Source organism: Duganella sp. CF517, assembly GCF_900110275.1.
Classification (GTDB): Bacteria; Pseudomonadota; Gammaproteobacteria; order Burkholderiales; family Burkholderiaceae_D; genus Rugamonas.
The window spans coordinates 56,868-143,895 of sequence record NZ_FODC01000010.1 but is presented as its reverse complement, the minus strand read 5'-3'; the positions used below and the strand labels follow the sequence as shown (position 1 = coordinate 143,895).

General features: G+C 64.5%; 73 protein-coding genes, 2 tRNA genes and 1 pseudogene (1 of these 76 running past the window's edge). 26 read left to right on the top strand and 50 right to left on the bottom strand.

The annotated features are described in order from the left end of the window. Positions 1 to 155: 155 nt before the first annotated feature. Positions 156 to 938 carry a trehalose-phosphatase gene (locus tag BMX85_RS28640; RefSeq protein ID WP_090327583.1) on the bottom strand — a complete coding sequence of 261 codons (783 nt, stop codon included), beginning with the start codon at positions 936 to 938 and terminating at the stop codon, positions 156 to 158. 309 nt (positions 939 to 1,247) lie between these two features. On the opposite strand from BMX85_RS28640, the gene BMX85_RS28635 reads away from it, so the two are divergent. Beyond that, positions 1,248 to 2,177 carry an exopolyphosphatase gene (locus tag BMX85_RS28635; RefSeq protein WP_090327579.1) on the top strand — a complete coding sequence of 310 codons (930 nt, stop codon included), beginning with the start codon at positions 1,248 to 1,250 and terminating at the stop codon, positions 2,175 to 2,177. A gap of 48 nt (positions 2,178 to 2,225) precedes the next feature. Here BMX85_RS28635 and BMX85_RS28630 read toward each other — a convergent pair whose 3' ends face one another. After that, positions 2,226 to 3,479 (bottom strand): nitronate monooxygenase, encoded by a 1,254-nt coding sequence (locus BMX85_RS28630; RefSeq protein WP_090327575.1) that lies wholly within the window; start codon positions 3,477 to 3,479, stop codon positions 2,226 to 2,228. Between the two features lie 147 nt (positions 3,480 to 3,626). Then, on the bottom strand, positions 3,627 to 4,112 hold the full coding sequence (locus BMX85_RS28625; RefSeq protein WP_090327570.1) for a YajQ family cyclic di-GMP-binding protein: 486 nt from the start codon (positions 4,110 to 4,112) through the stop codon (positions 3,627 to 3,629). Between the two features lie 149 nt (positions 4,113 to 4,261). Here BMX85_RS28625 and murB point away from each other — a divergent pair, with 149 nt between their 5' ends. After that, positions 4,262 to 5,290, top strand: a complete 1,029-nt coding sequence (gene murB, locus BMX85_RS28620) for a UDP-N-acetylmuramate dehydrogenase (RefSeq protein ID WP_090327566.1) — start codon at positions 4,262 to 4,264, stop codon at positions 5,288 to 5,290. Between the two features lie 33 nt (positions 5,291 to 5,323). On the opposite strand, the gene BMX85_RS28615 is transcribed toward murB, so the two are convergent. The 15 genes from BMX85_RS28615 to BMX85_RS28545 form a co-directional block, all read right to left on the bottom strand. Continuing rightward, a complete protein-coding gene (locus BMX85_RS28615) occupies positions 5,324 to 5,638 on the bottom strand; it encodes a pyrimidine/purine nucleoside phosphorylase (protein ID WP_090327562.1) in 315 nt (104 codons plus the stop codon). A gap of 29 nt (positions 5,639 to 5,667) precedes the next feature. Next, positions 5,668 to 6,705 (bottom strand): diguanylate cyclase, encoded by a 1,038-nt coding sequence (locus BMX85_RS28610; RefSeq protein WP_090327558.1) that lies wholly within the window; start codon positions 6,703 to 6,705, stop codon positions 5,668 to 5,670. A 33-nt stretch (positions 6,706 to 6,738) separates the two neighbouring features. After that, positions 6,739 to 7,785 carry a chemotaxis-specific protein-glutamate methyltransferase CheB gene (gene cheB, locus BMX85_RS28605; RefSeq protein ID WP_090327553.1) on the bottom strand — a complete coding sequence of 349 codons (1,047 nt, stop codon included), beginning with the start codon at positions 7,783 to 7,785 and terminating at the stop codon, positions 6,739 to 6,741. Then, positions 7,782 to 10,133 (bottom strand): hybrid sensor histidine kinase/response regulator, encoded by a 2,352-nt coding sequence (locus BMX85_RS28600; protein WP_090327548.1) that lies wholly within the window; start codon positions 10,131 to 10,133, stop codon positions 7,782 to 7,784. The genes cheB and BMX85_RS28600 overlap by 4 nt, the downstream gene beginning before the upstream one ends. Continuing rightward, positions 10,130 to 10,825 carry a chemotaxis protein CheW gene (locus tag BMX85_RS28595; protein WP_090327544.1) on the bottom strand — a complete coding sequence of 232 codons (696 nt, stop codon included), beginning with the start codon at positions 10,823 to 10,825 and terminating at the stop codon, positions 10,130 to 10,132. Before BMX85_RS28595 ends, BMX85_RS28600 begins: the two co-directional genes overlap by 4 nt. A 12-nt stretch (positions 10,826 to 10,837) precedes the next feature. Beyond that, a complete protein-coding gene (locus tag BMX85_RS28590; protein ID WP_090327539.1) occupies positions 10,838 to 12,121 on the bottom strand; it encodes a CheR family methyltransferase in 1,284 nt (427 codons plus the stop codon). After that, a complete protein-coding gene (locus tag BMX85_RS28585) occupies positions 12,118 to 12,588 on the bottom strand; it encodes a chemotaxis protein CheW (RefSeq protein WP_090327534.1) in 471 nt (156 codons plus the stop codon). Before BMX85_RS28585 ends, BMX85_RS28590 begins: the two co-directional genes overlap by 4 nt. A gap of 14 nt (positions 12,589 to 12,602) precedes the next feature. Then, on the bottom strand, positions 12,603 to 14,417 hold the full coding sequence (locus tag BMX85_RS28580) for a methyl-accepting chemotaxis protein (RefSeq protein WP_090327530.1): 1,815 nt from the start codon (positions 14,415 to 14,417) through the stop codon (positions 12,603 to 12,605). Positions 14,418 to 14,459: 42 nt separating this feature from the next. Continuing rightward, complete coding sequence (locus BMX85_RS28575) at positions 14,460 to 16,274, bottom strand: methyl-accepting chemotaxis protein (RefSeq protein WP_090327525.1); 1,815 nt, start codon at positions 16,272 to 16,274, stop codon at positions 14,460 to 14,462. Positions 16,275 to 16,440: 166 nt separating this feature from the next. Continuing rightward, a complete protein-coding gene (locus BMX85_RS28570; RefSeq protein ID WP_090327521.1) occupies positions 16,441 to 17,673 on the bottom strand; it encodes an argininosuccinate synthase in 1,233 nt (410 codons plus the stop codon). A 56-nt stretch (positions 17,674 to 17,729) separates the two neighbouring features. Next, positions 17,730 to 18,656, bottom strand: a complete 927-nt coding sequence (gene argF / locus BMX85_RS28565; protein WP_090327516.1) for an ornithine carbamoyltransferase — start codon at positions 18,654 to 18,656, stop codon at positions 17,730 to 17,732. A gap of 128 nt (positions 18,657 to 18,784) precedes the next feature. After that, the gene (locus BMX85_RS28560; protein ID WP_090327511.1) at positions 18,785 to 21,700 is read right to left on the bottom strand and encodes a receiver/sensor box histidine kinase; all 2,916 of its coding nucleotides are present in this window, start codon (positions 21,698 to 21,700) and stop codon (positions 18,785 to 18,787) included. A gap of 136 nt (positions 21,701 to 21,836) precedes the next feature. After that, positions 21,837 to 22,751, bottom strand: coding sequence for a ribosome small subunit-dependent GTPase A (rsgA, locus tag BMX85_RS28555; RefSeq protein WP_090327506.1), 915 nt, complete (start codon positions 22,749 to 22,751; stop codon positions 21,837 to 21,839). Then, positions 22,748 to 23,125 (bottom strand): 4a-hydroxytetrahydrobiopterin dehydratase, encoded by a 378-nt coding sequence (locus tag BMX85_RS28550; protein WP_090327503.1) that lies wholly within the window; start codon positions 23,123 to 23,125, stop codon positions 22,748 to 22,750. The genes rsgA and BMX85_RS28550 overlap by 4 nt, the downstream gene beginning before the upstream one ends. Next, a complete protein-coding gene (locus BMX85_RS28545) occupies positions 23,122 to 24,393 on the bottom strand; it encodes a M48 family metallopeptidase (protein WP_090327499.1) in 1,272 nt (423 codons plus the stop codon). Before BMX85_RS28545 ends, BMX85_RS28550 begins: the two co-directional genes overlap by 4 nt. 64 nt (positions 24,394 to 24,457) lie before the next feature. Between BMX85_RS28545 and orn the strand changes: the two genes are divergently transcribed. The 3 genes from orn to BMX85_RS28530 all read left to right on the top strand — a co-directional run bounded on the left by orn (position 24,458) and on the right by BMX85_RS28530 (position 27,148). Then, complete coding sequence (gene orn / locus BMX85_RS28540; RefSeq protein WP_177196904.1) at positions 24,458 to 25,054, top strand: oligoribonuclease; 597 nt, start codon at positions 24,458 to 24,460, stop codon at positions 25,052 to 25,054. A gap of 64 nt (positions 25,055 to 25,118) precedes the next feature. Beyond that, positions 25,119 to 26,129 carry a DUF1176 domain-containing protein gene (locus tag BMX85_RS28535; protein ID WP_090327492.1) on the top strand — a complete coding sequence of 337 codons (1,011 nt, stop codon included), beginning with the start codon at positions 25,119 to 25,121 and terminating at the stop codon, positions 26,127 to 26,129. 104 nt (positions 26,130 to 26,233) lie between these two features. Beyond that, positions 26,234 to 27,148, top strand: coding sequence for an alpha/beta hydrolase (locus BMX85_RS28530; RefSeq protein ID WP_090327485.1), 915 nt, complete (start codon positions 26,234 to 26,236; stop codon positions 27,146 to 27,148). A gap of 42 nt (positions 27,149 to 27,190) precedes the next feature. Here the strand turns inward: BMX85_RS28530 and BMX85_RS28525 are convergent, their stop codons facing one another. The 3 genes from BMX85_RS28525 to BMX85_RS28515 all read right to left on the bottom strand — a co-directional run bounded on the left by BMX85_RS28525 (position 27,191) and on the right by BMX85_RS28515 (position 30,202). Continuing rightward, positions 27,191 to 28,522, bottom strand: coding sequence for an Nramp family divalent metal transporter (locus BMX85_RS28525; RefSeq protein ID WP_090327480.1), 1,332 nt, complete (start codon positions 28,520 to 28,522; stop codon positions 27,191 to 27,193). A gap of 68 nt (positions 28,523 to 28,590) precedes the next feature. Further along, positions 28,591 to 29,490 (bottom strand): carboxylesterase family protein, encoded by a 900-nt coding sequence (locus BMX85_RS28520; RefSeq protein WP_090327476.1) that lies wholly within the window; start codon positions 29,488 to 29,490, stop codon positions 28,591 to 28,593. A 4-nt stretch (positions 29,491 to 29,494) separates the two neighbouring features. Then, positions 29,495 to 30,202 (bottom strand): UPF0149 family protein, encoded by a 708-nt coding sequence (locus BMX85_RS28515; protein ID WP_090327473.1) that lies wholly within the window; start codon positions 30,200 to 30,202, stop codon positions 29,495 to 29,497. A 63-nt stretch (positions 30,203 to 30,265) separates the two neighbouring features. On the opposite strand from BMX85_RS28515, the gene BMX85_RS28510 reads away from it, so the two are divergent. Together BMX85_RS28510 and BMX85_RS28505 are read left to right on the top strand one after the other, a co-directional pair. Next, positions 30,266 to 31,378, top strand: a complete 1,113-nt coding sequence (locus BMX85_RS28510) for a serine/threonine protein kinase (protein WP_090327469.1) — start codon at positions 30,266 to 30,268, stop codon at positions 31,376 to 31,378. Between the two features lie 134 nt (positions 31,379 to 31,512). Next, a complete protein-coding gene (locus BMX85_RS28505; RefSeq protein ID WP_090327465.1) occupies positions 31,513 to 33,813 on the top strand; it encodes a coiled-coil domain-containing protein in 2,301 nt (766 codons plus the stop codon). 51 nt (positions 33,814 to 33,864) lie between these two features. On the opposite strand, the gene BMX85_RS28500 is transcribed toward BMX85_RS28505, so the two are convergent. Together BMX85_RS28500 and BMX85_RS28495 are read right to left on the bottom strand one after the other, a co-directional pair. After that, entirely contained in the window at positions 33,865 to 34,236 is a 372-nt protein-coding gene (locus BMX85_RS28500; protein WP_090327459.1) for a hypothetical protein, read from the bottom strand. A 49-nt stretch (positions 34,237 to 34,285) separates the two neighbouring features. Next, entirely contained in the window at positions 34,286 to 35,344 is a 1,059-nt protein-coding gene (locus BMX85_RS28495; protein WP_090327452.1) for a DUF475 domain-containing protein, read from the bottom strand. Positions 35,345 to 35,452: 108 nt separating this feature from the next. Here BMX85_RS28495 and BMX85_RS28490 point away from each other — a divergent pair, with 108 nt between their 5' ends. From BMX85_RS28490 to BMX85_RS28475, 4 genes are all read left to right on the top strand, one after another. Beyond that, a complete protein-coding gene (locus tag BMX85_RS28490) occupies positions 35,453 to 35,896 on the top strand; it encodes a divergent PAP2 family protein (protein WP_090327444.1) in 444 nt (147 codons plus the stop codon). A gap of 294 nt (positions 35,897 to 36,190) precedes the next feature. Beyond that, positions 36,191 to 37,384 (top strand): efflux RND transporter periplasmic adaptor subunit, encoded by a 1,194-nt coding sequence (locus tag BMX85_RS28485; protein ID WP_090327440.1) that lies wholly within the window; start codon positions 36,191 to 36,193, stop codon positions 37,382 to 37,384. Between the two features lie 12 nt (positions 37,385 to 37,396). Beyond that, positions 37,397 to 40,672 (top strand): efflux RND transporter permease subunit, encoded by a 3,276-nt coding sequence (locus BMX85_RS28480; RefSeq protein ID WP_090327435.1) that lies wholly within the window; start codon positions 37,397 to 37,399, stop codon positions 40,670 to 40,672. A 564-nt stretch (positions 40,673 to 41,236) separates the two neighbouring features. Then, positions 41,237 to 42,658: an OmpP1/FadL family transporter gene (locus tag BMX85_RS28475; RefSeq protein WP_090327431.1), complete on the top strand. Its 1,422-nt coding sequence runs from the start codon at positions 41,237 to 41,239 to the stop codon at positions 42,656 to 42,658. A gap of 80 nt (positions 42,659 to 42,738) precedes the next feature. Here the strand turns inward: BMX85_RS28475 and BMX85_RS30695 are convergent, their stop codons facing one another. Then, on the bottom strand, positions 42,739 to 43,116 hold the full coding sequence (locus BMX85_RS30695; RefSeq protein WP_177196903.1) for a hypothetical protein: 378 nt from the start codon (positions 43,114 to 43,116) through the stop codon (positions 42,739 to 42,741). A 73-nt stretch (positions 43,117 to 43,189) separates the two neighbouring features. After that, positions 43,190 to 44,596 carry an L-cystine transporter gene (locus BMX85_RS28465; RefSeq protein ID WP_090327426.1) on the bottom strand — a complete coding sequence of 469 codons (1,407 nt, stop codon included), beginning with the start codon at positions 44,594 to 44,596 and terminating at the stop codon, positions 43,190 to 43,192. Between the two features lie 262 nt (positions 44,597 to 44,858). On the opposite strand from BMX85_RS28465, the gene BMX85_RS28460 reads away from it, so the two are divergent. Beyond that, on the top strand, positions 44,859 to 46,496 hold the full coding sequence (locus BMX85_RS28460) for a methyl-accepting chemotaxis protein (RefSeq protein WP_229210712.1): 1,638 nt from the start codon (positions 44,859 to 44,861) through the stop codon (positions 46,494 to 46,496). A gap of 33 nt (positions 46,497 to 46,529) precedes the next feature. On the opposite strand, the gene BMX85_RS28455 is transcribed toward BMX85_RS28460, so the two are convergent. After that, positions 46,530 to 47,015 (bottom strand): ATP-binding protein, encoded by a 486-nt coding sequence (locus BMX85_RS28455; RefSeq protein WP_229210711.1) that lies wholly within the window; start codon positions 47,013 to 47,015, stop codon positions 46,530 to 46,532. Between the two features lie 59 nt (positions 47,016 to 47,074). After that, the gene (locus BMX85_RS28450; protein ID WP_090327421.1) at positions 47,075 to 47,614 is read right to left on the bottom strand and encodes a GNAT family N-acetyltransferase; all 540 of its coding nucleotides are present in this window, start codon (positions 47,612 to 47,614) and stop codon (positions 47,075 to 47,077) included. A gap of 92 nt (positions 47,615 to 47,706) precedes the next feature. On the opposite strand from BMX85_RS28450, the gene BMX85_RS28445 reads away from it, so the two are divergent. Together BMX85_RS28445 and BMX85_RS31480 are read left to right on the top strand one after the other, a co-directional pair. Continuing rightward, complete coding sequence (locus BMX85_RS28445) at positions 47,707 to 48,492, top strand: transporter (protein WP_229210710.1); 786 nt, start codon at positions 47,707 to 47,709, stop codon at positions 48,490 to 48,492. Between the two features lie 12 nt (positions 48,493 to 48,504). Next, positions 48,505 to 50,049, top strand: a complete 1,545-nt coding sequence (locus BMX85_RS31480; RefSeq protein WP_304529063.1) for a methyl-accepting chemotaxis protein — start codon at positions 48,505 to 48,507, stop codon at positions 50,047 to 50,049. Here the strand turns inward: BMX85_RS31480 and BMX85_RS28435 are convergent. The 3 genes from BMX85_RS28435 to BMX85_RS31475 all read right to left on the bottom strand — a co-directional run bounded on the left by BMX85_RS28435 (position 50,046) and on the right by BMX85_RS31475 (position 54,793). Next, complete coding sequence (locus BMX85_RS28435) at positions 50,046 to 50,624, bottom strand: PEP-CTERM sorting domain-containing protein (RefSeq protein ID WP_090327412.1); 579 nt, start codon at positions 50,622 to 50,624, stop codon at positions 50,046 to 50,048. The two genes, BMX85_RS31480 and BMX85_RS28435, sit on opposite strands and share 4 nt — an antisense overlap. A gap of 53 nt (positions 50,625 to 50,677) precedes the next feature. After that, complete coding sequence (locus BMX85_RS28430; protein ID WP_090327407.1) at positions 50,678 to 52,921, bottom strand: phosphocholine-specific phospholipase C; 2,244 nt, start codon at positions 52,919 to 52,921, stop codon at positions 50,678 to 50,680. Between the two features lie 213 nt (positions 52,922 to 53,134). Continuing rightward, positions 53,135 to 54,793, bottom strand: coding sequence for a methyl-accepting chemotaxis protein (locus BMX85_RS31475; protein WP_090327404.1), 1,659 nt, complete (start codon positions 54,791 to 54,793; stop codon positions 53,135 to 53,137). A 290-nt stretch (positions 54,794 to 55,083) separates the two neighbouring features. Here BMX85_RS31475 and BMX85_RS28420 point away from each other — a divergent pair, with 290 nt between their 5' ends. Then, entirely contained in the window at positions 55,084 to 56,244 is a 1,161-nt protein-coding gene (locus tag BMX85_RS28420; protein ID WP_090327636.1) for a DUF418 domain-containing protein, read from the top strand. A 64-nt stretch (positions 56,245 to 56,308) separates the two neighbouring features. Here the strand turns inward: BMX85_RS28420 and BMX85_RS28415 are convergent, their stop codons facing one another. After that, the gene (locus BMX85_RS28415) at positions 56,309 to 56,917 is read right to left on the bottom strand and encodes an IMPACT family protein (protein WP_090327634.1); all 609 of its coding nucleotides are present in this window, start codon (positions 56,915 to 56,917) and stop codon (positions 56,309 to 56,311) included. A 141-nt stretch (positions 56,918 to 57,058) separates the two neighbouring features. On the opposite strand from BMX85_RS28415, the gene BMX85_RS28410 reads away from it, so the two are divergent. After that, positions 57,059 to 59,011 (top strand): helicase-related protein, encoded by a 1,953-nt coding sequence (locus tag BMX85_RS28410; protein ID WP_090327400.1) that lies wholly within the window; start codon positions 57,059 to 57,061, stop codon positions 59,009 to 59,011. Here BMX85_RS28410 and BMX85_RS28405 read toward each other — a convergent pair whose 3' ends face one another. Further along, the gene (locus BMX85_RS28405) at positions 59,012 to 59,473 is read right to left on the bottom strand and encodes a hypothetical protein (RefSeq protein ID WP_090327397.1); all 462 of its coding nucleotides are present in this window, start codon (positions 59,471 to 59,473) and stop codon (positions 59,012 to 59,014) included. A 6-nt stretch (positions 59,474 to 59,479) separates the two neighbouring features. Then, positions 59,480 to 60,187, bottom strand: coding sequence for a hypothetical protein (locus BMX85_RS28400; protein ID WP_090327631.1), 708 nt, complete (start codon positions 60,185 to 60,187; stop codon positions 59,480 to 59,482). 253 nt (positions 60,188 to 60,440) lie between these two features. Here BMX85_RS28400 and tssF point away from each other — a divergent pair, with 253 nt between their 5' ends. The 3 genes from tssF to BMX85_RS28385 all read left to right on the top strand — a co-directional run bounded on the left by tssF (position 60,441) and on the right by BMX85_RS28385 (position 63,636). Then, positions 60,441 to 62,291 (top strand): type VI secretion system baseplate subunit TssF, encoded by a 1,851-nt coding sequence (gene tssF / locus BMX85_RS28395; RefSeq protein WP_090327629.1) that lies wholly within the window; start codon positions 60,441 to 60,443, stop codon positions 62,289 to 62,291. Beyond that, a complete protein-coding gene (gene tssG, locus BMX85_RS28390) occupies positions 62,255 to 63,232 on the top strand; it encodes a type VI secretion system baseplate subunit TssG (RefSeq protein WP_090327392.1) in 978 nt (325 codons plus the stop codon). The genes tssF and tssG overlap by 37 nt, the downstream gene beginning before the upstream one ends. A gap of 98 nt (positions 63,233 to 63,330) precedes the next feature. Next, on the top strand, positions 63,331 to 63,636 hold the full coding sequence (locus BMX85_RS28385; protein ID WP_090327388.1) for an NIPSNAP family protein: 306 nt from the start codon (positions 63,331 to 63,333) through the stop codon (positions 63,634 to 63,636). Between the two features lie 26 nt (positions 63,637 to 63,662). Here BMX85_RS28385 and BMX85_RS28380 read toward each other — a convergent pair whose 3' ends face one another. Beyond that, positions 63,663 to 64,070 carry a hypothetical protein gene (locus BMX85_RS28380; protein ID WP_143068091.1) on the bottom strand — a complete coding sequence of 136 codons (408 nt, stop codon included), beginning with the start codon at positions 64,068 to 64,070 and terminating at the stop codon, positions 63,663 to 63,665. Positions 64,071 to 64,082: 12 nt separating this feature from the next. Here BMX85_RS28380 and BMX85_RS30285 point away from each other — a divergent pair, with 12 nt between their 5' ends. The 5 genes from BMX85_RS30285 (at position 64,083) to BMX85_RS28360 (ending at position 72,726) form a co-directional block, all read left to right on the top strand. Further along, positions 64,083 to 64,322: a hypothetical protein gene (locus BMX85_RS30285; RefSeq protein WP_143068090.1), complete on the top strand. Its 240-nt coding sequence runs from the start codon at positions 64,083 to 64,085 to the stop codon at positions 64,320 to 64,322. Between the two features lie 883 nt (positions 64,323 to 65,205). Beyond that, positions 65,206 to 66,837 (top strand): sensor domain-containing diguanylate cyclase, encoded by a 1,632-nt coding sequence (locus BMX85_RS28375; RefSeq protein ID WP_090327381.1) that lies wholly within the window; start codon positions 65,206 to 65,208, stop codon positions 66,835 to 66,837. A 62-nt stretch (positions 66,838 to 66,899) separates the two neighbouring features. Further along, positions 66,900 to 68,468 carry a helicase HerA-like C-terminal domain-containing protein gene (locus BMX85_RS28370; protein ID WP_090327376.1) on the top strand — a complete coding sequence of 523 codons (1,569 nt, stop codon included), beginning with the start codon at positions 66,900 to 66,902 and terminating at the stop codon, positions 68,466 to 68,468. 139 nt (positions 68,469 to 68,607) lie between these two features. Continuing rightward, positions 68,608 to 69,735: an acyltransferase family protein gene (locus BMX85_RS28365; protein WP_090327369.1), complete on the top strand. Its 1,128-nt coding sequence runs from the start codon at positions 68,608 to 68,610 to the stop codon at positions 69,733 to 69,735. A gap of 258 nt (positions 69,736 to 69,993) precedes the next feature. Beyond that, complete coding sequence (locus BMX85_RS28360; RefSeq protein ID WP_229210709.1) at positions 69,994 to 72,726, top strand: TonB-dependent receptor; 2,733 nt, start codon at positions 69,994 to 69,996, stop codon at positions 72,724 to 72,726. Between the two features lie 55 nt (positions 72,727 to 72,781). On the opposite strand, the gene BMX85_RS28355 is transcribed toward BMX85_RS28360, so the two are convergent. From BMX85_RS28355 to BMX85_RS28310, 10 genes and pseudogenes are all read right to left on the bottom strand, one after another. Then, positions 72,782 to 73,018, bottom strand: a complete 237-nt coding sequence (locus BMX85_RS28355) for a hypothetical protein (protein ID WP_090327360.1) — start codon at positions 73,016 to 73,018, stop codon at positions 72,782 to 72,784. A 350-nt stretch (positions 73,019 to 73,368) separates the two neighbouring features. Beyond that, positions 73,369 to 74,298 carry a glycosyltransferase family 2 protein gene (locus BMX85_RS28350; RefSeq protein ID WP_090327355.1) on the bottom strand — a complete coding sequence of 310 codons (930 nt, stop codon included), beginning with the start codon at positions 74,296 to 74,298 and terminating at the stop codon, positions 73,369 to 73,371. Positions 74,299 to 74,306: 8 nt separating this feature from the next. Then, positions 74,307 to 75,770, bottom strand: a complete 1,464-nt coding sequence (locus tag BMX85_RS28345; protein WP_090327352.1) for a lipopolysaccharide biosynthesis protein — start codon at positions 75,768 to 75,770, stop codon at positions 74,307 to 74,309. Between the two features lies 1 nt (position 75,771). Further along, positions 75,772 to 76,251 (bottom strand): cupin domain-containing protein, encoded by a 480-nt coding sequence (locus tag BMX85_RS28340; protein WP_229210708.1) that lies wholly within the window; start codon positions 76,249 to 76,251, stop codon positions 75,772 to 75,774. 119 nt (positions 76,252 to 76,370) lie between these two features. Next, complete coding sequence (locus tag BMX85_RS28335; RefSeq protein WP_229210707.1) at positions 76,371 to 77,078, bottom strand: penicillin-insensitive murein endopeptidase; 708 nt, start codon at positions 77,076 to 77,078, stop codon at positions 76,371 to 76,373. A gap of 526 nt (positions 77,079 to 77,604) precedes the next feature. Beyond that, positions 77,605 to 77,769, bottom strand: a pseudogene (locus tag BMX85_RS28325) (zinc-binding dehydrogenase); the annotation flags it as partial. 78 nt (positions 77,770 to 77,847) lie between these two features. Further along, positions 77,848 to 78,063 carry a hypothetical protein gene (locus BMX85_RS28320; protein ID WP_143068089.1) on the bottom strand — a complete coding sequence of 72 codons (216 nt, stop codon included), beginning with the start codon at positions 78,061 to 78,063 and terminating at the stop codon, positions 77,848 to 77,850. A gap of 160 nt (positions 78,064 to 78,223) precedes the next feature. Beyond that, the gene (locus BMX85_RS30280; RefSeq protein WP_143068088.1) at positions 78,224 to 78,652 is read right to left on the bottom strand and encodes an STY0301 family protein; all 429 of its coding nucleotides are present in this window, start codon (positions 78,650 to 78,652) and stop codon (positions 78,224 to 78,226) included. Between the two features lie 3 nt (positions 78,653 to 78,655). Beyond that, entirely contained in the window at positions 78,656 to 79,072 is a 417-nt protein-coding gene (locus tag BMX85_RS28315; RefSeq protein WP_090327341.1) for a BPSL0067 family protein, read from the bottom strand. Positions 79,073 to 79,125: 53 nt separating this feature from the next. Beyond that, complete coding sequence (locus BMX85_RS28310; protein ID WP_090327626.1) at positions 79,126 to 79,617, bottom strand: Hcp family type VI secretion system effector; 492 nt, start codon at positions 79,615 to 79,617, stop codon at positions 79,126 to 79,128. Positions 79,618 to 80,284: 667 nt separating this feature from the next. On the opposite strand from BMX85_RS28310, the gene BMX85_RS28305 reads away from it, so the two are divergent. Next, entirely contained in the window at positions 80,285 to 81,517 is a 1,233-nt protein-coding gene (locus BMX85_RS28305) for an AAA family ATPase (protein ID WP_229210706.1), read from the top strand. Between the two features lie 329 nt (positions 81,518 to 81,846). Further along, positions 81,847 to 83,139: an antiviral reverse transcriptase Drt2 gene (drt2, locus tag BMX85_RS28300; RefSeq protein ID WP_090327332.1), complete on the top strand. Its 1,293-nt coding sequence runs from the start codon at positions 81,847 to 81,849 to the stop codon at positions 83,137 to 83,139. A gap of 88 nt (positions 83,140 to 83,227) precedes the next feature. On the opposite strand, the gene BMX85_RS28295 is transcribed toward drt2, so the two are convergent. From BMX85_RS28295 to tolA, 6 genes are all read right to left on the bottom strand, one after another. Further along, positions 83,228 to 83,303: transfer RNA gene (locus BMX85_RS28295), tRNA-Lys, on the bottom strand. A gap of 13 nt (positions 83,304 to 83,316) precedes the next feature. Then, positions 83,317 to 83,392: transfer RNA gene (locus tag BMX85_RS28290), tRNA-Lys, on the bottom strand. 57 nt (positions 83,393 to 83,449) lie between these two features. Then, a complete protein-coding gene (ybgF, locus tag BMX85_RS28285; protein WP_090327623.1) occupies positions 83,450 to 84,205 on the bottom strand; it encodes a tol-pal system protein YbgF in 756 nt (251 codons plus the stop codon). A gap of 107 nt (positions 84,206 to 84,312) precedes the next feature. Further along, complete coding sequence (gene pal / locus BMX85_RS28280; RefSeq protein ID WP_090327327.1) at positions 84,313 to 84,843, bottom strand: peptidoglycan-associated lipoprotein Pal; 531 nt, start codon at positions 84,841 to 84,843, stop codon at positions 84,313 to 84,315. A 35-nt stretch (positions 84,844 to 84,878) separates the two neighbouring features. Continuing rightward, positions 84,879 to 86,144, bottom strand: a complete 1,266-nt coding sequence (gene tolB / locus BMX85_RS28275; protein ID WP_090327322.1) for a Tol-Pal system beta propeller repeat protein TolB — start codon at positions 86,142 to 86,144, stop codon at positions 84,879 to 84,881. 1 nt (position 86,145) lies between these two features. Continuing rightward, positions 86,146 to 87,028, bottom strand: partial view of a cell envelope integrity protein TolA gene (gene tolA / locus BMX85_RS28270; protein WP_090327319.1) — the 3' portion only. It continues 59 nt past the right edge of the window; only the last 883 of its 942 coding nucleotides appear in the window; the start codon falls outside the window, past its right edge; the stop codon is at positions 86,146 to 86,148.

The window sequence follows — 87,028 nt, the reverse complement described above, 5'->3', positions numbered from 1 at the left end:
ACCCCTTCCCATCCCGAACAGGACCGTGAAACAACTCTGCGCCGATGATAGTGCTGCAACCAGTGTGAAAGTAGGTTATCGTCAGGCTAGTTATAAGAAGAAGCCCACCATGTGATCATGGTGGGCTTTTTTGCGTCTTGCCTATAGGTTTGTGCTTATGCGTGGACAGCCGTCTCATGCCGCCTGATCGTCCCCAACAAAAACTGCAGACATTCCAGCACTTCGAACTGATGGTGCAGAAAGTATCGCGCCGCGCTGTCCTTGCTGCGGCCTATGCGCACCGTCAGCCAGGATTCCGGCGCATCCCTGAAGATTTGCTCGTCCGCCTCATCCTCGCCGATATACAGCGCCGTTTGCCGCGAGGCATGATCCAGCACCGTGCTTAACGTAGCACGCTTGCCGGGCGCGTCCGGCGGCAGCAAATTGATGCCGCTGCGCGCCCCGACCACCACCGGCGCCGGTTGCAGCGCCCCAAGCACGCGCTCGATCTCGCGCATGGTGCGCGGCCTGTCGCGCAGCAGCCGGTAATGCAGCCACAGCGAACACCCGTGATCGGCGATCAGCAATCCGGGATCGACCTTGTGCAAGCCATGCTCATCGGTCATCTGCCGCAACCAGGCGGAGCAGATATCGCGCGCGCGCGGCGCGTCATTCTCCTGGCCGGGCAAACAGCCCGAGCCGTGATTTCCAACGAGATAAGCGGGACGCACCGGCAGCCGCGCCTCGACATCGTCGAGGCCGCGACCGGTAATGACGGCGACCGGCAGCAAGGCGCACAGGTCGCGGAAGCAGCGCTCCAGCGCCGGCTGCATGCGTGCCTGGCTGGGCAGCACGACCGGCGGCGCCAGGGTGCCGTCGAACGTGAACGCAAGTACCGGCTCGGCCGCGATGAGTTCCGCAAGCGCCCGTTTGCCGGCTAATGAAAGCAAATGAATCATGCCCCTCCTTGTTTGCGCGGCGCCTGGCTGGTTGAAAGCGGCGGCCTGCGGGTGGTCAGAGGGGTTCGAACTGAACCGTATCGTGGAGGCGCGGAACGCCGTGCCACGGAGCTCGGGCAGACATCGCCCGTTCAAACCCAGTTAAAGAAATTTATCGTACTGCCGGGAATGACGCATGTCAAACGCGATTCTATCGAACACTTGATGTAGAAATGATTAGACGCAACTTTAAGCGTTGCCTTCCGCGCTTTTTGTGCCTCAGGGCATGTATGATGGATGATCGCACTGTTCAACTTTTGAGGTGGATTCATGGCAAATAAATTCCGTCTGGTCACCCGCAGCGATTTCGACGGCCTGGTCTGCGCCGTGCTGCTGAAACACCTGGACATGATCGACGACATTCTGTTCGTGCATCCGAAGGACATGCAGGACGGGAAGATCGCGATCACCGACAACGACATCACGACCAATCTTCCCTACGTGCCGGGTGTGCACATCGCCTTCGACCACCATCTGTCGGAAACCATCCGCAACACCGGTGAACGCAGCAACCATGTGATCCATCCGGAGGCGCCGTCCGCCGCGCGGGTGGTCTACGACTACTACGGCGCCGAGAAAGCCTTCCCGGCCGCCTGGGGCGACATGATGGCCGCCGTCGACAAGGGCGACGCCGCCCGCTTCAACGAGCAGGAAGTGCTCCACCCGGAAGACTGGGACTTGCTGAACTTCCTGATGGACGCGCGCACCGGCCTGGGCCGCTTCCGCGAGTTCCGCATTTCGAACTACAACCTGATGATGGACTTGATCGATGCGTGCAAGAACCATACGATCGAGCAGATCATGGCCTTGCCGGACGTGAAGGAACGCAAGGACCTGTACTTCGAGCATGCGGAAAAGTGCAAGGACCAGATCCGCCGCTGCGCGACCGTGCACAAGAACCTGGTGGTGCTCGATCTGCGCAACGAGGAAATCATCTTCGCCGGCAACCGTTTCATCATCTACGCGCTGTTCCCGCAGACGAATATCTCGATCCACGTGCTGTGGGGGCTGAAGAACCAGAACACCGTGTTCGCCACCGGCAAGTCGATCTTGAACCGCACGTCGAAGACCAACATCGGCGCGCTGATGCTGGAATACGGCGGCGGCGGGCACGAGAACGCCGGCACCTGCCAGGTCGACAACGAGCGCGCCGAGGAGGTCCTGGGCGCGTTAATCCACCGGATCAATTCCGAAGGATAAAAAAACGGCGCCGAGGCGCCGTTTTTCATTACCGCGAGCGGTCGCCGGTCAGAACTCTTTTTCCGGCAGCGCGATCTGGTTGTCGGTGCTGAACTGGTAGTCCTTGAACACGTGCTCGGCCGACAGCAGCTGGTATTCGCCGTCCGGCTTGCGGTGCGTGGTGTCCTTCAGGCGGTAGGTGTAATGGCCGCAGGTCCAGCAGTTGAAGTTGCGCATGTGCGTGCACAGGCAGGTCTTGTCCATCACGACGATGTTTTTCTCGTTCGGATGGGCCGCCACTTCGCGGTTGTACGAGTTGATGTAGGCGCAGTTGCCGGTCGCGTCGAGCAGGTAGCCGTAGGACTCGCAGCCGGGACGGATGCCGCCGCCGATCGCCGGCGTGCTTTTGAGCATGCGCATCGGGTAGCCGGTCGGCGAGATGCCGTTGACGATGATGTCGTCCTCGGTGGCCTTGACGTATTCCTGCTTGACCTTGGCCGGCAGGCCGCATTCGTGGGTGATGGTGAAGCGCGTGGCCACCTGCACGCCCGCCGCGCCCGCTTCGAGGAAGCTGACGGCGTCGCTGCCGGTGAAGATGCCGCCGGCGGCGATCAGCGGAATGTCGAGGTTTTCCGTTTTCAGGTAGGCCAGCAATTCCTTGGTGATCGACATCAGGTCGTACTCGGCCCAGTCCATGCCGAAGCCCAGGTGGCCGCCGGCCAGCGGGCCTTCGACGATGATGAAGTCCGGCAGGCGGTCCAGCTTGGCGTTCTTGCGCAGGAAGATTTGCAGCGCGCGCACCGACGAGACGATGATGCCCAGCTTGGCTTCACGGAAGCGCGGATGGTCGGCCATCAGGGCGAACGAGCCGAAGTGCAGGCCGGCCGACAAGGTGATGCCGTCGATGCCGGCGTCGAGCGCCGCGTTCAGGCGCGTGCGCAAGGTTTCGCGCGGCCCGTTCATGGTCAGCTTTTCCATGCAGTTCACGAAAATCAGGCCATCGCCTTGTTTCGCCGCCATGGTGGCGCCGATGTGGCGGCGCTGGGCGTCGGCCAAGCGCTCGAGGTCGAACTGCACGACCGACTTGTCCGAATTGTTGATGTTGAATTTGTAGAGCTTGGTTTTATCCTTGACGAAGCTCGTATCGAACTTGCGGTCGGACACGTCCTCGACCATCGCATCGGAGATGTGGCCGATGCCGCCCAGGCGGGCCGCTTCCAACGCCAGTTCCGACGTCGAGATGTCCACGCCCATTCCGCCGACCATGATGGGCACGTACTCGTTTTTGCCAAATCGCAGGCGGAAATCATCAACACGTTTCATTGCTATCCTTAGACTACCGAGGTTGTTTGCCGGGCGTGGCCCGGCGCTATGCAGGTCGCGCGGCAGCATCGTCGATGGAGACTAAACTAATTCTACTCCATGTGTGCTACCGCTCTGTGACGGCGCGGCAACGCCGCGCGGGCGGGATCAGTCGCGGAAGTTGTTGAACTCGAGCGGCATGTCGGGGACGTCCTTGCGCAGCATGGCCATCGCGGCCTGCAGATCGTCGCGCTTGGCGCCGGTCACGCGCACGGCCTCGCCCTGGATGCTGGCCTGCACCTTCATTTTGCTGTCCTTGATGACGCGCACGATTTTCTTGGCCGCATCGGCCTCGATGCCATTCTTGATTTTGATGACCTGCTTGACCTTGTCGCCGCCGACCTTCTTGATGTCGCCGTCCTCGAGGAAGCGCACGTCGACCTTGCGCTTGGCCAGTTTGTTGGTCAGCACGTCACGCACCTGCTGCAGCTGGAACTCGGAATCGGCGACGACGGTCAGTTCGTTTTCCTTGTGCTCGACGGATGCGCCGGTCCCCTTGAAGTCAAAGCGGGTGGCGATTTCCTTTTGAGATTGCTCGACGGCATTCTTCACTTCGATCATATCTGCTTCGGACACTACATCAAACGACGGCATGGCTATTTCCTTTTCGTGTGGCATGGGGCAATACGGCTCCCCATCAAAGTCTGACATTTTAACGGACAACCGGCCAGTCACCCCCATACGGGCGCTGGTTTTTTGCTTGTTTCGCTCTATAATCGACTAAATTAATCGGTTTTTCCTCCATGCATCCACAGTCCTCCATCCAGCACCAGTTTCCTTTACAGTCCCTCAATACCTTCGGCATCGCCGCGACCGCGCACGCGTATTTGCGCGTGACGGAAACAGAGCAATTGCTCGGCGCGCTGGCCGATCCCGCCTGGGCCGCTTTGCCGAGGCTGGTGATAGGCGGCGGCAGCAATCTGCTGCTGACGGGCGATTTTCCCGGACTGGTGCTGCACATCGCGCTGGCGGGCAAGCAGGTGGTCGGCGGCGATCAGCGCAGCCATTTGGTGCGCGCTGCCGCCGGCGAAAACTGGCACGCGTTCGTGCAGTGGACGCTGGCGCAGGGCATGGGCGGGCTGGAAAACCTGTCGCTCATCCCCGGTACCGTCGGCGCGGCGCCGATCCAGAACATCGGCGCGTATGGGCTGGAGACCAAGGACGTGTTGCACAGCGTGACGGTGTTCGATCCGCGCAGCGGGACGACGTATCCGATGGATGCGGGGGCGTGCCGGTTTGGCTATCGCGACAGCGTCTTCAAGCAGGACGCCGGCCGCCATCTGGTTATTCTGGATGTGACGTTCGCGCTGCCCAGGCAGTGGCAGCCGAACCTGCGGTATGCGGAACTGGCGCAGGCGGTGGCCGAGCAGGGATATGCCACGCCCAGCGCCCGACAGGTGGCCGATACGGTGGTGGCGATCCGCCGCCGCAAACTGCCCGATCCGGCGGTGATCGGCAACGCCGGCAGCTTCTTTAAAAATCCGGTGGTGACGGGCGCGCAGTGCGCGGCGCTGCTGGAGCGTTTTCCGGCGCTGGTGCATCATCCGCAGCCCGACGGCACGGAGAAGCTGGCGGCGGGCTGGTTGATCGATCAGTGCGGGTGGAAGGGCAGGAGCCTGGGCGCGGCCGGCGTGTATCCGAAACAGGCGCTGGTGCTGGTCAATAACGGCGGCGCGACCGGCGCCGAGGTGGTGGCGCTGGCGCGGGCGATCCAGGCGGACGTGCAGGCGAGGTACGGTGTGCTGCTCGAGCCGGAGCCGGTGTTTGTGTGACGATGGCGGGTGGCCCGACCCGCCATGGCTTGATTAACCGAAGTGGCAGACGTAATCGACCGTCTCCAACGTCTCGATGTCGAAGTGGCTGTTAGCGCCGACCTTGAACTCCTGTCCGGCGCCGTACGTCTGCCACTGCGTGGCGCCGGCCTGGCGCACCTTGCACACGCCGCCGGTGATTTCCATCGTCTCCGGCGCGCCGGTGTTGAACGTCAGGCTCGATGGGAAGATCACGCCGACGCTCTTCTTGCTGCCGTCGGCGAGGATGATATTGTGCGACACGCATTTGCCGTCGAAGTAGATGTTCGATTTCTTGACGACGCTGACTTGATCAAATTGAGCACTCATGCTGCGGTTTTTCCTTAGTGGGATGAGGTTTAGGTGGGGCCGGGCAGGTCGTCCGCGCTCATGACGCGGTTGCGGCCTGCGTTCTTGGCGGCGTACAGCGCCTGGTCGGCTCGCTCGATCAAGTCCTCGATACGCGACTGCGGCGACGGTACCACGCTCGCCACGCCGATCGACATCGTCACCGACGACAAATCGGTGGTCGCCTGCGGGTTCTCGATGGCCAGCTGTTCCAGGTGTCGGCGGCATGACTCGGCCACGATCAGCGCGCCGGTCACCGGTGTCTCCGGCAGGATGATGGCGAATTCCTCGCCGCCGTAGCGCGCCGCCAGATCGGCGGGGCGCTTCAAATGTTCGGTCAGGACGGCCGCCACCTTCTTCAGGCACAAGTCGCCCGCGAGGTGGCCGAAGCTGTCGTTATACAGTTTGAAGAAATCGACGTCGCACAGCAGCAAGGTCAATGGCTTCTTGTCGCGCTGCGCACGCTGCCATTCGACCGCCATGGTCTCGTCGAAGCGGCGCCGGTTGGCGATGCCGGTCAGCGCGTCGAGCGCCGCCAGCTTTTGCAGTTCGATGTTGGCGTCGGCCAGGTTCTTCTGGCTCTCGCGCAGGAAGCGGAACGCCTGGTCGCGCTGCAGGCGGCTGATATGGGCGCCGGAGTGGTAGCGCACGCGCGCCAGCAGCTCCAGCTTGTCGGGCAGCTTGACCATGTAGTCGTTGGCGCCGGTGGCGAAGCTGTGCGCCTTGAGCTTCGGGTCCTCCTTGGCCGACAACACGATCACCGGCACGTGGCGCAGCGATTCCTCGTCGCGGTAGATCTTGATCAAGCCGAAACCGTCGATGGTCGGCATCACCAGGTCCTGCAGGATCACGGTCGGTTGCAGCTGCAACGCCGTCTGCAGCGCCTGGCCGGCGTCGGTCGTGTAGTGGAACTCGATATCGGTCTGATCGCTCAGCATGCGGCGCACCGCTTCGACGATGATCAACTGGTCGTCGACCAGGAGTACCCGGACTTTGAAGGCGGTTAGCGCCGCTTCTGGATCTGCTGCGAATGCGTTTGCTTCGGACATCGATTTTCTCTTTAAGTGTCGGCGCCGCCCGGATCAGCGGCTGCCCAGGGTGCTGCGCAAAACGGGGCCGATCTTCATCAGCGGTAAAACCATCTGCGCCGCGTCCAGATCGGCGGCGGCGCGCGGCATGCCGTAGACGGCGCTGCTGGCCTGGTCCTGCGCGATCGTGGTGTGGCCGGCGCGGCGCATGGCCAGCAGGCCCTCGGCGCCGTCGCGGCCCATGCCGGTCAGCAGCACGCCGATCGCCTCGCCCTTCCAGAGCTGGGCGACGCAGTGGAAAAACACGTCGACCGACGGCCGGTAGGCGTACTCCTTCGGATTGGCATCGTACCGTAACCGATAGTTTTGATCCAGCGTTAAGTGGTCGTTGCTCTTGGCGACAAGGACGGTACCGGCGGCCAGTTCGTCGCCTTCCTCGGCGGCGCGCACCGGCATGTCGAGCTGCTCGCCGAGCCAGCGCGCGAAATTGTCGGCGAAGTGCTGGTCGATGTGCTGCACCACCACGATGGCGCAGCCGCGCGGCGGCGTCCAGCCGGCCAGCATCTTGGAGACGGCCATCGGGCCGCCGGTCGAGGCGCCGATCGCCAGCAGCGCCGTCACCGGCACCGGCCCGTCGGCGCCGTGGTGGCCGTGGCCATGGGCGTGGCCATTGGCGGCGGGACGGGGCGCCATCGCCTGGCTGCCGCCGCTATGGCGTATCAGCTTGTCCATGGTGCGTATCTTGGCCAGCAACTCGGCGTCGCCGCCGGGCTGTCCCTGCAACACCGGGGTCGCCGTCACGTCCAGCGCGCCGGCGCCGAGCGCGCGGAACACCTGGTTGACGTTGTCCTGCGGCCGGCCCGTGACCACCAGGATCGCGCACGGGCTGTGCTCCATGATCTGCCGGGTCGCCTCGACGCCGTCCAGCTCCGGCATGTTCAAATCCATCAGGATCAGGTCGGGGCGGTTGTCGGCGCACATGCGCACCGCCTCCGCGCCGGTGCGGGCGATCCACAGCACTTGGTGTTCGGCGGTGCTGGCCACCACGCGCCGCAGCGCTTCGGCCGCCATGGCGACATCGTTGGCGATGGCGATCTTCATCTACTGGCGTCTCCAATCAAATCGCTGACCGCGTCCAGCAGCGTCTCGTCGTGGAAGCTGCCCTTGGTCAGGTAGTAGTCGGCGCCGGCCGAAAGCCCGCGCGCCCGGTCTTCGGGTCTGTCTTTATAGGAGACTATCATGACTGGCAGCTTATGGAGGTGAATGTCCTTCTTAATCAGCGTGACAAGTTCGATGCCGTCCATGCGCGGCATGTCGACGTCGGTGATCACCAGGTCGTAGTCGCCGCTGCGCACCACGTTCCAGCCGTCGATGCCGTCGATCGCGATGTCGACCTGGAAGCCCCTGCCAAGCAGCAGTTTGCGCTCCATTTCGCGCACCGTCAGCGAATCGTCCACCACCAGGATGCGCTTGGTCTTGCGCCGCTCGGCGTGGTCGGACTTGGTCAGCTGATGCAGGCCGCCCTCGTGCAGCAGCTTTTCGATCGACAGCAGCAGGTCCGGCACGTCCAGGATCAGCACCGGTTCGCCGTCGTCGAGCAGGGCGGCGGCCGAGATGTCGCGCATCTTGCCGAAGATCGGGTCGATGCTTTGCACCGCCAGGCTTTGCTCGCCGCGGATGGTGTCGACCACCAGCGCGTAACGGCGCGCGCCGGTGCCGATGACGACCACCGCCAGCTCGCCGCCGCCGGCGTCGGTGTCGCCCAGTTCGAGCACCTGCGAAGCCGAGACCAGGCCCAGATGCTCGCCGCCGAAGTCGAAGAACTGCTTGTTCTCAAGCGTATGGATGGTCGATTGCGGTATCTTGATGACCCGTTCGACCTGGGCGATCGGCATGGCGTAGGCTTCGCCCTTGACATCGACCACCAGCGCGCGCACGATCGATTGGGTCAACGGCAGCGTGATGCAGGTGCGGAAGCCGACGCCGAGTTCCGACTCGATGCGCACGGTGCCGTTTTGCGAACGGATGGTTTCGTGGACGATGTCGAGGCCCACGCCGCGTCCGGAAATCTCGGTGGTGCTTTCCTTCAGGCTGAAGGCGGGCAGGAACAGGAATTCGAGCAGCTCGGCCGGCGACAGCGAGCCGGCCATCTGGGCGCTGGCCATCTTGCGCTCGATCACCCGGCGGCGGATCTTTTCCAAATCGACGCCGCGGCCGTCGTCGCTGATTTCGATACTGAGCATGCCGGCGCGGTGCTTGGCCTCCAGAACAATGGTGCCGGTGCCAGGCTTGCCGGCCGCGATGCGCGCCGACGCCGTGTCCATGCCGTGGTCGATGGCGTTGCGCAGCATGTGGTTGAGCGGGCTTTCGATCCTGGCCAGGATGTCGCGGTCGACCAGCGTGTCCTCGCCGACGATCTCCAGCCGCACATCCTTGCCCATGGTGCGCGCCAGATCGCGCACCATGCGCGGGAAGGACTGCACGCCGTCGCGGAACGGGCGCATGCGCAAGGTCAGCACTTCGTCCACCATCGCTTGCGAGACGGCCAGCAGGCGGCGCTCGTAGGCTTCGATGTCGGCGATGTGCTCCAGCACGAACTGCTTGAGCGGGTGGGTCTTTTGCAGCGCCACCAGCGATTGCTCCTTCAGCTTGGCGTCGGTGCTGTTGGCGATCGCCTCGTGCAGCTGTTCGATGACGGCGAACAGGCTGCTCTGGTTGCGCTTGAAGCGTTGCATGTTCTGCACGAACGGATGCATCTGGTGCGCGTTGATGCGCGACTCGCTGGCCAGCGACAGCAGCTTGTCGAAGTTCTGTGCGGCCTTGGGCGCGGCGTGCATGCGCGCGGCCGGCGCGGCGGGCGGCTCGTCCGCCGCCGGCGCGGGAACCGGTGCCGAAAGCGGCGCGGGAACCGGCGCCGGGGCCGGCGAAACCGCCGCCACCGGCAGCTCGCCGGGCGGGAAGTAGGGCGGCGCCGTCACCGGCGCCGGGATGGGCGGCAACAGGCCCGCTTCCGCTTGCAGGTTGATCGGCTCGGGCAGGAAGGCGATGGTGGTGATGGCGTCGAGCGTGCGCGTGACGTCGTCGGCGTTGGCGCCGAGCCAGGCATCCAGGCCGCTGTCCTGGAGTCGCGACAGCTGCAGTATCAGGTCCACGCCGGCCAGCAGCACGTCGACCCGGTTGGGCGTCAGGGCCAGCTTGCCGTGTTGGGCTGCGACGAAGGCGTCCTCCATGCGGTGCGCCAGCTGCACCACCACTTCCAGGCCGACGATGGCGGCGGCGCCCTTGATCGAGTGGGCCGCGCGCATCATCGATTCGACCGCCGCGGCGTCCTTGAGGCGCTCCATGGCCAGCAGGCCGTCGGTCAGGATCTGGGTCTGGCTGTCCGCCTCCATGCGGAACAGGTCCATCATGGAGAACTGGCTCAGGTCTCCGTTGTTATCCTGGCTCATCGCAGCGTCCTCGCGAGTTGGTAGCCGATCAGCGCCGCGTCGAGCATACCGATATGCATGTCCTGGTGCGACAGCACGCCGGACAGGAAGCGGCTCAGGCCCTTGTTGATGGTGGCAGCCGGCGCCTGCACGGTGGCCGAGGCGTAGCGCATGATGCCGTGCAGGTCGGCGACCGGCAGCGCGTAGGACTGGTCCTCCCAGCGGATCAGCAGCACGCGCGCGAAAGTGTGGCGGTGGGTCGCGGCCTCGCCTTCGCTTTCGTCGATGCCCAGCAGCGCCGCCAGCGACATGCAGGGATGCAGGGTGCCGCCGACATTGACGATGCCGATCAGTCCCCGCGCGGCGCGGTGCGGCAGCCGGTGCGGCCTGGCTTGCGGCGCCACGGAGACGAACAGCTTGGTCGGCAGCGACAGCCATTCGCGGCCGATGCGGAACACCAGGCACGAGGCGTCCAGCGCTTGCGTGTCGGTGGCGGCCTGGCGGAAATGCGTGGCCCAGTCCTTTTTATAGTCGTCGCCGACGAGCCGTTGCAGGTTGCGCTGCGCGGCGCCGGCGTAGACGTCGCAATTGCGGCAATGGACGTACTGCTCCAGTTTCTCGCAACTCTGGTCGCCGACCACGCCGATGCGGTTCCAGCAGTCTTCGATGGCGACGGGCGGCGTGGGCGGGTTGGGATGCGTGGTGATCGTCATGTGTGGACGCCCTTATGATGCCTGCTGGCGTTTGTAGATGCGCGCCGCGCGCGCCTTGAGCGCGGCGGCGGTGGCGGCGTCGCTGTTGGTTTCGGCCAGCAGGGCCAGATGGCACAGCGCTTCGTAGTGGTCCGGCTGCAGATAGATGCAGCGCTTCCAGTAGTCTTCGGCCAGCTGCAGTTTCTTGGTCAATTCGTTGAGCAGCCCGAGGATGAAATAGGCGTCGGCCGAATCGGGCACTTGCGCCAGATAATCGCGGCACTTGCCCTCGGCCTCCCTGACTTGTCCCAGGTCGGCCAGGCGGCGCGCGTCGGCCAGCAGGTCGGCGGTGGGCGCGGTGACGGCGCCCGGCGGCGCGCCCGCGGCCCGCGCGGAAGGGGGCGGGGGCGGGGGCGGGGGCGCCGGCGAACGCGGCGGCGGGGACGCCGCCGCGGGCGCGTTGCGCAGCGTCGGCCGCGCCTGCGGCGGCGCCGGCAGGGGCTGCGGCGGCATCGCCACGCGGGCCACCTTGCGCCGTTCAACCGCCACTTCCCGGGTCAAACCGAAGGCCTGGGCATACGGCAGCGGCGCGAAGCCGTTCTGGCACAGCGACGGTACTTCCGCGTAGCCGACGAACAGCAGGCCGTCCCGCCGCAACAGTTGATCCAGCTTGGCGATCGCCGCCCGCGTGGTCGGCTTGTCGAAGTAGATCAACAGGTTGCGGCAGAAGATGACATCGTAGGAGCCGGCGCGCGCATCGAGGTCCGCTTCCAGCACATTGCCTTGCTTGAAGCGCACCTGCCTGCGGATATCGTCGTTGATGCGGAACTCGTCGCCGGCGCAGGCGCTGAAGTGGCGCTCGCGGAAGGCCAGGTCCTGGTTGCGGAACGCGTTGCGGCCGTAGATGCCGGTCCTTGCGCGCTCGATGCAACCCTGGCTGATGTCGACGGCGTCGATGATAAAGCGGTCGCCCGGGATGCCGGCGTCCGACAGCACCATCGCCATCGTGTAGGGTTCCTCGCCGCCGGCGCACGGCACCGTCAGGATCCGCAGCAAGCGCTCCGGCGCCGATGCCAGCCGCGCGGCGAGGTAGTCGGCGGCCGCGTGGAAGGCTTGTTGATCGCGGTAGAACCACGATTCCGGCACCACCACCAGCTCTACCAGCGCTTCCAGCTCCTTCGGCGCGATGTCCTTCAGGTAGGCGGCGGCGTCGCGCGCGCCGGTCACCTCGACGCGCTGGCGGATGGCGCGGTCGACCTCGGATTTGGACAGGCTCAAGCCGGTCGCGGCGTGCAGCATGGCCTGGGCCGGGGTCATGGCAGCGGGTCCGCCGGCGTGCCGGCCGCCTGGAACAGCGTGGCGCGCAGCGGCGCCGGCAGCAGCCGCTCCAGTTCGACCAGTTGCAGCATGCCGTCCGCATCGCCGGCCACCTGGCCGAGGAAGGGCGCGGCCAGCACCCCGCTGTCGGTCAGGCGCGCCTCGCCGACCTCCCGGACGCCCAGCACGCGCTCGGCGCGCAGCCCGAGTGGATGGCTGCCTCCGTGCGGCATGTGGTAGTCGACCACGATGATGCGGGTGTCGAAATAATCGGCGCCGGCGGGCAGGCCGCTGATGCGGCACAAGTCGATCACCGGCACCGACTGGCCGTGGTAATCCATCAGGCCGGCCACGGCGTCGGGCGCCAGCGGCAGGTGTTTGAGCTCGAGCAGCGGCACCACGCGCACCACGTCGCGCAGGCGCAGGCCATAGCGGTCGGCGCCGATGTGGAAGACGAGCAGTTTCATCGCGCGGCCCGTTCCTAGACCGCGACGGCGAAGTTGGCGACGCTCGTTTGCAGGTCGCCGGCGGCGTACTGCAACTGGTGCACCGCCTCGCTGGTGGCCTTGAGCGATTCGACCGTCTGCTGGGTGGCGTCGTTGAGCTGCATCATCGTCTCCGAGATCTGCTGGGCGCCGACCGCCTGCGACTGCATCCCCTGCAGCACGGCGTCGAACTGCGGCGCCAGTTTCTGCACCTGGTCCATCACGCCGGAGAGCTGGTCGGTCACCTGGCGCACCTCGCCGACGCTGCGGCGGATCTCCTCGGAGAATTTATCCATGCCCATTACGCTGGCCGAGACGGCCGACTGCATCTCCTTGAGCATCTGTTCGATGTCCCAGGTCGACACCGACGTCTGGTCGGCCAGGCGGCGGATCTCGGTGGCCACCACCGAGAAGCCACGGCCGGCGTCGCCGGCCTTCTCGGCCTCGATGGCGGCGTTGAGCGAGAGGATGTTGGTCTGGTCGGCGACCTTGGTGATGGTGATCAAAACGCTGTTGATGTTGGATGCCTTCTCCGACAGCGCGGCCAGCTTGGCGTTGATCGAATCGGTGGCCGCGACCATGTGCTGCATGGTGCCGTCCATGCGTTTGAGGTTGTTCTGGGCCTCGGCGGTGGCGCTGGTGGTGTAGTCGGCGACGGCGGTGGCGTCCTCCATCGTCTTGAGCAGTTCGATGGTGTTGGCCGAGATCTCCTTGGTGGTGCTGAGGATCTCGATGCTGGTCTGCGCCTGTTCGATGCCGGTGGCCTCCTGCTGCTTGGCCGAGGCGGCGATCTCGGTGGCCGAGGTGGTGACCTGGATGCCGGCCTTCTGCACGTTGTTGAGCAGGCCGCGCAGGTTGTCGAACATGCGGTCGAGCCCATGGCCCAACTGGCCGATGGCGTCGGTGCCGGTGATCTCGATGCGGCCGGTCAGGTCGCCCGAGGCGGCCTTCGACACCACGCCGAGCAGCGAGTCGACCTTGGACTTGAGCAGGTTGGTGGCCGCCTGCTCGTTGGCCTGGCTGTCCTGGATCGATTGCGCCATGCGGTTGAATTCGATGCCGACCTTGCCCAGTTCATCGCCCGACAGCACGGTCGCGCGCGCCGACTGGTCGCCGGCGGCGATGCGGCCGACGGCGGCGGTGAGATGATTCAACGGCGCGGTGAGCGCGCGCACCAGTAGCCAGGACACCAGCGCGGCGAGCGCCACGCAAACCAGGCCGCCGGCCGACAGCACCAGCCGCATGCCTTCCTGCAGGCGCTCGGAAGCCGCGGTCCGCTCGGACAGCAGGCGCTTTTCCTCGGCGGTGGCGGCGGCCATGAACTTGTAGATGTCGCCGATGGCCGAACTGGTGCCCGACAGCTGCGGCGTGCGGCCCATGGCGTCGGCCGCGCCGGGCTTGTCGCCCATTTGCTCGCGCATCGCCAGCTGGGTGGAGATGACGTCCTTGCCCCAGCGCTCGGTCATCGCCTGCAGTTGCTGGAAGCGCGCCAGCTGCTGCGGATTGTCGCTCACCAGCTTTTGCAGCGTTTGCACCGAGGCCGGGATGTCGAGCAGCTCCTTGCGCGCCCGCTCCAGCCGCGCCGGGGTGCCGGTCAGGTAGTAGCCGCGCGCCTCCACCTGCACCTGCAGCAGGTCGTTGCGCAGGTTGTCGATGGCCTGGATCACGTCCATCGAATGCCGGTCCCACGCATTGGCCTCCGACAGGCTGTTAAAGCGGCTGTAGGCGATCGCCAGCAGCAGCAGGATGATGGCAAGGATGGCGCCGAAGCCCACATACAGCTTGGTCTTGATACTCAGGTGCTTCAACATTTTTCTCTCCATGACGACACGGGCGGCCGCATTGTCCCATGCCTAGGCGGCGACGGCAAAGTTGGCGACGCTCGTTTGCAGGTCGCCGGCGGCGTACTGCAACTGGTGCACCGCCTCGCTGGTGGCCTTGAGCGATTCGACCGTCTGCTGGGTGGCGTCGTTGAGCTGCATCATCGTCTCCGAGATCTGCTGGGCGCCGACCGCCTGCGACTGCATCCCCTGCAGCACGGCGTCGAACTGCGGCGCCAGTTTCTGCACCTGGTCCATCACGCCGGAGAGCTGGTCGGTCACCTGGCGCACCTCGCCGACGCTGCGGCGGATCTCCTCGGAGAATTTGTCCATGCCCATCACGCTGGCCGAGACGGCCGACTGCATCTCCTTGAGCATCTGTTCGATGTCCCAGGTCGACACCGACGTCTGGTCGGCCAGGCGGCGGATCTCGGTGGCCACCACCGAGAAGCCACGGCCGGCGTCGCCGGCCTTCTCGGCCTCGATGGCGGCGTTGAGCGAGAGGATGTTGGTCTGGTCGGCGACCTTGGTGATGGTGATCAAAACGCTGTTGATGTTGGATGCCTTCTCCGACAGCGCGGCCAGCTTGGCGTTGATCGAATCGGTGGCCGCGACCATGTGCTGCATGGTGCCGTCCATGCGTTGCAGGTTGTTCTGGGCTTCGGCGGTGGCGCTGGTGGTGTAGTCGGCGACGGCGGTGGCGTCCTCCATGGTGCGCAGCAGCTGCGCCGTGTTGGCCGAGATTTCCTTGGTGGTGCTGAGGATTTCGACGCTGGTCTGGGCCTGTTCGATGCCGGTGGCCTCCTGCTGCTTGGCCGAGGCGGCGATCTCGGTGGCCGAGGTGGTGACCTGGATGCCGGCCTTTTGCACGTTGTTGAGCAACGCGCGCAGGTTGTCGAACATGCTGTCGAGGCCATGGGCCAGCTGGCCGATGGCGTCGTCGCCGGCCACCGCGATCTTGCCGGTCAGGTCGCCCGAGGCGGCCTTGGACACCACGCCGAGCAGCGAATCGACCTTGGACTTGAGCAGGTTGGTGGCCGCCTGCTCGGCCAGCTGGCTGTCCTGGATCGACTGCGCCATGCGGTTGAAGGCGTCGCCGACCTGGCCCAGTTCATCGCGCGAGACCACCTTCGCCCGCGCCGACGCCTCGCCGCCGGCGATGCGGCCGACGGCGGCGGTCAGGTGGTTCAGGGGCCCGAGCAGCGCCTGCGCCAGCAGGTAGCCGACCACGCCGGCCAGCACCACGCAGACGCCGCCGCCGAGGATCAGCAGCAGCGACATGGTTTGCTGCAGTTGCGACGAGGTGGCCGTGCGCAGCGCCAGCAGGCGGTTTTCCTCGGCGCTGATCTCGGCCAGCAGCGCGCGCGCGTCGGCGATGGTTTTGGCGCCGTTGAGCACATCGGACGACGTGGCCACCTGCTGCGACACGCCGACCTGGCGGTTCAGCGCGCGGCGCTTGTCGAGCAGCGGGTGGATCACGTTGTCGATCCAGTTGTCGATCATCGGCGCCAGGCGCTTGAGGCGCTGCTGCTGGCCGGGGTTGTCCATCGTGAGCGCGGCGATATTGGCCTGGTGGCGGCGCGCCGCCTCTTCCTCGGCGGGAATCGGCACGGTCACGCTTTCCTCGCCGGTGAGCATGAAGCCGCGGGTGGAGGTCTGGATCTGCACCAGCGCCGTCTCGACCCGGTTGGCCTCGAGCAGCACCTGCAGCGTGTGGCGGTCCCACGCGCTGGCCTGCGACAGTTTGCTGAAGTTGGTGTAGGCCAGCGTCAGCAGGATCAGGATGATGACCACGATGGCGCCGAAGCCGGCGCCGAGTTTCGTCTTGATACTGAGGTGTTGCAGCATTTTCGCTCCGCGCGGTGTGTTCTTGACGCAATGTATCATCTCGTCGCGGGGCGCGGCTGAGAAACCGTCGCCGCGCGGCGTCGAGTGTGGCCGCCTGGGGACGCGAGACTTGACTTGCGCGAAAAAAAACCGCCCGGAGGCGGTTTTTTCGCTGGCGCCGGCCGGGTTACTGGCCGCGCTTGAGGCGCGCGTTGGCGGCGATGCGCATGCGCAGCGCGTTCAGTTTGATGAAGCCGCCGGCGTCGGCCTGGTTGTAGGCGCCGCCGTCCTCGTCGAAGGTGGCGATGTTCATATCAAACAGGGAGTCGGTTTTCGAATCGCGCGAGACGACGATCACGTTGCCCTTGTAAAGCTTGACCCTTACCCAGCCGTTGACGGTGGCCTGCGTGTGGTCGATCAGCGTTTGCAGCGCGACGCGCTCCGGCGCCCACCAGTAGCCGTTGTAGATCATCGACGCGTAACGCGGCATCAGGTCGTCCTTCAGGTGGGCCACTTCGCGGTCCAGGGTGATCGACTCGATGGCGCGGTGGCCCTTGAGCATGATGGTGCCGCCCGGGGTTTCGTAGCAGCCGCGCGACTTCATGCCGACGTAGCGGTTTTCCACCAGATCGAGGCGGCCGATGCCATGCTTGCCGCCCAGGCGATTGAGTTCGGTCAGCACGGTGGCCGGCGACATGCGCACGCCGTTGATGGCGACGATGTCGCCGCGCTCGTATTCCAGGTCCAGGTACTCGGCCTGGTCGGGCGCGTTCTCCGGGCTCACGCTCCAGCGCCACATGGTTTCCTCGGCTTCGGCGCTCGGGTTTTCCAGATGGCGGCCTTCGAACGAGATGTGCAGCAGGTTGGCGTCCATCGAGTACGGCGCGCCGCCGTTCTTGTGCTTCATGTCGATGTCGATGCCCGCGTCTTCCGCGTACTTCAGCAGTTTTTCACGCGACAGCAGATCCCATTCGCGCCACGGGGCGATGATCTTCACGCCCGGTTTCAAGGCGTAGGCGCCCAGTTCGAAGCGCACCTGGTCGTTGCCCTTGCCGGTGGCGCCGTGCGAGATGGCGTCGGCGCCGGTCTCGTTGGCGATTTCGATCAGGCGCTTGGCGATCAGCGGACGGGCGATCGAGGTGCCCAGCAGGTACTCGCCCTCGTAGACGGTATTGGCGCGGAACATCGGGAACACGAAGTCGCGGACGAATTCCTCGCGCACGTCGTCGATGTAGATGTTCTCCGGCTTGATGCCGAACTTGATCGCCTTGGCGCGCGCCGGCTCCAGTTCCTCGCCCTGGCCCAGGTCGGCGGTGAAGGTGACGATTTCGCACTGGTAGTTATCCTGCAGCCATTTGAGGATGACGGAGGTATCGAGGCCGCCCGAGTAGGCGAGGACTACTTTTTTAATATCGCTCATGCTAGTTCCAATGGAGGTGAAGTGTTGTAGGTTTTATCCGGGGATCACTGCGGGGCTCACTGCGCGTCGAGGCGCCCGAGCAGCAGGTATTCGATCAGCGCCTTCTGGATGTGCAGGCGGTTTTCCGCCTCGTCCCAGACCACCGACTGCGGGCCGTCGATGACGTCGGCGGCCACTTCCTCGCCGCGGTGGGCGGGCAGGCAGTGCATGAACAGCGCGTCGGGCGCGGCGCGCGCCATCTTGGCCGCGTCGACGATCCAGCCGTCGAAGGCCTTGATGCGGGCGGCGTTTTCCTCTTCGTAGCCCATGCTGGTCCAGACGTCCGTGTTGACCAGGTGCGCGCCCTCGCAGGCGTCGGCCGGGTTGGCGAAGAAGGTATAGCGGTCGGTCGACACCAGCGACATGTCCATGTCGTAGCCCTTGGGCGTGGAGACGTTGACGTGGAAGCCGAACACCTCGGCCGCCTGCAGCCACGAATACAGCATGTTGTTGGCGTCGCCGATCCAGGCCACGGTCTTGCCGGCGATCGGGCCGCGGTGCTCGTAGAAGGTGAAGATGTCGGCGAACACCTGGCACGGGTGGTGCTCGTTGGTCAGGCCGTTAATCACCGGCACGCGCGAATGGGCGGCGAAGCGCTCGATGATGTCCTGGCCGAAGGTGCGCACCATGATGATGTCGCACATGCGGCTCATCACCTGGCCGGCGTCCTCGACCGGCTCGCCGCGCCCCAGTTGCGAGTCGCGCGTGTTCAGGTAGATGGCGGCGCCGCCCAGCTGGTGCATGCCGGCCTCGAACGACAGGCGGGTGCGGGTCGAGTTCTTCTCGAACACCATCACCAGCGTGCGGTCGATCAGCGGGTGGTAGATCTCGTAGTTTTTGAACTTTCGCTTGATCAGGTGCGCGCGCTCGATGACGTATTCGTATTCGGCCAACGTGAAGTCGGAAAACTGCAGGTAATGCTTGATCGGTTTTTGGATAGGCATAATGACAACTGACAGGTGAACTGGCCCGTGACTGGATGCGCGGCCGGCTGAGCCGAACAATTATAAAGGCAATTCGGCCAAAGGGGCGAATTGCCGCAGATTGTGCTGCCGGCGCGGCCCGAAACGCACTAGTGGTAGATGTGCGCGGCCGCCGCCCCGGGCGCCGGCGCCGGCGCGGTCAGCGGCAGCTCCAGCGTGAACGTGGTGCCGCCGGGCGCGCTGTGGACCGTGATCAGCCCGCCCAGCACGGACGTGACAATATTATAACTGATCGACAATCCCAGCCCGCTGCCGCCCTGGCCCAGCTTGGTGGTGAAAAAGGGGTCGAAGATGCGCGACATGTGCTCCGGCGCGATGCCGGCGCCGTCGTCGCCGAACACCAGGGTCACCTTGCCGTCGGCCGGCGCCGCCGCCCGCAGCCACATGCGCCCGCCGCCGTTGCCATGGCCGCCGCCCCCGGCGTCGGCGCCGCCGAACGCGTGCAGCAGCGCGTTGTTGATGAAGTTGGCGATAACCTGGCCCAGCGGGCCGGGGTAGCTGTCCATCGCGATGTCGGCGGCCACCTCGACGTCGATCCGGTGGCCGCTGGCGCGCACCCGGTTCATCATCGTGGCGATGACCTCGGTGGCCACCTGCTGCAGGTCGAAGCGGCGCCGCTGCTCGGTGGTGCGGTCGACCGCCACCTGCTTGAAGCTGTTGACCAGGTCGGCCGCGCTGGTGAGCCCGCGCATCACCAGCGCGTGGGCGGCGACGGCGTCGTCCAGGTAGGTGGACAGGTCGGAGCGGCGCAGGCCGGGGCCGTCCAGGCGCCTGGCCAGTTCCTCGGTCTTCTGGTGCAGCGTGCTGGCGATCAGCAGGCTGTTGCCGATCGGCGTGTTCAGTTCATGGGCGACGCCGGCCATCAGCGCCCCCAGCGCCGCCAGTTTTTGCTGCGACACCAGCTGCGTTTGCGCGTCCTGCAGCTGGCGGTAGGCCTGGGCGTTGTCGAGCGCGATGGCGCCGTAGGCGCACAGGGTGCGGAAGATCAGCCGTTCGCGTTCGCCGTAGGCGCGCGCGCGCGCCGCCTGCACCGTCATCACGCCCAGGGTGCGCTCGCCGACCAGCAGCGGCACGTACAGCGCGCACGACATCAGTTGCGTGCCGGGGGCCAGGAAGATGTCGTCCGGACCGGCGTCGTCGACGTAGATCTCGGCGCGCTCGCGCAGGCTGCGCGCGGCGTTGGCGCGCGGGTTGTCGACGGCGATGGTGTTGTTCGCCAGCGGCGCGCCGTTCTCGACGCCGAACACGCGGCTCAGCGTGTCGAAGCCGGGGTCGCACAGGTAGATGGCGAAGGTGTTGGCCGGCAGCAGCGCCTGCACGTGGGCGTTGAGCGCGGCGAAGATGGCGCCGGCGTCGAGGTGGGTGGTGATCTCGCGGCCGATCACCGACAGCCGTTCGAGCGTGGCGGTGGTTTGCAGCAGCAGCTCGGCGCGGTGCGCCTCGGACGCGGCCAGCAGCCGGTGGTGCAGGCCCTCGGCGCGGGCGCGCTCGGTCTGGTGGTGCACCTGCATGGCGATGGCGCGGTTGGTGGCCTCCTGGCCGTGGGTCTTGTCGCGCGCGGCGGCCGCCGCCAGCGCCGAGGCGTAGGCCTGGGCGTGGTCGCCGATGCGGGCGTACTGGGCGCCGAGCGCGTCGAGCAGGTCGCCCGGCAGGGTGTAGCCGTCGATGCGCGAGGCCACCGCCAGCGCCCGGTGCAGATAGTGCAGCGTGGCGTTCGGCTTGGTCATGCCGGGCGGCGCCGGCAACGGGTGCCGCGCATGGATCTCCGACAGCACCCGCAGCGCCGCCACGTGGTTGTCCAGGTGGTCCTGGGCGGTGGCCAGCTCGATCGCGTGCTCGGCGGCGGCCAGCGCCTCCTGCGGACGATCGAGGAAGCACAGCGCGTGGGCCTGGCCGCGGCGCGCGATGCTGTGCAGGTCGACCTGGCGCAGCGCGGCGGCGCGCCGTTCCAGGCCGCTGAAGGCGTCGAGCGCGGCGGCGTAGTCGGCGCGGTCGAGCGACAGGTCGCCCAGGAAGTGCAGCGCCGAGGCGTAGCTGCGGCCGGCCGGCAGCGGCGCCAGCACCGCCAGCGCTTCGGCCAGCAGGTCGGCGCTGGCGTCGAGCCGGCCGAGGCGGCGCATGGTGTCGGCCGTGTGCGACAGGCAGGCGCCGACGCTGCGCGGCCAGCCGGTGGGGCGGGCCAGGTCGAGCGCGCGCTGCAGCCAGTCGAGCGCGGCGTGGTGGTCGTGCAGGATGGCGAAATCGAGGCCGACGTTGACGGCGGCGGTGATGGCCGCGCGCAGCTGGCCGGTGGCGCGCGCGGCCTCGTAGGCGCGGATGAAGTGGCCGGCGGCGGCGCCGTAGTGGCCGCCCTGGCTGGCGCGGGTGCCGAAGAAGTCGCCGATCCACGCGGCCACGCCTTGCTCCCTGGGCGCGAGCGGCGCGGCCGGTTCCACGGTGGCGCCGGCGTCGGCCACCAGGTGGTGCTGGAAGTGTTGAAAGCGGGTGCCCCAGCGGCGTTCGGCGGCGCGCATGTCTTCGATGACGGCCCAGCGGGCGATGGTCGCTTCGGCGATGGCGACGCGCTCGGCGTCGCCGGACTGGCCGGCGACGGCCGCCATGCGTTCGAGGTGGGCGATGCCGCCCGGATGGTCGCCGCCGTCGATGGCGACCCAGGCGCGCAGCCAGTGGGTGTCGGCGCGGCCGCGCTGGTCGTCCTTGGCGTGCAACTGCCCGGCGACGGCGGCGGCCTTGGCTTCGGCCTCCGGCAGGCGGCCCTCGAGCCAGTCGGCCTCCGCCTCGACCAGCCGCAGCCGCGCCGATGCCGATGCCTGGGCCTCGGGCGCCAACGTGGTGGCGGGCAGCAGGTCCAGGCCTTCGCGGGCGAGGGCGACGGCGCGCGCGCTGTCGCGCTGGCGCAGGTGCCAGGCCAGCGGCACCAGCACCGGCAGGCGGGCCGGCCCGCGCAGGGTCTGCAGGGCGGTTTCCCACTGCGATACTTCGTCGTCGAGCGCAAACATGTCCATCGATGTCCTCGAACCGCGCATCTAAATATGTTGATGGAAACGCACGTATAATTTCCCTTGGGAATTATAATCGCCAAACCCGATCCCGTGTGCGCGGGCCACGCAAAAGGCGGCTTCCATGCTGCAAGAATACGATTTAATACAGCGTTTGCGACGATTCATGCAACAGTTGACCGTACAGCGTGTGGCGCATCTTGGTGATCTTGCCGTCGGCGACGGCCGCCAGGATGGCGCACTGCGGCTCGATCAGGTGGCGGCAATTGTAATACTTGCAATGCCCGAGGTAGGGCGCGAAGTCGACGAAGGCGCGCTCGAGCATGCCTTCGCTCAGGTGGTACAGGCCGAATTCCTGGAAGCCGGGCGAATCGATGATCGACGAGCCCGCGCCCAGTTCGGGCAGCTGGTACAGCCGGGTGAAGGTGGTGGTGTGCTTGCCGGTGTCGAGCGCGGCCGAGATTTCGCGCACGGCGATGTCGGCGTCCGGCACCAAGAGGTTGATCAGCGAGGATTTGCCCATGCCGGACTGGCCGATCAGGATCGACGACTGGCCCGCCAGCAGCGGTTTCAACACGGCCAGTGCCTGGTCCGGGTGCGCCTTGGCCGACACTTCGTGCACCGGGTAGCCCAGCGAGGCGTACGGTTGCAGTCGCTCGCGGGTGCGCGCCAGCGATTCGGTGACGTCGGTCTTGTTGAGGATCAGGCGGGCCTGGATGCCGGCCGCCTCGGCCGCCACCAGGGAGCGCGACACCAGGTCGTCGGCGAAGCCCGGTTCGGTGGCGACGACGATGAACAACTGCGTCAGGTTGGCCGCCAGCAGCTTCGATTTGTACTGGTCGGAGCGGTACAGCAGGGTCTTGCGTTCGTCGATCTTGTCGATCACGCCCTGGTCGGGCGAGGTCATGGTGACGTCGACGATGTCGCCGACGGCGACGTTGGTCTTCTTGCCGCGCGTGACGCATTGCAGCTTGACGCCGCCGGCCTCGGCCAGGTAGTGGCGGCCGTGGGCGGCGATGATGGTCGCCTTGAGCTTGGCTGGCGCTTGCTGGCTCATGCGGACGCCCCGGCCAGCTGCGCGAACAGCGCGTCGGCCTTGGCCGCGCAGATGAAGTCGTTGTCGGACAGGCCGCCACGGCCATCGTCGACCGAATGGGTATCGTAGCGCACGGTGCAGTTTTTATAAGTCACGGTCATTTCCGGGTGGTGGTCTTCGGCGTGGCTCAGGTAGGCCAGCGCATTGACGAAGGCCATGGTGCGATAGTAATTGCGAAAGCCGAAGGTGCGGCACAGTTTGCCGTCTTGCAGCGACCAGTCCGGCACGAGCGCGAGCAGGCGCGCGGCCTGGTCGGCAGTCAGCGCCAGCCTGGCCGGCCGGCTGTGGCCGGCGAGCAGGTCGGCGCGGGTGGCGGGGGCGGCGCGGGTAGTCATGCCGCGGCCGCCGCGTTCAGATGCCGGATGCGCACGCTGGCCGGCGGATGGGAGTCGTAGAACGCCGAGTGCAGCGGGTCCGGCGTCAAGGTCGAGGCGTTGTCCTCGTACATCTTGACCAGCGCCGACACCAGGTCGCGCGAATCGGTGTGCCTGGCGGCGAAGGCGTCGGCCTCGAATTCGTGCTTGCGCGAGCCGATCGACGTCAAAGGGCTGAACAGGAAGGTGAACACCGGCAGCGCCAGCATGAACAGCAGCAGCACCATGGCGTCGTTGCTCTGGCCCGGCAGCAGCAGCGGATCGACGCCCAGGCCGGTGTAGAACCATACCTGGTTCTTCAGGTAGCCCAGCAGCGCCAGGAAGCCCAGCGAGATGGCGAACATCATGACGATGCGCTTGATGATGTGCTTGAGCTTGAAGTGGCCGAGCTCGTGCGCCAGCACCGCCTCGATCTCCTGCGGCTGCAGGCGCGAGAGCAGGGTGTCGAAGAACACGATGCGCTTGTTGGCGCCGAAGCCGGAGAAGTAGGCGTTGCCGTGGGCGCTGCGCTTGGAGCCGTCCATCACGAACAGGCCCTTCGAGGCGAAGCCGACGCGCTTCATCAAGCCTTCGATGCGCGACTTGAGCGACTGGTCTTCCAGCGGCGTGAACTTGTTGAACATCGGCGCGATGACGGTCGGGAACAACACCATCATCAGCAACTGGAAGCCGCTCCACACCAGCCAGGCGTAGAACCACCACAGGCCGCCCGATTTGTCCATCAGGGTCAGCATGACCCACATCAGCGGCAGGCCGATGGCCGCGCCCAGCAGGGCGCCCTTGACCATGTCGGCGAAGAACAGGCCGCGCGTCATCTTGTTGAAACCGAAACGCTGTTCCAGGCCGAACTGCTTGTAATAGTCGAACGGCAGGTCGATCACGCCGGAAATGACCGCGAAGGCGGCCAGCAACGCCAGTTGATAGCCCATGCCGCCGCCGGTCAGTTTGAAGATCTCCACCGACAGCCACTGCAGGCCGCCGAGCAGGGTGAAACCGACCAGCACCAGGGTGTTGATCAACAGCGCGAGCAGGCCGAACTTGGTGCGCGCGACGGTGTAATCGGCCGCCTTCTGGTGGGCGGCGAGGGGGATTTTCTCGGCGAATTCGGCCGGCACGGCGCCGCGATGGGTCAGCACGTGGCGGATATGGCGCGAAGCCAGCCAGAAGCGCACGATCAAGGTCAAAATGATGAAAGATACGAACAAAATCGAAAACGCGAGTGAATACATTCTATGCCTGTGAGAAAATGGCGGATTCGGATTAACGTGGGCTCACGCGAGCCAAGAGAGAATTATGTCACAAGCTAACGATTTGCCAGAAGGTTCCGCTCCTGCGGTCATTACCCCGCGCCAGAATGAAATGAATCTGGTCTGGGTGGATATGGAGATGACCGGTCTGGAGCCGGACACCGACCGCATCATCGAAGTGGCCGTGGTCGTCACCGACATGCACCTGAACGTGCTGGCCGAGGGGCCGGTGATGGTGGTGCACCAGAGCGACGCGGTGCTCGACGGCATGGACGCCTGGAACAAGGGCACGCACGGCCGCTCGGGCCTGATCGACAAGGTCAAGGCGTCGACCGTGACCGAGGCGCAGGCCGAGGAAGAATTGATCAAGTTCATGAAGCAGTGGGTGCCGAAGGGCAAAGCGCCGATGTGCGGCAACACCATCGGCCAGGACCGCCGCTTCATGGTGCGCTACATGCCGAAGCTGGAGGCGTATTTCCATTATCGCAACATCGACGTGTCGACGTTGAAGGAACTGGGCAAGCGCTGGAAGCCGGAGATGGTGGCCGGTTTCAAGAAGCACCAGATGCACACGGCCATGGCCGACATCATCGAATCGATCGAAGAGCTCAAATACTACCGCGAGCATTTCATCAAGCTGTAAGGGACGCGCGCGTCATCGGAACAGGTTCGGTTGAACCTGTTTTTTTTCGTCCGAAAGGTAATACATGAAGATTTTGCAATATGTTGTTGCCGTGGCGCTGGCGCTGGTCGGCTCGACGGCCTGCGCCGCCCATTTCACGATCAAGGATTGGGAGGTCGCGTGCGACAACACGCGCGCCTGCGAAGCGGTCGGGTATCAGTCCGAGGATGGCGATAGCGCGCCGGTGGCGCTGTGGCTGGGCCGTCCGGCCGGCCCGGACGCGGCCGTGGCGGCCAAGCTGACCGCGATCAATCAGGACGAGACGGCGGTCGGCCCGCTGACCCTGCGGGTCGGGAAGCTGGCCTTGCCCGGGTTGACCTCGGAGGCCGGACTCAAGCCGGTGCAGATCGAGCACTTGCTGCCGGCGTTGCTCGATGCGGGGTTTGCCGAGGTCACGGATGGCAAAACCAGGTGGCGCCTGTCGCTGGCCGGAGTGAAGGCGGCGCTGTTGAAGATCGATGATGTGCAGGGACGGGTGGGCACCGTGACGGCGCTGGTCAAGCCTGGTGCCAAGCCGGCGAGCGCGGTGTTGCCGCCGGTGCCCGCGCCGGTGCTGCGCGGCCTGCCGCCGGTGGCGCAGCGCAAGCAGGATGCGGCCCTGCTGCCGCTGATCGCCAGCAAGTTGCCGAAGGGTGGATGCGACGAGCCGCCGGAGTTGATCGGCGGCGCCGAGTCGCAGAGCGAGATTTCCCGCCTGTCGGCGTCGACGCTGTTGTTGCTGATCGAATGCGGGCGTGGCGCCTACCAGTCCAGCTTTGCCGTGTGGACCGCCGACGACAAGCCGCCGTATGCCGCCCAGCGGGTCAAGCTGACCGACGCCGACGGCGCGCCGGACAACGAGCTGCTCAACGCGTCGTTCGACAAGGGCGAGCTGGGCAGTTTCGGCAAAGGGCGCGGACTGGGCGACTGCAACGTGCAGGCGACCTGGTTGTGGACGGCGCAAGGCTTCAAGCTGTCGTCGGCGTCGTCGGCGCGCTTGTGCCGTGGCATACCGGGTGGCTATATGCTGAGCGACTGGAGCGCGCAGGTGAAATAGCGCGGCTGTAAGCGATGCAGCGCACCGTTCGTTAGGGAAACCGAATGTCGCCGCTGCGCAAGGCTTCTACACTGGCCTGGATACCAACGAACCCATCCATTGCCATGTCCCGCATCCCTCGTCCCTATCTTGCGCTTGCCGTCGCCGTGCCGGTGTTGCTGGCGCTGGCGGCCTGTTCGCCGCTGACCGCGCTCAACGCGCTGTCGCCCGGCGGCGCCTCCGAGCGCAGCGCCGATCTGTCGTATGGCGAGGGCCCGCGCCGCATGCTCGACGTCTACCGTCCAAAAGACGCCAGCGGCAAGGCGCCGGTGGTGGTGTTCTTTTACGGCGGCAACTGGGTGGCGGGCGAGCGGGCCGATTACGCCTTCGTCGGCAGGGCGCTGGCGTCGCGCGGCATCGTCACCGTGGTCGCCGATTACCGGCTCCATCCCGAGGTGAGCTATCCCGATTTCCTGGATGACGCCGCGCAGGCGGTGGCGTGGGCCGCCAGGCAGGCCGGCCGCTATGGCGGCGATCCCAAGCGCCTGTATGTGATGGGGCACAGCTCCGGCGCGTACAACGCGGCGATGGTGGCGCTCGATGGGCGTTGGCTGGAAAAGCAGGGCATGTCCATCCGGGATGTGCGCGGCTGGATCGGCCTGGCCGGGCCATATGACTTTTTACCGATCGAGAATCCGACCACCAGGCCGGTGTTTCATTTTCCGGATTCGCCGCCGGAATCGCAGCCGGTACGGCATGTGTCGGCCACGTCGCCGCCGGCGCTGCTGATCGCCGCGCGCAGCGACAAGCTGGTCGATCCGCAGCAAAACACCGGCCACCTGGCGGCGCTGCTGCGCGCCAATCAGGTCGACGTCAAAGAGATGTATTACGACAAGGTCAGCCACACCACGCTGGTGGGCTCGATCGCCGCGCCGCTGCGCTGGCTGGCGCCGACGCTCGATGACGTGGCCGCGTTTGTGCTGCGACATGGCGATGATGCGGCAAGCCCGCACGCTTCGGAACCACGCAGGGCGCATTAGCGTAGCGTAATCGGCCAACCCCGCGCGATGCGCCGTCGCGGTTCAGCTGGCGAACGCTTGCCACACCAGCCAGGCGTTGGCGCTGGAGATCACCGCGAACAGGAACCACGACAACCCCGTGGTCCACCAGGCGTTGACGAAGTCGCCCATGATGCGGCGTTGCGACGTCAGGCTGATCAGCGGATACATGGCGAACGGCAGCTGCATGCTCAGCACCACCTGGCTGAGCACCAGCAGCTTGCCGACCGAATGCTCGCCCAGGGTCAGCACGCCGATCATGGCCGGGATCAGCGCCAGCCCGCGCGTGAGCGCGCGCCGCTGCCAGCACGGGATTTTCATTTTCAGAAAACCTTCCATGATGACCTGGCCGGCGATGGTGCCGGTGAAGGTGGAGCTTTGCCCGGACGCCAGCAGCGCCAGCGCGAACAAGGTCGCCGCCAGCGCCGTGCCGGCCACGGGCGCGAGCAGCAGGTAGGCGTCGTCGATGTCGAGCACGCGGGTGTTGCCCGGCTCGTGGAAGGCGGCCGCCGCCAGCACCAATATGGAGCCGTTGATCAGCAACGCCAGCAGCAGCGAGACGACGGTGTCGATGCGCGACAGGCCGATCGCCTCGCGCTTGGCGCTGTCCTGGCGCGACACCACGCGCGTTTGCACCACCGACGAATGCAGATACAGATTGTGCGGCATCACGGTCGCGCCGAGGATGCCGATGGCCAGGTACAGCGGCTCGCGCGACGACAGCGTCGACAGCGACGGCACCAGTCCCGCCACGACGGCGTTCCAGTCGGGCTTGACGAAAATGAGCTCGGTGAACAGGCAGGTGGCCACCGTCAGGATCAGCGCCAGCACGATCGCCTCGATCTGGCGGAAGCCCTTGCCTTTCAGGCCCAGGATCAGCAGCGTATCGAGCGCGGTGAGCGCGACGCCGGCCGGCAGCGACACGCCCAGCAGCAGCTTGAAGGCCAGCGCGCAGCCGAGCACCTCGGCCAGGTCGCAGGCGATGATGGAAATTTCGGCGAAGCCCCACAAGGTCTTGGCCACCGGCGGCCGGTACTGTTCGCGGCAGTGCACCGCCAGATCCTTGCCGGTGACGATGCCCAGGCGCATGCTCAGGCATTGCAGCACGATGGCCGCCAGGCTCGACAGCACCACCACGAACAACAGCTGGTAGCCGAACTGCGAGCCGCCCTGGATCGCCGTGGCCCAGTTGCCCGGGTCCATGTAGCCGACCGAGACCAGCAGGCCGGGACCGGCGAAGCGCAGCACTTTTTTCCAGAACGGGTCGCCCGCGGGCACCTCGATGGTGCCGGCCACTTCCGATGGACAGAACGGCGCGGTGGCGGTGGTGGGGAGCTTGAAGGGCAGTGGGAACATGGGCTTCCTGATAATGAATGCCCAAATTCTACTTGAGTTGGTGCAACTCTGTCCCTATCCCTCGGGGCTTAGGGCAGCCGCTGTGCGAACAGCCACTCGCGCCAGGCCGGCGACAGCAGCATCGCCGGCGGCACCGTGTGCTCGAGGCCCTGGTATTCGACCATGCGGACCCGGGCGCCCGGCTGGCGCCGCAGCGCGGCGAACAGCGCGCGGTCGGGGCCGATCGGGTTTTCGGTGTCGGCGTCGCCGTGCACCAGCATCAGCGGCGTGGCCGCCAGCCGCGCGGCTTCGGCCCGCTCGGGCGCGATGCCGGAAAAGGCGACGGCGGCGGCGAACAGGCCGGGCTGGTGCAGAATCGCCTGCGTGGCGGCCGACGCGCCCATCGAAAAGCCGGTTACGTAGACCCGTTCGGTGGCGATCGGATATTGCAGCTTCAGTTGTTCGACCAGCGCCGTCAGCGTGGCGATGTTGGGACCGGGCCGGGCGGCGAGCAGGCCGTCGGCGGCCGACGGCGCGTAATTGGCGCTGCGTTCGGGAAATTGCGGCACCAGGATGTAGGCCGGAAATTTCGCCCGGATCGCGGGCGCCGCCCAGGAGCGCGCCAGACGGCCGAACTGGCCGCGGTTGTCGTCACCGACGCCGTCGGAGCCGTGCAGCACCAGTATCAGCGGATAGCGCTGGCCGGGGTGCTGCGCGCCCGCCGGCGGCGCCAGCAGCCGGTAGCGCAGCATGCCGGACGGCCCGCTGAAGCTGCCGGCGGTGAACTCGTCGGCGTCGACGCCCTTGAGCAGCGCGGCGTCGGCCTCGCGCTGGGCCGGCGTGGTGCCGTCGGTCAGCAGTTCAGCTTCGGGTTCGGGATGTGCGGCGGTGGGGCCGGCGACGGCGGCGGTCGCCGCGCCGGCCGGCGCCGCCATCGACAAGGTGGCCGCCAGGGCGGCGGCCAGGAGCAGGGCGGACGGCGGCGTCATCGGCTTATTCGGCCGCGTCGTTGGCGGCTTCGTCGCCGTGGCACTTCTTGTACTTCTTGCCGCTGCCGCAAGGGCAGTCGTCGTTGCGGCCGACCTTGGGCTCGTCGCGCTTGACGGTGGCCACCGGGGCCTTGCGGCGCGGCACCCAGAACTTGTAGATCAGCGGCAGGTTCGCCTCCAGGTCCTGGGCCAGCTTGTGGGCCTTGACCGGATCCTCGACCAGCGGCAGTTCTTCTTCCTCGATCTCGTCGGCGCCCAGCAGGTAGATCGGCTTCATCAGTTCCTGCACGTCCGAATCCCAGATCTCTTGCCACGAACCCGGGCGCAACTCCATGCCTTCCCAGAAGCCCCAGCACCATGCCTCGGCGTCGATCAGGGTCTGGCCTTCGTGCTCGTGCTCGACGAACAGCGGCTCGAATTCCTTCGGCGCCACTTCGAACGTCACCAGCACTTCGTTCATGAAGCGCATGATCAGGTTGAGGATGCGTTCCTCTTCCTTCGGGTTCTTGAATTTCGGGACGTCCGCTTCCTCCTGGCCCCACACGCGCTTGAGCCACTCGGCCGGCATGATGGTTTCCGGGCCGATGGCGATGGCGGTCAGGTAACCGTGCAGCATGTCCATCGTCATCGCGTCTTCGGGGCTGCGCTCCGATAGCAGGAAATTGTCTAATTCGTCGAATTCTTTGTCGCTCAGTGGCTGGTCGAGTTGCATGGCTTGCTCTTTTTCTTGGATTGAAGGCCACAGTATACACGCCGCGCCCCGTACAATGCGGGGATGGACCAACATAACCAAGATCAGATCGACGACGAAGAAGAAGACGCCCGCGCCGCCGCGCTGGCCGCCGCCATGGCCGGACCGCAGGGCGGCGACAGCGGCGACTTCGCCGATGCCGACGCCGCCGCGCCGGCGCACGTGCCGCATCCGTATTCCGCGCTCAATCCCGAATGCGTGCTCGACGCGCTCGACAGCATCGGCCTGCGCGGCGACGGCCGCCTGCTGGCGCTCAACAGCTACGAAAACCGCGTGTACCAGGTCGGCATCGAGGATTCGCTGCCGCTGGTGGTCAAGTTCTATCGTCCGGGACGCTGGAGCGACGCCGCCATCCTCGAGGAGCATGCGTTCACCGAGGAATTGACCGCGCGCGAGATTCCGGTGGTGCCGGCGCTGGCGCTGGACGGCCGCACCCTGCATCATTTCAACGGCTTCCGCTTTGCCGTCTTCACCCGCCACGGCGGCCGCGCGCCGGAGCTGAGCGATCCGTCGGTGCTGGAGTGGACCGGGCGCTTCATCGCCCGCATCCACGCGGTCGGCGCGGTCAAGCCGTATCTGCAGCGGCCGGCGCTCGACATCGCCACCTTTGGCACCGAGCCGTGCGATTTCTTGCAGACCAATCAATTCATTCCGGTCGATTTGCAGGAGGCGTATGCCAGCGTCTCGCAGCAGGCGCTCGACGGCGTGCGCCGCTCGTACGACCGGGCGGGGGCGTTGCCGCAGCTGCGCCTGCATGGTGATTGCCATGGCGGCAACGTCCTGTGGACCGATGCCGGGCCGCACTTCGTCGACTTCGACGACAGCCGCATGGGGCCGGCGATCCAGGATTTGTGGATGATGTTGTCCGGCGACCGGGCCGAGCAGGTGCGCCAGATGTCCGACATCCTGGCCGGCTACGAGGATTTCTGCGAATTCAACCCGCGCCAGCTGCACCTGGTCGAGGCGTTGCGCACGTTGCGGCTGATTCACTATTCGGCGTGGCTGGCGCGTCGCTGGGACGACCCGGCCTTCCCGGCGGCATTCCCGTGGTTTAATACACAACGTTACTGGCAAGACCGCATCCTCGAATTGCGCGAGCAGGTCGCGTTGATGGAGGAACCGCCGTTGCCGGTTTGATAGCGGTCCGGGTTAAACCGGAATAAGCGGGTTTTCCCCCCTCTGCTTGCGGTTCGGCCCGCATGTTCGCTGTTTGATAATGAGAGCTCAGAAGTCCCGTCGTGTGCCGGGACGCACCTCTAGCGAGAAACCTCATGCAAGCAGAACTGGCTCAACGCGAAAGCGCAATCGAAGACGTCCAATTGGGCGTGGCTTTTTCCGCCGATACCGTTCCCACCGTTGTCTTGCATGACCCGGATGAGCCGGCCAACAAGGAGCCGACCCCGCGCGCGGCGATGGAAATGAAGGCCATCCAGGAAGCCATCGCCCGCGTCGAGGCCGAAGCGAAGGCCGCCTGCGCCGCCGAGAACCGCGCCCACGCCGAGGCCCGCGCCCGCTCGCTGGCCGAGGACCGCGCCGCCATCGACGCCGCCGCCGCCGCCGTCGCCCAGCAAAACGCCCAAGCCTCGGAAGAAGCCATCGCCGCCAACCGCGAGCGCCTCGAATCGTTGCGCGCCGCCGCCCAGGCCAGCGTGGCCCGCCTGGACGCCGTCAAGCAGGAAACCGCCGAACTGCGCGCCCGCGTCGAGGCCGACACCCAGATCCGCCTGGCCGCCGAGACGCGCGCCAAGGCCGAGAACGAAAGCCGCCAGCGCGCCTTCGAGCAGATCGCCGCCGAGTCCGAACTGGCCGAGCAGGCCGCGCGCGCCGCCGAAGAACTGCAAGCGCAGACCGAACAAGCCCGCATTCAGGCGGTCGAGCGCGTCGCCGCCGTGCAGGCCGCCAAGGATGAAGTGGTCGGCATCGCCAGCGCCGACGCCCGCGTGGCCACCATGGCGCGCGAACGCGAGCGCCAGGCGTATGCCGCGCGCCAGACCGCGCAGATGCTGGTCCAGGCCGAGGCCGAAGCGCTGGACTTGACCGTGCAGCGCGAACGCGCCGACCAGATCGCCCTGGAATCGGCCTTCAACCGCGCCGCCGCCGAAGTGCGCGCGCTGGAAGAGGCCCGCGCGCTGGCCCATCTGGAGCAGGAACGCGAGCAGATCGCCCTGGCCAAGGCCGAATCCGAACGCAGCGCCGCCCAGTCGCTGCACCTGCGCCTGCAAACCGAAAAAGAGATCCGCGACGCCGCCATCCACCGCGAACGGCTGGAAATGGTGGCCGCCGCCAGCGCCAAGGCGCGCCGCGACGCCGACGCCAGCATCATGGCCGCGACCGAAGCGCGCATCGAAGTCGACAGCCAACTGCGCGCCGTCGCGCTGGCCCGGGTGCAGGCCGAGCAGGAAGCCGAGCTGAGCACCCACGCCAGGGTCGAAGCCGAATCGCTGGCGATGGCGCAAGCCAAGCAGCGCCAGATCGCGGACGAGCTCGCCGCAGAGGCGGCCCGCGTCGAGACCCAGGAACAGCAGCGCGCCGCCGCGCTGGCCGAGGAACGCGCCGCGCTGTCGCGCACGGCCGCCGAGCTGGCCGCCAGTGTCAACGCCGCCGGGCAGGCCGAAGTGGCCACGATCGCGCGCCAGGTCGAGGCGCAACGCCAGGCCGACGCGCTGGCGAAGCAAAAGGCCGACCAGGCCGAGGTGGTGCTGCACGCCGAACAGGCGCGCGCCGCCGACGAGCAGCAAGCCATCGCCGCGCTGAAGGAAAAGCTGGCGGCCGAGGAGGGCGCCAGCGCTGCCGCCAAGCATCGCGTCGCCGCCGAGCGCGCGCAGACCGAGGCGCTGCGTCAGCAGCAGGAAGCCGAACAGCGGCTGGCCGCCGCCGCCGACAAGCAAGCCGAAGCGGCAAGCGTGATCGCCGCGCAGGTGGCGCTGGAAGCCGCGCAGCAAGCCACCGCCGCGCAGGCGCTGGCGGCGCAGGCGCGCCTGGCCGTGGAACTGGGCGCGGTGCACGCCGAGCGCGCCCGCATCGAGCAGGACAAGGCCGCCGCCGCCGAAGCGCTGTTGCAGGCCGAGCGTGAGTTTATTGAAACCGAGCGCGAGTCGCTGGCGCTGATCGAGCAGAAGCTGGCCCAGCAGCGGTTGACGACGGCGGCGGAAGTGCGCGCGTCGAAGGCGATCGCGGGCCGCCTCGAGGCCGAGCGCCAGATCGCCGAGGCGGCGGGGCAGCGCGCCGACGCGGAGCAGGCGGAAGCGGATGCGATGGCGCAGCGTGCGCAGGCCGAGCAGGCATCGGCGCAAGCGGCGTCGGACAAGGCGGCGGGCCAGCTGGCGTTGCTGGAAACGGCCAAGGCGCATGCCGACATGCAGCGCAAAGTGGCCGATACGACCGCCGCGATGACGGCCGCCAAGCACAAGTTGCTGGAATTGGAAACCCGCCGCCATGGCGCGGCGCAGAAGGCGCTGGCGACGGTGGAGGCCAAGATCGACGCGGCCGAAGGGGCGACGGTCGAGACCCTGGACGCGGCGCGCGCCCGCAAGGAAGCGCGTCAGGCGCAGCCGGTGTGGCGCGCACGTTGATAAAATTGTACCGGGAGGCGTGGTTCAAACATCGCGAACCACGCTCCGGTTTTACGGCTGCACCTGTACTTTGGTGATGTAATACTCGGTCTCGCCGAAACACTGCGTCGGCACGCCCTTGTGCTGCGCATAGCTCAAAATCACCCGCTTGCCGGTGGCGTCGGTCAATTGCTTGGCCACGTTCTCATCGCGCACGCTGAACTCGAACTTTTCCGGTATCGCCCCCGGCATCGAGGTCAGCAAGATCTCCCCCTCCCACGTCTTGCAAATCCAGCCACGGGTGGAAAACTTTTGCAGGTAGCCCGCGCGTTCGCCATCCGAATAGGAAATATGCAACATCGCCCACGTATAGGCGACGAAGACCAGCAGGGTGGCAGCCACCAGGGCGATGAAATACAGAACGATACGCGATGATTTTGTCATAAGTAAGCCGGTTGGATATCCAGGTAGGTCCGCAATGTTTTCAATCTTATCACGCGGGGTGCAGTCGCTTGTGACGGATCGATGACCACAGCGACACGGCGATGAACGCCACCCCGGACAAGCCCGTAAACCACTCGGGAATGTGATATTTGACACTGGCGAGCATGATCAGTGCCAGAATGCCGATCGCATAGTGCGCGCCGTGTTCCAGATAGACGTATTCGTCCAACGTACCCTTGTGCACCAGGAACACCGTTAGCGAACGCACGAACATGGCGCCGATGGCCAGGCCGAGCATGATGATGACGACATCCTTGGTGATGGCGAACGCGCCGATCACGCCGTCGAAGCTGAACGACGCGTCCAGCACCTCCAGATACAGGAAACCGCCGATGCTGCCGCGCGAGACGGCCGAGACCACGGCGCCGACGCCGGCCTCGGTGGTGTCGCCGTCCTCGGCCGGCGGGTCTTCCTCCAGCAGGCTGCTGATCCAGCCCACCGCCAGATACACCAGCACGCCGACCACGCCGGCGGTCAGCACGCTCAACTTTTCACCCTCCGGCACCAGGTAGACGCAGCCGAACACCGCCGCCAGGGCCAGCAGCACGGCCAGGCTCTCGGTGCCGTGTTCGCCCAGCTTGGCCTCGATCCAGCCCAGCCAGTGCAGCTCTTTTTCCTCGTCGAACAGGAAATTGAGGAACACCAGCAACAGAAACGCGCCGCCGAAGGCCGCCACCTGCGCGTGCGCGCCGGTCAGATAGCGGGAATATTCGTCCGGATTCTGGGTGGCCATGGTCCACACGTCCATCAAGCCCAGGCCGGTGGCCATGGAGACGATCAGCAGCGGGAACACCAGCCGCATGCCGAACACGGCCACCAGGATGCCGACGGTCAGAAACAGCTTGCGCCAGAATTCGTTCCAGTGGCGCAGCACCGAGGCGTTGACCACGGCGTTGTCGAACGATAGCGACACTTCCATGATGCCGAGCACGGTGCATATCCACAACGCTTGCAGCAGGCCGGAACTGCCGCCGTGGTTAAAGCCCCACCAGCCGGCCAGGCCCAGGAGGATGAAGGTGACGATGAAGGAAATGCCGAAATGTCGCATAATTGTCTTTATGGAAATGATGTGATGTACCGAATTTTAGCTGAGTTGCTTCCGCCACTGTGAACCCATCTGCGATAATTGCGCCACAAAAATGCAAAGGAATTCCGGATGGACATCGCTTACCTCGTCACGCCCCTGATCACCTGGGTCACCGTCGGCCCGATCAAGTTTCTAATTAATAGCATCAAGGCGCGCAAATGGGCGTTTAATTTGGTCGGCAACGGCGGCTTTCCGAGCAACCACAGCGCGGTGGTGTCGAGCATGGCGACCCTGATCGCGTTGCGCGAGGGTATCGGGCATCCGGCGTTCGGGGTGGCCGTGGCCTTGTGCTTCATCGTCGTCATCGACGCCAACAGCCTGCGCCAGCACGTCGGCAAGCAGGCCGCCGCGATTAATAGACTGGCGTCGGCGGAGAGCCGGCCGGCCGCCGCGGCCGCCGGCCACACCTGGCTGCGCGAACGCATGGGCCACACCGTGGTCGAGATCATCGGCGGCCTGTGCACCGGCGTCGCCATCGCGCATGCGATCCACGCGATCTTCGGCCGCGGCTGATCCCTTTCATGGCCAGGTGATCACCTGGGAGGTACGCGGGGCGGGATGGGCGGAATGCCGAAATCGGCCATGTATGCGCCGCCGCGACGCCTGCCTGGCCGATTGCGCTACGCTAATCGGCCTCCCGGTTTCGCGGGCCGGTTCTACCGTTCATCCCCTTATTCGGCATTTCAGCCACAAATTCTGCCGTCCGTCGCACGTTGATTGACCTCTGCGGGCCACTCGGGGATACTCTGCGCGCTGTAGTCTGGCTAAAATACTAATAGCATCACGTCCACTTTCTCGGAGAACTTTATGTTGCGCAAAACCCTACTCGCTCTCGCCGTCGCTGCAGCCTTGGTTGCATGCGGCAAGTCTGACAAGGAGCCCGGGAAAGAGGCGGCGGCCTCGGCCACCGCCAAGGCGGACGGCAAGGGCGACAAGGACGCCAAGAAAGAACCGGAGGTGGTGTTGCAGATGGCGCAGGAAGATGTCCTGGCGATCGAATCGAATTCGCTCGCGTCCGGCCCGGTGATCACCGGGTCGATCCAGCCCGAGCGCCGCGCCGACCTGCGCGCCGAAGTGGGCGCGGTCGTACTTCAAGTACTCAAGGAAAACGGCGAGACCGTCAAAAAGGGCGACGTGCTGGTGCGCCTGGACGAGACCTCGATCCGCGACAGCCTGACCTCGGCCGAGGAAGCCTCGCGCGCGGCCCAGCAGTCGCTGGCCCAGGCCGAGCGCATGCATGAACGCAACACGACCTTGCGCGCCTCCGGCATGGTCTCGACGCAAGCGTTGGAAGACGCCGAAATCCGCCGCAACAATGCCCTGAGCGACCTGTCGGCCGCCCGTTCGCGCCTGGTGGCGGCGCGCCAGCAACTGAGCCGCACCACCGTGCGCGCGCCGTTCGACGGCATCGTCAGCGAGCGCAAGGTGTCCAACGGCGACACCGCCCAGGTCGGCAAGGAGTTGATCAAGGTGATCGATCCGTCGAGCATGCGCTTCGAGGGCCTGGTGTCGGCCGACAAGATCGGCGAGGTCAAGGTCGGCCAGCCGGTGCTGTTCCGCGTCAACGGTTATCCGGGCCAGAACTTCACCGGCAAGATCAAGCGGGTCGATCCGGCCGCCAACGCCGTCACCCGCCAGGTCGAGGTGCTGGTCGAATTCGCCGAATCGGCGCAGCCGCGCGTGGCCGGCCTGTACGCCGAGGGCCGGGTCGAGTCGAAATCGTCGTCGTCGCTGATGGTGCCGCCGTCGGCGCTGGTGCAGGCCGGCGACAACAATTATGTGTGGCGCGTCAAAGGCGGCACCCTGAACAAGGCGCAGCTGACCATCGGCACCCGTGACGAGCGCAGCGGCCGCTGGCAGGTGCTGTCCGGCCTGGCCGCCGGCGACACCATCGTGCGCGTGCCCGGTTCGGGCTTCAAGGATGGCCAGAAAGTCGTGCTCAGCGCGCCGAAGGCGGTCGCCTCCGCCGCGGCCTCGGCCTCCACCGCGGCAGAAAAATAAGGAATCAGCGCCATGTTCTTATCCGATTTCAGTATCAAACGGCCGGTCGCGACGATCGTGCTGATCCTCGCCATGATGTGCCTGGGGCTGATGGCCCTGAGCAAATTGCGGGTCAACCAGAATCCCGACGTCGAAGTGCCGTTCATCGTCGTCATGATTCCGTATCCGGGCGCCTCGCCGGAGACGGTCGAGCGCGAGATCATCAACCGGCTGGAGAAGTCGTTCCAGTCGATCACCGGCGTGACCGAGGTCAACTCGACCGCGTCCGAGGGCCAGGCGCGCGTGTTCATCAAGTTCGCCTTCAGCAAGAACCTGATCGAGGCGTCCGACGAGATCCGCAATTCGATCGCGTCGGTGCGCTACAAGCTGCCGATCGAGATGCGCGAGCCGATTTTGCAGCGCATCGACACCTCGGCCCAGCCGGTCATGCAGCTGGCGCTGTCGTCGAGCGTGCAAAGCCACGCCGTCATCTCGCGCCTGGCCGAGGACAAGCTGGCCGACCGCTTCCGCGGCATCGACGGCGTGGCCGCGGTCAACATCGACGGTTCGCTCAAGCGCGAGTTGAGCGTGCTGCTCAAGGCCGAGAAACTGCGCGAATACAACGTCTCCGTCGGCGACGTCGTCAACGCCTTGCGCAACCAGAACACCAACGCGCCGGTGGGCAAGGTCAAGGGCGACCTCGACGAGAAGAGCATCCGCCTGGTCGGCCGCATCGAGCGTCCCGAGGACTTCCAGCAGGTGGTGGTCAAGCGCACCGGCGACGAGCTGGTGCGCCTGGCGCAAGTGGCGACCATCGAAGACGGCTTCGCCGAGATGAGCACCCTCAGCGTGCGCTCGGGCAAGCCCAACGTCGGCATCTCGATCACCCGCTCGAAGGACGCGTCGACCGTGACGGTGGCGCGCAAGGTCAAGGCGATGGTCGAGGAAATGCGCAAGGAATTGCCGGCCGGCGTGACGCTGGAGGTGACCGAGGATGGCGGCGAGGACGCCGAGAACAGCCTCAACAACGTGATCGAGGCGCTGGTGTTCGGCGCCGGCCTGACCATCTTCGTGGTGTACGCCTTCCTCAACTCGTGGCGCTCGACGATGATCACCGCGCTCAGCCTGCCCACGTCGGTGATCGCCGCCTTCATCGGCGTCTGGCTGTGCGGCTTCACGCTGAACTTCATGACGTTACTGGGCTTGTCGCTGGCGATCGGCGTGCTGATCGATGACGCCATCGTGGTGCGCGAAAACATCGTGCGCCACATGCAGATGGGCGCCGACCGCCGCACCGCCGCGCTCAACGGCACGGCCGAAATCGGCATGGCCGTGGCCGCCACGACGTTCTCCATCATGGCCGTGTTCATTCCGGTGGCCTTCATGCCGGGCATCACCGGCGAGTGGTTCCGTCCGTTCGCGTTGACGGTGACGTGCTCGGTCGCGGTCTCGCTGCTGATCTCGTTCACGCTGGACCCGATGCTGTCGGCCTTCTGGGGCGACCCGCCGGACCACCACACGGCGCCGCGCAAGGGCCTGGGCAAGGTGCTCGAGCGCTTCAACAACTGGTTCGACCACCAGGCCGACCGCTACGGCAACGTGATCGCCTGGGCCTTGCACCACCGCAAGGCGATGGCCGTGCTGGCGGTGCTGACGTTCGCGGCCGCGCTGGCGCTGCAGGCCAAGCTGGGCGGCTTTAGCTTCCTGCCGGCGTCGGACTTCGGCACCATCGCCATCGACGTGCGCGCGCCGTCGTCGGCCAGCCTGGAGTACTCGCGCCTGAAACTGGACCGCGCCGCCAAGGTCGCGTTCACCATCAAGGAAACCAAGCAGACCAACGCCTACGTCAACCCGACCGGCGGCCGCATCTATGTCGACATCGGCAAGAAGACCGAGCGCAAGCGTTCGGCTAACGAGATCGCCAAGGAATTGCGCGAGAAGCTGGCCGGGCTGGTCGGCGCCGAGTTCACGGTGCTGGAAGACTTGAGCAACAACGCCAGCAAGCCGGTCGAGATCCAGTTCACCGGCGCCGACTCGCGCAAGCTGATGGAAATCACCAACGCCTACATGGACCGCCTGCGCAAGGTGCCGGGCGCGGTCGACGTCAGCCTGTCGGAGCAGGACCCGAAGGACGAGCTGCAGATCGAACTGAACCGTGGCCTGGCGAACTCGATGGGCATCGCCGCCGGCGACGCCGCGCAAGCGCTGCGCGTGGCCTTCGCCGGCATCGAGGTGGGCGACTGGGTCGACCCGACGGGCGAATCGCGCGACGTCGCCGTGCGCCTGGCGCCGGAGGACCGCACCAGCGCCGAGAACATCGAGCGCCTGCCGATCAGCGTGGCCGGCACCAACCAGATGGTGCCGCTCGACCAGATCGCCAGCGTGACGATGGGCAAGGGGCCGTCGACGATCAAGCACAAGGACGGCAAGCGCATCATCTCGGTGAGCGCCAACGCCCAGGGCCGTTCGCCGGGCGAGGTGACCAACGACGCCATGAAGCTGGCCAAGGAAATCGACTTCCCGCCGGGCTACGGCCTGTCGCTGGGCGGCGCCGGCAAGGACATGAACGAAGTGTTCAGCCAGATGATGATCTCGCTGCTGGCCGGTATCGGCCTGATGTACCTGATCCTGGTGATGCAGTTCGGTTCGTTCACGGCGCCGATCGCGGTCATGCTGTCGCTGCCGCTGTCCTTGATCGGCGTGGTATTGGGCCTGTTGATGACCAACGGCACGATTAATCTGATGAGCTTGATCGGCGTGATCATGCTGATGGGCCTGGTGGCGAAGAACGCCATCCTGCTGCTCGACGCCGCCCGCAAGCGCGAGGAGGAGGGCTACAGCCGCGAGGACGCGCTGATGTACGCCGGCCGCATGCGTCTGCGGCCGATCCTGATGACGACGTTCGCGCTGATCGCCGGCATGTTCCCGGTCGCGCTGGCGTTGGGCGAGGGCGGCGAGTTCTACCGTCCGATGGCGATCGCCATCATCGGCGGCACGATCACCTCGACCGTGCTGACCCTGCTGATGGTGCCGACCTTCTACGACAGCATCGAGATCAACAAGGACAACCTGGCGCTGAAGTACCACCGCCGGGTGGATCGCTGGACCGTGCGCTTCGGCGCCTGGGGTGCGGTGGTCGCGTTCGTTCAGACGGCGATCGAAGTGCTGCTGTTCCTGACGATGATCCGCTTCATCTACCGCTCGCTGATGTGGGTGGTCAACAAGGTCACGGGCAGGCGCGGCGGCGGCACGCCGGCCGTCGTGGCGCCTGCGGTATCGCTCAACAAGAACGCCTTCGATCCGCAATAAACCGCCGGGGTCAGTGCCGACATTCGGACACTGCCTCGGCTTCAACCAGCAATAAACCCCCGGGGTCAGTGCCGACATTCGGACACGGCCTCGGCTTCAACCAGCGGGGTCGGCAAGCGGGGTCAGTGCCGACATTCGGACACGGCCTGCGCCGTAGCGGCGCTTTCCGGACCAGTTCGTGTCCGAATGTCAGACTTGACCCCCGGGTGGAAAAAGGGCTTTTAGCCCTTTTTTTAGGTCAGCAAGCGGGGTCAGTGCCGACATTCGGACACGGCCTGCGCCGTAGCGGCGCTTTCCGGACCAGTTCGTGTCCGAATGTCAGACTTGACCCCCAGGTGGGAAAAGGGCTTTTAGCCCTTTTTTTACGTCTGGAATGCAGAGCAAGTGCTCGGTTTCAAGGTGAAAATTAGTGCTTGCCCTCTAGTAACGCCCCTTTCGGTAAACTTTATAAATGTAGTAAGCTGCTGGCCTTCCAGCACCAGATCCACCCTCATCGGTTCGATTTGCTGTCGGACCAGAAAAAAACCTGGCGCACAGTCGCCGACTACAATGAGAGACTCCACCATGCAACGCAAGCATCTTCCCCTGATTATCGCCGCCGCCCTGAGCCTGATGACAACCGGCGCCAACGCTTCCGGCTACCGTTTCGGTTCGCAGAGCGTGTCCGCCCAAGGCACCGCCGACGCCAGCGGCGCCGAAGCGAACGACCCGTCGACCATTTTCTACAACCCGGCCGGCATGTCGCGCCTGGAAGGCACGCAGATCAGCGCCGGCGCCACCGTCGTGGTGCCGCATTCGACCTATACCGATACCGGCTCGACCCGTTTCACCGGCTCGCGCACCGGCGGCACCGAGGCCAACGATTACGCGCCTAATTCCGTGACCGCGCCGTCGCTGTACGCGACCAAGAAGTTGAACGATCAATGGGCGGTCGGCCTCGGCCTGTTCGTGCCGTACGGCGCCAAGCTGAACTACGGCAGCACCTGGAACGGCCGCTACGCGCTGACCGACGTGCTGGTCGAAGCGATCACGCTCAATCCGTCGGTGTCGTTCAAGCTCAACCAGCAGCACTCGTTCGGCTTCGGGATCGACGCGGAACACATGAAGGCCGAACTGGGCCAGGCCGTCGACGTGCCGGGCACCATCGCCGCGCTGCGCACGCCGGCCAACGCCGCGCAAGGCGCCTTGCTGATACGCCAGATCACGGCATTGGGCGGTAATCCGGCGCTGCTGGCGACGGCACGCGACGGCCGTGGCGAGAACGAAGTCAAGGATTGGGGCTTCGGCTTCAACCTGGGCTATATGTTCACCCTGGACGAGAATACCCGCTTCGGCCTGAGCTATCGTTCGTCGATCAGCCACAAGATGAAGGGCAGCACCGTTTGGGACTTCTCGAACGTGACCACCGACCGCGTTGTCAATGGCGTGCTGGCCACCGCGTCGAACCGCGTGAACTCGGCCGCGCTGGTGTCGCTGCGTACGCCGGAGACCTTGTCGGCCAACGTCTTTCACAAGTTCGATTCCAAGTGGGCCGGCATGGCCGACGTGACCTGGTCGCGCCACAACCGTCTGGGTAACCTGGACATCGAGTTCCCTGGCACGACCGAAGGCGCCGAGGTGATCCGTCAGCAGTGGAAAAACACGGTGCGCGTGGCCCTGGGCGGCAACTATGTCTACAACGAAAACGTGACCTTGCGCGCCGGGGTGGCGTTCGACGAGTCGCCGGTGCAAAACGCCGAACTGCGCCACCCGGCGCTGCCGGACAGCGATCGCATGCAGTATTCGCTGGGCATGAACTGGAAGCTGGACCAGCGTTCGTCGATCGACCTGGCCTACAGCTATGTCGACTTCAAGGATGCGCAGGTCAATTACACGAACCTGTGCAACACCTTGTCGCGCACCTGCACCGGCAATGGCGAAACCACGCGCGGTACGTACAATACGCACCTGTCGTTGATCGGTCTGTCGTACAACTACAAGTTCTAAGCGGGTTGGGGGATCGCTCCCCTAACACTGCTTGCAGTGTTCTCGAACGAAAGGCCTCCGATGGGGGCCTTTTTTACGTCCTATTGACCGGGAGGCGTGGTGCCGGTCCCGCCGCTGCCGCCGCTGCCGGTCCCGCCCGTGCCTGTTCCATTGCCGCCACTACCGGTGCCCGCGTTGCCCCCGGTGCCGCCCGCACCGCCGCCGGTGGCGCCTGGCGGGGCGGCGTCCGGCGCGGGAGTTGGAGTGGCGCTCGGCGTCGGGGGCGGCGTGGGACTGGGCGCGGTCGACGGTGTCGACGGCGTCGTGCTTTCCGGTGTCGCCGATGGGGTTTGCGGCTGGTCGGCCGGACGCTTGTTGCAGCCGGCCAGCAGCGCGACCGCGAGGGCCGCGCCCAGCATCACGCTGGTTGTGCTGGTTGTGCTGGATGTGGTGGTTCTCTTGCGCAGGGAAGTCATCATTCTTTCCTTTCAAAAAAAGGTCAGGGAAAAAATTAGACACCACCCGCGTGCGGGCGGTTCCCGCGTTTTCCGGTCAAGCCGATTTGCGCTCGCTGTCGCTGTCGATCGGCAGGTCGGCGTCGCTGTTGAAGACGGCGATGTCGGTCTCGCCCAGCACCCGGCTGGTGACCGTGCCGGCGGTGATCGAGCCGCTGACGTTGAGCGCGGTGCGGCCCATGTCGATCAGCGGTTCGATCGAGATCAGCAGTCCGGCCAGCGCGACCGGCAGGTTCATCGACGACAGCACGATCAGCGCGGCGAACGTGGCGCCGCCGCCGACGCCGGCCACGCCCACCGAGCCGATGGTGATGATCGCCAGCAGCGGCAGGATGAAGTGGATGGTGAACGGGTCGATGCCGACGGTCGGGGCGATCATCACCGCCAGCATGGCCGGGTAGATGCCGGCGCAACCGTTCTGGCCGATGGTGGCGCCGAACGAGGCGGCGAAGTTGGCGATGCCTTCCGACGTGCCCAGGCGCAGCGTTTGCGTCTGCACGCTCATCGGAATGGCGCCGGCGCTGCTGCGCGAGGTGAACGCGAAGGTGAGCACCGGCAGGATCTTCTTGACGAAGCGCACCGGGTTCAGGCCGGCGCCGGTGACGATCAGCAAATGCACCAGGAACATCAAGAACAGCGCGCTGTACGAGGCCAGCACGAAGTCGATCAGGTGCAGGATGTCGGTGTAGCTGGAGGTCGACACCACTTGCGCCATCAGCGCGAACACGCCATACGGCGTCAAGCGCAGCACCAGGGTGACGATGCGCATGACGATGGCGTGCGCGACCTTGATGAAGTTGTCGAAGGAGGCGAAGATGTCCGGCTTCCTGGCATGGATGCCGGTGGCGGCGATGCCGATGAACACGGCAGAGATGACCACCGCGATGGTCGAGGTCTTGCGCGCGCCGGTCAGGTCGAGGAACGGGTTGGCGGGAATGAAGCTGAGCAGCATGCTCGGCAGCGAGATCGCCTGCGCCGCTTCGACCTTGCCTTGCAGGTAGACCCCGCGCGCGATGTCGGCCGCCGAGGCGGTCAGGCCGACGGCCGTCAGGTGGAACAGCTTGGCCATCAGGATGCCGATGCCGGCGGCGATCAGGGTCGTGACCATCAAGGTGCCGATGGTCAGCGCGCTGATTTTGCTCAGCGAATCCATGCCCTTTAGTTTGAGGATGGCGGAAATGATCGAGACCATGATCAGCGGCATGATGATCATCTGCAGCAGCTTGACATAGCCCGAGCCGACGATGTCGAGGTAGTCGCCGGTGGCCTTGAGCTCGGCCGAACCGGCGCCGTAGATGGCCTGCAGCGCCGCGCCCAGCACGATGCCCAGCCCCATGCCGGTGAACACCCGCACCGAAAAGGACGCGTGCTTGCGCTGCTGCGCATAGAGCACACCCAGCAACACCAGCGCCGCCAGCAAATTCAATCCCACGTTCATCGCCATCGCTTACCCTTTGCCACAAATTAAACAGATCATCCGCCACCACACATTCCCCGGCCTGACGTGGAAAATGCCTGGCGGTCGGTCATTTTATATGCGTTTCTTAATATAAACGAGACCGTTATCGCGCATATAACGAATATTTAGCTATATGCCTATGCGCTTTTTGCATAAGCGGTTTGTTGCGCATCTGCATCGTTTGTCATCGATAGCGCAACGGCGGGCGTACAATCGGTGCAGATTTCGCCACCTCCAGGAGTCGCGCATGGCATTCAACGGCATGAAAGTAGGTACCCGGCTCAGCCTGGGCTTCGGTCTGGTCCTGGTGCTGCTGCTGTTGATCGCCGCGCTGGGCGTATTTAATATGAGCACGATTCATGCCAAGCTCGACACCATCGTCAACGAGAACGTCGTCAAAAGCGAGCTGGTGGAGAACATGTCGGAGGCGGTGCACATCGTCGCGCGGGTGTCGCGCTCGGTGGTGCTGCTGCACGATGATAAGGCGATCCGCACCGAGATGGTCAAGGCGGACAAGGCCCGCGCCGACTATGCCAAGGCGTTCGGGCGCTTGGAGGCGATGCCCGCCAGCGCGGCGGAAACGGCGGCGCGCGGCCGCGTCGGCACGCTGGCCCAAAGCGCCGGTCCCCTGAACGACAAGGCGTTCGCGCTGGCGCTGGAAAACAAGGACGAGGAAGCGGCCGCGGTGGTGATGACGCAAGCCGGACCCGCCACCCAGCGTTGGCAGGACGCCATGGACGACTACGCCGCGCTGCACCGCCAGGACAACCATGAGCACGTCGCCGAGGCCGGCAAATCCTACCAGCGGGCCTGGATGCTGATGCTGGTGCTGTCCGGACTTGCCATCGCGATCGGCGTGGTCGCGGCCGTCACCATCGGCCGTTCGCTGCTGCGGCAGCTGGGCGGCGAACCGGCTTACGCGGCCGAGATCGCCGGCCGCATCGCCGCCGGCGACCTGACGATGACGGTCGACACCCGGGCCGGCGACGGGCACAGCATGCTGCATGCGATGAAATTGATGCGCGAGGCGCTGGCCGGCATCGTCGCCGAGGTGCGCAGCGGCACCGAGACCATCGCGACGGCGTCGACCCAGATCGCCACCGGCAACCAGGACCTGTCGTCGCGCACCGAGGAGCAGGCCAGCGCGTTGGAGGAAACCGCCTCGTCGATGGAGCAGCTCACCAGCGCGGTGCGCCAGAACAACGACAACGCGCGCCAGGCCAACCAGCTGGCGCACGCCGCCTCCGAGGTGGCGCGGCAGGGCGGCCAGGCGGTGTCGGAGGTGGTCGGCACGATGGGCGCGATCAACGCGTCGTCGCGCAAGATTGTCGAGATTATCGCCGTCATCGACGGCATCGCCTTCCAGACCAACATCCTGGCGCTGAACGCGGCCGTCGAAGCGGCCCGCGCCGGCGAGCAGGGCAGGGGCTTCGCGGTGGTGGCGTCGGAGGTGCGCAACCTGGCGCAGCGGTCGGCGTCGGCGGCCAAGGAAATCAAGCAGCTGATCGGCGACTCGGTTGAAAAGGTCGAGATCGGCAGCCGCCAGGTCGAGCAGGCCGGGGTGACGATGAACGAGGTGGTGGCGAGCGTGCGGCGGGTGACCACCATCATGGCCGATATTGCCAACGCCGGCGACGAGCAAAGCCTGGGCATCGAGCAGATCAACAAGGCCGTCATCGAGATGGACGGCGTGACGCAGCAGAACGCCGCGCTGGTGGAGCAAGCCGCCGCCGCCGCCGAAGCGCTGCAGCAGCAGGCGGTCAACCTGGAGCGGGTGGTCAGCGTGTTCCGCGTCGATGGCGGCGGCGCGCCGGCGAAGCGGGCCTCACCCGCGATGGCCGTCGCGCACGCGGCGAGGCAGGTGGGGCGGATCGGCGTCGCGTGATCGGCCGTACGGGGTTTCCAGATATTCAGCAGCTCAGGGCTTGAACCAGATATCGAAGCGCGTCGCGCCGTCGCCGGTGGCCGCCAGCCGATAGGCAAAGCCGTGCCGGTTCATCACCTCGCGCACGAACAGCAAGCCGATCCCCTGGCCGCCCTTGTTGGTGGTGAAAAACGGCGTGAACAACTGCCGCGCCGGCACCTTGCCCAGCAGATTGCCCGAGTCAATCACCGATAAGCGCACGCCATCGTCGCCGTCGACCAGCGCGAATTCGATGAACTTGCCGCCGGCGCCCGCTTCCTCCACCGCCTCCATGGCGTTCTTGACCACGTTCAGCAGCACCTGCTCGGTCAAATGCCGGTCCAGCGCCACGGCCGGCATCTCGACCACGCGCGTAAAGCGTTCGATGAACTCGCCCAGGCTGGCATTGCGCCGCTTGACCGCGACGATGGCGGTGCTGAAGTCTTCGCCGTCGCGCTCGTTGAGCTGGCCACGGTAGTACAGCGCGGCGATGGCGAGCACGGTGTTGCGGCGGCGGCGGGCGATGATCTTGGGGGCCGCCCGCGCGCCGTCCCGTCGGCTCAGCCCAGGCGCTTGCTCATGCCCGTATACGAGAAACGCTGGCCGTCGATGTGGAACATGCCGTCGACTTCGCCGGTTTTTTGGAAGCCGTTGCGCAAGTAAAGATTGATGGCGGCGGCGTTGGACGAGAGCACCTGCAAGTCGATCCATTCGAGCCGCGCGGATTCCCGTGCCCACGACTGCGCATGCGCGATCAGGCGCCCGCCGAGGCCGGCCTTGCGCTGGCCGCGGTCGACGCCCATGCCCAGCAGGCAGCGGTGGGCGGCGTAGCGCTCGGCATGCCCGCGCAGGTCGATGTGGCCGGCGATGCCGCCGGCGGCGTCGCGCGCCACCCAGACGCGGCGCCAGCCGGGCGCGCCGACGTCGATCCGCAGGCCGGCCCTGAAGGCGTCCGCCTTGTCGGCGGGGAAGCGCGCATCGTCGCGCGACAGCGGCTGGAAATAGCCGGTGCCGTCGCGGCCGTTGTCCGACAGATGGTCGTTCAAATAGGCGAGGAAATGGTCGAAATCAGCGGGAGTGAGTTGCTCGATTGAAGTCATATTTCAAGTGTATGCGTGTGGAAATTTACCAACCGTTGATCTAAATCAATGTGATACGTTAGGGACCAGCACATTGCCGTCGGAGGGTCTACATGGCTATCAAAAATATTGTTGCCGTACTGTTTATGTTGCCCGCCTTTGCCATCGCGGCGGACGATGAAATCGCCACCGACCGGCCGGATTTCGTCGAATCGAGCAATGTGGTCGGCAAGGGCCGCTTTCAGATCGAGACCAGCTTCGCCGTCGATCGCAACAAGGCCGACGGTATCAAGGACAAAGCATACTCGACACCGACCCTGCTGCGCTATGGCGTCGGCGAGGACTGGGAGGTGCGCCTTGAAACGGACGGCCGCATCCGCGCCACCAGCACCGACCTCGCCAGCGGCGCGCGCGCCACCGACAGCGGTTACGGCGACGTCTCGCTCGGCGTCAAATGGCATGTCGCCGACGAAAACGGCGCGTCGCCATCGATGGGCGTGCTCGCGCACGTCGACCTCGACACCGGCTCGGCGCCGTTCCGCGCGCAAGGCAACGGCGGCTCGCTGCGCCTGGCCGCCGAGTGGGAGTTCGCCGACGACTGGTCGCTCGGCGTCATGCCGGGCCTGGCATGGCTGCCCAACGATAACGGCGACCGCCATACCACCGGCATTTTCGGCATCGTGGTGGGCAAGGGGTGGACCGAGCGGTTGCGCACCTTTGTCGAGTACTCCGACGAAAAGATCGCCCGCGCGCGCGACGGCGGCACCATCAGCACGCTGGACGTCGGCGCCGCCTACCTGCTGAGCAAGACGGTACAAATCGATACCGCGCTGTCGCGCGGACTCAACAGCCGCACGCCGGACTGGAGCTGGACGGTCGGCCTTTCCATGAAGTTTTAAACAGGGGTCATCATGCGGTTGACGATCAGGCAGCGCTTGCTGTTATCCAATGTGGTCACGCTGGCCTTTGTCAGCCTGATTGGCGTGGTCGGCTACATCGCGGTGCAAGTGCTCGACGGCGCGATCGGCGCCATCAGCACCAACAGCGCGGCGATGAAGGATCAGTTGCAGGCCGATATGATGCACGACGCGCTGCGCGCCGACGTGCTGGCCGCGCGCCTGGCCGCCGACAAGAACGATCCGGCCGAAGTGAAGGGCGTGCGCGAAGACCTGGCCGAGCACATGGCGCTGTTCCGCAAGGGCATCAAGGACATGGAGGCGGCCGACATCGATGCCGAGGTGCGCGCCGCGATCGCGACGGTAAGGCCCGACGTCGAGCGCTACCTGAAGAACACCGAGGAGATGGTCGAGCTGTCGCTGACCAACAAGGACGCGGCGCAGGCCAAGTTCGGCGGCTTCATGGACAGCTTCCGGGCGCTGGAAAAAAGCATGTCGGCCTTGAGCGATTTGATCGAGAAGAATTCGGAGTCGGCCAAGCAGGTCGGCGACAGCGCGGTGGCCAACTCGCGCTACCAGATCATCGGGTTTTCGTTGCTGGCGGTGTTGGTCGCGCTGGTGATCGGCCAACTGATCACCCGCTCCATCATGCAGCCGCTCAACGAGGCGGTCGGGTTCGCGGAGCGCGTGTCGAAGGGCGATTTATCAGGCAGCATGACGCTCGACGCGGCCGACATCTCGGAGACGGGCCTGCTCAAGCGCGCGCTGGCCGACATGAACACCAGCCTGCACGGCATCGTCAGCCAGGTGCGCGGCGGCACCGACGCCATCGCGCTGGCGTCGAGCGAAATCGCCAGCGGCAATATGGACCTGTCGTCGCGCACCGAGTCGCAGGCCAGCTCGCTCGAGGAGACGGCCTCGTCGATGGAGGAGCTGACGTCGGCGGTGAAGCAAAATTCCCACAACGCGGGCCAGGCCAACGAGCTGGCGTCGTCGGCGGCCAAGGTCGCCGGCGAGGGCGGGGCGGTCATGACGCGGGTGGTCGAAACGATGGGCGCGATCAACGCCTCGTCGCAAAAGATCGTCGACATCATCGGCGTGATCGAGGGCATCGCCTTCCAGACCAATATCCTGGCGTTGAACGCGGCCGTGGAAGCGGCGCGCGCGGGCGAGCAGGGCCGCGGCTTCGCGGTGGTCGCCTCCGAGGTGCGCAGCCTGGCGCACCGCTCCGATTCGGCCGCCAAGGAAATCAAGCAGCTGATCGACGCCTCGGTCGCGCAGGTGGAGGCCGGCGGCGTGCTGGTCGGCCAGGCCGGCGGCACGATGGACCAGATCGTCAACGGCATCAGCCGCGTCAGCACCATCGTCGGCGAGATCGCCACCGCCAGCCGCGAGCAGGAGCTGGGCATCGAGCAGATCAATCAAGCCATCGGCAGCATCGACAGCACCACGCAGCAAAACGCCGCGCTGGTGGAGCAGGCCGCGGCGGCGGCCGGCGCCTTGCAGGCGCAGGCCGACCAGCTGGCCGAGGCGGTGAAGGTGTTCCGGCTGGCGCGTTAGGAGCGGCGCAGCCGCATCGCGCCGACCAGTCCCAATCCGGCCAGCAGCAGCGCCATCGAGCCTGGCTCAGGCACGGCCGAGGCGCTTTGGAAGCTCAGGTCGTCCATCACGTACGAGCCCTGGAAGCCGCTCGATACGACGATCGCGTCGATCGCGCCGTTCCAGCCGGCGGCCAGGTAGGCCGGCGTGGCCGACAGTTGCAGCAGCGCCGAGCTGGCGACCAGTCGGTTTCCACTGTACAGATCGAAGCGCACGCTGCTGTCGCCGAACCCCGAGAACCAGGCGCCGTTGAAGACGGTCGGCGCCAGGAAGCGGATGGTGCTGGCCACCGGCCCGCCGTCGATCCAGTCGGTGGTGACCCTGCCGTTGCCGGAATGCGGCGTGAACGGCGCCTGCGCGCCGGTGAACACCGACAGGCCGGAGGCCGACCAGTCCAGTCCACCGTAGTTGTCGGGCACGTGGGCGTAGCCGTCGGGACCGACGATGTCGTCGAATGTGAGCACGCCGGCGAAGGCCAGCGGCGTGGCCAGCGCGATGGCGGCGCTGAAGGCAAGTTTGCGGATGATCGAATGCATGAGTGTCCTGTCAAATCAAATAGGGAAAACAGCGGCGCGCGGCCGCCGGGTGCTTAAGCCTGGCCCAGGGCCGGGTCGCTGACCGTGTGGCGGCCGGTCTCGAGCCGGCCGGCGAAGCGCCGCAGGTAGTCGGGCTGGCCCGACACCGTGGCGCTGAAGTCGTACCAGCAGCCGTTGCCCGCCACCGGAAGGCGCAACACCAGTTCGGCCCGCGGCGCGACCGTATTCAGCTGCCGCAGCGGCGCATAGGCGTTGGCGTTCAGATTGAACGTGCAGGCGGTCGCGCCGGTGTTGACCAGACGGACCACCAGCTCCGCCGTGGCGGCGTCGCAGCGCACCTGCACGTCCGGGCGCGGCTGGCCCGCCGCGACGGCGCGCAGCGCGCTGCCGGTGAAGTGGCGGTGGTAGCCGTTCGGTCCCAGCACCCACAGGTCATAGGCGCCGCCGGGCGCCGGCGTCCAGCCGTCCGACAGCGATTTACCTGCCTCGACGGTGTAGCGGCGCGGCACGGCGGCCAGGTCCTTGCGGTCGTACACATGGAACACGGCGGCCTGGCGGCCGGTATTGACGAATCCCAGGACGACGCGCGCGGCGTTCATCGTGGCGCCCGGCTGCACCTCGCAGGTGGTCGCCAGCTCGTAGGGCAGCGCGCGCGACGGCCGGGTGCCGGCGGCCTGCACAGGCATGCTCGGCGCGGCGGGCGGACGGATCTGCGACAGCCGCTGCTGCGCGGCGCGCAGCGCGTCGGCCTGGGTTCTGTTCTTTTTCCCCGCGAGCTGCGGCAGCGCCTCGGCATTGGGCGTGGCGAAGTTGAACGCGCTCGTCAAATCGCCGCAGACGGCACGGCGGAACGGGCCGATGTTCGGCTCCTGCACGCCGAAGCGCACTTCCAGGAAACGCAGCACCGAGGTGTGGTCGAACACCTGGGAGTTGACCCAGCCGCCACGGCTCCACGGCGAAATCACGAACAGCGGCACGCGCGGACCGGGGCCGTAGACGCGGCCGTCCGGGGCCGGCTGCCCGGCGCTGCCGGCCGGTTTCGGATAGGCGTGGTACTCGGGAGACAGCTGGGCTTGCGACAGCGTGGTCTTGCCGGCGTAGCCGCCCTTGCCGTCGGGCGAGGGCGCGGACGGCGAGGGCGCGTGGTCGAAATAGCCGTCGTTCTCGTCGTAGGTGACGATCAGCACGGTCTTGCTCCAGACGTCGGGGTTGGCCGTCAGGGCGTCCAGCACCTCCTGCACGAACCACGCGCCCTGCACCGGGCTGGACGGGCCGGGATGCTCGCAGTAGATCGACGGCGCGTTCACCCACGACACCTGGGGCAGCTTGCCTTCGCGGATGTCGCGCTTGAACGCGTCCAGGTACTGCTCGGGCTGGCTGCCGGGCAGGGTGTTGGCGATACCTTTGTACAGCGGGTTGTTGGCGTTGTCGGTCGCCGCGTCGTAGGCGTGGTAGGGCAGCGCCTGGCCGGTGCTGGTGTACGGGCGGCCGGGCGCGCCGCCGCTGGAGACGGGGTAGCCGGAGGCGATGTTGGCGCGCCGGAATTGCCGGAACGCCCCCAGCATATTGTCGCCCCATTCATCCGGCATGTTCTGGTAGCTCATCCAGCGCACGCCGGCCGCTTCGAGGCGTTCGGCGTAGGTGGTCCAGGTGTAGCCGGTGTCGACGCCGCTGGCCAGGCCGTCGATCGCGTCCCACTCGTTGCTGACGAAGGCGGTGCCGGTCGGCACCGCGCCGTTGGTGCCGGTCAGGAAGAACGAGCGGTTGGCATCGGTGCCCGTGTGCATCGCGCAGTGATAGGCGTCGCACAAGGTGAACGCGTTGGCCAGCGCGAACTGGAACGGGATCTCGGCTTCCTTGAAAAAGCCCATCGAAATCGGGTTCTTGTAGCGCGGCCACTGGTCCATGCGGCCGTGGTCCCAGGCCATCTGGCTGTCGAGCCAGTCGTGCGGCGTGCCGCTGGCGCGCTGCGCGTTGCCGGCGTTGCCGTCCAGGTGGAACGGCGCGATCACGTCGCCGTTGGCGGTGCGCTGCTGCCAGACGTTGCGGCCGTCCGGCAGCGGGATCGGGAAGCGGTCGCCGAAGCCGCGCACGCCGGCGAGCGTGCCGAAATAATGGTCGAACGCGCGGTTCTCCTGCATCAGGATCACCACATGCTCGACGTCCCGGATGGTGCCGGTGGCGTTGTTGGCGGGGATGGCGAGCGCGCGCTGGATCGCCGGCGGGAAGGCCGCGTAGGCGCCGGCGGCGATGCCGGCGCGGGCACCGTTGAGGAGGAATTTACGTCGTGAGGTCATAGGGTTCGCGTGAGGACGTTGGTGGGACGCGCGCCGGGGAGGCGCGTTGCTTTGTTGTCTTCGTGTTACCGTTTTGCTGTGCGGCCCCGCTACTTTAGGTCGCTAGTGTTACGGCTCGATGACAGACAGTCGGCTGTCCCGGAAGTCCAGTGGCGATTGCCCGCTCCACCTCGATCCGGCGTTGGGGGCGCCGCGTCGGCGGCGCCGGGTCGGTTACGCCGCGCTGATCCGCGCGACGTGCTGGTGGGTGTCGCGCAGCGCCGGCGTTGCGGGGCGGCGCGCGGCGGCGGGGGCCGTGGCCGGCGCGGCAGGGCGCGCCGGCGCCAGCTTGAACACGCCCACCAGCTGCGAGAGCTGCTGCGCCTGGTCCTGCTGCGCCTCGGCGGCGGCCGCCGCTTCCTCGACCAGCGCGGCGTTCTGCTGCGTGACCGTGTCCATCTCGGCGATCGCGTGGTTGATCTGGGCGATGCCGGCTTCCTGCTCCTGGCTGGCCAGGCTGATCTCGCCCATGATGTCGGTCACCGATTTGACGGCGCCGACGATGCGCTCCATCGTCGCGCCGGCCTGGCCGACCAGCTCCGTGCCGGCGCCGACCTTGGCGACCGAGTCGTCGATCAGCGCCTTGATTTCCTTGGCGGCGGAGGCCGAGCGCTGCGCCAGCGTGCGCACCTCGGAGGCGACCACGGCGAAGCCGCGTCCCTGCTCGCCGGCGCGCGCCGCTTCGACCGCCGCGTTCAAGGCCAGGATGTTGGTCTGGAAGGCGATGCCGTCGATGACGCTGATGATGTCGACGATTTTCCTGGCCGAGTCGTTGATCTCGGCCATGGTGCCGATCACGTTCGACACCACGGCGCCGCCCTCGACCGCGATCGCCGACGCCGAGCGCGCCATCGTGTTGGCCTGGCGGGCGTTTTCCGAATTTTGTTTGACGGTGGCGGTCAGTTCCTCCATCGACGAAGCGGTCTCCTCCAGCGCGCCGGCCTGCTGCTCGGTGCGCGACGACAGGTCCTGGTTGCCGCTGGCGATTTCGGTGGCCGCCGTGACGATGGACTCGGCGCCGCCGCGCACCTGGCGCACGATGCCGGACAAGCTGTCGCGCATCGACTGGATCGCGAACAGCAGGCTGTGCGCGTCGCCGCGCGGCAGCGCGATCGCCACCGCCAGGTCGCCGTCGGCGATGCGCGCGGCGATGGCGGCGACGTCGGCGGGCTCGCCGCCGAGCTGGCTCAGCAGCTGGCGCGAGATCAGCCAGGCGCCGCCGATGCCCAGGCCCAGCGCGGCCAGACCCAGCACCAGCATGATGTTGCGCGAGTTTTGATAGGTTTCCTCGGCGTTGGCGCGGGCTTTTTCCATCGCGTCGCTCTGGTGCGCGATCAGCTCGTCGAGGCGCTTCATGTACGTCATCTGCAAGTCGCGGGTGTTGGTCAGCATGAAGTCGACGGCGTCGTCGACGCTGCCGTCGCGGCGCAGGCGGATCACTTCGGCGATCGAGGCGGCGTACGGCGGATAGGCCGCCTGCAGCGCGTCGAACAGGCCCTGGCCGACGCCGGACTTGACCATGTCGTCCAGTTTTCCGCTGGCGGCGACCATTTCCTTGAGTTTGTCGGCGACCACGGCCAGCTCGGTGCCGGCTTTGGCGTCGTCGCGGATCAGCAGGCCGTTGCGCAGCGAGCGGGCGATCTTGTTGTTGATGTTCATCAGGTTCTGGGCGGCCAGCACCTTCGGATAATTTTCGGTGACGATGGCGTTGGTGCCCGCGTTCAGCGTGCTCAGATGGTGGACGGCCAGTCCGATGACGATGGCCAGCATCGCCAGGATCACGCCAAAACCGATGCGCAGCCGGGTGCTTACCTTGATGTGCTTGCTTTTCATTTCACTATTCCAATGGTCGAGGGGTCGGACTCGCGCGCCGCCTGTGCTGACATGGCGGAGACGTTGGCGGGAATGGGGCCGGAGAAGAGGGGGCGGATCGCGGGAGGGTTGGGCGATCGATGTTGCATGGGATGGCGATAATATACCGCAGACTTTTCCACATGGCAACTAACTTCGCAATGTACTACTCATTGCTGAGGGAAGTCGACGGAAGTCGCGCCGCCGTATCCACTGGGAGCGTTTCCAGATAAACTTGGCATTCTGCTCATTTTCCCAAGGTAATGGAACCGATGAACGTCAAACCTTCTCGTCTGGATGTGCTCGATGCGCTGCGCGGCTTTGCCATCGTTTCGATCATGCTGCTACACAATATCGAGCACTTCGACTTTTATTTTTCGCCAAGCGGCCTGCCGGCGTGGCTGAAGTCGGTGGACCAGATGATTTGGGATAGCATGTTTTTCCTGTTCGGCGGCAAGTCCTATGCGATCTTCGCCTTGCTGTTCGGGATGACGTTCTATATCCAGTGGCATAGCCGCGAGCAGCGCGGCGAGGATTTCCGGCCGCGCTTCGTTTGGCGCCTGGCCTTGCTGCTGGCTTTCGGCCTGTTCAATTCCATGTTTTATCACGGCGACATCCTGAGCATTTACGCCGTTCTGGGATTGGCGTTGGTCCCGGTGGCGCGCTTGCGCAGCGCGACAGTGCTTTGGATTGCGATTATTCTGCTGCTGCAGCCATATGCGTGGATCGAGTTTTTCCAGGCGCTGCCACATCCCGATGCAAAACTTGCCGATCCGGCTTCCTGGGCTTATTTCGGCCGCGCCAATGAATATATGGCCCATGGCGCCGCGCTAGACGTTTGGCGGGGGAATCTGACCAACGGTAAAGTCGGCGTTATACGGTGGAGCTGGGAGAATGGCCGCATATTCCAGATTCCCGCCTTGTTTATGCTGGGTATGCTCGCGGGCAGGAAAGGCGTGTTTAAAACATCGCCCGAGAATAAACAATTCTGGCTGCGCGCGCTGATGATCGCGGTGGTGGCGTTTATTCCGTTTTATCTGCTCAAAACTTATCCGGAGTCGTGGAATATCGGCCAGGCCGTGCAGCGCCCGTTATTGGTGATCGTGACGTCGTGGTCGAACGTGGCGTTTATGGTGGTGCTGGTGTCCTGTTTTACGCTGCTGTTTTACTCGTGGCGCTGGCTGGAATTCTTCTCTCCATTAGGCAGAATGAGCTTGACCAGTTATGTGGTCCAATCGATCATCGGCACGTCGATTTATTATGGCTTCGGGCTGGGGATGTATCGATATACCGGCGCCAGTTATGCCTTGGCGATCGGGATCGCGCTGGCGTTGTTGCAACGCCAGTTCAGTGTGTGGTGGTTGAAGCGCCACGCGCAGGGACCGCTCGAATCGCTGTGGCACCGCGCCACGTGGGCCGGCTCCCATCGCTAACACATGCCAGCTATTGGCGCGAATATACCAAAATCGAGCTTGTGAGCGGTGCGAGGCGGATGCCTCATCCGCTTGCCGCCTGGTCGTCCGGATCGATCCACTGGATGCGGCCGTGGCCGGCTTCGTTCAGGCGCGCGATAAACGGAGCGGCGGCATTGTCCGCCAGGCTGAATTCGAACCGGACGTCATCGGCGTGCGAGACATTATCCAGGCTGGCGCCCGCCGTTTCAATTTCGCGCCGTACCATTCCTTCCATCGCGTACGGTACGGTGCATATCAAGTGGCGCAGCTTGATAATGGCGATTTTTTCGGCGCCTAATAATGCTTGCGCCACGCTGTCGGTATAAGCGCGCACCAATCCGCCGGCGCCCAGTTTCACGCCGCCGAAATAACGTACGACGGTGGCCAATACCCCCTCCAGATCCTGATGCCTTAAAACATCCAGCATAGGCCGTCCCGCGGTTCCGCTGGGTTCTCCGTCATCGACGGCGGCCGATTGACCACCCGCCAATAATGCCCAGCAAACGTGCGCGGCCTGTGGATGTTGCGACCATAATTCCGCCACCACTTTTTGCGCGGCCGCCCGGTCCGTCATCGGCTGCACGCAGGCGATAAAGCGGCTTTTTTTAATCAGCAATTCATGCTGGACGGGGGCGATAATAGTTTGAGGCATTGCGGTGTGTTCGGAGCTGGCGCGGTCGGAGCCGCGTATGGTGCCAGATATCGTTGGGAAAGACAAAAAACGGGCGCGGGAGGGGCGCGATATAATCCGGCGGTATCGATCAAACACAGACGCACTCGCCAAGGCAGCAGCATGACAGACATTGCAGATCAAGAAAACGACGACGAACTGATGCGCCAGCTCGGCCTGACGGCCAAGGGGTTTTTGTTGTCCAGGATGGAAGGGCGGGTGTTTCTGCGCCTGACCGGCATTGTCGAGTATAACGGCACGCATTATCCCTACGACCTGGTGCCCGCCCAAGGCGTGCTGGCCAAGCCGTCGAAGTGGCGCAAGATGGATGGCGACGCCAGGTCGGCGTTGCTGCGCGAGCGCGCCAGCGACGCCGTCGTCGCCGAGCTGCATGGCTATGTCGGCGACTTCGTCCGCGAAATGGCCGATGCCTGCGACGATTGCGACCTGGACCCGCAGCCTTTCCTGCAAGCGCTGGCCGACATGCAGATCTCGGAGCCGGCCGGCACCGTGTTCGACCGCATCCGCCAGCGGCTGGAGCATGCCGTCGAGCGCGAGATGGAGGAGCAGCACGCCGAGCGCACCCGGCAAAGCATCAACCTGGCCGAGTATCCGGCGTCGTTCGACGTCGCCCGCCGCATCAAGCGCAAGTTCATCGCGCTGCTGGGGCCGACCAACTCCGGCAAGACCCACCAGGCCATCGAGGCGCTGGCCAAGGCGCCAAGCGGCGTGTACCTGGCGCCGTTGCGGCTGCTGGCGCTGGAAAACTATGAGCGCCTGCAGGGCATGGAGCGCAACGGCAAGCCGTTGGCCGTCAGCCTGGTCACCGGCGAGGAGCGGCGCCTGGTAGCCGGCGCCACCCACGTCGCCAGCACGGTCGAGATGCTCGACACCCGCACGCCGGTCGACGTGGCCGTGATCGACGAGATCCAGATGCTGGCCGACCGCGACCGTGGTTCGGCCTGGACCGCCGCCGTCTGCGGCGCGCCGGCCCACACCGTCTACCTGGTCGGGGCGCCGGAGGCAAGGCGCGCGATCGAAGTGCTGGCCGCCAGACTGGAATGCGAGCTGGAAGTGCATGTGTTGAAGCGCAAGGGGCCGCTGTCGATGGAGCCGTCGGCGGTGCGCAAGCTGACCAATCTGCGGCGCGGCGACGCCGTCATCTGCTTTTCGCGCCGCGAAGTGCTGATGTGGCGCGACATGGTGACCGAGGTCGGCCTGTCGGTGGCCACCGTCTACGGCAACTTGTCGCCGGAAGTGCGGCGCGCGCAGGCCCAGCGCTTCCGCGAGGGCGCGGCCGACGTGGTGGTCGGCACCGACGCCATCGCCATGGGCTTGAACATGCCAATTGCGCGCATCGTGATGACAACGTCCGTCAAATACAATGGCTATGAAGAGGAAGAGATACCCGCCGCGCTGGCGCGGCAGATCGCCGGCCGGGCCGGCCGCTTCGGCGTGCACGAGGAGGGCCTGGTGGCCGGCTACGACAACGAGACGCATAACGTGATGCGCTCGCTGTTGCACGAAAAGCCGGTGCCGCTGAAAACCACCGGCTTTGCCGTGGCGCCAACGTTGGAACATTTGCACCGGATTTCATCGGTGACCAACGAGCACGGGCTGGCCAAGCTGCTCAAGCGCTTCGTGCACAACATCGACGTGCCGGACGGCTTTTTCTATCCGCGCATCACCGAGGACCAGTTCGAGCGGGCCGCCTGGCTCGATACCTTGCAGTTGACGGTGGCCGAGAAGTTCGCGCTGTCGCTGGTGCCGATCTCGTCCAAGGTGCATAGCTTGCAGCACGCGTGGGAAGGCTGGGCCAGCGCGCTGGCGCACAAGAAGATCACGCGCCTCAAGCCGGAGCAGAATCCGCTGCATTTCATGAACTTGCAGGAGGTGGAGGACGCTTGCCGCTTGTATTCGGCCTACGCCTGGCTGGCCTACCGCCAGCCGGAGTACTTCCCCGACACGGAGCTGGCGCAAAAGCTGTCGCGCGAAGCGTCGGAGCGCGTCGATTCGATTTTGCAGGACCAGAACTCGGCCGCCCGCAAGCGCCAGCCGAAGAAATTCCGGCGCTGATCAAGCGTCCGGCTGCGGGGCGGCGTGCAACCTGAAGCGGCACGACAGTTTAAACGGCCGGGTCACGCCCTTGGGGTCGGACACCATCGGCACGGCAAACGCTTGTTCGTCGAGCAGTTCCAGGGTCCAGGTGGTGGCGCCGAAAAAATCGAAGTGGATGAGGTTCGGTTCGACCAGTTCCAGGCCGGTGAAGGCGCCGGTCGAGTACATCGCCCCGAGGCGGGCGGCGTCGACGATGTCGAGCTTGGGATCGAGCAGGTAGATGCGCAACGTGTCTTCGTGGATGATGTCGTCGGTCAGGAAGATCAGGAAGTGGCCCTTCCAGCACACGGCCGCTTCGAGCACCGCGCCGTCGACGACCTTGTCCGTGGTTTCGCCGAAGAGTATCAGTTCGCTGCGCGGCAGGCCGTCGGTGGCCTGGCGCGGGCGGAGCGAGAGGTCGTCGGTCGAGAACAGTTTCATGGTGCCCTACCAGATCGAGCTGACGCCGAAGGCCGCCAGCGCGCCGCCGACGAAAGCGCCCACTGTAACGCACACCGGCGCGCCCGGCCCGCAGGCCAGGCCGGCCAGCGCGCCGCCGGCCATGCCGCCGGCGACGCCGGCGCCGTTGACGGCGATTTCCTTGCCGGCCGCCGCCACCTTGTTGGTCGAGGTCGTTACGTTATAGATCGACAATCCCAGTGAAACGAAAATCACGCCGCGCCCCACGTACGACAGGCGTGACATCGTTTGCGTGACCGCCGGATTGGACTTGCCGGCCGAGCTGACGATGGACGCGTAGACGATGTTGCGCTGCGACGCGGTCAGCCGGGAGAAGGTCGCGCCGGGGCCGTACATGCGGGTGGTCTGGCGCGCGACCAGTTCGTTGAGCGTATAGCCTTGCGCCTTGATGCGCTGCGCCACGGCGCGGCCGACCGACGTGCTGCGCGAGCGGATGATGGCCATCACGGTGTTGCGGGTTTCCTGGGCTTGCGCGGCCGCCTGGCCCCAGGTGATCTTGCCGGTGAACGCATCGTGGCGCAGCCGGTCCGCCATGAGCTTGATTTCGCGCGCGTAGGCGAGGCGGGCGGAGGCGTCGATGGTCAAATGGGCGCCGGCGTTGGCAAGCTGCGCTTCGAGCGACCGGATCGTTTGCTCAAAGAGTTCCTGGTTCTCATCTTTTGTCGCTGTCGCCATGTCGCTCATCCCTGTCTAGTTATGTGAAAAAAACGGTGAAAAGTAAAGAGGAATTCACAGGTTAGAGCTATCCGGGGCGGACGGATTGTGGCTGCGCAAGCGACTGCGTTAAGTGTTGCGCGACTAGCGACATGGCGCTTTGTTATTGCTGCATGTCAATAAGCTTATCCGCAGCAATGCGACTATCGACAGCCTGTGCGGTTCGACCATCGCCATCACGGCTGGCGCCGCACGGCTTGTCACGGATGCCACGATGGATAAACTGCTGCCGTATGTCGAACGCGAACTGGGCCTGCTGCGGCAGGGCGGCGCCGAATTTGCCGGGCGTTATCCCAAGCTGGCCGGCAGCCTGAAGGCGGACATTGCGGACTTTGCGGACGGTGGGGGCGGCGCCGATCCGCATGTCGAGCGGTTGATCCAGGGTTCGGCCGTCCTCAACGCGCGCGTCGGCAAACTGCTCGACGACGGCTACGCCGGCTTCGCCGAAGCGCTGCTCGGCATGCTGTATCCGCACTATTTGCGGCCGGTGCCGGCCTGCTCGATCGCACACATCGACCATGGCGGCCGGACTGGCGGCGGCGTGACCCGGGTGCCGCGCGGCACGGCGATGACGGCGCTCGGACCGGCGAAGGTGGCTTGCCGTTTCCGCACCGTCTACGACGTCGCCGTCGCGCCGGTGGCGATCAGCGCCGCGTGGTTCGAGCCGCACATCGCGGCGCCGCCGGGCTTGCCCCTGCCCGGCGAGGCCGACGCGGCGGTTTGCATCACGCTCGACAGCCTGGACGGCGCGCTTGGCCCGGCATTGGACGGGCTGTCGACGCTGAGGGTGTTCATCGACGGCGAACCGTCGCTGCGCGCCGCCCTGCGCGACACCTTGTTCATGCGCGCGGCCGGCGCCTGCGTGGAGGCGGGCGGCCAATGGCGCGTGCTGTCCGCGCCGCCCATCGCGCCGGTCGGCTTCGGCGACGGCGAGGCGCTGTTGCCGGCGGCCGCGTCCGAGCACGGCGGCTACCGCTTGCTTGGCGAGTACTTCGCCTTTGCGGAAAAGTTCGACTTCTTCGACATCGACCTGGACGCCGTGCTGGCGGACGTGCCGGCCGGCTGCGTGCGGCTGACCTTGCGGCTGGCGCTGGCCGGCTGCCGGCCGGACATGCCCGCCGCCCGCATCCTGCGCGCGCTGGTGGCGGACAATCTGGTGCTCGGCTGCACCCCCATCGTCAACCTGTACGCGCAGCCGGCGACGCCGATCCGCATCACCCACGCGCGCAGTAGCTATCCGCTGATGCCCGACCAACTGCCCGGCGGCGGCAGCGAGATCTACAGCGTCGACTCGGTGCACCTGGTGCGGCCAGCGGCGGACGGCGACGATGTGACCGAGTTCTTTCCGTACTACTCGCTGCGCCACGGCGGCGCGGCCAGCCGCAAGGGCCGCTACTGGCTGGCCAGCCGCGACGAGGCGCTGGCCGCCGCCGGCGCCGGCCATGATGTTTCGCTGACGCTGGTCGATCACGACTTTTCGCCGTGGCGCAACGAGCGCGCCACGGCGTCGGTGCGCCTGACCTGCACCAATCGCGACTTGCCGCATTACATGGAATACGGACGGCCCCGGGGCGACCTGGCCACGCAGGCGGCCGTCGGCGGCCTGCCGATCCGCGTGCTGCGCCGGCCGACCACCTCGTACCGGTTGAGCGCGAACGGCAACGTCCAGTGGGGATTGATCAGCCATCTGGCGCTCAACCACCGCGCGCTGACGCGGCAAGGCTTGCCGGCGCTGACGGCAATGCTGCGGCTGTATGCGCGGCGCGACAACGCCGTCTCGCAGCGGCAGATCGATGGCGTCAGCGGCCTGTCGCACCGGCCCGCGACCAAGCTGGTGCGGCAAGCGCGGGGCAGCGCCTACTTGCGCGGCACCGAGGTGACGGTCGCGCTGGACGAGGAGGCGTTCGCGGGCACCGGGTTGCATCTGTTCGCGCAACTGCTCGACCATCTGTTTGGTTTGCACGTTCATCTGAACAGCTACACCCAGCTGGTGGTCGTCTCCAGCATCAATGGAAAGGAGTTGCTGCGATGTCTGCCCCGCAACGGCACGTTGAGCCTGGCCTGATCGGCGAACTGCTGGCCGAACCCCATCGCTTCGAGTTCTTCCAGGCGGTGCGGCTGCTCGCGCTCGCGCAGCGGGAAGCGGGCGGCGCCGGCGTGCGCTTCCGCAACCGTTTGTCGCTGGGTTTTCCGCCCAGCCAGATCGACAGCGTCGGCAGCGACGCCCAGGGCATCCGCCTCACGCCCGCGTTCATGGGCTTGCTGGGCGGCCAGGGCAGCCTGCCGCTGCATTATTCGGAGCGCATCAACCGCCATGAAAAAAGCCACAGCGACGGCGGGCCGAGGGCGTTTCTCGACATGTTCTCGCACCGCGCGCTGGACATGTTTTACGCGGCCTGGGCCCGGCACCGGCCGGAGTGCATGGTCACGCCGCACGGCGACGACGCGTTCCTGCGCATGCTGACGTCGCTGTCGGGCGCGCCTTCGGCAGTGGACGGCGACGCCATCGACCGCGAGACGCTGGCGGCCTACGCGATGCAGATCCGCGCCCGGGCGGTGTCCGCCCCGCTGATGGCCGGCGTGTACGCGGAATACTTCGAGGTGCCGTTCGCGGTGGAGCAACTGGTGGGGGAGTGGCAAGACCTGCCGGACGGCGACCAGGCACGGTTGGGCATGGCAAATGTCGATCTGGGCGGCGGCGTGCTGCTGGGCCAACGGCTGTATCGTTGCGACGCCCGCGTGCGGTTGCGGATCGGCCCGCTGGATCGCGAGGGCTACGACCGCTTCCTGCCCGGCAACGGCGGCGCGCTGCGGTTGGCGGCGCTGCTGGCGCTGCATTGCGGGGTGGACATGTGCTACGAAGTGCATCTGATCCAGCGTGCGCAGGATGTGCGTGGCTTCAGCCTAGACCTGGCCAACGGCGCGCGGCTGGGCGTGGATAGCTGCCTCTACAGCCAGCCTCCCGGACGGGACCGGGAGGACTTGATGTATCTGCTGCGGACCTGAGAGGCCGCTGCGGGCCAGTGCGAGTCGACCTATAGAAAAGTTTGCCGACTGCTTTTTCTATACTATAGTTAGCCATCCATACTCATTTACATACTTCAATGGTCACCTGCTATCTGCGTTACATCATCGATCCCTACAAGCTCGCCGAATTTGAGCACTACGGCAAAATCTGGATACCGCTGGTCGAGAAGTTCGGCGGCCGGCATCATGGATATTTTCTGCCGTCGGAAGGCACCAACAATGTCGCGCTGGCGATGTTTACGTTTCCATCGCTCGCCGCCTATGAAGAGTACCGCGCCAAATCGCAGCATGACGCCGAGTGCCAGGCCGCTTTCAAGTACGCGGAGGAAACCCGCTGCATCGTCAGCTACGAGCGCAGCTTCTTCCGGCCGGTCTTCCAGTGAAGCTTGGCAAATTTGGCTCGCTTCGCCTAATTCGGGGTAATCGTCGGGGAACTGTTCAGTTTGAATTGGCGATGGAAGCTGAACGGCCGACGAACCCCATGCGGATCGGACATGATGGGAAACCTTAACGGTTTGTGGTCAGATATTTTCAAGCCCCACACGACGTCGCCGAAGAACACGAATCGAACGGTGTCTGGAGGCACGATATCCAGCAACGAAAAAGTCCCTGTCGAGTATAGGCCGTACATACTTGCTTGATCTAGCGCCGGCAAGCTCCTATCCAATAGATAGATGTGTAAGGTGTCTTCGTACAAAACGGCGTCACTGACGAAGACAAGTATCAGCCCTTTCCAGCGCAGCGCCGCTTCCAGAATCGCACCATCCAGTGTTTTGCCGGTTGGCCTGCCATCGAGGACTATTTCGCTCTTTGGCATCTCATCGCTCAGATGAGAGCCAACCATTGCAATGAAAACTCGGACGGTGGCAATATCTTCATGGTGGCATCACCAGAAAAGTCGCACGCCGAAGGCCGCTACTGCGCCACCGACAAACGCGCCGATCGTTACGCAAACTGGCGCGGCGGGGCCGCAGGCCAATCCGGCCAAGGCGCCACCCGCGAGACCGCCGCTAATGCTGGCACCTGTGGACGCGAGTTCTTGGCCGGCGCTGGCAAGTTTATTGTTTGACATCGCGACATTGTAAGCGGAGATGCCGACCGATATGACGAGCAGCCCGCGTCCCGCAAAAGAGAGTCGTGCGATTGCCGTACTTACCTTTTGATTCGATCTTCCAGCGGACGCTACGATAGACGCATAGACTGCGTCGACTTGCGCCCATGTACCAGTGCGGTGTGGCCAGCGACCAAATGATTCAGCGATGTGCCCCGTATCTTCAGCTTTCGCGCCATTGCCCGACCGACCGCAGTGCTTCTCGACCTGAAAACTTCCAGAATCAAGTTCGCGTCTCGTTAGCTTCCTTCGCTGCCTCACCCCATGAAATCTTTCCTGACATCGCTCGGTCTCTCAGCGCATTTGACATCGTCTCTATTTCCTTGGAATAGGCTATTCGCGTAGCGGAATCGATTGAACGTTGGGGTCAAGTCTGACATTCGGACACGGCCTGAGCGAAAGGTACATGCGTGACTGTGAACGTTGGGGTCAAGTCTGACATTCGGACACGGCCTGAGCAAAAGGTACATGCGTGACAGCTGTGACCGTGTTCGAATGACAGACTTGACCCCCGTTGTCCAGCTGTGACCGTGTCCGAATGACAGACTTGACCCCCGCGGTCGACCCCCGCAGTCGGAGGAAACCCGATGGATCGTCAGCTACGAGCGCAGCTTCTTCCGCCCGGTGTTCGGGTGACTGTCGCAAACCGGGCCGGTCACCGTTGCCGCGTGCCGATTGTGGTTGATGTGCAACTTAATTACTTTGTGGAACTTATAAAAATGGGATAGACTCGCACGATTGACGTCGGAGCCCCATTCCTGCCCGCGTCCTTCCCCTGGCCCCGACCGTGCCGGACACTCGTAGCCTCGCTCGTTGCGCGCGTGGTGTGGCACAGACCGACATGAAACCAGTGGCCCGCATCATCCAGAGTTTTAATTTCAAGATAGCCATGCTGGTGACGGCGATGGTGATGCTGGCCGCGCTCGGCGCCGGCGGCGTGTCGCTGCTGATCGCCGAGACCGAAATGCGCGAGGGTGTCGCCAGACAGCAACTGTCGCTGCTGAGCAGCGCGGCCGGCCACATCGACAACGATCTCAAGGGCAAAAAGCTGTTGCTGTTCTCGCTGATGGAGGAGATGCGCGAACGTGGCACCGCGCCGGGGCAGGTGCAGCGCTTGCTCGAGTCGCGCGAGGGCCTGCGCGGCGAGTTCTTCAACGTGACCGCGTTCGACGTCCAGGGCGATCTCATCGCCAGCCTGAACAGCCGCAATGCGCGCCGCATCAACGTCGCGGGACGGCAGTATTTCAAGGATACGCTGGCCGCGCGCGAGGGCGTGGTCTCGGCGCCGTTCGTCAGCGCGCTGTCGGGCAAGCCGGTGATCGCCATCACCCAGCCGGTCGAGGACGAGCAGGGCAACGTCATCATGGTGCTGCTGGGCGCCATCGACCTGCTGCGCCCGTCTTTCTCGGATTATCTCGACTCGCTGCACCGCGGCCAGGGCTATCTGTTCATCGTCGGCGCCGACGGCACCATCATCCACCATCCCGACAAGACCCGCGTGCTGACCCCGCTGGACCCGGACGGCGCGCTGGGCCAGGCCGTGCTGCACCGTCCCGAGGGTTGGCGCGACGACGTGCTCGACGACGACACGCCGGTGCTGGTGGCGCACACGCTGCTGCGCAAAGTCGATTGGACCATCGCCGCCGTCTATCCGATCCGCAACGCCTTCGCGCCGATGGCGGCGGTGCGCGGGCGGGCGCTGGCGGCGGCGTCGATGATCACCGCGCTGGCCGCGTTCTTCGGCTGGGTCTTGACCAAGGCCCTGATGCAACCGCTGGCGCACTTGCGCAACCAAGTTGAGTCGATCAATTCCGGCGTCGCCGATATCGATGTGTTCGCCAGCGAGCGTCGCGACGAGTTCGGCACGCTGAGCCGCGCGCTGCACCTGCTGTCGCGCCAGCGCCAGGAGGCGCAGGACGCGATGCAGCGCCTGGCCAGCACCGACCCGCTCACCGGCGCCAACAACCGGCGCATGTTCGACCAGTTGCTGCCGGCGGCGATCGCGCGCGCCGGGCGCGTCGACAGCTATGTGGGCCTGGCCTTCCTGGACATCGATAAATTCAAGCAGATCAACGACACCTATGGCCACGGCGTCGGCGACGCCGTCCTGGTCGAGTTCGCCCGCCGGCTGAACGGCGCGGTGCGCCGCGGCGACACCGTGGCGCGGCTGGCCGGCGACGAGTTCGTCATCGTGTTCGAGCAGCTCGGCTGCGCGGCGGAGGGCGCGCCGCTCGGCGACAAGATCGTCGAGGCGATGGCCGCGCCCTTCCATTTCGGCGACGTCGGCGGCCCGGGCCTGCGCGTGACCACCAGCGTCGGCATCGCCATCAGCAACGATCCGAGCGCCACGCCGGAGGGCTTGATGCACGCGGCCGACCGGGCGCTGTACAGCGTCAAAAGCGCCGGGCGCAACGGCTACGCGATCAACGTCCACCACGACGCGCGCGTGGTGGCGCTGCGCCGCACGGGCTAAGGCCAGCCGCGGGCATAGTTGCGGTATGATGGTTTTTTCCTATCATCCCGCCGCAGACGACCATGCCGACTCCCCTCACCATCGCCAAGAACGACACCATCTCGCTGGACATGCTGTCCAACCTGGTCAACCGCCACGGCTGCATCACCGGCGCCACCGGCACCGGCAAGACCGTGACGTTGCAAAAGATCGCGCAGTCGCTGTCCGAGATCGGCGTGCCGGTGTTCATGGCCGACGTCAAGGGCGACCTGTCCGGCATCGCCAAGGCCGGCGCGCCGAGCGAGAAGATGGGCGCGCGCCTGGCCGCGCTCAAACTCGAGGCGCCGCAGTGGGCCGGCTGCCCGGTCACCTTCTGGGACGTGTTCGGCGAAAAAGGCCATCCGGTGCGCGCCACCGTGTCCGACCTCGGCCCGCTGCTGCTGGCGCGCATGCTCAACCTGAACGATACCCAGGAGGGCGTGCTGCAACTGGTGTTCCGCATCGCCGACGACAACGGCTTGCTGCTGCTCGATAGCAAGGACCTGCGCGCGATGCTGCAGCACGTCGGCGACAACGCGGCCGACTTCAAAACCAGTTACGGCAACATCAGCGCGGCCAGCATCGGCGCCATCCAGCGCGGCCTGATCGCCATCGAGGAGCAGGGCGGCGACCAGTTCTTCGGCGAGCCGATGCTCAACATCGACGACCTGCTGCAGACCGACGCGCGCGGCAAGGGCGTGATCAACATCCTCAGCGCCGACAAGCTGATGAACGCGCCGCGCCTGTACGCGGTGTTCCTGCTGTGGATGCTGTCCGAGCTGTTCGAGAACCTGCCCGAAGTGGGCGACCTCGACAAGCCGAAGCTGGTGTTCTTCTTCGACGAGGCGCACCTGCTGTTCACCGACGCGCCCAAGGCCCTGCTGCAAAAGATAGAGCAGGTGGTGCGCCTGATCCGCTCCAAGGGCGTGGGCGTGTTCTTCGTGACGCAAAATCCGATCGACATTCCGGACACGGTGCTGGGCCAGCTCGGCAACCGCGTCCAGCACGCGCTGCGCGCCTACACGCCGCGCGACCAGAAGGCGGTCAAGGCCGCCGCCGAGACGTTCCGCCCGAATCCGGCGCTGGACGTGTCGCAGGTGATCACCGAACTGGGCGTGGGCGAGGCGCTGGTGTCCTTCCTCGACGAGAAGGGCGCGCCGCGCATGGTGGAGCGCGTCTTCATCCTGCCGCCGGCCAGCCAGCTCGGCCCGCTCGACGCGGCCGAGCGCAAGGCGGCGATCGACGGTTCCATCGTGGCGGGCGTCTACGAGCAGACGATCGACCGTGAGTCGGCCTATGAAAAGCTGAACGGCCGGGTGGCGGCCGGCGCCCGCTCGGCGCAGGACGCTCCCGGCGCGGTGGCCGGACGCGCAACATCGCCGGGGACGCCGCAAACGGACCAGACATCAGGGCAACCTTCAGCGCAACCCCGGCAGCAGGAGCCCGCCGGCGGCTCGATGTTCGGCGATGTGCTGGGCGGTTTGTTCGGCAATGGCGGCAAGCGCGACACGGCGGTGCAGGCGATGGTCAAGTCGGCCGTGCGCAGCATCGGCTCCCAGGTCGGCCGGGAAATCATCCGTGGCGTGCTCGGTTCGATCATGAAGAAACGTTAACTTCCTCACCTAACTCGGCACTGCGCGCGCCACCGATGTGCCAGCCTCAGCTATGATAGCGACCGGTCTACAACATTGACAGCAATTCAATTGCTTTTCAACATGTTGTTGAATGGTTTTAGCATGGCAAGGAATGGCAATGACGTTAGCGGTAAAAGGAGCGAGCGGGGCGGAGCAACGTCCGCCATCGCAATTCGGCTTGATCAATCTGTTGAAGGCGGGCGCGGCGCAGCTGATCGTGCTGCATCATCTCGCCTTCTACGGACCGATGGCCGATCACGTGCGGCCCCTGCTGCCGGAATTGATCGGCTGGCTCGGCGACAGCGCGCGCATCGCGGTGCAGGCCTTCCTCGTCATCGGTGGTTTTTTGGCCGCCAAATCCCTGGCGCCGACCGGCCACGCCGGCCTGGCCGACCCGATCGGCGCGATCTGGCGCCGCTACGCCAAGCTGGCGCCGCCGTTCATGGTCGCGACCTTGCTGGCCGCCGCCGCGTCCATGCTGGCAGGCAAGTTGATGGCGCACGATTCGATCTCGGAACCCGCCACCTTCAGCCAGCTTGCCGCGCACGCGCTGTTGTTGCACGGCGTGCTGGGTTATCCGTCGTTGTCGGCGGGCGCCTGGTACGTGGCCATCGATTTTCAACTGTACGCGCTGATGGCGCTGTTGCTGTGGTTCGGCGGCCGCCTCGCCGCCGGACGCCGCCCGGCGTGGCTGATGCCCGGCATGGTTGCGCTGGCCGTCACGCTGTCGCTGGTGTACTTCAATCTGGATGCCGACTGGGATAACTGGGCGCCATACTTCTTCGGCAGCTATGGCCTGGGACTGATGGCCTGGTGGGCCGGCGATCCGCGCCGCAAGCCGGGCGCCGCGGCGCTGCTGGTGGGCATGGCGTTCTTGCCGGTGATTTTCGCCCAGGCGCTCGATTTTCGCAGCCGCATCGCGCTGGCGATGGCGGTCGCCTGCGTGCTGGTGCTGTTTGGTCGCGCCAAAACAACATCCACCGGTCAGGGGTGGTCGCTCGTCAATGGTTTGGCGCGGATATCGTATTCCGTGTTTCTGATACATTTTCCGGTATGCCTGCTGGTCAACGCGGCGTTCACCCGTTTCGTACCGCCCGAGCCGGAATTGCAGGCGTTCGGCATGCTTGTGGCGTGGGCCGCCAGCCTTGCCGCCGGCGCCGTTTTCTTCCGGTGCGTAGAGGCGCCGCTGGCCCGCCTGGTACAACGTGTCGTCGGCCAGGCCGTCATGCGCCCATCTTCCGCCTAAGCGCCGGCAACTGCCGCAGCGGTTACAAAAGCCAATCGATCAACGGTTGGCTTTTCTCATTTGTGCTTCAGGACAGAAACTCAACATTGTTAGTTATATGATTTTGGAATATGAATTTGCAAATAAATGATAGATTGACACTCTTGAGGCGGGCGTAATATGAAAGTCATGCAGCCATGGCAATACAAAAAAAGGACTGCAATAACAACACAGGAGACAACAATGACAACGCCTCAGACCCGTATGCGGAAGACTGTATTGGCCGCCCTCATCGCCGAAATGGTGATTTCCTTCAGCGCCTCCGCGCAAACGGCCGATCAGCCGGCGATCGATCCTTCCGCGACAGTCGTCGTCAGCGGTATCCGCGCTTCCCTCAGTTCCTCGCTCAACACCAAACGCATGCAGGACGGCGTGGTCGACGCCGTTTCGGCCGAGGACGCCGGCAAATTCCCCGACACCAATATCGCCGAGTCCTTGCAGCGCGTCACCGGCGTGCAGATCCAGCGCAATGGCGGGGAGGGGCGTTACATTTCCGTGCGTGGCCTCGGGCCTGAGTTCAACAACGTGCTGGTCAACGGCCGCACCATGACCAGCGACACCGGCGGCCGCGAGTTCTCGTTCGACATGCTGTCGTCCGACCTGATTTCCAAGGTGCTGGTGTACAAGACGTCGCAGGCGTTCCTGCCCGAGGGCGGCATCGGCTCGACCGTGGATATCCAGACCGCGCGTCCGCTGTCGGGCAAGGTGGGGCATTCGACGGTGTTCAACGCGTCGAGCTCCTACGACGACAATTCGAAGAAGTACACGCCCAACGCCAGCGGCATGTATTCGTTCGCCAACGAGGCGCGCACCTTCGGCGTGGCCGGCTCGGTGTCGTACACCGACCGCGCGTCCAAGCAGAACAAGGCCGTCAACGACGCCTGGAACTACCGCGACGTGGCGATGATCAACGGCGACCTCAATTCGCGCGGCCTGACGATGGCCGACGTCACCACCCGCAAGCTGTATATGCCGCAGAGCTACGGCTTCCAGCAGGAGGAGGAAAGCCGCAAGCGCCTGGTCGGTAACCTGGCGGTGCAATACAATCCGTCGCCGACGTGGAAGCTCAGCGCCGACGCGCTGTTTTCCCGTCTGGACCAGAAAAACGCGGTGGTCGCCGTCAGCGACTGGAACAATCCGACCCAGCTCGGCGTGAAGTACGACAAGAACGACCAGGTGACCAGTTTTTTGCGTCCCGGCTCGACCTTCTACGCCAACAATCCGGAGATCGCCGGCGCCGGCAAGCTGCTCGGTGAGGCGAACTCGAACGACATGATCGTCAAGGGCGGCGACCGCCTGTCGATCACCCGCGCCTTCGGCCTCAATTCGAAATGGAAGATCGCTGACGAATGGCGCCTGGAGGGCGATGTGTCGACGTCGCGCTCGACGTCGGCCTCGCCGGACATGTGGGTGGTGGCCGGCATGGTGCCGAAGAACGGCGACGTGCTCAGTTTTAACGGCACGCCCAGCATCACCTTCGGCGACGGCCTGGCCGACCCGACGGCGGTGCGCGCGCACGCCGTCTCCAACGGCCAGGTCAACCTGCACGACAAGTTGAAGGAAGGGCGCATGAACCTGTCGTGGGACCACGATATCGGCTTCTTCAAGGGCGCCGATACCGGTGTCGGCTATTCGCAGCGCGAGGTCGGCCGCCTCACCTACAGCAGCGATTCGTGGAACGCCTTCAGCGGCTACCACGTGGGCCTGCCGGCCAGCCTGTTCACGGTGACGCCGCTGGAAAACTTCCTCGGCGGCGGCGCCCAGGTGCCGTCGGCCTACCTGCGCTTCGACCCGCACGCCTACATCAATTACCTGAACCAGCCGTCCTTGCTGCCGCAGTCGAACGACCCGGCGCTGTACGCCGACAAGAGCAAGTATCCGAACGGTCCGATGGCGATCGACTACACCAAGCCGTCGTCGTGGGGCGTGGAGGAGAAGGTCAAGAGCCTGTTCCTCGACACGCGCTGGGAGGGCAGCGGCTGGTCGGCCAACGCCGGCATGCGCATGGTGCGCGTCGACTCGAGCTCGACCGGCACCAGCCGCGTGCTGCTGTCGGCGGTCAAGAGCCCGAACGACACGACCTTTATTTCGCAGTGGGGACCGTACCAGGTCATCACCGTCGACAACAGCTACAACAGCTACCTGCCGTCGGCCAATCTGAAGATCGACCTGACCAAGGACATGCTGCTGCGCTTTGCCGCCTCCAAGACCGAGACCCGGCCGACGTTGAGCCAGATGAGCGTGGACAATTGGTACGGCGGCCGCTTCGGCGACGTCCAGACCGGCGGCGGCAACCCTTACCTGAAGCCGATGCAGTCGAAGAACTTCGACGTGTCGTACGAGTGGTATCTGTCGAAGACCAACTATGTCAGCACCGCCGTGTTCATGAAGAAGGTGTCGGACTTCCTGGAGACGACCTTGCAGGACATGCGCATACCGCAGTTCGACGAAGTCGTGCACGATTCGCGCGTGCGCAACGGCCAGAAGGGCAAGATCAAGGGCATCGAGATCGCCGGCCAATACGCCTTCGACGACTCGATCATGCCTTGGCTGCAGGGCTTCGGCGTGGCCGCCAACTACACCTACGTGGACGCCAGCGCCGAGCGCGCGGGCGGCGCGCCGGCCTGTGGTTATCCGGGCCTGTCGCCGCAGTCGTACAACGGCTCGCTGTTTTTCGAGAACACCCAGTTCTCGGCGCGGGTGAGCTACAACTGGCGTAACCACTTCTCGGTCGATTGCGGCGGCGGCAGCACCATGCCGCGCAACCGCGCGGCGTACGGCCAGACCGATGCGAGCTTGCGCTACAACATCACGCCGAAGATCGCGCTGTATCTTGATGCGATCAATTTGAACAACGCGAGAATGCGCGAGTACGCCAACAATGAGAGCCAGTTCCTGACCCTGGAAGACGTCGGCCGCCGCGTGAACGTCGGCGTGCGGATGGCATTCTAAGTCTGCCGGAAACAGGCCGGCCGGGTCGCGCAACGCATGCGGGACCCGGCCGCTTTTATTTCACGCCGGGGAAGTCCAAATTGCCGCCCCGGATCACACGACGACGCTCTTTGCGCACCAGCGCCAGGTTGTCGACGTGGAAGATTTCTTCGTGCAGCATATGGTCCCGCTCCCACACGCAAAAAACTGTGGTGACCGCAACGTACGGGTCTTCATCCGCCGAGCCGATGACAAGCATTTCCAGCCTCTCGCCTTTTTCTGTGACCAAATCACCCGATGCGATGCCTGTCATGCCGCCTCCTGTCTAAGTTGGAAATTATAGCTGAGTCAAAAGGACGTGCTTGAGAGAAATTCAATCGGGACGGGGCCATCCGCGTAGGTCTTCGGCAGCAGCGGATGGGCCAGCGTGACACTGCGGCCGGCGCTCGCTTCACCAGGCGAATTTCCTTGGCGAAATAGCGCGCCGTCAGCGCGTTTAGCGACCCGTCGTGCTTGATCAACGCCAGGCCCGCCCCGAGCCGCTGCGCCAGCCGCCGCGCGTTGGCGCTGACGTGGTACACCACCGGCAAAGGGAACACCGCTCCCGGTATGTGCGATGCGTTCCCGGGCGCGCGGCGTCTCGGATGCAAGTAACAGCCAAGGTCACGCAAAGGTTTGCAGCAGCCAGCGCAATGTGCTCGGACGGACTTCGAAGATCAGCGATTGGGCCAGGTTGGCGCGTTGCTCGAGCTTGGTGACGTTGGGGCACGCGGCGACGCGGATCAGGAAGCCGGCCAGCATGCTGCGGTAGCGCTTGTTTTCGGCGGCGGTGAACAAATGCGATTGGCGGAAGTAATTTTCCTGATGGAAGGCGAGCGACTCGCGCGCGAGCAGGGCTTCGTTGGTCGTCAGCGCCTGGTCGTGATGGCGGTAGCGCGCCACGGTGCGGTCGAGGAAGCCGATCCGCGCCGTCTCCGCGAAGCGGTACCACATCGAGATGTCGTCGAGGATGCGGTAGCGCACGTCGAAGCGCTGGCCGACGATCACGTCGCGCCGGCAGATGATGGTCTGCGTGCTCATGCCGGTCTGCAGGCCGGCCATGCAGCCCCAGAAGTTGCGGCAGCGGTACAGGCGGTCGCCCAGCGGCTCCAGGTAGTCGCGCGCCTTCGCGGTGAAGCCCTGGTGCGCGAGGTAGCCGCGCTGGCCGCGCAGCGCCTCGCCGAACGGCTCGAAGTCGGCGAACACGATGTCGAGGTCGGGATGGTGCTCGAAGATGCGCGTGGCGTGCTCCAGTTTGTCCGGCAGCATGACGTCGTCCTGGTCGCAGAAGGAAATGTAGCGGCCCCGCGCCAGCGACAGTCCGACATTCTTCGGCAGCGCGGGCGCGCCGGAATTGACCGCCGTCGACACCACGCGCACGCGGGCGTCGCGCGCGGCATAGCCGGCCGCGATGGCCGCCGACGCGTCGGTCGCGCAATCGTCGACGATGATCAGTTCGAGGTCCGCGCAGGTCTGCCGCAGGATGCTGTCGATCGCCTCGGCCAGATAAGCCTGGCCGTTGTAGGCGGGCATGATGATGGAATGCTGTGGCATATCGTTTCCTAGCGCCGTGCCGGTTTCGGCAACAGGCGGCGCAGCAGCGGGCGCGCCATCGCCATCAAGTCCGGCTTGATCTCGTGGTTGAGCAAGATGATGCCCGCGACCCAGCAGGCCAGCGCGGCCGAACCGGCGAGCGCGAGCACGAGCACCGGGCCGGCGTCGTCGAGGCCGGGCGACAGCATCAGCAGCGCCGGGCCGGCCACGCTGAGCGCGGCCAGGCCGGCCGAGCGCAGCACGCCGCGGCCCAGTTCCACGACGCGCATGCCGGTCAGCGCCGCCAGGCTGCGGTACAACAATGCCGAACGCAGCAGCGACGTCGCGGTGATGCTCCAGGCCACCGCCTCGAGCCCGAACGGTGCCGCCGCGACGATGGCGGCGATGCGCATCGACACGCCGATCGCCTCCAGCTGCGCGCGCAGCCGTACCCGTCCCATGGCGACGAACAGGTCGCGCGCCATGCTGAACAGGCAGAACGTGGCGCTCGAGACGCACATGATGCGCACCAGCGGCGCGCTGGCGTCCCACTGGTGTCCGTACAGCAGGCGCGTCAGCGGCGTGGCCAGCACGGCCAGCACGGCGAAGAACGGCCACGCCAGTCCCGCCATGTAGGCGACGGTGCGCAGGTACAGGCGCTTGACGTCGTGGCCGTCGCGCACGTTGGCGGCGAACAGCGGCAGGATCACCGGCGTGACCGCGCGCGTGATGAGCATGTTGAAGATATTCAGCGTGGCCTGCGCCTTGCCGAACAGGCCCACCGACTCGACATCGATGAGCTTGCCGATGATAATGTCCGGCGCCGCGACACCGCATTCGTCGATCACGTTCGAGCCGGTCGCGTAGGCGCCGAAGTGCAGCAGCTTGCGCATGCCGGTAAAGCCGGGCAGCCACGGCATCCCGGCCGGCCGGAACGGCAGGCTCACCAGCACCGTCGCCAGGCTGCCGGCGACCGCAGCCCACGCCAGGCTGAGGTAGCCGAAGCCCAGTCCGATCAGTGCGAGGCAGGCCAGCAGATTGGTGAGCGCGTTGGCGACGTTGATGCAGTACAGCGCTTGGAAGCGTAGTTGCCGGCGCAGCACGGGCAGCGTGATCGAACCGAACGGTATCAGCAGGACGTTGAGCGCCAGCACGCGCAGGACTTCGCCGACGCCGGGCTCGGCGTAGAAGGCCGCGACCGCATCGGCGGCCAGCGCGAGCAGGGCGGCCATGCTCCAGGAGATCAGCATCGTCAGCGTGTAGGCCGCGCGCAGGCGCTCCGTGTTGAGGTCCTTTTCCTGGACCAGGTATTGTCCGACGCCGAAATCGCGCACCATCTGCGTGATGCCGACGACCACGGCGCCGATCGAGAAGATGCCGATTTGGGCTGGTGTCAGCAGGCGCGCGATGATCATGCCGCCGGCCGTGCCGATCACCAGCACGGTGTACTTCTCGGCGAATGACATCAACAGGGAACTTTTTATCGCGTTCATTTCAGGTTGTCCGCAATGAACGCGGCGGCAGTATGGGGGCGCTCTCGCATCTTATGCGGGTTTGCGCCCCGGCCTTTTGACCTGGAACGAACTTTGGCATCGGCCCGCGTGGTTGCGGGCCGACGCGGCGGTTTGCTCGCCGGTACGGCGGCTTAGTGGCGCAAGACGATGGTGAGCAGCGCCACCGAGTCGGCCAACGCGCGGACCGCGTGGGGGCGCCGCCTTCCAGGTACAACAGCTGATTCGGCTTGAGCGCGGTGGGGACGCCGCGCGTGGTGACGGCGATTTCGCCGGACACGCACAGCAGGGTTATCTCGCCTTTGACATGATGTTCCGGCATTTCTTTGCCGGCGGGCAGCACCAACCTGATCAATTCGATCTGCTCCGTCTTCGTCAACGCTATCGAGGAAAAGGTGGAACTATCCTCGCCCGCGTGGGTCAATGCAATCGGTTCTCCAGGTTTCGCATGCTCAAGGGCCATGATGCCTCCAGGTTGATTGGTGTGTTTCCATGTTAGCACCGCTTGCGATGCGCGGCAGGCAACAGGACGCGGGTGCGCGGCGTGGCGCGACCCGATGCCGGCCTGCAAGGCGTGCCGATTCAGTTCGACGCTGTTCCATGCTCGCCGAGCGGGCGGCACGGCAGTGAAAACTCCACATGATAATGCTCGTCATGTTTGATCCACGGCGTTGCCTTCATGAAGGGCATCGAGGCCCGCAGCGCGTTGCCGCGTTTTGTCTGGAAGAGTAATTCCGTCAACTCTTTTTGGAAAATCACAGTTCTGATCTTCACCTGGCGTTTCTTCGCCGCTCCCGCAAGCTGGTAGAGATGCTCCGCCATGGCTTCAAAATCGATGCGCAGATCGTCCAGCGACCCGCTCGCATCGAACTCCAGCGCGTAGCCGAACTTGTTCTGCATGCTCGTCGGCAGCAGCACCGACTTGTGCGCGCGGTCGATGACGGGCACCATGAAGTCCACCGAGACGCCGGATTGGTGGGTGCGGTGCGGCTTGAACGGGCCGCCGGTCGCCAGGCCGGTCTCGCCATACATGAAGCGCTTTTCGGGCATGCTGACGCGCGTGGCCTCGTAGGCCTCGACAACAATATCGCGCGCGGTCTGGTGCACGTAGGTTCTCCCCAGCGTCACGCCCAGCGTACTATAAGGAACATAGTTTTGTCCCTGGGCGGGGAGCGGCACCCCGCCGTGCAGGCGCCCCCGCGCCGGCGTGCCGTAGCATGTGCTGCCGCTGGCGCTGGCCGTCGCCAGTGTGAGCGCAAGCGGGAGCGCGACCCGCAAGATTCGATTCATTTTTCCTCGCAGATTTCCGTTGGCGTCGTTGCTGGGCGATTGTACGTCGGCGACGCCGCGCCGTGCCAGGGCAATCGGAGGCATTGATCGAGGTCAAGCGTCGTCATGCCGGTGCCGAACCGTTGTCGGCCGACGGCATCGGGTGCCTATTTGCCGTTGAGTGCGCGTCCGCCGTCGACCATGATCTCGGCGCCCACCGTCCATTTGGACTCGTCGGAGGCGAAGTACAGCACGGCTTTTGCCACCTCTTACGGTGTGCCCATGCGGCCGATTGGAATCTTGGCGATGATTTGCTTGCCGATCTCGTCACGGTAGGCTGCCGGGACGCCGAGTTTGTCATACAGCGGCGTGGTGTTTCAATCCCTTGCGCGGGCAGGTGACCGCCGTACCCCTCCGCGCGCGCGAGCAAAGGAGCGACCTCGGCAAATGCTCGCTTGAAGGTATCCACGGATTCAAGGCTGACCGGGAGCAGGCGATCGCGTAAATCATGGCGCACCTTTGACGTCGATTACGATTTTTCCCCGAAGACCGTTGTTCCGAGTTGCGCTGGCGCGTCGGCACTGCGCGCCAGGGTGTTGCCGCCGGTAGTGTCGAACACGATATCGACACCGCGTCCCCCGGTCTCACGCATGACGGCGTCGATATAATCTTCTTTTTCGTAGTCGATGAGCGCATCGGCTCCCAAGCCGCGTCAGATCCAGATCGGAGAATATTCCCGTCGCGTAGATGAAGTACATCCTGGCTGAATCCACGACGTTCAAATCTGCGTCTAAAGATAGATGCTCAGGGTTTCTTCAAAAAGAACGTCATCGGTCAAGAAAAGCAAAACGTACTCGTGCCACTTGAGGGCTGTACGTAGCACCGCGCCGCCGATGACCTTACCGGTCGGTAGGCCTGCGACGATAATTTGGCTCTGTGGCGCCGAGTCGGAAGTTTGCGGCGCGATCACGCGGATCGCGTAGTCGGGAGCGGGGAGCAATTTCACGAAAACCTACCAGATATGACCTGTACCAAATGCGGTAAGCGCACCGCCTGCAAACGCCGTTATGGTAACGCAGATTGGCGTGGTCTGGCCGGATGCTAACCCCGCTCGTCGGCCACTTGATTTCGCCCTGCGGCTTTTCGTAATGACCGCGAGATTTATGTCACCAAACGCACGTCACTTCTGGATGGTTGACGCCTTGTTTGCCTCTGTTGGCAACGACCGTGCATGCTGAAGTGGCGTCAGCTATGCGCTTGGAGAGAATTACCTCGCCGCGTTCTCCGTAGCGGCAAGCGATCCATTTTCCTCCTTCGATCACTCCTTTCAGTTCGTTCCAAACGTCGCGTGTCGCTGTCGAGCTGCTGGGTTTGAGAAAACCCTTCTCCGACGGCGGGCCGAACATGGGCTCGGCGGAACTGAGACGCAACCCCGTTCGTGCAAACGGTGTCCAACCGGCGGGTGGGTTCTCGATCGCTAAAGATGTTTGTGGAATTTCGGTCGGACATTCAATCACGTGCGTTGTGCCGGCTGACGCGGTGAGCGTCGCCGCAGCACCGAGTGCCACTACAAATCGTATTCGACTGCGCATCATGTTTCACCTCATCTCAATGACGCTGTAGGCGTCTGCATTATTGCTGGCGTTCGGCCAAGCGCCGTTCGCTCGCTGCGTAAGGCCTCTCGATGATATGAAACGGGAGGATATCGTTGGTTTCTTGTTTTGATCAGCAGGGCGGTCATCTTTCCATTGGTCCATCACCCAGAATCCGTTGATGCCATGCCGGATAAAAAGCGCGGCGTGGTTGCCGGTGCTGTTGCTAGGGTAGTGGCCGTTGACGAACGTGGCGATGGCGGTGCCTGGCTGGATATCCTTATTATCCAGGACTGCCGCCCCGGCTTTCCAACCCCTGTGGTTTGGCGCGCCGGCATAGAACTGGACTAGAGCAACACATTGCGTGGTGCCGACCTTCTCCTTACCCTCGAGGTCTGAAACTTTCGTGTAGATGTATGCCATGTATGTAACCTCTGTGCTGGAATGCAGTTGGTTCGGGGGCAGCGGAGATCGCTTCACGCGATGCGATTGTTGGCAAGGTTCCAGCTACCGGCAGTGTTGCCAGCGATGCCGCCGGATACTCGTTGCTGGATGTATTGCCAACTCACTTTGGAGAACTTCAATCCGACGTGCTCGGTTAGGATTTCTCCTTCGCTTATGTCCGCAGTCACGTGACATACCAGAACGTTCTCAAGATTGATTTCAAAATATTTGATCCGTTCGCCCAGCCCATCGGCACGCATGAACTCCAGTCGGGCCTTGGCAATAGTCTTGCCCGTTGAGCAGCTTTGCATCAGGATGGGCGAAGAGCGGTCGGCAAGCTTGAGAAAGTTGATTTCTGAGTGCTGACATCGCTCGGCGGTATGACCGCCGCCGGTGGAGGCAGTGCTGCTTTTCGGCTGCGCAAGGCCCCAATGCACCTCGATGCATTCAATCCAGTTGCGATGATTGTCGTCGAGCGATTCGCCGCTGATGCCGTCTATCTGCAGATACACATCAATTGCCATAATTTCCTCTAGGTAATGATTGGCATGAAGGCTCATTGTTGTCCGGCAATCGAAAGGTTTCTTTGCGAAGCGTCAAAAAAATGTGAAGGATCATTTGGAGACACGGAGTTCAAATCCGTGGCTCTGAGCGCAGCTAAAGGTGCCCTGTGCGAATGCGCGTGGGCCTGCGTGGCACATTGCCTGCTGAACGAAAATCGGAATCGGAGCTCCCCTTGTCTGGTCTATCTCCGGTCGTGTTGGGTGTGGCTCTGGCGCTCCCTACCAAAGCGGGCGGCACATTTTGGGCGGGGCCGCAAGGTGTCGTCATGGGGGGCGACCGGAAATTTTCTTGACGTTATCCTTTTTGCATGTACACTTGCCTGGAAATATCTGTCCGGCTAGAGACCTTGCTAATATGCCATCCAAAATCACGATAAATAATTTGCGCCATATTTCTTGCTTGGAGTTCACCATTCCGAGGCAAGGTGTTTGGCTCCTCACTGGCAGCAACGGAACAGGAAAGACCTCTCTCTTGGGGTGTCTAAGGCGTATCGGTTTTAAGAACGCCTTCCCTTCGCATTTCCCTGCGTCGCGGATGTCCGACCAAGTAGATTCTTGTGAGGGCGCATCCATACAATATGAAACTCCGGGCGGCTTGGTGACGTACACCTATAGGACAGAGAGATGGGTGCCGCTACCTAAAGCGAACAGTAACGTTCTTGAGACTCTTAATTACCCATCGGTGGTTTATATCGCGGCTAATGCCGATCGTATTGAGCCCAATAAAGACGATTTTTCTCCGAGGAAGGTTCGAGCTGCCCGGCACGATATTATTACAGCGGCCAATCAGATATTTTGTACTGATAAATTTGATGCCTTAAAGACTATTAATGTCCGTAAGGGTGTGGGTAATTCAGCATTCCTAATTGAGTTGCCCAGTGTAGGCAAACAGAAAAAGAGCTATTTCTCTGAAAAGAATTTGAGTTTAGGTGAGCTTTGCATTCTGAAGCTGCTTAAGATGCTCGCGGACTGTCCGCGTGGTTCATTGGTACTGATTGATGAACTTGAATTAGCATTGCATCCTACTGCCCAGACGGAGTTGTTGAAATATTTGGAGCAAATTGCGGGCGAAAAGAACTTGACCGTAATTGTCTCGACGCACTCTGCTACCTTGATTAAACAGGCAGCGAGGAGGCAGATATTGTTTCTACAAGCGAGTGAAGATGGAAAGGTATTTTGTGCCGAAAACTGCTTCCCTTCGTTCGTTTTAGGCGCGCTCGCCTATCGAGAAGAGGCGGCGTCTGATGTGGTTATTTACGTTGAAGATGAAGCTGCGCGAATTGTGGTTGAGCAACTTTCACGAAGATTTATCGGTGATCAGTTCCGGGATGCTGCCACGGTGCCTAGCGTAAATGCGATACCTGTCGGTGGTTTCGTGAATGTTATTCGGTTCTTTGTGCGACAGAAGCCGCTGTTGCCTTCCGTCACCAGAGCGTATGTGATGCTGGATGCGGACGCCGAGCCCTTATTGGACAACGCGCAAGTTGAGGATATCGTCAGGATTTATCGCAACGAGCGCGCGTCCATCTCGTTTCTGCCCTTTACGCTGGAGGTTGGGCTAGTACGATTTTTAGTGGATCACCGTGTCGCCACACTGACCAAATTGCGTCAGCACTTCATGTTAAATACGCTTTCCCTGCGGGCCGTAGATTTGGCGCAAGCACCAGCACCTGGCGTGGCGAATGAGCGAGATTTATGCAAAGCGGTTGTCGACAGCATTTGTACGTTGCTTGCCGATCAGTTGCCCAATACGTCCGAATCCGAAGTGCGGGGTACGTTGTTCAAACTGCTAGCTGAGCACATATTCGCGACAGAACGGCCGCAAGTGATGAGGTTGTTTGGGCCGGTGATCCGAGGCTAAGTCGGAACATGTTCGCGGGAATTATTGCACATGAGGTCGAAAGATGATGCTATAGTAATACTGCTCCACGTAAAGACGTGGAGGTGTGTTACAAGTTGTCAATTCCGCCCGGCAGCGTGATCGCCAGGACGATTGATAGCAGAGCGATGACAGGATTCCGCAAGGATACCTCCAGTAGCATGTGAACATTGTACGTCATTCCTAACATATGCGGCTCGGCCCCTCTCGGGGTGAGATGGTAAGAGGATTACTTGGTTTATCCGGAAGGGCGGTTAGTAGAGTGCCGCCATCTGAGCCCTTCCGGTTTGCTAGCTTAAGGCGTTTCGCAAATGCAGACGACTAGAGAGCCTTGGTTCCGTAGAAGAGGGTATCTTCACTTTGATCGTCCCGTAGGCCAAGCGGCGGCGCTAACTATCGTTAGTGATCCTGTTCGCGTCGCTCAGCGTAGTTTTTTTCCTTTCCTTGACTTCGATATTCTCAGTACCAAAGTAAAGTGGGATGACGATTTGGAGCAGCTTGTGCGAAAGCGCAAGGAGCGGAAGGTCGCTTATGCATCGCATATCGATAGTCACATCTACTCTTATTATTGCCAATTGCTATCTGCTCGATACGAGCAAGAATTGACTCGGCGCGGCCTAGAGGATTGCGTTTTAGCCTTTCGCTCCCTAGGGAAAAGTAACATCCACTTTGCTGCGGAAGGGTTCACAGAGGTTTCGCGACGTAGCAATTGCTTTGTCCTTGGCCTAGATATTCGCGGTTTCTTCGACACATTGGATCACAAAATACTAAAGTCGGCCTGGATGGCTGTCCTTGGTGTGGCGCAGCTTTCTCCTGATCACTACGCGGTATATAAAGCCATCACTCGGTTTTCGATGGTGAATCTCGATTCGGTGTTGGAACTGCTTGGTATATCGAAGAATAACCCGAAAAAAGGTCGTAATCGCCTGTGCTCCCCTGAAGACTTTAGGGAAAAAGTTCGTCCCTCCGGAATGATTCGGGCAAATAGTACGGGAAAAGGGATTCCGCAAGGCTCGTCAATCAGCGCACTGCTATCAAATATCTATATGCTAGAGTTTGATTGTTTTATCAATGAATATGTTGAGGGATTAGGAGGGAAATATTTTAGGTATTGTGACGATATGTTGTTTGTATTGCCACTGGCCGCGAAAACTACCTGCGAGGCAGTTATTAAGGATGCTATCTCAAAGTGTAAGCTGGAGATTCAGGATGCGAAGACAGAGCGCCGTGATTTTGTGACACGAGGAGGCCGCTTGGTGACGGATAAGCCTCTTCAGTATCTAGGTTTCCTCTTTGACGGTGAGCGAATTTACCTTCGTTCAGCCTCTCTCGCTAGATACTCAGATCGGCTCATGAGGGGTATGCACGTAGCGAAAGCAACCATGAGAAAGCGCAATCGGGCGCGAGTTGCGCGAGGAGCAGACCCCCGCCCGCTCTTCATGGGGAATCTCATGCGGCGTTATACCTACTTTGGGCGACGGAACTTCATTAGCTATGGATATCGGGCTGCCAAAATAATGAACTCGCAGAGTATCAGGAAACAGCTTCGGCCGTTGTGGACGAAGTTCCAGTTGGCTTTGAAGGAAGAGCGACGAAAACGATAGGGAAGGCAGAGGGCTTCGTTCTGACCAGAGAGCGACCAGAAACAAAAAAGCCCACGAACCGAAATTCGTGGGCTTCCTTGATAATTCTTGGTAGGCCGTGCGGGATTCGAACCTGCGACCAACGGATTAAAAGTCCGCTGCTCTACCAGCTGAGCTAACGACCCAAGGGTGCTTCGGTGGTAGGCCGTGCGGGATTCGAACCTGCGACCAACGGATTAAAAGTCCGCTGCTCTACCAGCTGAGCTAACGACCCCCGAAGAAGCGAGATTATAGGGGGTATCGGCCCAACCTGTCAAATGCCCTCAGGACATTATTTTCCGCCGAGGCGCTGTTTGGCCGTGACGGCGGCCGACGACTCCGGATATTGCTTGATCAGGTCCTGCAATGTCTTCTTGGCGGCCTTGTCCTTGAGCTCGGTCTGGCAGCTGGCGATGTTGAGCATGGCGTCCGGGGCCTTCGGGCTGTCCGGATAGTTCTTCAGCACCTGCAGCTGGGCGCTGATGGCGCTCTTGCAGTCGCGCTGGGCGTAGAAGGCGTTGCCGAGCCAGTATTGCGCGTTGGGCGTGTAGGCGGACGCCGGGAACTGCCGCACGAAGTCGGACAGGGCCGTGCCGGCCGCCTTGTAGTCGCCCGCCTTGAACAGTTCCATGGCGGCGTCGTAGTTCTTCTGCTCGCTCGGATCGACCTGGGCGGCCTTGCCGTCGACGGTCACTTCACGCGGCTCGAGCTTGCGCAGGCGGGTGTCGAGGTCGACGTAGAAATCCTTCTGGCGCTTTTGCGCGTTCGACAGCTCGTTTTGCAGCACTTCGATCTGGCCGCGCAGCTTATTGAGCTCCTGCATCGTGTTTTCGTTTTGCGTGACCAGGTCCAGCGCGGCGGACTTGTCGGACTTGGTGTCCAGGCGCGCGTTCATTTCGATGCGCATCGCTTCGACCTTGGCGCGCAGGTCGAGCAGGGCTTTACGGGCTTCCTCGTCGTCGAACAGGCCGGCGTGGGCTTGCATCGGCAGCCACGTCAGCGCGGCCAGCAGGGCGGCGGCGAGGCCGGATTTGGTGAGTTTGTTCATGTCGGGCGCTTTCAGCAAATCAAAATGGAAACGGGGCAGGGCGCGGTTGAATACCGCGCGCCGCCCCGTATTATGCCTGTGACCCGGCAAAAGGGTAGTGCTTTCGATTACTTGTAGACGATGTCAGCACGACGGTTCTGTGCCCATGCCTCTTCGTTCGAACCGGTCGCTTTTGGCTTCTCTTTGCCCAGCGAGACGGCTTCGATCTGCGATTCCGGCACGCCCAAGGTGGTCATGGCTTTGCGCACGGCTTCGGCGCGCTTCTGGCCCAGCGCCAGGTTGTACTCGGAGCTGCCGCGCTCATCGGTATTGCCTTGGACCAGGATCGAACGCGATTTGTTTTTGGTCAGGTAAGCGGAGTGGTTTTCCACCACTGGCTTGCCATCGGCGCGCACGACATAGCTGTCGAGGTCGAAGTAGATGCTGCGGTTGGCCAGCACGCCCTTTGGATCGTCCAGCGGGTCCAGCGATTTGGTTTCAACCGGGGCGACGGTACGGGTGTCCGATTGCGATGGCGCGGCCTTGTCGGCCGGGCGCTCGACGACTGGCGCCGGCTCCGACACTTTGACCGGGGTCGAGCACGCCGACAGGATGGCGGCGGTGGTGATGGCGAAAGCTAAGCTGCTGAGTTTACGCATTTGATTCTCCTAGTAATTGATTGGTTTGAATTGAATTACTGCATGAACGGACCCCAGGTGGGCTCCTTGATGTTGCCCGCCTGCGTGGTCAGGCGTTGCTTCACACGTCCGTCGACGGACACCACGGCCAGCGACTTGCGGCCGCCGGCTTGCGTGGCGTACATGATGTATTTGCCGTTGGGAGCGAAACTCGGCGATTCGTCGCTGGTGGTGTCCGACAGGCGCTGCTCCTGGCCGCTGGCCAGGTCCAGCACGTACAGCTGGAAGTTGCCGTCGCGGCGCGAGATGTAGGCCAAGGTCTTGCCATCCGACGAGATGCGCGGGCTGGTGTTGTAGGTGCCGCTGAAGGTCACGCGCTTGGCTTCGCCGCCGTCGGCGCTCATGCGGTAGATCTGCGGGCCGCCGCTGCGGTCGCTGGTGAAGTAGATGCTCTGGCCGTCGGCCGAGAATTGCGGCTCGGTGTCGATGCCGTTGCTGTTGGAGACGCGGCGCAGTCCGCTGCCGTCGGTGTTGACGGTGTAGACCTGGGTGTGGCCGTCCTTCGACAGCGCCACGGCCAGTTTGTTGCCGGCCGGCGACCACGATGGGGCCGAGTTGCTGCCTTTTTCGTTGGCGACCACGGTGCGGGCGCGGGTGACCAGGTTTTGCACGTAAACCACCGGCTTTTTCTGTTCGAACGAGACGTAGGCGACCTTGGTGCCGTCCGGCGACCACGATGGCGAGATGATCGGCTCGTTCGAGCGCAGCGCCAGTTGTTCGCCTTCGCCGTCGGCGTCGGCCACCAGCAGCTGGTAGTTGCGGCCTTCCTGCTTGACGTAGGAGATGCGGGTGGCGAAGGCGCCGCGGATGCCGGTCAGCTTGAAGTAGACGTCGTCGGCGATCAGGTGGGCCGACAGACGGGTGAACTGCGCGGTGACGGCTTTGTCCAAATTGGAGATCTTGGCTTGCTTGACGGTGTCGAGCAGCTTGTAGCGCACGTCGTAGCGGCCGTCGGCCAGCGCGTCGACGGTGCCGACGACCAGCGCGTCGGCGCCCTTGGATTTCCAGGCGCTGTAGTCGATGTTGTTGACGTCGCTGATGACGCCGGCGTCGATGACCTTGAAGGCGCCGCTGCGCTCGAGGTCGGCCTTGATGATCTCGGAGATCTTCTGCGGCGACACGCCTTCATTGGCGAAGCCGGCCACGGCGACCGGGATCTGGTTGCTGCCGACACCGGAAATTTCGATGCGCATCTGCGCCTGGGCGCCGCCCATGGTGGCGGCAATGGTCAGGCCGGCGTAAAGGAGGGTCAGTTTTTTCATATCAATGCATATCCTTTAATTTAAAGACGGCTGTAAATTCGCGCTCCACCGTACCATCTTTCTTCTTCGGCAGTGGTGACGATTTTTCAATCGCGTTCTCGATCGCTTCGTCGTAGGCGGTCGAGCCGCTGCCCTTGATCTTGCGCTTGTTGATGACTTCACCGGACGGCAGTTGCGTGATCAAATAGGTCGCGGTCAGCGTGTCGTCGGCACCGCCGAACGCCAGATTGCTCTTGATCTTGGCGCGAACGGCGGCCTCGTAACCGCCGTCGGAACGGCCGCCGGTAGATTGCGCGGCCGTGCCGGTCGAACCTTTGGCGGCCGAGCCCGTGATGCGGCTCATCTCGGCGGCGAACGCCTTGTCCTTGGCGGCCTTCTCGGCTTTTTCCTTGGCCAGTTTCTCGGCGGCGGCCTTTTTCTTATCTTTTTCCTTTTCGGCCAGTTCCTTCTTGTCCTTCTCGGCCTGTTCCTTCTCTTCCTTCAGCTTTTGCTCGGCGAGTTTCTTCTCAGCCAGCTTCTTGGCGTCCAGCTTGGCCTGTTTCTCTTCGGCTTCCTGTTTGAGCTTGGCTTCCTTGGCTTCGGCCAGCTTCTTCTCTTCGAGTTTTTTCTTCGCCTTCAAGCGTTCGAGGGCGATGTCCGGTTCCTTCGGCGCGGGCGGCGCCTCCACCGGCGGTGGCGGCGGGGTCTTGACCACGGGCGTCGGCTCGGGTTCCGGCTCCGGTTCAGGGGCGGGCTCGGGCGTCGGGGCGGGCGGCGCGGCGTCCTGCACCTTCATGTCCCAGATCTCGGCCTGCACTTCGGTCGGTTCATTGTTCTGCCAGCTTACGCCGACCCACAGGAACAGCAGCAGCACCGCGTGCATCGCCACCGCCAGCACAATGGAG

Excerpts from the sequence above, each read along its gene's own strand:
- BMX85_RS28405 (WP_090327397.1), bottom strand. The coding sequence starts at position 59,473 with ATGAAACTGTTCTCGACCGACGACCTCTCGCTCCGCCCGCGCCAGGCC.
- BMX85_RS30695 (WP_177196903.1), bottom strand. The coding sequence starts at position 43,116 with ATGATGACTTCCCTGCGCAAGAGAACCACCACATCCAGCACAACCAGC.
- pal (WP_090327327.1), bottom strand. The coding sequence starts at position 84,843 with ATGCGTAAACTCAGCAGCTTAGCTTTCGCCATCACCACCGCCGCCATC.
- BMX85_RS28465 (WP_090327426.1), bottom strand. The coding sequence starts at position 44,596 with ATGGCGATGAACGTGGGATTGAATTTGCTGGCGGCGCTGGTGTTGCTG.
- BMX85_RS28375 (WP_090327381.1), top strand. The coding sequence starts at position 65,206 with ATGAAACCAGTGGCCCGCATCATCCAGAGTTTTAATTTCAAGATAGCC.
- BMX85_RS28415 (WP_090327634.1), bottom strand. The coding sequence starts at position 56,917 with ATGCCTCAAACTATTATCGCCCCCGTCCAGCATGAATTGCTGATTAAA.
- BMX85_RS28570 (WP_090327521.1), bottom strand. The coding sequence starts at position 17,673 with ATGAGCGATATTAAAAAAGTAGTCCTCGCCTACTCGGGCGGCCTCGAT.
- BMX85_RS28530 (WP_090327485.1), top strand. The coding sequence starts at position 26,234 with ATGTCCCGCATCCCTCGTCCCTATCTTGCGCTTGCCGTCGCCGTGCCG.
- BMX85_RS28385 (WP_090327388.1), top strand. The coding sequence starts at position 63,331 with ATGGTCACCTGCTATCTGCGTTACATCATCGATCCCTACAAGCTCGCC.
- BMX85_RS28585 (WP_090327534.1), bottom strand. The coding sequence starts at position 12,588 with ATGAAACTGCTCGTCTTCCACATCGGCGCCGACCGCTATGGCCTGCGC.
- cheB (WP_090327553.1), bottom strand. The coding sequence starts at position 7,785 with ATGAAGATCGCCATCGCCAACGATGTCGCCATGGCGGCCGAAGCGCTG.
- BMX85_RS28590 (WP_090327539.1), bottom strand. The coding sequence starts at position 12,121 with ATGACCCCGGCCCAGGCCATGCTGCACGCCGCGACCGGCTTGAGCCTG.
- BMX85_RS30280 (WP_143068088.1), bottom strand. The coding sequence starts at position 78,652 with ATGATGCGCAGTCGAATACGATTTGTAGTGGCACTCGGTGCTGCGGCG.
- BMX85_RS28445 (WP_229210710.1), top strand. The coding sequence starts at position 47,707 with ATGGCTATCAAAAATATTGTTGCCGTACTGTTTATGTTGCCCGCCTTT.
- BMX85_RS28610 (WP_090327558.1), bottom strand. The coding sequence starts at position 6,705 with ATGTCCGAAGCAAACGCATTCGCAGCAGATCCAGAAGCGGCGCTAACC.
- BMX85_RS28550 (WP_090327503.1), bottom strand. The coding sequence starts at position 23,125 with ATGACTACCCGCGCCGCCCCCGCCACCCGCGCCGACCTGCTCGCCGGC.
- BMX85_RS28575 (WP_090327525.1), bottom strand. The coding sequence starts at position 16,274 with ATGCTGCAACACCTCAGTATCAAGACGAAACTCGGCGCCGGCTTCGGC.
- tssF (WP_090327629.1), top strand. The coding sequence starts at position 60,441 with ATGGATAAACTGCTGCCGTATGTCGAACGCGAACTGGGCCTGCTGCGG.
- BMX85_RS28435 (WP_090327412.1), bottom strand. The coding sequence starts at position 50,624 with ATGCATTCGATCATCCGCAAACTTGCCTTCAGCGCCGCCATCGCGCTG.
- rsgA (WP_090327506.1), bottom strand. The coding sequence starts at position 22,751 with ATGAGCCAGCAAGCGCCAGCCAAGCTCAAGGCGACCATCATCGCCGCC.
- BMX85_RS28370 (WP_090327376.1), top strand. The coding sequence starts at position 66,900 with ATGCCGACTCCCCTCACCATCGCCAAGAACGACACCATCTCGCTGGAC.
- BMX85_RS28580 (WP_090327530.1), bottom strand. The coding sequence starts at position 14,417 with ATGTTGAAGCACCTGAGTATCAAGACCAAGCTGTATGTGGGCTTCGGC.
- BMX85_RS28505 (WP_090327465.1), top strand. The coding sequence starts at position 31,513 with ATGCAAGCAGAACTGGCTCAACGCGAAAGCGCAATCGAAGACGTCCAA.
- BMX85_RS28560 (WP_090327511.1), bottom strand. The coding sequence starts at position 21,700 with ATGGACATGTTTGCGCTCGACGACGAAGTATCGCAGTGGGAAACCGCC.
- drt2 (WP_090327332.1), top strand. The coding sequence starts at position 81,847 with ATGCAGACGACTAGAGAGCCTTGGTTCCGTAGAAGAGGGTATCTTCAC.
- BMX85_RS31475 (WP_090327404.1), bottom strand. The coding sequence starts at position 54,793 with ATGAAAAGCAAGCACATCAAGGTAAGCACCCGGCTGCGCATCGGTTTT.
- BMX85_RS28335 (WP_229210707.1), bottom strand. The coding sequence starts at position 77,078 with ATGAATCGAATCTTGCGGGTCGCGCTCCCGCTTGCGCTCACACTGGCG.
- BMX85_RS28315 (WP_090327341.1), bottom strand. The coding sequence starts at position 79,072 with ATGGCATACATCTACACGAAAGTTTCAGACCTCGAGGGTAAGGAGAAG.
- BMX85_RS28595 (WP_090327544.1), bottom strand. The coding sequence starts at position 10,825 with ATGACGATCACCACGCATCCCAACCCGCCCACGCCGCCCGTCGCCATC.
- BMX85_RS28450 (WP_090327421.1), bottom strand. The coding sequence starts at position 47,614 with ATGACTTCAATCGAGCAACTCACTCCCGCTGATTTCGACCATTTCCTC.
- BMX85_RS28495 (WP_090327452.1), bottom strand. The coding sequence starts at position 35,344 with ATGCGACATTTCGGCATTTCCTTCATCGTCACCTTCATCCTCCTGGGC.
- BMX85_RS28545 (WP_090327499.1), bottom strand. The coding sequence starts at position 24,393 with ATGTATTCACTCGCGTTTTCGATTTTGTTCGTATCTTTCATCATTTTG.
- BMX85_RS28350 (WP_090327355.1), bottom strand. The coding sequence starts at position 74,298 with ATGCCACAGCATTCCATCATCATGCCCGCCTACAACGGCCAGGCTTAT.
- BMX85_RS28400 (WP_090327631.1), bottom strand. The coding sequence starts at position 60,187 with ATGGCGACAGCGACAAAAGATGAGAACCAGGAACTCTTTGAGCAAACG.
- BMX85_RS28340 (WP_229210708.1), bottom strand. The coding sequence starts at position 76,251 with ATGGCCCTTGAGCATGCGAAACCTGGAGAACCGATTGCATTGACCCAC.
- BMX85_RS28310 (WP_090327626.1), bottom strand. The coding sequence starts at position 79,617 with ATGGCAATTGATGTGTATCTGCAGATAGACGGCATCAGCGGCGAATCG.
- BMX85_RS30285 (WP_143068090.1), top strand. The coding sequence starts at position 64,083 with ATGAGAGCCAACCATTGCAATGAAAACTCGGACGGTGGCAATATCTTC.
- BMX85_RS28485 (WP_090327440.1), top strand. The coding sequence starts at position 36,191 with ATGTTGCGCAAAACCCTACTCGCTCTCGCCGTCGCTGCAGCCTTGGTT.
- BMX85_RS28635 (WP_090327579.1), top strand. The coding sequence starts at position 1,248 with ATGGCAAATAAATTCCGTCTGGTCACCCGCAGCGATTTCGACGGCCTG.
- BMX85_RS28640 (WP_090327583.1), bottom strand. The coding sequence starts at position 938 with ATGATTCATTTGCTTTCATTAGCCGGCAAACGGGCGCTTGCGGAACTC.
- BMX85_RS28475 (WP_090327431.1), top strand. The coding sequence starts at position 41,237 with ATGCAACGCAAGCATCTTCCCCTGATTATCGCCGCCGCCCTGAGCCTG.
- BMX85_RS28500 (WP_090327459.1), bottom strand. The coding sequence starts at position 34,236 with ATGACAAAATCATCGCGTATCGTTCTGTATTTCATCGCCCTGGTGGCT.
- BMX85_RS28535 (WP_090327492.1), top strand. The coding sequence starts at position 25,119 with ATGAAGATTTTGCAATATGTTGTTGCCGTGGCGCTGGCGCTGGTCGGC.
- BMX85_RS28355 (WP_090327360.1), bottom strand. The coding sequence starts at position 73,018 with ATGACAGGCATCGCATCGGGTGATTTGGTCACAGAAAAAGGCGAGAGG.
- BMX85_RS28520 (WP_090327476.1), bottom strand. The coding sequence starts at position 29,490 with ATGACGCCGCCGTCCGCCCTGCTCCTGGCCGCCGCCCTGGCGGCCACC.
- BMX85_RS28345 (WP_090327352.1), bottom strand. The coding sequence starts at position 75,770 with ATGAACGCGATAAAAAGTTCCCTGTTGATGTCATTCGCCGAGAAGTAC.
- BMX85_RS28460 (WP_229210712.1), top strand. The coding sequence starts at position 44,859 with ATGGCATTCAACGGCATGAAAGTAGGTACCCGGCTCAGCCTGGGCTTC.
- BMX85_RS28480 (WP_090327435.1), top strand. The coding sequence starts at position 37,397 with ATGTTCTTATCCGATTTCAGTATCAAACGGCCGGTCGCGACGATCGTG.
- ybgF (WP_090327623.1), bottom strand. The coding sequence starts at position 84,205 with ATGAACAAACTCACCAAATCCGGCCTCGCCGCCGCCCTGCTGGCCGCG.
- BMX85_RS28615 (WP_090327562.1), bottom strand. The coding sequence starts at position 5,638 with ATGAGTGCTCAATTTGATCAAGTCAGCGTCGTCAAGAAATCGAACATC.
- BMX85_RS28380 (WP_143068091.1), bottom strand. The coding sequence starts at position 64,070 with ATGCCAAAGAGCGAAATAGTCCTCGATGGCAGGCCAACCGGCAAAACA.
- argF (WP_090327516.1), bottom strand. The coding sequence starts at position 18,656 with ATGCCTATCCAAAAACCGATCAAGCATTACCTGCAGTTTTCCGACTTC.
- BMX85_RS28410 (WP_090327400.1), top strand. The coding sequence starts at position 57,059 with ATGACAGACATTGCAGATCAAGAAAACGACGACGAACTGATGCGCCAG.
- BMX85_RS31480 (WP_304529063.1), top strand. The coding sequence starts at position 48,505 with ATGCGGTTGACGATCAGGCAGCGCTTGCTGTTATCCAATGTGGTCACG.
- tssG (WP_090327392.1), top strand. The coding sequence starts at position 62,255 with ATGTCTGCCCCGCAACGGCACGTTGAGCCTGGCCTGATCGGCGAACTG.
- tolB (WP_090327322.1), bottom strand. The coding sequence starts at position 86,144 with ATGAAAAAACTGACCCTCCTTTACGCCGGCCTGACCATTGCCGCCACC.
- BMX85_RS28420 (WP_090327636.1), top strand. The coding sequence starts at position 55,084 with ATGAACGTCAAACCTTCTCGTCTGGATGTGCTCGATGCGCTGCGCGGC.
- BMX85_RS28600 (WP_090327548.1), bottom strand. The coding sequence starts at position 10,133 with ATGAGCCAGGATAACAACGGAGACCTGAGCCAGTTCTCCATGATGGAC.
- murB (WP_090327566.1), top strand. The coding sequence starts at position 4,262 with ATGCATCCACAGTCCTCCATCCAGCACCAGTTTCCTTTACAGTCCCTC.
- BMX85_RS28630 (WP_090327575.1), bottom strand. The coding sequence starts at position 3,479 with ATGAAACGTGTTGATGATTTCCGCCTGCGATTTGGCAAAAACGAGTAC.
- BMX85_RS28430 (WP_090327407.1), bottom strand. The coding sequence starts at position 52,921 with ATGACCTCACGACGTAAATTCCTCCTCAACGGTGCCCGCGCCGGCATC.
- BMX85_RS28525 (WP_090327480.1), bottom strand. The coding sequence starts at position 28,522 with ATGTTCCCACTGCCCTTCAAGCTCCCCACCACCGCCACCGCGCCGTTC.
- BMX85_RS28365 (WP_090327369.1), top strand. The coding sequence starts at position 68,608 with ATGACGTTAGCGGTAAAAGGAGCGAGCGGGGCGGAGCAACGTCCGCCA.
- BMX85_RS28490 (WP_090327444.1), top strand. The coding sequence starts at position 35,453 with ATGGACATCGCTTACCTCGTCACGCCCCTGATCACCTGGGTCACCGTC.
- orn (WP_177196904.1), top strand. The coding sequence starts at position 24,458 with ATGTCACAAGCTAACGATTTGCCAGAAGGTTCCGCTCCTGCGGTCATT.
- BMX85_RS28510 (WP_090327469.1), top strand. The coding sequence starts at position 30,266 with ATGGACCAACATAACCAAGATCAGATCGACGACGAAGAAGAAGACGCC.
- BMX85_RS28515 (WP_090327473.1), bottom strand. The coding sequence starts at position 30,202 with ATGCAACTCGACCAGCCACTGAGCGACAAAGAATTCGACGAATTAGAC.
- BMX85_RS28625 (WP_090327570.1), bottom strand. The coding sequence starts at position 4,112 with ATGCCGTCGTTTGATGTAGTGTCCGAAGCAGATATGATCGAAGTGAAG.